This is a genomic window from Granulicella pectinivorans (genome assembly GCF_900114625.1).
Taxonomy (GTDB): domain Bacteria; phylum Acidobacteriota; class Terriglobia; order Terriglobales; family Acidobacteriaceae; genus Edaphobacter; species Edaphobacter pectinivorans.
In genome coordinates this window covers 3337101-3452443 of record NZ_FOZL01000001.1, presented here as the reverse complement: position 1 = coordinate 3452443, position 115343 = coordinate 3337101, and the positions used below count along the sequence as shown (strand labels likewise).

Here is a 115343-nt window from a genome sequence, read left to right as displayed (position 1 = left end):
AGTTGGTGATGCTTGAGAGCACAAGGTGGGGGAACGCGTAGGCGAGGATGGCGGCCCAGTATCCGGGAACGTTGGTGTGTCCGAGGACGAGGTAGATCAAAGGCGCGGTGAGAAAGATGAGGCGCGGCAGCGCGTAGAGGAAGTGGCTCATCGCGTTGAAGTAGCAGAGGCGCTGCGCGGGCTTGAGGCCCTTGGCAAAGAGCGGATTGTCGGTGCGCATGATCTGGATCATGCCGCGGGCCCAGCGGATGCGCTGCTTGACGTGACCGGAGAGGCGCTCGGTGGCGAGGCCGGCGGCCTGCGGAATATTGATGTAGGCAGTGTTCCAGCCGTTCATCTGCATGCGCAGCGAGGTGTGAGCGTCTTCGGTGACGGTCTCGACGGCGATACCGCCGATCTCGTCGAGCGCGGTCTTACGGAGCACGGCGCAGGAGCCACAGAAGAAGGTCGCGTTCCAGAAGTCATTGCCATCCTGCACGATGCCGTAGAAGAGCTCGCCCTCGTTGGGGATGGTGCGGAACTGGTTGAGATTGCGCTCGAAGGGATCGGGCGAATAAAAGTGGTGCGGGGTCTGGAGCATCGCGAGCTTGTGATCGCGGAGGAACCAGCCGAGCGTGACCTGCAGGAAGCTGCGGGTGGGCACATGGTCGCAATCGAAGATGGCGACGAAGGGCGCGTCGAGACGCTTGAGGGCACGGTTGATATTGCCAGCCTTGGCGTGCTTATTGTCGTCGCGCGTCATGTAGCCGATGCCGGCATCTTCCGCGAAGCGGCGGAACTCATCGCGTTTGCCGTCGTCGAGGATATAGACGTTGAGCTTGTCGGCGGGCCAGTCGATGTTCATCGCGGCGAGCGCGGTGAAGCGCACCACCGAGAGGGGCTCGTTGTAGGTCGGAATGAGCAGATCGACGGCTGGCCAGTCCTCGGGGTCGTCAGGTAGAGGCACGGGGGTGCGGCGCAGCGGCCAGAGAGTCTGGAGGTAGCCGAGGTACAAAATGATGAAGGCGTAGGTTTCGGCCAGGACGAGCAGCCAGATGAAGAAGGCGTCGAGGAAGGTCCAGGCGTGCTCGCCATAACGGTTGGCGGGGTCGAGGAAGTAGTGGACTGTATAGGAGATGCGCCACCACCCATAGCGGAAGGTGGAGTACATCGACACCAGCATAAGGGTGAGCGTGACCAAATAGGAGCTGGAGCTGCGATCCATCCAGATGGCCAGCAGAACGGTCAACAGGCCGAGTACAGCCTGCTGGGGCCAGGTCAGGTTGAGGATTCCGGTGAAGGCGAGAAAGAAGATGCCTCCGGCCAGGATGCAGAAGCGCAGAAAGCGCAACGGCAGGCTGTCGCCGGACTCGAACTCTCTCCACATGGGCGATCGTGTCATCGTTCACTCCAGCGTACGTTACGAAAGCCGGCGGAAGCAGGCGCTGAGACCTTGCGAACCCAGTTTGCTACGTTCAGATAATCTTCGGCGACCGGGGAATCCGGTGCGTAGTCGACGACGGTCATGCCTTCGGCGAGCGCCTCGGAGACGGCGGGCGAGCGGCGAATGACAAACGGCATGAGGCGTTCGCCAAGCTGACGGCGAAGCACCTCGCGCACATCGAGATGCAGAGGAAGCGTGGCGTCGAACTGGTTGAGCAGATAGTGAGGCTGCACGGGGCGGCCATCGGCGTCGAGGATGCCGGCGAAGAACTTCTCGACCGACTGGAGGCTGATAACGGAGTTCATGTCGGGCGCGACGGGGATGATGACCGTGGGGCTCATGCGGGAGAGACGGCGGAGTACCCAGCCGGAGCTTCCGGAGAGATCGAGCACGGTGCGGTTGGAGCCTCGGCTGTTGGTGACGAACTCTTCGACGAGGCGATCCTGCGTGGCCTGGTCAGGCGTGGCGAGATCGACATCGTAGCTGACGAGCGAGATGGGGGCATCCATGCTGCCCTGCGGCGGAGAAAAGGTACGGACGATCCCGGGACGGAGTTCGCTGGCGCCAAAGTAGAACGGAAGCAGGCCGTGCGATGTGGTGTCCGTGAGGACGACACGCTCGCCGAGCGAGGAAAGGGTACGGCCAAGGGTGGCAACGAGGCTGGTCTTGCCGACGCCTCCGGCGAGCGAGAAGATGGCCACGAGAGGAACGCGGGCCTCTTTCTGCTGACGGGCAGCCTGGAGCTCGGACTGCTCGGAACCGGGCTGGTCGAAGACGCCCTTGAGCGCAAACCAGCGGGCGGCGACGCGCTCGCGGGAGTGCTGGAGGGTATCGGCGGGCGGAGCGGAGACCGTGGCACGGGGTCTGGGCTGCGACGGCGTGCTGGGAGTCTGTGGCGCGTAGAGCCAGGCCGGGCCCACGGGGCTGTCGGTATAAGGACGAGCTGTGGGAGGCGGGACCTGACGCTGCTCGACGTAGTCCTGACGAGGCTGCTCGGCACGGTATTCGAGGCGGGCGGCGGGGCGAACCTCGGTGACGGGGTCGGGACGCAGGTCAGGACGGGGTTCGGGACGGGTCTCCGGGATATAGTGGCGCGGGGACTCGTGGCGCGGCTCGAGCTGCATCTCGGGATGCGCGTCACGCTCGGGAACACGGTACGAGGCCGGTTCGGGCGCAGGAACGGGGGCGGGACGATAGCTGGGGCGATACCCGGAGGACTCATCGGGCCGGAAGCCCTGGGGGCGCCGGCGAGTCTCTTCCGCAAGGGGGGCGATGGTTTCCGGAATGATGGAAAGGTCATGCCGCTCGCGGGAGGGGCGCTGGCGCATCGGCTCGGGATTGTTGAACTGCTGGTCGCTCGGCATGTACGGATCGGAGATCTGGCCGGGGACGACAGAGCTGGGCTGAGGTCCGGCAAGTTCGCGACGGCGAATCTCGGACTCGTTATAACGTTGCGCCTGACGGCGTGCAGAGGCGTTGGCCTGGGCCATCTCCTGCTCTTCGCGGCGGGCTGCGGCTTCGGCGGCCTGGGCGGCCTCGGCGCGGCGTCCGGCTTCGACGCGCTCGGCGGCGGCGAGACGGGCGGCCTCCTCGGCTTCGCGCAGCGCCTTCTCGCGGGCCATGGCGTCCTGCTCGGCAAAGTGCTTGTTGGCGGCTTCCTCGGCCTCGCGGGCTACGCGCTCGGCCTCGGAGGCGGCGGCTTCGGCCTCGGCCTGGGCCTTCAGCTCCAGTTCGCGTGCGTTCTCGGCGGCGCGATGACGAAGCTGGGCGCGGTACTCACGCCGGGAGGCAGAAAAATCACGATACTTGGCTCCGTGCAGATTCGCCCAAGAGTACAGAATCGCTACATCCTCCGGTGTCTCGGAGATGGGCTGGTCGTCGATTCTCTCGTTGGTCTTGGAATCCATGAGGTGGATGCTCCTGAGTTGCGCGGCATGGGCTGTGAATCAGCGATGTCGGTTAGGCATGATCCTGCACTCTTTTCCATGCAATATTCTGAGGCTACGTGGTGCTTGATAGTACGTCAATTGCTTCAAGTCACACTAAAGTGTCAGTCGAGATACGTCGTTTGTCTGCGGTTACCATGCTGGTGACCGCTTCTCCAGCGACTGCAAGAAACCGGTAACCACGCGGGGTTACGTTTGTGGGACAGGCCTCTTGCTGGCAGGCGCTGAGGTGCAACGCTCGTGTTTCCGATGCTTCTTACAGGATGGTATGTGTCGGGCTTCACACAGTAGGATGCAGACTACAGACGACGTGGATTGTGCTACTTTAATAGAGGTTCGAGAGCGTAGCTCAGTTGGTAGAGCATCGCCCTTTTAAGGCGTTGGTCCTGGGTTCGAGCCCCAGCGCTCTCACCACTTCCCGTTCTTTTCATTTCAACCTTCATCAAGCGGCCGGCCTCATGCGCTGGGCTTGTCCGGAACAGGCTGCACGGCCAGGAACTGGTCGACGAAGCGTGCCGTGTAGTCCTCGATGAGCGACTGGACGCGGCTGGCGGAGTTCGACTGGACGATGATGCCGGCGTGGTGATGTTTGTGGAGGCGAAGAACGATCTCGGGATCGTTGAAGCTGGAGGTATCGGGCTCCTGCTGGCGGGCGAGGCAGATGATGGAACCGGCGAAGTCGTCGCGGAGCGTGGGGAGGGTGTAGGCATGACCGAGCAGGGCGGCAGCCTCGATACGGGCCCACTCGACCCAGGGATTGACGTTGGTGGCGAAGTGAAGGACATCCGCGATGTAAGCTCCGCCGACGCGAGCGGCGGTTTCGAGAAAGTAGAAGCTGCCGTCGGCGTGAGATTTGATGAACTCGGTGTGGGTGACGCCGGAGACCATGCCAAGCGCTTCGATGACGGCGCGATGCGCTTCCAGCAGGAGACGTGCGTCTGAGGATTCGGGTTGGAGTCTGCGGGTACTGAAGACGCCGCCCTGGTGCATGGTCTGCATGGGAGGCGTACCGTACTGGAAGGGCGCGGCGAAGAGGATTTCACGGTTCCAGGTGATGCCTTCGCAGTGAAAGACCTCGCCGGGGACGAAGCGCTCGAGGACGTAGTGAGATTGCAGGTCGCCGAGCTGGTCGAGGGCAGCCCAGAGCTCGTCGGGATGATTGATGGGCTTGATGCCGATGGCGGAGGCGCTGGTGCGTGGCTTGAGCAGCCAGGGGCCGGGGACGTTGGCCATGAAGTCGACGAGATCCGGATGGTAGAAGACGCCGGTGAACTCAGGGACGGGGACGCCGGCTCGCTGAGCGCGGGTGCGCATGGCGAGCTTGTCGCGGAAGTAGCGGGTGGTGCTCTCGCCCATGCCGGGAAGACGCATGTGCTCGCGGATCAGGGCGGCTGCTTCGAGGTCGAACTCGTCGAGGGCGACGACCCGGTCGATGCGATGGTAGCGAGCGATGCCCATGACGGTCGCTAGGACCTCGATGGGGGTGCGGCCCTCGGGCATGGTGAAGAAGTGAGCGATGGAATCGCGGGGCCAGTCGGCGTTGGCCAGGGTGTCCACGGTGAGGAAGAGGATCTCCATGCCGAGAGCAGCGGCCTCGCGGAGGAAGGGTTGGCCTTTTTCGTAGGTGCTGATGCAGAGGATCGTGGGCTTCAGAGGAGACTCCTTGTGGGCTGGTTCCTGTTCCTGAGCTATCGTGCCATAAAAAGGCTCGAGAGAGCGTATTGGCGCTCCACCACTTGTTCCTCCCTGTTGCATCGACGACCGATGGATACCCACATCTCACAATCGAGATGTGGGTATCCAGTTTTAGGGCACTACTTGACCGGCTCTTCCGCGAAGGTCTGCTTGATTCCCTCTTCGAGCGACGTGAAGGGAGCGGTATAGCCGGCGGCGCGGAGGCCGGCAACATCGGCTTCGGTGAAGTGCTGGTAGCGGTTCTTGAGGTCACCGGGGAACGGGATGTACTCGATCTTTCCTTCTCCGTGAACGGCCATGAGAGCTTCAGCTACGGCCTTGAAGGTGCGGGCGTTGCCGGTGCCTGCGTTGACGATCGCCTGCACGGGCTCCTTGGGGCTGTCGGGCAGCAGACCGGCAAAGAACAGGTTGATGCGGCAAAGATCCTTGACGAAGACGAAGTCGCGGCGCTGCTCACCGTCGGCGTATCCGCCAGAGCCCTCGAACATGCGGATGGTGCCGGTGTCCTTGAGCTGCTTGGTGAAGTGGTGGATGACCGAAGCCATGCGGCCCTTGTGCTGTTCGCGGGGGCCGTAGACGTTGAAGTAGCGCAGGCCAACGACGGCGGAGTCGATGTTTTCAATGCGGCGGCGGAGGTAGTTGTCGAAGACGAGCTTGGAGAAGCCGTAGACGTTGAGAGGCTTTTCGTTGGCGGGGACTTCTTTGAACACCTCGGACAGACCGTACGTGGCGGCGGTCGAGGCGTAGATCAGCGGGATTTTGTTGTCGACGGCGTAGTGAAGGAGAACCTTCGAGTAGTCGTAGTTGTTGTGCATCATGTAGCGGCCATCGTCTTCGAGGGTGTTGGAGCATGCTCCCTGGTGGAAGATGGCTTCAATCTCGGTGTCGTCGAAGTCGCCTTCAAGGAGGGCTTCGAGAAAGTCGAGCTTGTCCATATAGTCGGCGTACTGGGCGGCCTGGAGGTTGAGAAACTTGGGCCCGGAGAGGTTCGGCGCGGGCGCGAGGTTATCGACGACCAGTATGTTGCGCTTGCCGAGGGCGTTGAGTTGATGGATGAGATTTGAGCCGATGAAACCTGCTCCGCCGGTAACGATGATCATTGGATAGCCTCTTGCGCGTGCGACGCGGTCAGTTTGCGGACGATGTTGGTGGTGGAGAAGCCTTCAACAGTAGGAACGATCTCGACGCGGCCTCCCTGCGCGAGGACGACCTCGTGGCCGACCACGGTGTCGATGGTGTAGTCGCCGCCCTTGACGAGGACGTCGGGCTGGAGAGCCTGGATGAGTTCGAGCGGCGTGTCCTCGGCGAAGAGAACGACAGCGTCGACCGAGGCGAGGGCGGCCATGACACGGGCACGTTCGCGTTCGCCGACGATGGGACGGGTGGGGCCCTTCAGACGGCAGACGGATGCATCCGCGTTGAGGCCGAGGACCAGCTTCGAGCCGAAGCGGCGGCAGTCTTCGAGCAGGGTGATGTGCCCCACGTGGAGGAGATCGAAGCAGCCGTTGGTGAAGACGATGGTCTCACCGCTGGCTCTCCACTCGGAGACCCGATGGATGAGGCGTTCGGTGTCGAGGATCTTGTCGGTGCTCATGACGCCCGTGCTGGGGGTCATGAGGGTGACGAGTTCATTGGCGGTGATGGGGATGGTGCCGACCTTGCCCACCACGATGCCTGCGGCGACGTTGGCTAGCTCAACGGCAGTGACAATCTTGAGGCCGCCTGCGAGGGATGCCGCAAGCGTGGCGATGACGGTGTCTCCGGCTCCGGAGACGTCATAGACCTCGCGGGCACGCGCCGGCGAGTGATAGCTGCCCTCGGGCTGCAGGACGGTGATTCCCTTCTCGCTCATGGTGACGGTGAGGAAGTCGAAGCCGTGTTCGAGCAGGAGGACGCGGGCGGCGGCAAGGAGCTCCGGTGTATGGTGCGCGGGAACGCCGGTGGCGACGGAGAGCTCGGAGAGGTTGGGACAGACGGTGGTGGCGCCGGAGTACTTGCTGAAATCGGGCGTCTTGGGGTCGGCGAGGATGGGAATGTTGAGGTCACGCGCGGCCCGGATGACGGCCTCGCAGAGAGGCTGGGTGAGGGCCCCCTTGGCGTAGTCGGACAGGATGACGGCATGCATCTTCGAGACGAGCGATACAGCACGCTCACGCAGATGATCGCACTCGATCTGTGGATAGGCGTCGCGGCTTTCGATATCGAGGCGCAGGAGCTGCTGCGTGCGGCCTACGATCCGAGTCTTGGAGATGGTGGGGAGGGTGCTGGTAACCATGCCCAGGGTGTCGATGTGATTGGTTTGCAGAATGGCGTCGAGTTCCTGCCGGTCGGGGTCGCTGCCCCAGAATCCGCAGAGGAATGCCTGGCAACCGAGGCCGGCGAGGTTCATGGCGACGTTGGCCGCACCGCCGGGCCGCGCATACCGCTGGGCATGGCGGAGCACGGGGACGGGGGCCTCGGGGGAGATGCGGTCGACCTCGCCGAAGATATAACGGTCGAGCATGACATCGCCCACGACGAGGACCTTGAGGCGGCCGAATCCATCTTCGAGAAGATCCATGACAGCGCGTTGTTCAGGCAGCATACTTCGGGAGGCTCCTATCTCTGGTACGGGCTTTTCCGTGGTAGATCCATCATCGCACTTCGATGGAGATGTTGGCAGGGTGAAGGATGGCGTTGACCTCGGAGAGAACCTCATCGACGGTGATGGAGGTGAGGCACTTTTTCTTCTCCACGATGCAGGTTTCGAGGCGGCAGCCGGCACAGTCGACCGTGTGGTAGACGACGCGGTTGCGCTCTCCGAAGGGGAACCAGACGCGTGGGATATTGCGGGCGGCAAAGACGGCGACACAGGGCGTCCCAACCGCAGCGGCAAGGTGCATAGGGCCTGAGTCGTGGCAGAGGAAGGCCACGGCGTGCGCGAAGACAGCTGCAGACTCGCGGGGAGTAAGGGCGCCGCAGAAGTTGAGGACAGGGCCTGGGTTGTACGCACGCCAGCCCCCGGCGGCGAACTCGCTGGCTTCCGACTCTTCGCCGGCTCCACAGAGGGCGAGGGCGTAGTCCGGGTAGAGCTGGGCGACGCGGGCGAGGAGGGCGCGCCAGTTTTCGCGGCCCCAGTCCTTCGACTGCATCTTGGTGCCCACACTGACAGCGAGGAGAGGACGTCCGGCGCATGGGGCGAGAACCTGCTCGGCCCTGGATTTCTCGGCGTCGGTGAGGTGAAGATCCCAGCTTGCGGGATCGTCGATGCGTCCGTCACCGAGTTCGCCGATGTTGCGGAGCAGCCGGGAGGCCTCGCGCTCCAGCAGACCGTCGGCGGCGACGCGGTGGGTCTGCATATCTACGGTGGAGGGGACGCCGATGAGGCGGGGATTGCCGCAGAGGCGGAAGAACATGGCGTCGCGTTTGGCGTTCTCGACGCCGCGCGTTGTGCCGAGATGCACGATGACCTGGGGACGCCAGCGAATGAGCGTCCACCAGAGTTGTAGGAGCTCCAACGGGTTGCGGGTACCGACCGTGTAGCGGAAGAAGCCATCGATGAGGCCGGTGTGCTCGAGGATAGCGGCGGCGAGGGGCGCCTTGGCGGTGACAGGAAAATTGGTGAGGAGACGACGCTCCGCGTTAGGGAAGGCGCGGGCCACAAGATGAAAGGCGGGCAGCGCGATCAGCGTGTCGCCCAGACTGCCGAGCCGGTAGATGAGCACGCGAGTGGGGTTCGCGGAGCTTCCCTGGGTGAGTTTGGGCATATCTCCTAGTCTGCTTGGTTCCGGACGGAAGAGCAACTCTCAGATTCAATCGCCAAGAATCGGGAGGATCGGAGGCAGTAATGAAGCCACTTCGGACAGCACCTCGTCGACGGTGATGGAGAGGATGCACTTCTTCCTTTGCACGGTGCAGACCTCGAGGCCACACTCGGCACAGTCGACGCGATGGTAGAGGACGCGGTTGCGGCGGCCGAAGGGATACCAGACGCCGGGAGGATTCATGGCGGAGAAGATGGCGACGCACGGCGTCTGAACGGAAGCTGCGAGGTGCATGGGGCCAGAGTCATGGCCAAGAAAGAGCTGGGCGTGCCCGAAGACAGCGGCCGTCTCGCGGGGTGTGAGTTGGCCACAGAGGTTGAGGATTGGGTTCGGAGAGGTGGAACGCCAGCCTACGGCGACCTGCTCGGTGGTGGCGAACTCCCCGGGAGTTCCGGTGAGGACGAGCGCGTGGTTTGGGTAGAGGGTGCCGAGGCGCGCGAGGAGTGCCGTCCAATGTTGGGGCTCCCAATTGTTGGGCTGGAATTTGGTGCCGATGCTGGCGGCGAGAAGAGGACGTCCGGCGATGGGGGCGAGCAGTTCAGCGGCACGGGCGTGTTCTGCAGGCGTGAGGTGAAGACTCCAGGTGGCAGGATCTTCGAGGTGGGGCTCACCCAACTCAGAGAGATTACGCGCTATGCGGGAGGCCTCCGACTCAAAGAAGCGTTCGCCGGAGGGGCCTGGGATGAGGCGCGGGGCCTGTCTGTCCTCCGTGAGGGGAGCACCGATGATACGGCGAATGCCGCAGAGGCGAAAGAAGGCCACATCACGCTTGGCGGAGGCGATGCCGCGGCGGGCACCCATGTAGATCAGCACCTGGGGACGCCACCGAATGAGCTGCCACCACAGGAAAAAGAGAGCGCGCGGGCTGCGCATCCCGACGACGTAACGGAAGTAGCCATGGACGAGCCCGGTGTGCTCGAGGATCGATGCGGCGGAGGCGGCCTTGGCGTTGATAGGTATATTCGTCAGCATGCGCCGATCGGCTTGGGGGAAGGTTCGCGCCACAAGATGAAACGCCGGAAGAGCGACCAGCGTATCCCCCAGACTGCCGAGGCGGTAGATCAGAACCCGTTCAGGCATATGGGTGCGGTTGGGCATGTGTGACCTCCAGTGTGCCCCGTTCCACGAAGGACGGCAACCTGTTCGAGCGCGGGCTCGTGTAAAGTTTGGGATGGTATGGGCGAGAGACAAATTCCCGTTGCGAAGAGCGTGGCGCGCCTGCACGACGATGCGACTGCGCGGTGGCACCTGCCGAATGGGGCGGAAATCGTCGCGGACGGCGGCTTCGAAGCGATGATCGTGGCGCAGCACCGCGAGAACTTCGACCTTTGGCACGAAGAAGACGAGGCACGCAATCCCGGGGCTTCGGATGCCCGCATTGCAGCCGTGAAACATGCCATCGATGGCCTGAACCAGCGCAGGAACGATCTGGTCGAGGAAATGGACGATGCGTTCTCGAGGGCTCTGACCATGCTCGACCAGGCTTCTTTGCACTCGGAGACTCCGGGCATGATGATTGATCGGATGTCGATTATGGCGCTGAAGATCTATCACACGCATGAGGAGACGATACGGGCCACGGCGAGTGAAGCTCACCGGCAGAAGAACCTTTTGCGGCTAGCCGTGTTGAGAGAACAGAGGGCCGATCTGGAACGTTGTTTCGACGAGTTGATGACTGATATACGAGCAGGACAGAAGCGGTTCAAGATCTACCGGCAGATGAAGATGTATAACGATCCAGAGTTGAATCCGGTGTTGTACGGGCAGGTCGCAAAGTAAGGCGAATGCATGGGGAGTTGACCTTCGGCTCTGTTCTGCGTATAAAACCGACACACGCAAAGCATTCAGAGCACAGATGTTGATGAGATGTAGGCGATGCTTCGCTTGGAAGATAGACAGGACCGAATTATGGCACAGACGAAGACCGTAACGACACCTACCGCAAAGCGTTCGCCGCGTACGCTTGCGGGCAGTCTCTCGCCCGTAGCGGACGAAGCGCGCGTGCAGGCGCTGAAGCTGTATGAGGCAGCCCTGAAGCTGATGCAGGATGGGAAGTATGAGCAGGCTCATACCGCCTTCAACAGCATGCTGGCGACGGCTCCTCCCGAGCTTGGCCACAGCATCCGCATGTATGTGAACGCGTGCGTGCAGCAGGTGGCGAAGGGCAAGACGACCTTCCAGAGCCATGAGGAGCGATACGACTATGCGATCTCGCTGCTGAACAACGGGCACTATGCCGACGCGCGCGAGGAGTTCAAGGCCATCCTCCATGAGAACGACTCGGCCGACTACGCGTTCTATGGTCTGGCGGTGCTCTCGAGCATGACGGGCGAGTCGCATAGCTGCCTGGAGCATCTGACGGAGGCGATCCGGCTGAATGCGAAGAACCGGATCCAGGCGCGGTCGGATTCGGACTTCCAGGACATGGCCGACGACCCGCGGTTTACGGAACTGCTTTATCCTGAGGCGTAGGTCCTTGCGTGTAACGGGGCCCTGGAGGCAGCAGGATTGACACGGGCTCTGACGGCGAACAAGGAGAGGCCGACGCTTCGGGTGGTGGCGATCGGTGGCGGCACGGGCCTATCCACGCTGTTGCGGGGTCTAAAGCGGTTTGTGGCGACCCCTGGGGGAACCACGCCGGTGAGCGAGGCCCATTGCCAGGATGCCATCTGCCTGATCCGCGATCTGGCGGCCGTGGTGACGGTGACCGATGACGGCGGGTCTTCCGGGCGTTTGCGGGAAGACCTGAAGATGCTGCCTCCGGGCGATGTGCGGAACTGCATGGTTGCGCTCAGCGAAGATGAGCATCTGTTGTCGAAGCTGTTTCGGCACCGGTTCGGGCAGGGCGATCTAGATGGGCACAGCTTTGGCAATCTTTTCCTGGCGGCACTGACGGAGATTACGGGCGACTTCGCGCAGGCGGTGCAGATGTCGTCGCAGATTCTGGCGACACGCGGGAAGATCTATCCGGCAACCAACCAGAATGTGACGCTGGCGGCTCGGATGGACGATGATTCGCTCGTACGAGGAGAGACGAACATCACGGCCAGCAAGCAGAGGATCTTGGAGCTGATGATCGATCCTGCCACCGCCGATCCCCTGCCGGAGACGCTGGAAGCGATTGCACAGGCGGATTTGATCTCGGTGGGACCGGGGTCGCTGTACACGTCACTGATCACGAACCTTCTGGTGCGGGGCATTCCGGAGGCGCTGGCGGGGTCACACGCGACGCGGGTGTATGTGTGCAACCTGATGACGCAGGCGAACGAATCGCTGGGCCTGACGGCGGCACAGCATATCGAGAAGATCCTGCAGCACTCGGGTACGACGAAGGCACCGATCTTCGACTATGCGCTGATCAACGGGGCACCCATCTCGCCGACGCTGCTGGAGCAGTACGCGCGCGAAGGTCAGATGCCGATCGAGGCCGATCTGGACAAGATTCGTGCGCTGGGCGTGGAGCCGATCGTAGGGAATTTTGTCCACGAAGGCGATGTGCTGCGGCACGACCATGACAGGGTGGCGGAAGCACTGCTGGAGCTGGCGCTACGCGGGCGTAATTGAGACGAGGGCCGGGGGAGGCGTCTCAATGGTGCGCTTGAGCTGGCCGCAGGCGGCGTAGATGTCGCGCCCGCGGGGGCGACGGATGTAGGCCGGGATGCCGTTGGCACGGAGGTGCTGCTGGAAGGCCTCGACGGCTTCGGGTGTGGGCTGCTGGTAGGGAATGTCCGGGCCGGGGTTCCAGACGATGAGGTTGACCTTGGCGTTGTGGTTCCAGAGCAGATGAACGAGCTCAGCGGCGTGGTGGGGCTGGTCGTTGACCTCGCCGAGCAGGACGTACTCGAAGGTGACGCGCTCGCGGGGGCGAAGAGGCACGCTGGCGACGGCCTTGAGCAGGGGCAGGATGCCCCACTTGCGCGTGATGGGCATGATGCGCTCGCGGACCTGGTCGTTGGAGGCGTTGAGCGAGACGGCCAGCTTGGGCCGGATGGGCTCCAGGGCGAAGAGCTCGATGGAGGGGATGATGCCGGAGGTCGAGACGGTCATGCGCGACTCGGGGATACGCATGCTTGTGACCATGAGGCGCACGGCGTCCATGAAGGCGGCGTAGTTGAGAAAGGGCTCGCCCATGCCCATGAAGACGAGGTTGATGCGATCGCGGCCTACTTCGACCTTGTGGCGATTGAGGACGGCGGCCACCTGTCCGGCGATCTCGCCGGCGGTGAGGTTGCGGCGGATGCCAAGCTTGGCGGTGAGGCAGAACTGGCAGTTGACGGCGCAGCCTACCTGGCTGGAGATGCAGATGGTGGCTCGTTTGTAGTCGTCCACCTGCAGGGTGTCTTCGTTTTCTTCCTCGTTGGCGGCGGGGGTGCCGTCTCCGCGCTCGCCACCGTCGCCACCGGGCATCCAGACGGTTTCGACCGTCTCTCCGTCGGCAAGGCGCATCAGATAGCGCTCGGTGCCATCGATGGAGCGAGCGGTCTGGGCGATCTCCGGCATACCGATGACATAGCCCTCGGCGGCCAGGGTCTGACGGATGGCGATGGGGAGGGTGGTGATCTGGTCGAGCGAGGTGATGCGCTGGCGGTGGAGGGCGTCGTGGAGTTGGGTGGCGCGATACATCGGCTGGCGGAGGCGCTCCATGAGGCGTGTGATGTCCTGGAGGCTTGCGCCGAAGAGTGGCTTGGGAGAGGCCGGATTGGGGAGAGTTGCGGGTGATTCGAGGTTCATGGTGGTTTCCGCCTCCCCCTGGATGAAGAGGTCTAAAGTCTTCGATTGAGATGGGTTAGCCGTGGACTTCGAGATTTCGAGAGTTCACATGCGAAGGGCCCGGCGCGTGGCCGGGCCCTTCCCTTTTCGCTGTCTCGATTCTATCAGGGGTGTCAACTCGCTCTTCAGTGGAGGTGCTCGGTGGGTGGCAGGCTCAGGATGAGGGTGACGAGATTGGTGAGGAGTTCGATATGCGGGGAGAGAGACTCGGCGAGGGACCTGGCGTTGGCGGTGGAGCTGCCCTCGGAGGCCATGTAGACGAGGTTGGTGATGGACTGGAGTGGATTGTTGATCTGATGGGCGAGGCTGTTGGCCATATCCGCGGCGGCAGCAGCGCCGGCGTGCTGCATCAGACGCAGTTGCTGGCGCTGCTGGCGGATCGCCATGGCGGCGAAGTCGGACAGGAGTTGCATCATGCCGACGTCCTGGGAGTCGAAGGCCTCTTGTCGCCCATGGGCGACGATCCAGACGGTGCCCCGGGTTTCATCCACCTCCCAGGGCAGGAGAAGTCCATCCGTGACAGATTCAGCCACGATGCCCATGATCTCGAAGTAGCGGGGCGTGACGCGAAAGAACTGAGGTCCCTGGCGCTCCAGGCAAATGCGACATGGATTGGGGTCGTGGGGGAGCGTGGCACTGGCGAAATGGCTATATTGACCGGCGGTTACGACCCACTGATAGAAGTTTGCTTCCGTGCGGTCCCGCTCATCGCGCTCGATGGTGATGCCTGCGGAGTCGGCGCCGCAGAGATCGACGGCGGCGTCCACAAGAACCTGGAGTACGTTGAAGGGGTCTCCGATGAAGGCCTGCGAGAGACGGCGGATTCCCTCCAACTGCGTCGCGGCATTCCGGACGTGAAGACTGCGGGACGCGAATTCGAGGTTCTCGCGGAGGTCGATGACTTCAATGCCTGTATCCGCGATGTTTTGTACGGGAGACGCCAGCATGCCGGGCTCACCTTTAGGGGGGAACTTTAATGAAGAATGAATGTGACTATATACGAACTAAAGTAACTTTCCCGAAAAATTTGCAGGAGAAATATCACACATCTTCATGATAAGGCGGGTTTAGTCCTCCTCTCTCGACCGGAACGGGGCGCGGGCGCGGTGGTGATGACCAGCACGCTGGCCAAAACACAGATGGTCCCGAGGATGGTGCGAGGGCCGAGGGCTTCGCCTCCAGCGAAATAGCCGAGAATCACCGCGACGACCGGATTGACGTAGGCGTAGGTGCCTACCTTCGTGGGGGAGAAGTGATGCAGGAGCCACACGTATGCCGTGAATCCGATGATGGAGCCGGGGACGATGAGGTAAAGCAGGGCGAGCCAGGCGTGGGTGGAGACGGCTGTGGGGTGGAAGCCGCGGAGTTCGCCGAGGAGGGCCGCGGTGATGGTGAGGAAGATGCCGCCGACGAGCATCTGGGCTCCGGAGTTCATGGGCTTGGAGGGCGGCAGGGGGAGCTTACGCGAGAGCGCCGAGGCAACGGACCAGCAGACGGCTCCGAAGAGGCAGGCGAGGGCTCCCGGGCGATCGATGGGGGCATCGCCGAGGTGGAGCGAGGGCAGCATGAGGACGGCCACGCCGGCGAGGCCGATGACGAGCGCGACGATAAGGCGGGCGGTGAGGCGCTGGGTGCGAAGGATCGCGATCTCGGAGAGCGACATGAAGGCGGGGATGGTGGCCATCATGACGGCGGCGATGCCTGAGGGGATGCGTCGTTCGGCCCAGAAGAGGAAGCCGTAGTCGCAGACGAAGATGAGGATCGCCATAAGGCAGACGGAGGCCCACTGACGCGGCGTGGGAATGGCTTCGCCTCGGGCGCGCATCCAGCCGAAGAGGACGGCTCCGGCCGCGAGGAAGCGGAGGGCGGCGAAGAGGAAGGGTGGGACCTCGTGGACGCCGACGCGGATAGCGAGGAAGGTCGAGCCCCAGACGAAGTAGATGATGCCAAAGGCAAGCAGAATCTGCCAGCGTGGAGTTTGGGATTTGGGGTCCATGCTTCGATGCTAGCAGCCTTGTTTCCGAGCAATCCGGTCGTCTGGATGGGGTCGATATCGCGTGCAGGTAACCAGTGACTATTTAGGTCTTCGACAGGACGCAAAATATCTTTGAGTGGGATCAAATCTATGGCATGATCGAGTTACTTCAGCTCGCCAGGAATACGCAATGGGTGCCGCATAACATGCGCCAATCCTGGGGTTTGTCGAAGGTGGGCCACTCGTTTCTTTCGTCTGAGCACCAAGTGCAACCTATGGTTTTGCGGGCGGTGGGCTAGTCCCCGCAGAACCATATCGATCGCGACCTGTCACTCGAACACTCCGTACGCCGCTGGATGGGGCGTGCTGTGTCACTCCCTCGTCCTGAGCAGGGGAAAACTGCAATTGCGCGTCGAACGACGTCCTCTGCGGATGGGCGGAGTTATGTCTCCAGAACAGCTATAAATCGATCTCCAAGATGCAAGAACCCGGGCTCTCTTGTTTCACGTTTGGGGCATTCATGCCCTCTCTCTCTTGTCTGGCGCATCTCAATCAAGGATCCCGTCTTGTTTACTTCCAATGTTTCTTCTTCCTGCGTCCGCGCGGAGACCCGGGACGCTCGATGCACAACCACTTCCCTTTCCTGGGTGCGACGTGTGACGGCCTGCGTGCTGCTTCTTGTTTCCGCAGCGGCCCAGGCCCAGCAGTCGTCCGACCCCAGCCGCTTCGACTTCTACTCGATTCGTCTTTACATGAAGGCCGATGAGGTGCTGTACCACATGGAACAGATGAAACAGAGTATGGGCGGGAGAATCTATACCGACGAACAGGCGTCCGTCTTCGTTCCGAAGAAGCACTATACCCGCAGTGTGGTGTGGGAGACGGACCGGTTTACGCTGATCGCAGACCTGCTGCAGCACCGCAAGAAGGGCAAGGTCAGCGCGTCCGTGGTGGGGATGAGCCTGCATCCGAAGTTCGCCACCAGGATGGAGGCGCAGGGCTGGTTTCAGGCCAACGCGCCGCGCTTTGGGCCGGCGACCTTCGCCTCCAAGGTGGGACCGGACGCGGAGAACAGTCTCTACTTCTGCCACACGGTGGATGGCCGGAGCTGCGAGGCGCAAGAACCCCTGCTGATTCTGGGGCACAACTACATGCTGATGTCGGATTGCGGGTACGTGGACCGCGTGGGAGAGCCGATGCCGGTGGAGATGGCTCGCAAGTAAGCGACCGACGCGTGTACCGGGTGGTTGTCCGGACCACGCGTCGGCAGCGAGAGATCTATTCGGCGCCCATGCCGGTTGCCCCTCCACCCTTGAGGATGGCGGAGACAGCCTTCAGGCGATTTGCGTCGGCGGGGGATGCGGGTGCGGTCTTGTCCAGTTCCGCGGCGAGCTTCGACATGTCCTTCTTCGACCTCTTGTCGATGGCCGCGTCGATGGCGGCAATCTTGTTCGCAGGCAGCGAGGTTCCGCGAGCGAGCTGGTCGAGATAGGCCTTGGCGACGATGTAGTTCGCGGGCCAGGTGATCTTTGGCTGGTTCTGGACGTTGAGCTCACCGTAGTGGACGAGGTTGGCGGCGTCAATCTCGTTCTGCGTGACGAACTTCGATGGAACGAGCTTGAGAACGTCGAGACCGCGCGCGATCTCCGAGCCGTAGATGTAGCCGTTGTACCAGTAGGTGGACCACTGTCCGCCCATGGCGTGGGCCTTGCCGTTGACAGGACCGCGGTCGAAGTAGCCGATCTCCATGGGGTGAGTGGCGTCGGTGAAGTCGACGATGGAGACGCCTCCCTGATACCAGCTCTGCACGAGGATGTCGCGACCTGGGATGGGGATGAGCGAGCCGTTGTGGGCGACGCAGTTCTCATTCTCGGTTTGGGGCGCGGGCATCTTGTAGTAGGACTGCAGGACAAGCTTCTTGTCGGCGGTGAGCTTGAAGATGGCGTCGGCACCCCAGTTCATGGGATCGCTGGCGCGGCAGCGCGGCTGGCCACCGCCGCCCCACTCGTCGGTGAAGAGAACCTTGGAGCCGTCGTTGGCGAAGTTTGCGGAGTGCCAAAAGGCGTAGTTGGGATCGGAGACGGCGTCGAGACGGACGGGGTGGACGGGGTCGTGGATATCGAGCAGGATGCCGTTGCCGGAGCAGGCGCCGGCGGCGAGTCCCATGGAGGCGAAGATGGTGATGTCGTGGCAGCCGCGCGTGCTGGAGGTGGTCTGCGTCCCTGCACCGTGGTCACCTCCCTTCCAGAGGGCGTTGAGCGTTCCGGTTGCGGGATCGGCGAAGATGTGCGGGCTGGCTACGACCTTGGCGAGTTCCGGATGGGCGAGCGGCACCTTGATGATGACGATGGTGTAGAGGGCAGTGTCCGGATCGTCTTCCTTGCCGGAGCAGCCGGCGAGTTCGGCGGTGGGACGAACGCCCGCGGAGCCGGAGATGTAGATGTAGACGTTCTCTTTGTCGTTGGGGTCGGTGACCAGGGTGTTGGTGTGGGAGCCGCGGCAGGTCTGAACGAGCGCGACCTGCTGGGGCTTCGTCACATCGGTGATGTCGAAGATACGGATTCCCTTGATGCGATCAGGGCTGGGCGGCGGCTCAGGTGGGCGGCGCATGCCGACCGGGGCTCCAGGCGGCGGAGGAGGAGGCGTGGGAGCGACGTATCCCTCGGGCAGAGGGATGCCCTGTGTGCCGCAATCCTGACGGCCATTGGCGGCTTCGACGGACATGAAGAGGAGATGGCCGTAGACGGTGACGTCACCCTGTCCGCCAGGGCAGATGAGCGACGACTCAAGCCTGACCTTGAGGGGGTCGGAGGCGTCGTAGAAGTTGACGCCGTAGTAGTTGCCCACGATGATGTGGTGGCCGACGAAGGCGAGATCGGAGTTGGTGGTGCCGTAGGGACTTCTGGCATTCGGGTTCGGGCGGGGACGCGGGGCGTTGGGGTCGGGCGGAGGCGCGGCGTCCATGGCGGCGATGAGGGCGAGATCGGGCGCGAAGCCGTTGGGCTTGGGGAGAGAGGTGATCTTCTGAACGCCCATCGCGGCTTCGCCGGCGTCGTAAAGACCGGCTTTGAGGCCAACGCGGGGATCGTCGTTGTCGGCGCGCGGGTTGACGTAGACCGTGGGGGCTACCTGGGCGGCGCAGAACGAAGCCGACAGGGCGAGGCCGAGGGTGAAGGCTAGTTTCCGGGTCATTTCTTCTCCTTGGAATTCTCGTGGGCAAGCATCTGTTTCATGAAGTCGATCTCGGCGAGTTGGGTGTTGTCGACGTCGGTGGCGAAGTCGAACAGGACGGGATCCTGGGCGGCTGCGGGCGTGGCGAAGAGGTCCTGCACCATGCTGAGGGCTCCGGTGTGGTGCTGGATCATGCCGGTAAGAAAGAGGTGGTCGAACGCGGGCCCGGAGGCCTTGCGGAGAGCCTCCATCTGCGGGCGGGTGAGCATGCCGGGCATCATGGCGGACATATCCATGTTCGGGTCCATATCCATATCCATGGGGAGTTCGAGGGGCTTGCCGCGGTCGGTGAGCCAGCGTTTCATGAAGGCCATCTCGTCGGTCTGGGAGATGGTGATGCGCTGACCGAGAGCCTGGACCTCGGGGTCTCGGGAACGCGTGACGAGGAGGTGGGTCATCTCGACGGCTTGTCCGTGATGCATGATCATGCCCTGCATGAATCTGACGTCGGCATCGGACGGGGGACGATCAGGCACGGCGGCTGCGGCGGGGGTGAGGGTCTTCGAGGGATGGCCGGGCGCACCGGGTTGCGTAATCGGCGGGCCTGCCTGTTGGGCGGCGAGGGAGAGCGCAAGCGAGAGGGCGAGGGTGAGGATAGGGTTCTGCAACCGGGTCTACTCCAGCTTCAAGGGCACGGATTCCGGACGGAGGACGGCCAGGAACCGGTACACGTTGGTTTGGCGGAACCTTGCGGCTTCGGGCACAGCGGGAGAACCGCTTGTTCAGATTGTCTGCAATGGATGTATGAAATCACGGAACGGGGTGGGGCGCAATCGTAATATGTCAGCGATTTTGTGCACCTGCGGGCATTCTGGCAGAAGCCCACTCTGTGAAACAATGGAGAGTCAAGGAGACGCATGTCCGCAACCCTGGTTGAACCGCTTTTGCCCGTTTCGAGTCCTGTTCGCAATCTTCGCCGTACCGTTCTTCCCAATGGCCTTCTCGTGTTGACTGAGCGGATGGAACATATGCGGAGCGTTTCGATGGGGGTGTGGATCGACTCGGGATCGCGGGATGAGGCTCCCGAGGTCAACGGCATCTCGCATTTTGTCGAACACATGGTCTTCAAAGGGACGACTTCACGGTCTGCCCAGCAGCTCGCCATGGAGGTCGACCAGATCGGCGGCAACCTCGACGCGTTCACGGGCAAGGAACAGATCTGCTTCAATATCAAGTGTTTGGACGACAATCTCACCCCGGCACTCGACCTGCTGAGCGACCTGGTGCTGCATCCTACGTTTACGCCTGACGATATTGCGCGGGAGCAGGGCGTAATTCTCGAAGAGATCAAGATGGACGAGGATAACCCCGACTATCTGGTTCACGAGATCTATACACAGAATTTCTGGAAGGGCGATGCGCTGGGGCGTCCCATTCTGGGAACGGTCAAGACGGTTTCGAGCTTCGACCAGGCGGTGGTTCGGGCGGAGTACGCCCGGCGGTTTACGCCGCGGAACATGGTGTTTTCGGCTGCCGGAAATATCGAGCACGATGCCTTTGTCGCGAGCGTCGAACAGCAGTTCGCGTCGCTCAAGCCGGGTGGCGAGAATGTGAAGCAGGTTACGGCTCCGGTGGCGAACCCGCACATTGCCTTGAAGCACAAGAAGTCGCTGGAGCAGGTTCAGGTCTGCCTCGGGGTGCCTGCGCCGTGCGTGACGGACGAGCGGCGGTACGCGATCTATCTGCTGAACTCGATTCTGGGCGGCGGCATGAGCTCGCGGCTGTTCCAGACGATCCGCGAGGACGAGGGGATGGCCTACTCGATCTACTCGGAGATGAGCCCGTTCCGCGATGTGGGTAGCCTGAGCGTCTATGCGGGCACGTCGGCGGACAAGGTGGAAAAGCTGCTGCGGCTTACGATGAAGGAGTTGCGGCGTCTGAAGGATGAGGCGGTTACACCCGCCGAGCTGAAACGAGCCAAAGACCAGATGAAGAGCAATATCGTTCTGGGTCTGGAGAGCAGTTCAAGCCGCATGTCGAATCTAGCGCGGCAGCAGATGTACTACGGACGGTTCTTTGGGGTGGATGAGATCACGAACGAGATTGAGGCGGTGACCCCGGAACAGATGCAGGCGATTGCGCGGGAGCTGTTCGATGCGGATAAGATGGCGCTGGCGATGCTCGGCAACCTGGGCGGGTTGAAGATCCAGCGAAGCGATCTGACGTGCTGATCTTCTTGCAAGCGGCGGCCTAGCTCACTGGGACGTCTACTGGTAAAGTTTTTTACGGAGCAGGATACGAGACATGATGACGACCATGAAGACCTTTGAAGTGGCACGCAGGCAGGACCGCAACGACGACGGCTTTACCCTGATCGAACTGCTGATCGTGATGTCGGTGATGCTGATCCTGATGACGCTGGGCATTCCGCAGCTCCTGAAGCTGAGGAAGACGGCGAACGAGACCTCAGCGGTGGCTTCGGTGAAGGCGATCGGCGCGGCGGAGCTGACGTACAGTTCGGCGTATCCGGCGAACGGCTTCGCGTGCACGCTGGCGGCCCTGGGAGGTGTGCAGGGATCGGGCGCTCCGACGCCGCAGTCGGCGCAGATTCTGCCGGCCGACCTAGCGGCGGGCCAGAAGGCGGGCTATACCTTTGCGATCACCTGCGGATCCAAGGTCACGGTGAACAACCAGGATATGTACAACTCGTTCGAGGTCACGGCGGTGCCGAACTCGATTGGCCGCAGCGGCGACAAGGGCTTCTGCCTCGATGAGAACAACATCATCAAGGTCGATCCGGCGGGTGGCACGAATTGCGTGCAGGCACAGTAGTTCTCGCGCTGGCGACATGCGTTGCCAGCGCCCAGGATCTCTCGCCCCAGAGTGCCGCGATCGTTCGGAAGGTCGACGATCACTATAACCATCTGAAGACGCTGCGCACACGCTATGTGGAGCACTATGCCGGCATGGGCATGGATCGCACGGAGCGGGGAACGCTGGAACTGGCCAAGCCGGGCAGGATGCGGTGGGCTTACGACGTTCCGGCGGGCAAGCTGTTTCTCCTGGATGGGAAGTACGGGTGGTCGTATACGCCGGGTGACCCGCAGGTGGAGCGAATTCCTGCGAAGCGTCTCGATGACCTGCGGTCGCCGCTGCGTTTTCTGCTTGGTCATACGGAGTTGCGGAAGGAACTGGATGGGTTGACCGTGGCCCAAGATGGCAGTGGGTACAGGATCTCCGGTGTTCCCAAAGGACTGTCCCAGCGGGTGAAGATGCTGACCCTGGGCGTGGATGCCGGTGGAGAGATCCAGACAATGCGGCTTGAAGAAATCGACGGGGCGGTCACGGAGTTTTCGTTCACGGAGATGAAGGAGAATGTGCCGCTGGGGTCGAAGGAGTTTGTGTTTGTTCCGCCGGCCGGGGTTGGAGTGGTGGATGGTTTGCCGCCGGTTTAGCAACGCATGAGGACAACCGTGGCACGAGCGGATGAAGACTGCTTATCCGCTCGTACCACTTATCCAGTGATCACGGGCCTGCCTATACGGTGACTTTGCCTGTTTCGCCAACATCCACCTTTCCTCCCGTGGCGGCTGCGGCCAGATACTTGATGCCACGCACCAAACGGCTCGACGAGGCTTCCCAGTACTCGGCTTCCGTGATCCGGACGGCCAGGACGGCGATGTTGGGATCACCTTCGCCATTGGGAAACCATGCCTTGTAGATCGGATTCCAAAGCTCGTGGATCCTAGCCTTGTCCTGCGAAACGCTGGCGAGACCCTTCACAGTGAGGTACTTCGAGTCGCCCTTGTCGGCATACAGGAGCGAGACGTGCTCATACTGCCGAATCTCCGCTACCTTACCGCTGGCGTTCGAGGTGAGGAACCAGAGGGTGCCGTCGAAGTCGTCCGGGACCTGCGTGGCCATGGGGCGGGCGTCGAAGCTGCCGTCGGGCGCTGCGGTCGTCATCATGCACATACGGATATCCTTGATCAGGTCGCCGATCTTCGCGAGACCTTCGCGCCCGGTCAGGTGTTTTGTGTCACTCATCGTTACTTCCTCCACGGCATGTAAGATGCCCATCACGGCATCCGGGTGGGTCGATTAGAATGATGATGTTCACAGGAGCGACGATGAGGCTGCGGGACCAACATGTCGGCAACTTCCTTGCGCTTGTGCTGAGCGTGATTGCAGCCACGCTGGCTCCTCTGCAAACTTTCATCTTCGTGTACGCCTTCGTGGGCCCATTCCACTACCTCACCGAGATTGCCTGGTTGCGGAAGAAGGAGTTTTACTTCGGCCAGGGGATCGTGTCGCCGCGCCTCTATGTCATCATCGCTTCCCTGCTTTGCCTGGCGGGTAGCGTCGATGTGCTGGTGCATCGCGGGATGACCGGGTACGCGGTGGGTCTGATTCTGGTTCTTTCGCTGAGCGCGCAGGTGAAGAACCCTTATGTGCTTCTGGCGGCTGCTGTGGCGGGGTATGCTGCGAAGTTCTTCGTGCATGGCTGGGTGATCTTCGTCGGTGCGATTCTGCCGACGATCGGCCATGTCTACGTATTCACGGTGCTATTCATCATCAGCGGCCTGGTTCGTTCGAAGGAGCGACCTGTGCTGTCGTGGGTGAATCCCGTGCTCCTGGTCGCCGCGCCGTTCTTTCTTATCCGGACGAGCTGGAGTTATGCGACGCCTGGCCAGTACTGGGTGACCGCGGAGCAGGGTTTCTCGACGCTGCATGGGTACCTGGCGGGGCTGCTGGGGGGCAACCTTCATCCGGACTCATCGATTCTGGCCGACCCTGCCTCGGCGGGCGTTCTGCGTTTTCTCGCTTTCATTTACATGTACCACTATCTGAACTGGTTCGCGAAGACGGAGCTGCTGCGTTGGCACCATGTCTCGCGCAAGACGTGGGCGCTGGTGCTGACGGTCTATGCGGGTTCGGTGGCGTGCTACCTGTACAGCTTTATCCTCGGGTTTTATATCGTCAACTTCCTTGGTCTGCTGCATGTTCTTCTGGAGCTTCCGCTGAACTGGCACACGGGACACTATCTCGCCACGGCGATCCCTCGCCTGTGGCGCAGGCCGCCGGAGCAGCAGGCGACGGCCTAACGGGAGCTTTGCCAGCATGCACGTTTTTGAGACGGAAGACTTTCACGCGGCAGTCCATGCCCTTGCGCCGCGTGTGGCTGTATTCGATTGCGATGGAACGCTGTGGTCGGGCGATGCGGGGTCGACGTTCATGCACTGGACGGTCAACTCCGGCCTGGTCTCGCCCGAAGCCGCGGCATGGCTCCGTGGCCGTTACGCCGGGTATAACGCGGGAACGGTCGATGAACTGGCCATCTGCGGAGAGATGGTGCAGGTGTTCGCCGGCATCCGCGATGGAGCGATGCGGCAGGCGGCGGAGGCCTTCTTCGCCGAGGTGATCGAAAGGAATATCTTTCCGGAGATGAAGCAGTTGGTAGACGAACTGCACGCGAAGGACGTCGAGATCTGGGCCGTGAGTTCGACGTGCGACTGGGTGATCGAAGAGGGTGTGCGGCGATTCGGGATTCCTCCGGAGCGGGTGCTGGCGGCCCGCGTGAAGGTCGTGGATGGGCTGGTGACAGACGAGCTCATCGACGTCCCCACGGATGAGGGCAAGGTCGCCTCGCTCAAGCGGATGGGGATTACGGCTCCGGATGCCGTGTTCGGCAACTCGGTGCATGATGCCGCGATGCTGGCGATTGCGCGCTGTGCTTTTCCGGTGAATCCCACGACGGCGCTGATGGAACGAAGCGAGCGGGAGGGCTGGAGTGTGTACTTCCCAGCCTCGGTCCGACCGTCGCTCTAATGTCGAGCTAGATGCCCCACGGCGTTCGAGGTGGATTCGCGTCTAAACTGTACGACAGTGAAGGAACCAATCCGCAAGCTCGATAACCGGAGCGACACAGGGGGGAACAGGCCCCTGCGCCTTGTCGTGGCTGCACTGATCCTGCGTGCAGGCGAGCCTGGGACCGAGGTGCTGGTGTGCCAGCGAAAGCCCGATCAGCCGATGAGCCTGAAGTGGGAGTTTCCCGGCGGCAAGATCGAGCCGGGCGAGACTGCGGAAGAGGCCCTGGCGCGCGAGCTGAACGAGGAGCTGGGGATCGAGGCCGTGATCGGCCGGCGCGTCTCGCGGGTGCGGCATAAGTATCGCAACGGTGGGGCGATCGACCTGCAGTTCTTCGTGGTCGAGGAGTTCGGCGGCGCGCTCGAGAACAGGATCTTCAACGATATGCGGTGGTCTCCGCTGGGAGAGTTGATGCAATACGATTTTCTGGCGGCGGACCTTGGGCTGATTCGCGATCTGGCTGAGGGACGTCTTCTCTAGGCCGGAACAATCTTCCGTGAAATGCTGTGTGACGTGAGTTTGGCTGGGGGTCACCGGCCGTATCGTTGGGCCATGGATACCCTCGACTTCGATCAACTTCTTGAAGACTACCGGCAGGCCGTCGACCGTTGGGTCGATGCGATTCGCCACGAAGAATCGCTTGCCACGAACGATCACTCGATGAAAGAGATGGAGCTCTGGGACACTGCGGGGCTGGAGCTGCACGATGCGGAGCTCCACGCGAAGAAGACCCGGGATGCGTATAAGAACGCGCTGCGGATGAAGAACTACGGCTTCTGACGGCCGTTGCGCCTCCAGGGCGTAAGGACATCGTAGACCGGCGTCGCCGTCACTGTGGCTTTGGTGGCGGCAAGCAGCCTGCGCTGGACGAGCCATGCCACGGACGACTGCGCGGAGCTCTTGCTAACGCCGATGGTCTCGGCCATCTCCTGATAGCTGATCTGTATGGGCGCGTCGCGCCGCTGCTGCTCGGCGGCAAGCCATACGTAGACGAGGAACGCGACGGGGCGCCGGTCGTGGCCGACCAGATCGCGCATCAGTACATCGGTGATGTAAGGGTCGAGGGTGGGCATCGCTATACCGATCAACAATATAGCATCGAGTAGGTCATTGTTTCCCTGACGCGGCCGGACTATGGTTTGCGCAGGAGGGTTCTGGAGATGATACGTGGGCTGAAGATCGTGAGTATCCCGGTGACGGACCAGGATGTCGCGCTGGCGTTTTACACGGAGAAGATGGGCTTCAAGGTGGGGACGGACCAGCCGATGTGGCCCGGGCAGAGATGGATCGAACTGATCATCCCCGGGGCGGATACGAGACTCGCTCTGTTTACTCCGCAGGGCCATGAAGACCGCGTGGGTGGGTTCCAGTCGATGACGTTCTGGTGCGACGATGTCTTTGCGACGGCGGAGGCTCTGAAGGCGCGCGGGGTGACGCTGGCGGAGGAGCCGACGAAACAGCCCTGGGGCACATACGCGAAGTTCCGCGATCCGGATGGCAACGAGTTTGTGTTTTCCAGCCGGTAAGGAGAGACAGCCCGGAGGCTTTACATGGGTGCGCCATGGAAGGTGTAGAAGAGCATCACGGCGGTGAGGGCGATGACGATGATGCTTGTGCTCCAGGCGACGACATTGAACCAGCGCGAGTTGGTGTATTGCCCCATGAGATCGTGCTTGTTGATGAGCTTCAGCATGAAGATCAGGACGACAGGAAGCAGGACGCCGTTGAGGACCTGCGAGAGGATCGTGATCTTGACCAGCGGGAAGTTCGGGATGAGCACGACCGCCGCGCCGAACGCGATGAGCAGCGAATAGAACCAGTAGAAGAAGGGCGCTTCGGAGAAGCTCTTGTCCACGCCCGATTCGAAGCCGAGGCCTTCGCAGACCGTGTAGGCCGTCGAAAGCGGCAGAATGGACGCGGCGAAGAGTGAGGCGTTGAAGAGGCCGAAGGCGAAGAGCATGAAGGCATAGTTGCCGGCTAGCGGGCGCATCGCATCGGCTGCATCCGACGGCACACCGATGTCCCGCATGCCGTGCGTGTAGAGCGTGGCCGCGCAGGCCACGACGATGAACCAGGCGACGATGTCCGTGAAGATGGATCCTACGATGACATCGAGGCGGGTGGCTTTATATTGACGGATGCCAACACCCTTATCGACGATGGAGGACTGCAAGTAGAACTGCATCCACGGTGTGATCGTGGTGCCGATCACTGCGACGGTCATGTACACATAGGTGTGATCGGACCAGACGCTGCGGGGCGGCATGGTGAAGGTCTGCCGCATGGCCTCGAACCAGCTTGGACGGCTAAGCACACCGGTGACGATGTAGGCGATGTAGAACACACTGGCAACGAGGAAGACTTTCTCGACCGACTTGTAGTTCCCTTTTACGACCAGCGCCCACACCAGAAACGCACACACCGGAACGCTGATGTATTTGCTGACATGAAAGAGCTGTCCGGCACCGGCGATGCCGGAGAACTCGGCGAGGACGTTGCCGAAGTTCACGATGACCAGAAGGATCATCATGATGAAGGTCATGCGGAGGCCGAACTCTTCCCGGATGAGGTCGGAGAGGCCTTTGCCCGTGACCACGCCCATACGCGCGCACATCTCCTGCACGACGATGAGGGCGAGGGTGATGGGGATCATCGTCCACAGCAGCGTGTAGCCGAAGTGAGCGCCGGCTTGCGAGTAGGTGAGGATGCCACCGGCGTCGTTGTCCACGTTCGCGGTGATGAAGCCCGGACCGAGAACGGCGAGGAACAGCATGATGCTCGTGCGGGAGCGGCGCCAGAGGCTCTGCTTCATGGTGTGTCCGCCAATCCTGCCGCTGCGCGTACGTGAGGAAGGATGGTCTCGGCGCGCTCGACAATGAGCGCCTCCTGGCGGTCGTTGTAGTAGCCATCGCGGACCCCGCGTGCGTGTCCGGCGGCAGCGATGCGGGTACGTGCTTCCTCGTCGGGAAGGTACTTGCGGATCTTCGCGACGCACTCGTCGATGCCGGTAAAGAACACCGCCTCGACATCTTCCTCGAAGCGCTGCATGTGGCCTTCGGAGCGCTCGGCGAGGAGGAAGCCCCCGCAGCCGGCGATTTCGAAGCTCTTGTGGACGAACTCGTCGAGATTGGAGTGCGTGATGAAGCTGAGGTTGATCTTCGATCGCCAGACGCCTTCGCGATACGCGTCCTGGTAGAGTTCCCCGGGGACGGGATAGATAGCTGCCGCAGCCTCTGGACCGAGCGCCGCGCTCCAGCGGGTCGTGCCTGAGACCGAGACGGGGAGGCCGAACTCCTTCCACAGACGCGTGAGGAACTGCGCGCGGTCGTCGTATGGGCTTCCGATAAAAGAGACACCGCGATCGCGATCGGCGTCTGACCAGCCGGCGGGCGGCGGATACTGAATCGTAGGCTCGTACGCTGTCTGGATTTTGATCACGTCGCGGGCGCCGTGGGATTTGTAATCGGCGATGTTACTTGTTCTCTGGACGACATGCAGATCGAAGAACGGGATGCACTGCATGTAGAGACGCCAACCGGGATCCTGCCGTGGACCGAAGGCGTTGTCGATCATGTAGCTGACCGTGACGATCCCCATGGCGCGCAGCTTGGCGAGCGTGGAAGGCCGCAGCCAGACGACTTTGTCGGCCCAGAAGATCGCGGGTTTCTCTTCGCGTGCGATGCGGAGAATCGTCTCGTTGAGGCGCGTGACATTGGGACCAACCGGAAAACGGTAGGTGACCTTCCACAGGAACGCGCTGGACGGCCGGAAGTCGATGGCGTTCAGCGGAATGACCGTGTGGCCCAGGCGCTCAAGAGCCCACAGGCGATGGAGAGCGGTGTCGTTCTTCGAGATGTTGCCGCAGTAAAGGATCTTCATCAGTGCTTGTGTCCGAGTCAGTGCTTATGGCGTAGATTGGCGATGACCTGTTCGGCGTGGATTACGCCGGCAAGGTGGTGTTCGTCGTCGATCACCGAGAGCGAGCGGAGATTGTATTTGTCGAACAGCTCGGCGACCTTCTTGCCGCTGGCATCGAGCCGGCAGGTGACGATGTGTCCCTGAGGCAGGCTGGAGAGAATTGCAGACGGTTTGGCGAGGACGAGGTGGACGATGGGGACCAGACCTTTGATCGCGCCAGCGTCGTCGATGAGGATGATGTCGGTGACGGCTTCGAGATCGCCTTCGAATTCGTGCAACGACTGAATGGCGAAGGAGACGGAAGCCTCGGGGGGCAACGCGATGTACTCGGTGGTCATGCGGCCCGCGGCGGAGTCTCCGGAGAACTCGAGCAGTTCCTCAACCTCCTGCCGCTCCTCCGGATCCATCTCCTCGAGAATGGCGTCGGAGCGCTCTTCGGGGAGTTCGGCCAGGAAGTCGGCGGCGGCCCCCGGATCCATCTCCTCGACGATGCCGGCGACGACCTCGGAGTCGAGATCCTGGATGAGCGCCTGCTGCATCTTCGGCCCAACCTCTTCAAGCGCCTCAGCGGCAACCTCTTCGTCGAGCGAGGTGAAGAGCGCCTGCCGTTCCGCCGGGGCGAGTTCTTCGAGGATGTCGGCGATGTCGGACGGGTGCATGTTGGCGAGGCGGTTCTGCTCGATCTTCAGCTTCACCCGCCGCGATGGATCGCGTTCGATCAGATCGACGAAGTCCCACGGAATTACGCTGGGCGGGAGGCGCGTAGCCAACGATTCCACGGATGCCTGCGGGAGCCCTTTGAGCAGACGGCGGACGGCACCACGCAGTCCGACCTCGACCTCCGCAATGCGAAGGGAGAGACGGTCGGTGCCGTCGAGGCAGGCCTCCCAGATGAGATCCACGTCGTTGACACGGACGACCTTGTGACCGTAGACGTCGATGATCTGCTGATCGAGGAGATCGCGTTCGAGCAGAAGATAGGCCTCGGCGTCGGGCATATCGAGAATCTCGGCTTTGCTCCTGAGGGTAAGGCCCTTTTGCTGGTTGACGAGGTCCATGATGCGGACCAGCGTAGGTGCTTCCTTCTTTGAAGTGCCCCCGCGCAGGACGAACCCAAAGACGTGGGAGGCGTCCTCGGAGGGAACAACCGCAAACTCGCGGATCTCGCCGAACGCAGAGCCGTCAGACGCAATCACGCGCGCTCCCAGAAGCGCGGAGACGCTGGTCCTCTCGTTGGCGTGTCGAGTCATTGGTGCCTTCCCTGCTGGTTGTGATGCGCATTTGGAACGTGGCGGCGGTAAACCACCTTCGCGACGAGACTTCGGTCGCAAAGGTGGAGCACTCTCTTGTTGTACAGCTTCTTCGTTACCAGACCTTGCAGACGTTGGCTTTGACCATGGGCTGGCCGACCTTGCATCCGAAGGCAGTGGCGAAGTCGGGCATGTTGGTGACGATGCCATTGATGCGGGCAAAGCCGGGCGAGTGTGGGTTCGTAATGGCCGAGACGCGGAGGTTGGCCTCGCGGTCATTTTCGCATGCCCACTGGGCAAAGCCGATGAAGAAGCGCTGATCGGGGGTAAAGCCGTCGAGAGGCTTCAGCCGCTGATTCTCGATCTGATGCTTCCACGCGATGTAGGCGATCAGCGTTCCGCCCAGGTCGGCGACGTCTTCACCGCTGGTCAGCTTCGAGTTGATGTGGATGTCGTCGACGATAGTATATGTCGCAAACTGGTCGCGCAGGCAGTTGATACGGTCTTCGAAGCCCTTCGCATCTTCCTTGGTCCACCAATCCTTGAGGTTGCCCTCGGCGTTGAACTGGCGGCCTTCATCGTCGAAGGCATGGGTGAGTTCGTGGCCGATGGTCGAGCCGGTGTTGCCGTAGTTCGGGGCGTCATCCGCCTTGGGATCATAGAGCGGCGGCTGCAGAACGCCGGACGGGAAGTTGATGTCGTTCATCTGCGGATTGAAGTAGGCGTTGACGGTCGGCGGCGTCATGCCCCACTCGTTACGGTCTACGGGCTTGCCGATCTTGGCCCAGTTGCGCCTGGATTCGAAGATCGTGGAACGAAGCGTGTTGCCGAAGAAATCTCCCGGCTGGATGGTAAGCGACGAATAGTCGCGCCAGGTGTCGGGATAGCCGATCTTGTTGCGGACGGCGTGCAGCTTGCGCAGAGCTTCTTTTTTGGTTTCGGGGCTCATCCAGTCCAGATGCTCGATCTCGTCGCCCATGACGGTTTCGATCTGCTGGGTCATGATGAGGGTCTTAGCCTTGGTCTCCGCGGCAAACGTTCGCGCCACAAACTCCTGGCCGAGCGCCTCGCCCAGCGTGCGGTCCACGGTTCGGACGCAGCGCTTCCAACGGGGAGGCGGCTGCTGCGTGCCGCGCAGATAGTGGCTGAAGAACTCGAAGCTGGCGGTCTCAAACGGGGCCGAGAGCGAGGGCGCGGCGGCGGTCAGGAGGTGGAAGCGCAGGTACGACTTCAGCGCCTCGAGCGGCTCGGTCTTGAGTTCGGTGTCGACAGCCTTCTGAAATACGGGCTGCTCCACGTTCACGGTCGCGAGGTTGGCGTGACCGCGTGCGACGAAGAACGCCTTCCAATCGATGGACGGGTTCAGCGCGGTGAGGTCGGCGACCGACATTTTGTGGAAGCTCTTGTAGGGGTCACGGCGTTCCACACGCGTCAGCGAGGCGTTGGCGAGGGCGGTCTCGATGCGCAGAACGTCGGCGGCGTCGGTTGCGGCCTGGGCGGCGGGCTCCCCGGCGAGGGTGAAGAGTTGGGAGATGTACTCGACGTACTTCGCACGGATCTCGACCGAGCGCTTGTCGGTCTTGGTGTAGTAGTCGCGGTCGGGCAGACCGAGTCCACCGGCACCGACCGTCGCGATGACCGAATTCGAATCGGACGGATCCTGGTCGCCCCCGGCGTTGCTGAAGAACGTCCCCTGCGCCTCGCGGTCGAGCCGGTCGATGGCCCGGTCAAGCGCCGCACGGTCCTTGATCGCCGCGATGGAGGCCAGCTCCGGGCGGAGCGGATCGATGCCGCGCTTGTTGATCCTCTCGGTGTCCATGCACGCGCCGAAGGCGTCGCCGACCTTCTGCTGGATGGCGTTGCGATTCTTCAGTTTGGAGTCGGTTTCGAGGATTCCCCAGAGAAACTGTTGGTTTTCGTCCGTCAGCTTGCCATAGACGCTCCAACTCGCCTGGTCTGCGGGGATGGGATTGTTTTTCTTCCAGCCGCCGCAGGAAAACGCGTAGAAGTCGTTGCAGGGGTCTACCGTGCGGTCAAGCGAGGTGAGGTCGAGCACAGGGGAAAACGGCATCTGCTGGATGGGAGCGGCGTGTTGCTGCGACGGAGACGCCACAGCGAGCGACAACAGAACAAGCGGAATCCCAAACGGCAAAAGCTTCATGCAAATTTCTCCTATAGTTCGCATCGTAAACCACTGGGCGGAAAGGCGTCTCGGATGAGGGTTTCGGTCGGTCCTCCTTGACATCCGCGCCCGCGCCAAGCAAACTGCCAACATCGGTGCATTGGCGGAATCTGGCCTTTGCGGCAAGTCTTGGAAGCGGCATGAAGTTGTTTGTCTATTGTTTCTCTACAAAGGACCGAGTTGGCCGAACCTACTACAAGCCGTGTGAGTTTTACATTGGATTCGTCGCTTGCCAGCGTCAACAAGGTGGAGCAGACGGCAGAGGACTATGCGGAACGGGCCGGGTTCGACGAGGACACCGTTCCGAATATCGCCATGGCCGTTCGCGAAGCTGCGGTAAACGCCGTCCTGCACGGAAATGCCTACGATCCTGAGAAGGTCATCACGGCATCGTTCGAGACGACGGCGGACGATCTGATTATTCGCATCGGCGACCAGGGAGCGGGACTCGATCCGGATACTGTTCCGGACCCGCTGGCACCTGAAAACATTCTCCGCGGCTCCGGCCGTGGGATCTTTCTCATTCGAGCTTTCATGGATGAGGTAAACTTTCGCCAGTTACACCCCGGAACCGAACTGACACTTATCAAGCATCGAACACCCGCGCAGCCGGGGACCTAAGGAGACCTACTCAATGAGCATGAAAGTCAAGACCCGTCAGGTAGACGGTGTCACCATCCTCGATCTCAGCGGCCGCATCACACTCGGCGAAGGCAGCGTTACCCTGCGGGATGCAGTACGCGATGTGCTTGCCAAGGGCTCGAACAAGATTCTGCTGAACCTGGGTGAGATTAGCTACATCGACAGCTCCGGCATCGGCGAGCTGGTCAGCGCCTTCACGACCGTGAAGAATGCAGGCGGCGAGCTCAAGCTGCTGAACCTGACCAAGAAGGTCCACGATCTGCTCCAGATCACCAAGCTGTACACCGTATTCGACGTCAAGGACGACGAAGCGACCGCAGTCAGCGCGTTCACCAAGTAAGGCTGTTCAGGAACGAAAAGGCCGTCGCTTTCGCGGCGGCCTTTTCTTGTTACGTGTGCCCTACGCGGGAGCGATCACTTCATGACTTGTGTACCAGTCTCGGTAGTCCGAAATCGTAAGGGCTCTCCCGTTGGTCGGCGATGAACTCTCTTTCCTGCCAACGGGAGAGCGACACGGGACTTTACTTACCGAAGTCGACCTTCGGTGCAACCGAGTTGGCGGCATCGCCCTTGAAGTACTCATCGCGGTACTGGAATCCAGCCATGCCGGCCCAGATGCTCGCCGGGAACTGGCGAACCGAGATGTTGTAGTCCTCGAGCGTCTTGTTATAGCGCTGGCGCTCGACGGCGATGCGGTTTTCGGTTCCGGCCAGCTCATCTTCCAGCCGGATGAACTGCTCATTGCCCTTCAGATTCGGATACGCCTCCTGGAGACGAAGCAGCGGGCTGATGGCTACGTCGAGCTGCTTGTTGGCCTGGATGCTCGATGCGCGATCCGTCGCGCCGATGACGGCTGCGCGGGCGTTGGCGATGTTCGTGAGGACGGTGGTCTCCTCATTCACGTAGCCCTTGACCGAGGCGACGAGGTTCGGGATCAGGTCCATGCGGCGCTGCTGCACGACGTTCACCTGCGAGTACGCCTGGGTGACAGCCTCGTTCTTGACTACGAGCGTGTTCTTGGTGCTGATGTAGCTTCCGCCGACGAAGAGCAGTACGACGATGATCAGGCCGACGACTCCGAGTGCGATCCAGAGAGATTTCATTTGGTTCCTCTTGTATTGCTGGTGATTCTACTGGTTGTATACGAATTTCTGGTGGATTTCGTTCCCGTCTCTGCCGGTTTACCAGTCGCCGCTGGCTCCGCCCCCTCCCGAGCTTCCTCCGCCAAAGCCGCCGAAGCCTCCTCCGCCACGGTCGTCGTCACGGCCTCGCCCGCCGCCTCCGCCGCTGCCCAAGATATTGCCGAGCAGGAAGAAGATGAGGCCGACGTTGCCCGTTTTGATGAGCAGAAACAGGATGAAGAGGACGATGCCGCCAACGATCAGCACCTGGAAGAGGCTCAGATGGATCGGCTGCTGGACGTTTTCGCGGTGATACGTATGGACGGGCTGGACGCCAGACAGTGTGACACCCGCGTCCGTCGCGATCACCTGTGCGATAGCATTGACGCCGATGGGAATGGCCGTGTTGTAGTCGTTCTGGCGGGCCGCCGGGGACATCTGCCGGCCGATATCACCGACCTTCGCGTCGTTCAGGATGCCCTCAAGCCCGTAGCCTACCTCGATGCGGCCGGCACGGGGACTCATGACAAAGAGCATCAGCAGTCCCTTGTCCGTTCCCTTCTGGCCGACCTTCCACTTCTCTTCAAGCTGGGTGGTGAACTCTTCGATCGAGGAGTCGCCGTCGATCGTCTTGATCGTCACCACCGCGATCTGTGCGTGCGCCTTCTGGTCGACCTGGGTGCATAGGTCTTCAAGCGTCTGTTTTGTGTCAGGGTTGAGAACCCCGGCAAAGTCGTTGACGTAGCCCTTGGGTGCGGGAAGATCGGAGACCTTCTCCGCCGGGGAGACGTTGAGCCCGAGGACGAACAGAGCAAGGGCGAGCGCAAGTCTTCTAGGCCAGATCATCGATACGATTCTACGCTTTGCCGGGTAGGAAAGTTCCGTTACGCCGTGGGAGTCGATCTCGCCGGGTTACTGCTGGACAGGAGCAGGAGGAGGCGTGGGACGCGGAGGCAGGATGTTGCGCTCCTTGGCCATCTTTACCACCATCCGCATATGATCTCGGATGACGAGTTCCCCCTTGTCCACCTCTGCCTTGAGGACGGGGTCGTTGGTCCCCATGGACTCCTCACGGAAGGCGCGCCAGCCTTTCCGGTGATCTTCGAGCATGGCGAGGATGAACGCCTTGTCGAACTCATCACCGGAAAGCGAGGCGAGCTTGTCATAGGAGGCCTTATCGTCCTTGTTCATCTCTTTAGGCAGGCGAATGCCCATCTGATCGGCGATGGGCTTCAGGTCGGACGAGAGCTGCGTGTGGTCGGTGACCATCTTGCTGCCGAACGCCTTCACGTCGTCGGACGAGCCTTTTTCTGCGCCAAGCTGGCCGAACTTCACGTCCGCAATGCTTCCCTCGGCGGTCCTGCGGAGGAACATCTTATCCTTCATCTCCTGCCCGGTAACGCCCGGAGTGGCGTTGGTATCGTGACCGGTGGCCAGCGGAGTGGCTCGGTTCGGGCTCTGTTGCTGCTGCATCGGCTGGGGCTGCTGGACGGGGCTCTGGGAGTCCGGATAAAGCTGGGCGAGGAGTGCCATGGGGCTCAGGACGATGGCGGTAGCGACGACGGCGGTGCGAATGCGCTTCAGTTCCATGAAAATCTCCTGACTTGGACCGGCTGCAGAATCGCGAACGACTGTGCAGGGATACTACACGACAGGGCGGCCCACCCTCTATAGGTTGTTTCGGGGAGGTGGTTGGTTGCCTCACGGGCGGGTATGCTGGGGATGGAGAGTGTAGGCACATGCAGAGCGATTTGAAGGCGCCGGTCGCGCGCCGCGATACGAAGTCCGTGGCAATCCACGGAACCGAACTGGTCGACGATTTTGGATGGATGCGCGAGAAGGCCTCGCCTGAGGTGATCGACTACCTAAATGCCGAGAACGCGTACACCGAAGCCGCCATGGCCGGCACGAAGGATTTGCAGGCAAAGCTCTACGCGGAGATGTTGTCGCACATCAAGGAGACGGACGAGTCGGTTCCCTATCGCAAGAACGGCTGGTGGTATTCGAGCCGCACCGTGGAGGGGCTGCAGTACCCCATCCACTGCCGCAGGACTGCGCCGGACGCCGAAGAGATCGTGATCCTCGACGTCAACACACTGGCCGAAGGGCAGGCGTTCATGGCTGTGGGAGACATGGCGATCAGCCCCGATGGCTGGCTGCTGGCCTACTCGACCGACAATACCGGGTTCCGCCAGTACACGCTGCATGTGCGGGACCTGCGGACGGGCGAAGACCTCCCCGACACCGCCGTCCGGGTGGGATCTGTGGCCTGGGCCGCCGATGGCAAAACGCTCTTCTACACCACCGAAGACGAGGGAACCAAGCGGCACGACCGACTGTTTCGCCATGTACTCGGCGGCGAGCCGGTGCAGATTCACCACGAGGAAGACGAGCGTTTCAACCTCGGCGTCGGCAAGACGCGCGACGCAAAGTACCTGCTGATGGAGGCCGGAAGCCACACGACGAGCGAGTGCCACTTCCTCGCCGCGGATACGCCCGAAGGAACCTTTACCTTGATCGCCCCACGCGTCGATGACCAGGAGTACTCCGTCGACCATCGAGACGGCCTGTTCTACATCCGCGTGAACGACACTGGCGAGAACTTCCGCATTGTGACCGCGGAGGTTACAAACCCCGGTCGGGACCATTGGACGGAGTTTCTTCCCGAAGACAAGACTGTTCCGCTGGAAGACTTCGACGTCTTCCAGACTTTTCTGGTGACCTCGACCCGGCGGGAAGGATTGCCTGTCCTCAAGGTCTACCCGCTCCTCAAGGGTCCGAAGCTCGGCGAAGCAAAGGCCATTGCGTTCCCCGAACCGACGTACACCGCAGGCGGCCACGCGAACCCGGAGATGGAGACGACGAAGTACCGCTACAGCTATCAGTCGCTGGTATCGCCCGCTTCGGTGTATGAGTACGACGTCGCTAGCGGCACCTCGACGCTGCTGAAACAGCAGGAGGTGCCGGGAGGATTCGACGCATCGCTGTATGCCTCGGAGCGCGTCTGGGTCACGGCTGAGGATGGAGTGCACGTGCCAGTCTCGGTGGTGTATCGCCGCGAGAGCTTCCGGCGCGATGGCACAAATCCCCTTTACGTGTACGGCTACGGATCGTACGGCTATGCGCTTCCAGTGGGCTTTGGGGCAACCCGGCTGTCGCTGCTCGATCGCGGTGTGGTCATTGCCTACGCTCACATCCGCGGCGGCGGCGAGATGGGCGATGCGTGGCACGATGCCGGCAAGATGATGGTCAAGCGCACCACCTTCACGGACTTCATCCGGGCCACCGAGCACCTCGTCGCAGAGGGCTACGGCGCGAAGGATCGCGTTGCCATCGAGGGTGGAAGCGCGGGTGGCCTACTGATGGGAGCCGTCGTGAATATGCGCCCCGACCTGTTCCGCGTCGTGTTGTCGCATGTACCGTTCGTGGACGTCATGAACACGATGCTCGATGCGTCGCTGCCGCTGACCGTCGCCGAGTATGAGGAGTGGGGCAACCCCAATGAGCCTGAGGCCTATGCTTACATGCGCTCCTACTCGCCCTACGACAACCTCGCCGCTGGCCCCTATCCATCGATGCTCGTCAAGACCAGCCTGAACGACTCCCAGGTCATGTACTGGGAGCCCGCGAAGTATGTGGCCAGACTGCGCGGGCTCAAGACGAACGACACGCCCCTGCTGCTGCACATCAACATGGACGCCGGTCACGGCGGAGCATCGGGCCGGTACGACTACCTGAAGGAGATTGCGTTCGATTATGCCTTTCTCCTCATCCAGTTGGGAGTGGAAGGCGCGGAAACAAAGTTCTAGACAGATTCCGTGGGACGCGGTCCAATGTCTCGCATGCAGACATTAGGTTTATCCTCGACACCTCAGCCCACGGACAATTTGTTTAAGCGCCTGTTCTGGCCATCCATCGAGACACAGTACGACGTCGATCTTCTGGGCCAGCAGGGCTTTTACGTGTGCACAGCGGTCGGCGGCGTTTCGTTCCTTCTGCTACTTTTCCTCGGGATGCCGTTCGTTGGCATGTTGACCGCCGCCGTCTATTTCCTGGCGGCATGCGGTGTCAGAGAAAGAAGCATCGCCGCATCGGCGCTGGCCTTTGCACTCTACCTGACGGGTTTCGCCGGAGGCATGGTGCATGGCGGCGGGGGAAATCCGTTCGTCGGCCTCGTCATCACCATGCTCTTATTCTCGAACCTTCGTGCGACAGTGCTCGCACGAAGGTGGTCGAAGCAACCCGACGATGAGACAGAGTTCCATCCCTCCGACCGCAGTTCTACAAGCGTGCTGGACCGCTTGTCCAACCAGCTTCCACCGAAGATATGGCCCAGGGGGAAATTTGCTTTCTTCCCACTCGTTGGCCTGTATCTTTTACTCGCTGTCGTTGGACTGATGATGACGAAGCGCATCCCGCAACCTCCGCAGCAGCCGGTGATGATCGAACGTCTCGACACCCGCCCTTAGGCCTTCGTCGCCGTCTCCAAGACACTATCTCCCTCGCCTGGAGCCAGGAAGAGGTTCGCCTCCAGCCCATGCTGACGCGTGTACAGGTCGTAGTACCGCCCCTTCGCGGCGTACAGCTCGTCATGCGTCCCGCGCTCGACGATCAGGCCACCCTCGACCACCAGGATCTGGTCCGCACGGCGAATCGTCGACAAGCGGTGCGCGATGACGAACGTCGTACGGCCCTGCATGAGGTGCTGCAGGCCCGCCTGGATCATCGCCTCCGACTCTGAATCCAGCGAACTCGTCGCCTCGTCGAGAATCAGAATGCGCGGGTCGGCTAGGATCGCGCGCGCGATCGAAAGCCGCTGGCGTTGGCCGCCCGAAAGCTTCACGCCGCGCTCGCCCACGATGGTCTCGTAGCCCTCTGGAAACTTCTCCGCGAACTCGTCGACGCGCGCGATCCTGCAGGCCGCCATCAACTGTTCTTCGGTAGCCAGCGGACGGCTGAAGAGGACATTCTCGCGGATCGTTCCGTCGAAGAGGAAGGTCTCCTGCAACACCACGCCCAGTTGTTCGCGGAAGCTCGACAGACGGACATGCGAGAGGTCATGTCCATCGACGAACACCTTGCCGCTTGTCGCCGTGTGGAAGCCGCACACCAGTGAGATGATTGTCGATTTGCCCGACCCCGACGAGCCCACCAGGGCCGTCACCGTGCCCGGCCTCGACTCGAACGAGACGCCGTGCAGCACCTCCTTGGCCTCTTCGTACGAGAACCTGACGTCTTCAAACCGAATGTCGCCATCGATCGTCGAGAGCACCTCGGTTCGTGTCGGTTCGGAGTCTTCCATCTGCTCGTTCAGAATCTCGGTCGTGCGATCCAGCCCGGCGAGCGCCTCGGTCAACTGCGTTCCGATGTTCACCAGCCCCGCGATCGGCGCGATCATAAACGCCAGGAACATCACATAGGTCACATAGCCGCCGGTCGTCAGGCGTCCAGCCACCACCTGGTGCGCTCCAAGCCACATGATCAGAGCGCCCACGAATCCGAGCACCCCGGTCGACGCCAGGGACATGAACGACTGCGCCGTGATCGATGAGATCACGTTCGCCAGCAGGCGGTTGACGCCCGCGGCGAAGACGTTCGCTTCCGAGGCCTCGGCATGATATCCCTTCACTACGCGGACACCGCCGAGCGACTCCGTCAGGCGTCCCGTGACCTCCGCATTGATCACCGCGCGCTCGCGGAAGATGGGCCGGATGGTGCTGAAGGCCTTCTGCAGGATGACCCCGAAGATGACCAGGATGACGAAGGTCAGCAGCGTCATCCGCACGCTGAGGTGGATGAGGTACGCGAATGCGAAGATGGCGGTCAACACGCCACCGCAGAAGTCAATGACGCCCGTGCCCATCAGGTTCCGCACGCCTTCGACATCGGTCATGATGCGCGCGACCAGGGTCCCTGTGCGATTCTTATCGTAAAAGTCCACGGGCAACCGACCGATGTGAGCCTGGACCTTGGTCCGCAACTCGGCGATCAGGCGCTGTCCGGCCTTTGAGAGAAGCTGCGTAAGAATGAAGCTGGTCGCGCCCTGCACGATGGTCGCCGTCACCACCGCGCCGACGATCCAGGGCAGCACGCCGATGTCGTGCTGGCCCATCACGCGGTCGATCAGGTATTTCGTCGACGCCGGCAGGATCAGCCCGCTGGCGCGGTTGACGATCATGATCAGGAAGCTGCCGGCAAGCAACATCCGGTAAGGTTTGATCAGCTTCCAGACCTCGGGAAGCATCTTCTTCAGGCTCGGTTTGGGACGCGAGGCGGTAAGCTTGGCGGCGGTGGCACGGCCTGTGCCGCGAGAAGGGCCGTCAGCAGCGCGCATTCCCGTGCCGAAGTTGGTGGATCCCATGGAAGCGGACATATCTCCAAAGTGTACGCCTTGCCCGCGCACACGGTCGTTTTTACGCCAGACGAGCCTTACGGGCCGCAATGAAGGACCGCACGCAAAGGACTGTGAAGATCAGGCACAGTACCGACATCGCGCACTTTTCCTGTACTGCGAGCGGAAGTTTGAAATACGCGCCCTGCAGCAGTTTGATCTCGTCATAGATGGACTTCGCAGTTCCGAGGAAACCCAGCAATCCGACGGTGACGGCGATATGCATCCAGAGCATGCGCTTCTTCGTGTTCTCGGTGTTGGCAAGGAAGCCGGAGACCGCGAGCACCAAACCGAAGTAGGCGGGGATGAGCGACGTAGGGTACTGTTGTCCGGTTCCAAGATAGGTTCCGAGACCAAGAGCGAGGAGCAGAACGCCAAAGACGATAGTCAGCTTGTACATGGAGATCAGGATACTTGATTGTCCCTCGGAACGTATGCCCTGCGTGGCCTCGCAAGCATAGGACCGGTCCAGCGGGAGCAGGCTTCTAAAGCTTTGCTGCGGCTTTGATATCGTTCAGCAGATCCGCCGGTTTCCAGTCGTTCGTGGGATACCAGGCCGCGACCTTGCCGTCCTTGCCGATCAGAATCGTCGACAACGAGTGCTGCAAACTGGTCGGATTGTCCCCGGGCGTGATGCCGACGTTGAAAAACTGCGTGATGGCGGGAAGCTCCTTGACCGGGGGGGCCGCAAAATCCCAGTGCTGGAACTGCTCCTTCGTGTACTTGCCCGTATAGGCGCCGCCATAGCTGCGCAGCACGGCGGGCGTGTCGTAGGTCGGGTCGAAGCTGATGCTGATCAGGTGCGTATCGCCATATAACGCCGGATCCGCAGCGAGTGACTGGTCGAGATCGGCGAAGTTCCGCGACATGCGCGGACAATAGTCGGCCAGCGGGCAGCGTGTGTAAATGAATGTAATCGCAACCACTTTGCCCTTGAACTGCGCAAGATGGATGGTCTTACCGGACTGGTTCAGCAGCGCGAAATCGGGGATCGTATCGCCCGCCGCCGGAACGTGATATTGCACCGCAGGCTTATAGTCGGGCCGTGCCTGCGCCGTCACGACGACCTGGTCGAGGCGGGGATGCCGGTAGCCGGAAGGATCGTCACCCCGTGTCGCATCCAGAACGAGGTGCGCGGCAATGCGGTCGCCCGGGTGGAACTCGCTGATCGTGTCGGGCTGCGCGAGCTTGTACGGCATGATCATCGCCTCCATGTAGCCGGGAATGGCCTCATGGTCGAGCGTTACCTCACCGGTCGCGGGGTCGGTCGCAACAATGCGTCCCTTCAGCGGGAAGGACTTCTGCGTAGCGGGCGCGGCGGGGCCGGACTTCCGGCATCCGGCGGCAAAGAGCGAAAGACTGAGCAAAACGACTGAGAGTAGACGGCGGTGCGAGGTCACGGTCGGATGAATCTCCTGGTACCTCTATGATAGTCGCGTCCGGCAGACTCGCGGCCGGGCGAGTTGGGCGGAGCGTGTTAGGCTGATTCCGAATGTGTCGTATGCGGGACACGCTGGCCTGGAGTTGACCGTGGTGCGGCAGCTACCAAGGACGATCTCGCAGTTCATCCCCTTGCCTGCCGTTCCGTTCCGTGCCACAGAATTGACGCATCACCCGATGACGCGCGGGACCACAGTCCGAACGACGAGCCTTCCGCTGATGCACGCCGCGCTTGCGCTGGCCGGTCTGGGCACTGCTCTGCTTGGGCCGATTCTGCCTCTTCTGGCCTCCCAATGGCACATGCTCGACTCCGATAGCGGTTTGCTCATGGCGGCCAAGTTCTGCGGAGCGTTCCTCGGTGGAGTCACCGTCTCGAAAAAACTGGAGCAGACGCTTCTGGTCGGGTTTCTCGCAGCGGCCCTGGGCTTCGGCGGATTCGCCGTTGCCCCCGGCTGGCACGCCGGTGCCCTGGGCCTGGCCTTCGGCGGGTTCGGCATCGGCCGCATCATCACCGCGACCAACATCCTGGCCGGAAGGCGCTTCACCGAGCATCGCGGTTCCGCACTCGCCGGACTCAACCTCTCCTTCACCATTGGGGCGATGCTCTCCGGTCTGGGCGCTGCATGGCTCTTGCCGCACTTCGCCCTGCGCGGCGTCCTACTCTGCTTCGCCGGAGCATTTGCGCTTGTGGGACTCTGGCTGCGGACCGAGACACGTGGTGAGAGCGAGGTCGTCGCGACCAACGGCTTCGAAGTGACGCCAGCCTTTAACGGACGCATCTTCGCCTACTTTGCCGCACTGCTGTTTCTCTACGGCGGCCTGGAGACCTGCCTCGCCGGTTGGATCACCACCTTCGCCCAGCGCTACGGTGACAAAACCGCCGGATCGTTTGCCTGGAGTGAGTACACCACGGCGCTTCTTTGGGTTTCGCTGTCGGTGGGCCGCGCCATCGCCTCACGCCTGATGCTGCGAGTGGGCGAGAAGACCGTGCAGCGCGCCGGTCTGGCGGCGACCACGGTCTGTGTCGCCGCGCTGACAGCCGCGCACGGCGGTATCAGCATCGCCGTCGTGGTGCTCCTTCTAGGCATGAGCCTGTCGCCTTTCTTCCCCGCAACCTTCGCCCTCCTGATGGCTGAAGGGCCCACAGCAGGCATGGCCGGAATGGTCATCGCCGCGTCCGGCCTGGGGGCGGCCAGCCTGCCCTGGCTCATGGGCGTCACCTCCACCCGGACCGGCTCGCTTGTCACCGCCCTGGGCATCCCCCTGGGGGCGGCAGCACTGATGTTGGCCTTGAGCTTCATCAGAGGCTCCCGAGCCCGCACTGCGGTCGCCTTGAAGGCGTAGAAACGGCGTATAAACGAAGTATGGTGGATGGATTGACCGGAGAGATTGCGGCGGCGCTGGAGCGTGGAACAACCGTCCTGACAGGCAACCAGCGAGCCGCACGCGAACTCCGCAGAGCCTGGGACACACGCAACCGCGACGCCGGTCTCACCCAGTGGTCCCCCGCACATGTGCTGGCCTGGACTTCCTGGACCGCAGGCCTCTGGCACGGGCTGATCCTCGAAGGCACCGCGCAGGCGATGCTCCTCAACCGCGCCCAGGAAGCCTCCCTATGGCGCAGCGTCATCGCCGGTGACGAGTCGCTCGCCACGCTCCGCAGCACCGAAGCCCTGGCAGGCATGGCGGCGAACGCATGGGCGGCACTTGCAAGGTTTCGCGGCCTTGGCAGACTGAAGGGCTCCGCCACGAACCGCGACACAGAGGCTTTTGCCGCATGGGCAGCGGCCTTTGACGAGCGCTGCCACACGGGACGGCTCCTTCCCGAAGCAGGACTTGAAGCATCCCTACGGAAAGCTCTGAAAGAAGGAACTTTACGCATCGCGAACGAGATCCTGCTGGTTGGCTTCGACCGCCTGGTTCCGGCCCAGGAGGCTCTGCTCGAGGCCATCGCCGACATCGGCGTCCGCATCGAGACCGCGGAGCAGCCGGACCTGCCGCAGGAGCGTTTTCTCTCCATCGCCGAAGACGAAGCCCAGGAGTTGAGACTCGCCGCACACTGGATCCGGCGCTACCTCGACGACCGCCCCGAAGCCCGCGTGGCCGTCGTCGTCCCCGGGCTGGCCGACGAACGAGCACGCATCGGACGCGTCTTCCGCGAGATCCTCGCGCCCGGATCCCAGGCCATCGGATTCGCCGTGGCCGGCCCCTTCGAGTTCTCGGCGGGCGAAGCACTCGTCGAGAGACCGATGATTGCAGCGGCGCTCGATCTGCTGGCGTGGGCGGAGGAAGCCCTCGACCTTGAGCGGGTAAGCCAGCTCCTTCTCTCGCCCTATGTGGCCACCGGTGCCGAGCAGCCTGCGCGTGCGGAGTTCGACGCCTTCGAGCTGCGCCGGGCGGCTGCGCTCCGTCCGGAGATCCGGCTGGACGGGCTGATCGCAAAGCTGGAAGCCTCCAAACGCCGTGAACGCCTCTCCCGAACACTGGCCGCGCTGCGTGGCTTGCGCTCCGTCGCCGAGCGCCGCCTCCCGGCAAACGCCCGCCGCCCCTATGGCGACTGGGCCGAGGCCATCCGCGAGATGCTGCAAGCCAGTGGATGGGGTCGTCGCGGCAGCGAGGATTCCGTTGAATTTCAGACTCGTGAGCGCTGGGAGAGCACCCTCGACGAGCTTGCCACCCTCGACTTCGAAGGTGGTCGCGTGCCCTACCGCGCAGCTCTCGATGCCTTGCGCAGCATCGTTACCAGCACCGTCTTTGCGCCCGAGGCTCAGGATGCCCCTGTCCAGGTCCTGGCCCCGGAAGAATCCGCTGGACAACGGTGCGACGCCATCTGGTTTCTCCGTGCCGGCGAGTTCACCTGGCCCACACCGGTCTCCGGCAGCCCATTCCTGAGCTGGCCTCTGCGCCGCGAGCTCAGCATGCCGGGTTCCCTGCCCGCAGACGATGCCGCCTTCGCCCGTTGGGTCACCGACCGCGTGGCTCGGTGCGCGGCAGAGACGGTCATCTTCAGCTACGCGCGCGAGCTTCCCGAGGAGAAACAGAAGGCGTCGGCAACGCTCACCGGCCTGCATCTGGAACCGCTCGAAGGCACAGGGGATGAGCCGGTCGAGGCCATCGTCGCGGTCGAGGAGATCGCAGACGACCTCCCCATCGCCACCCTGCCGGATCGCCCCGTTGCGGGCGGGGCGAGAGTCCTTCAATCGCAAGCCGCCTGCGGCTTCCGCGCCTTTGCGGAGCACCGCCTCTTCGCCTCGGGCATCGACACGCGGGCGCTCGGCATGGACGCACGCGAGCGCGGCATCGCGGTTCACCTCGTTCTGGAGCGTTTCTGGGAGCTCGTTCGCACCCAGGCCGCCCTGCGCGCCATGACTACCGAAGCCCGCCGCGCCACGCTGTCCCAGGCCATCGATGAGGCGCTCGACAGCCCTTCGGCACGTGTCGAGTCCGCGTGGGATGAGGCCTATCTCGAAACCCAGCGCCAACGCCTCATGAGCATCGGCATGGAGTGGCTCGCCATGGAGGCCAAGCGCACAGTTCCCTTCACCGTTGCGGAGCGCGAGCTGGCGAAAGAGGTGACGGTCGGCCCCCTGCGCCTCTCCCTGCGGGTCGACCGCGTCGACGAGATTGAGGGCGGCGCCGTCCTCATCGATTACAAAACCGGCGACGCCAAGCCCTCCGCATGGCTCTCCGACCGCCCCGACGAGCCGCAGCTCCCACTCTACGCGGTGCTTTCCGAGTCCGATGCTCTGCAAGCGGTCGCGTTCGGCCTCGTCCGTCCCGGCAAGGAGATGGCGCTCACCGGCTTCGAGTCGTCACCCGGCACCCTCACCAAACCCGCACGCGACTTCCTCGGCATGCCCGACCAGATCGCGCAGTGGCGACAAACCCTCACCACGCTTGCCGAAGAATTTGCAAGCGGCTCGGCACGCATCTCCCCCAAGATCTACCCCGTGACCTGCGCCTATTGCGAGCAACGGCTCATCTGCCGCGTCGACGGTGCCGCCCTCCTGGCCGTGGACGAAGAAGGCGAGGACGACCGTGGCTGACCTCCTTCTCTTCCCCGCCGGCCCACCCGATGCAGCGGCCCGCGATCAAGCCCTCGACACCCGCTCCTCCTTCGTCGTCGAGGCCCCTGCCGGCTCCGGTAAGACCGGCCTCCTCATCCAGCGCTACCTCAAGCTGCTCGGCGACGAGGGCGTCGACGCCCCCGAGCAGGTCCTCGCCATCACCTTCACCCGCAAGGCTACCGGAGAGCTTCGCGAGCGCGTCCTGGAACAGCTTGAAAAAGCGAGCCTCGATGCACCGCTCAAGGGCGAATTCGAGCGCCTCACCCGCCACCTCGCCCAGCGCGTGGTCGCCCGCGGCTGGTCCCTCAACGAGCATCCCCGGCGTCTCAAGATCCAGACCATCGACGCCGTCTGCGCCGAGATCGCCCGCGCCCTGCCCTTGCTCTCCGGTAGCGGTGGCCAGCTCTCCCCCGCCAACGACGCCACCACGATGTACCGCGATGCCGCACGCCGCACGCTGCTGCAACTGGGCGGCGAAGACATCGCCCTCGACGAAGCTCTCCGCACGATCCTGCTCCACCGCGATGGCAACCTCGCTGAATGCGAACGCCTCATCGCCGGCATGCTCGGAACCCGCGACCAGTGGGGCGAACTCGTCCCGCTCTCCGGCGAGCATCTCGAGGACGAATACCTCGAAGGAACCGTGCTGCCACGGCTCGAGCGGACACTCGACCTTGCCATCTGCCGCGCCCTCACCCAACTCGCCCGTACCCTTCCGGCCGGGGTATTGCGTGAACTCACCTCCGCCGCCGCCGAGCTCGGCTTCCTGGAGGGCTACAACGGAGGCGTCTCTCCCATCGCCCTTTGTGCCGGACGCCACGAGCCGCCCGGTGCGATGGCCGGGGACCTCGCCCACTGGCGAGCCCTCGCGCACCTCGTCGTCACGCCCTCCACCGGCACCTGGCGCAAGAGCTTTACCAAAAATATCGTCAAGTTCGAGACCGACAAGAAGCACCGAGAGCGCCTCGGCGAGCTCGTGGGTCTTCTCCACGACAACGACACCGCCCTCGCCGCCATGTGCCAGCTCGATAAGCTTCCCCCTGCGAAGTATCCGGAGGAGCAATGGGTCGTTGCGAAGGCCCTCTTCCGCGTACTCAGCCGCGCCCTCGTCGAGCTGCAACTCGTCTTCGCCGATGCCGGCGAGTGCGACTTCGCCGAGATTGCCCTCTCCGCCCGCACGGCCCTCGGACGCGACGGTGCCGCCGATGAGCTGACCGCGGCTCTCGGCATGGAGACACGACACCTCCTTGTTGATGAGATGCAGGACACCTCCACCAGCCAGTACGATCTGCTCGAGCGCCTGACCCAGGGCTGGGATGGACGCAGCCAGACCGTCTTTCTCGTCGGCGACCCCAAGCAGTCGATCTACCGCTTCCGCCAGGCCCGGGTCGAGCGCTTTATCCGCACCATGCACGAGGAGCGCCTCGGCGAATTGCCCCTCACCTGCCTGCGCCTCACTGCCAACTTCCGCTCGCAGGCCATCCTCGTCGAACAGTTCAACCGCGACTTTTCCCGACTTTTCCCACCAGCGTCCAACCCCGCGCATCCCGAGGAGGTTCCCTATGTCGAGGCCTCGGCGATCCGCGATGCAAGCCCCGGCCGCACTGTCCAGTGGCATACCGCGCTCATCGAAGGAGGCGACGAAGCCCCGCGAACAGCCCGTCTGCTGGAACGCGAGAACGCGCAGGATATCCGGCGGATCGCCATCGAGTGGATGGGGCGGGAACTCCCACCCGGACGCACGGAGCCCTGGAAGATCGCGGTTCTGGTGCGGTCGCGTCCGGCTCTGGTGGAGATCGTCGCGGCCTTCCGGAAGGATGATGGCGAAGGCGCTGTGCCCTTCCGCGCTGTCGAGATTGAGGAGCTCGGCGAGCGGCAGGAGGTCCTCGACCTGCTTGCGCTCACCCGAGCCCTGCTGCATCCAGCGGACCGCATCGCCTGGTTCGCGGTGCTGCACGCTCCGTGGTGCGGGCTGGGCCTTGCGGACCTTCACGCCATCGCAGGACACGACAATCCGACGCTGCGCGAGCGATGCGTCCTCGACCTCGTGCAGGAACAGGAAGAAGACCTCCCGATCAGTGAAGACGGCGAAGCTTGCCTGGCCCGCGTCTGGCCAATTCTCACGGCCGCGATGGCGCAACGCGGTCGCATGCCTCTCGCCGAGTGGGTGGAACGCACTTGGCGCACGCTCGGTGGCGACGCGTCGCTACAAGGCGAGACCCTCGCCAATGCCCTGCGCTATCTCAGCCTTCTCGACGAGTTGGAGGCGGGCGGCAGGCCGGTCGATCTGGCAACCATCGATCAGGCTATGACCAAGCTCTACGCCGAGCCCGCGGTCCACGCCGGAGCGGTCGATCTGATGACTATCCACAAGGCCAAGGGCCTCGAGTGGGATGCGGTTTTTGTACCAGCCCTCGAAAGACGCGGCAAGGTGGATGGCGGACGTCTGCTCGACTGGATGGAGGTCGACTCCGGCGACGCCGACGCGGCCCACTTCGTCCTCGCGCCTATCGCGGGACGGGGCGAAGATGCGAAGGAACTGAACCAGTGGATCCGGGGCGTTCACGCCACTCGCGAGGCAGCAGAGCGCAAGCGCCTGATGTATGTCGCCTGCACCCGCGCGCGGGAGGAGCTTCATCTCTTCGCCACGGCGGAGAGGACCGCAAAGGGCGAGCTTCGCCAGCCATCCGGATCACTCCTCAAGGCCGCATGGCCCATGGCCGAGGAACACTTCGCCGATATCGAGACCACGGCATTTGAGCTGCCGGAAGGGCTCGCACTGGCAGCCGGCGAGGAGATCGACAAACCACGGATGCTCTATCGCCTCCCCCTCAGCTTCAACCCGGCGGAGCGCTTTCAGGCTGCGCAACGGTTGCACGATGAGGCGTCTGTCCCTGCTGGAAGGACATCGTTCGAACGACCGGAAGGCTCGTTCGCTGCCCGCTCCTTCGGCAACGCAGTCCACGCGTTCCTGGAGTTGGCGGCAGCATGCGTTGCGAACGGCGCCTCCGCCGGAGAACTCCGCGCCGAACTGCCCGTCTGGCTCCCCCGTGCCACCGCCCTGCTGCGTGCCGATGGGCTCGCTCCTGCGGTGGTGGAGAGGCTTGCCCAAAGAGTCATCGACGCGCTTGCCACCACCCTCGCGGATGCCGATGGCCGCTGGCTTCTCGGCGCCGATGCTCCCCTCACGGAAGCCCAGACCGAGGTCGCGCTGACCGGATGGCAAGAGAAGTGGAGCAGCATCCGTATCGACCGGATGTTCCGCGCCGGAGCCACTCCCCACGAAGAAGGAGCAGATTGCCTCTGGATCGTCGACTACAAAACGACGACGCATGGATCAGACGGAATTGATGCCTTTCTCGCTGAAGAACGCCAGAAGTACAAGCCCCAGCTCGAGGCGTACGGGAGGATCCTTGGAAGATCCGTAGGAGCGATTCGGCTTGGGCTGTACTATCCCGCGCTCGGCAGGCTGGACTGGTGGACGCCGGAGCAGGAGCCGACAAACGGATGAAGCGGATAAGCTAGGCTTTTGCCTGTCGTTATCCGCCTTTCATCCTCTCAATCGAAGTTTCACCTTGCTTCAGGTCGCGCTACCCGCGTGCCGGACATCCGCTCCGCGCACCCAGAAGATGACATCTTCCGCGATGTTCGTCGCGTGATCCCCAACCCGCTCCAGGTTCCGCGCGATAATCAGCGCGTTCAGCGACTGTGGTGTCAGGTCGGGACGGTCGCGGATCAGGCCGCTCAGTTCCACGAAGGCGGCATCATTCATGGCGTCCACCTGATCGTCGAGCTGTAGAACGGTCTCGGCCAGATCGGCATCGGCCTCGATGAATGCCTGCAAGGCCTTGCGCACCATAGCCGATGCCAGCGAGGCCAGCCTCGGGATATCGACAGGAAGATCGATGTTGGCGAACGCTCCCATCTCGCGCACGCGTACCGCGATATTCACGGCCTGATCGCCCACCCGCTCGAGGTCCGCGTTGATACGGATCACCGAAAGAATGAAGCGCAGATCGACGGCCATCGGCTGCTCCATCGCCAGAAGATCGAGCGCAAGCTGATCGATCTCACGTTCCAGGCGGTTGATCGCGGGCTCGGAGCGGAAGACGAGCTCGCAGATGCTGAGATCGCGCGTGCGGTAAGCCTCGATGGAGCGCTGAATGGCCTGCTCGGCCATGCCGGCCATGACGAGCAGCTTCTCCCTGAGGTCGCCGAGGCTCTGGTGGAATTTAATGCGCATCAGCCAAACCTCCCTGTGATGTAGTCCTCCGTGCGCTTGTCGCTCGGATTGGTAAAGATCTTGTGGGTCGGGCTGAACTCGACCAATTTGCCACTCAGAAAAAACCCTGTGTTTTCAGCGACTCGCGCGGCTTGCTGCATGTTGTGGGTGACGATCACAATGGTGTATTGGGTCTTCAGTTCGAAGATGAGATCTTCGATCTTCGAGGTCGAAATCGGGTCGAGCGCCGAGGTCGGCTCATCCATCACCAGCACTTCGGGGTCGATGGCTAACGCACGCGCCATACAAAGGCGCTGCTGCTGACCGCCCGAAAGTGACGCTCCGGACTTCTTCTTCAAATCGTCCTTGACCTCGTCCCAAAGGGCCGACTGGCGCAGCGAACGCTCGACGACCTCGTCCAGCGCCTTGCGCCCGGGGCTGCCGCCCAGCTTCACGCCCGCCACGATGTTCTCGTAGATCGACATCGTCGGAAACGGGTTGGGCCGCTGGAAGACCATGCCGATGCGCCGGCGGATCGCCACGGGCGAAGCGTCTTTATACACGTCCATGTCCCCAATGCGGACGACGCCTTCAGCGCGCGCCCCAGCGACCGTCTCATGCATGCGGTTCAGGCAGCGTACAAACGTGGATTTGCCACATCCGGAGGGGCCGATCAGCGCCGTCGCATGATTCGCCGGGATGGGAAGATTGATGTCCTGCAGGGTATGGGTCTTGCCGTACCATGCGTTGAGATGTTCGACCTGAATGCCTACGCCCAAAACGTGTCTCCCGTAAATTGCGCGGTCTTTGAGCGATGAAACTCGATGTGGCCCCGCATGGCCACATGCTCGATGATACCAATCGCTGCGCCACCGGCGCGGTGCTGAGATTGGTTCATAGCTCCTCGTCCTCCACCGCCGGAAAGAGGGCGATGGGAAGCGTGAAGAGAAAAGTGCTTCCCTCGTTGAGGTTGCTCTCTGCCCAGATCGTGCCGCCTTGCGTCTGGATCATGTGGCGGGCGATGGCGAGCCCCAGGCCCGTGCCGCCGGACTCGCGCGAGCGAGCCTTATCCACCCGGTAAAAGCGTTCGAAGATACGCGTCAGATGCTCCGAGGCGATCCCCTGCCCAAAGTCGCGCACGCTGAACTCAACCGCGGCGACGGGCTCCTGCACCGTCCGTGCGCTGACGATGACGTGGGAACGGCCTCCGGACCGGGGCTGCCCGTACTTGATAGCATTTTCGATCAGGTTCGAGAGGACCTGGAGAACGGCATCATGGTCGGCGAAGACGTCGTCCTCGGTGAGCGAACCAATCTCGAGGGTGGCCTCATTCTCCTGCACCAGGCCGCTGACGCCTTGCACGGCATCGCGGACGAGCATGTCCGACCGCAGCGGCTGCGGGGTCAGGGGCGCCTCGGAGGATTCAACCCGTGCGAGCGCGAGTAAATCCTCGGTGAGGCGGTGCATGCGGTTCGCGTTCTTCAGGATCGTCGTGAGGAACGATCGCGCCGTCGTGCTCAGATTTTGTTCGTGATCGAGAAGCGTTTCGACATAGCCGCTGATGGAGGTGAGCGGTGTGCGAAGCTCGTGCGAGACGTTGGCGACGAAGTCCTGCTGGGTGCGCTCAACCTGCTCGATACGGGTGATATCGTGCAGCACCGCGACTGCGCCGCCGTTGGGCATCGGCGAGGTATTGACCTCGAAGATGCTTCCCGGCAACACGCTGGTGGCTCGCCGCTGTGAGATCGCCCTCTGTTCCAGCGCAATCTCGACCGTCTGCAGCACATCGGGATCGCGAATACTCTGCACCAGCGCATGACCGATCCTCAGCGGACTCGAGGGGCTGGCCGTGGCGTTCGACATCAAACGCTGCATCTTTTGATTCGACCAGAGAATGCGGCCTCCGGCATCGACAGCCACGACTGCGTCCTGCATGGAGTCGAGAAGAGCTTCGAGGTTGTGGCGACTCTCGGCCGAGGCCTCCAGCGCCTCCCGCACCTGCCCGGAGGCCAGGGCAAGCGACTGTGCGAGGAGGTCGAAGTCGGTAAAGGCGGGCGGCGGAAGGATCTTCGTACCATCGGCCTTAAGGATGCTCATCGCGGAGCGGCCGAGGGGCAGGATTGCGTCGCGCAGTGAGACGGATGTCCACCAGGCAAGCACTGCGGCGATGATGACTGCCAACACGTAGCTCGGCACCCCGCGCAAGCCCGGCGCATAGGTCTCCACGGCGGCAAACAAGGCCACCCCGAGCGTGATACGGATGAAGAGCGTGAGAAAGAGGCTGCGCATGGTTCCTGTTCTTTACCGATCTCTTAGACGGCTTCGGCCTGGAACTGCGGCGTCTTTGGGATCTCGAAACGGTAACCGGCGCCACGCATCGTCTTCAGGTAGCGCGGGGTCTCGGCGTCCTCCTCGATCTTCTCGCGGATGCGGCGCACGTACACGTCGACCGAGCGGGGCGTGACAAACCGGGCATCGCCCCAGACGGCATCGAGCAGATGATCACGGCTGAACACCCGTCCAGGGTGGCGCGCCAGGTAGTCCAGCAGACGAAACTCGGTCGCGGTGGTGGTAACGAGCTCGCCCTTCACGCGAAGCTGCATGGCGCTGGCATCGATCTCGATGGTCTCGAACTTGAGCAGCGACGGCGTGGTGGGACGCTCGAAACGGCGCAGGACAGCCTTCACGCGGGCGACTAACTCACGCGTAGCAAAGGGCTTGGTGATGTAGTCGTCGGCACCGAGCTCGAGACCCTGGACGCGATCGTTCTCGGCGGCGCGGGCCGTCAGGAAGATGATGGGAATGCTCGAAAGCGTCGGGTTCTGGCGTAGCCGACGGCAGAGATCGAGGCCGTCGCCTCCGGGAACCATGATGTCGAGCAGGAAAAGTGCCGGGGGATGGCGCTCGGCGTCCGAGAGAACCTGGCCGATGGCGAGGTAGGGGCGCACGGTGAACCCTGCGCCTTCAAGGTGGTACTGGACGAGGCGGGAGATATCGGCATCGTCTTCCAACACGACAACGGTCTGGTTTGGCTGGCTGGTCTGGTTCAAAACGTGTCCTCTGAGTCCTCTGGTGGGTAGCTTTTAGGCCTCCCGTCGCTAGGTTAGCTCAGAGGCCCGAATGTTAATGAGAACATCCGATGAATCATTTTTCACGGAGACGGGCAACCCGCCGGGATAGACTGAAAGCAAGCTAGTTACCCCTGTAGTTGGGAGTTCCTCCATGCCTCGCTTGATTCTCTGCGTCGATGACGAAGTGGTCGGACTACAGGTGAGAAAGATTATGCTTGAGCGCGCCGGTTACAAGGTATTAACAGCCCCGGATGGCCGAACGGGGCTTGAAGTCTTCAAAGCGGAGCCTGTGCAGGCCGTCATTCTGGACTACACGATGCCGGGCATGAACGGCGGCGAGGTCGCGAATCGCATGCGGCAGGCAAAACCGGAGGTTCCGATCCTGATGCTCTCGGCCAATATTGCGCTACCGCAGGATATTTCCGCGCTCGTGGACAGCTATGTGACGAAGGGTGAGTCGGCTCCGGTTCTGCTGGAGCGGCTGGGGACGATGCTGAGCGCGGGGTAATGCCCACGCTCCGACAGAGATGCGTGGGTTTCGGGTTCTTAGGATAATTCAGCTTTGACAATAGCCGCAGCGCGCGCGCACTCCGCGCGGGACACGTCGTAGTGGGTGACAAAACGGACCGTCTGCGGATTGATGGCGCTGACGAGGATTCCCTGTTCCTTCAACCTTGCTACGAAGGCTGGCGCGGCGTTCTCGGCTTTCAGGGCGAAGATGACGATGTTGGTCTGGACGGATGCGAGGTCGATCTGCGCTGCGGATGAAGTGGCCACGGCCTCCGCGAGCAGCCGGGCGTTGGCGTGATCGTTGGGCAGCAGAGCCGGGCCTTCCTGAAGCGCGAGAAGACCGGCAGCGGCGAGGATGCCGGCCTGACGCATGCCTCCGCCGAGTGCCTTGCGGACGGAGCGGGCGCGGGTGATGTCAGCGCGGGTACCGACGAGGAGCGAGCCGACCGGGGCACCGAGCCCCTTGGAGAGGCAGAAGTTGACCGTATCGAAGCCCTTGGTGAGCTCGGCGACCGTGGTATTGAGCGCCGCGGCGGCGTTGAAGACGCGGGCTCCATCGAGATGCGTCTTCAGGCCGATCGCCTTGGCTTCGGCGCAGATCTCGGCGAGGATGCCCGCCGGAGTGACGGTTCCGCCCGCCATGTTGTGACTATTCTCGATGCAGATGAGCGAGGTCTGGGCGCGGTAGTAGATCTTCGGCGCAATCGACGGCCTGATAGCGCTCCAGGTGAGGATGCCGCGATCTCCAGCTACCGTGCGCGCCTGGACGCCGGAGAAGGCGGCGGCCATGGCCATCTCCCAGTCGAGGATGTGGGAGCGAGACTCGCAGATGAGTTCGTCGCCATGCTGGGTGTGGAGACGGATGGCAATCTGGTTGCCCATGGTGCCGGTGGGGACGAAGATGCTGGCTTCGCGTCCGAAGATCTCTGCGGCAAGGGCTTCGAGGCGATTGACGGTGGGGTCTTCGCTGTAGACATCGTCACCGACCTCGGCTTTGGCCATGGCTTCGCGCATCGTGTGGGTCGGCTTGGTGACGGTATCGCTGCGGAGGTCAATAAGCATTTGGGAGTCCTTCGTTCTTAGGTTAGGCCACGAGCAGGCGGCTGAAGACTTCATTGGAGGCAAGGCGTCCGGATGGTGTGAGGCTCAGGCGGCTTCCTGAGCGGGCGATGAGACCGGCGAAGGCGATGTCTTCGACTGCGGAGAGGGCCTGGTTGAGGCGCGCTTCGCCGAATTGCGTGCTGAGATGGTTGAGGTCGACCCCTTCATTCAGGCGCAGGCCGAGGAAGAGGGACTCCTCGAAGGCCTGGTCCTGGGCGATGCGGTCTATCTTGAGGGCGGTCGGCAGGATCGGGAGATCGCCGGTGGGCAGGTAGGCGCTCATCGCGTCCGGGTTGGCCCAGCGGATGGCGGTGCCGTCATGGCAGTGCAGCATGGAGTGGGCGTCGAGGCCTACCCCGAGGTACGGGTCGCGCTGCCAATACTTGCGATTGTGACGAGACTGGCGGCCGGGCCGGGCGAAGTTGGAGATCTCGTACTGGTGGATTCCGACGTCGGCGAGCTGGGTGCAGGCGGCCTGGTACCAGTCTGCGGTATCGTCTTCGGGCGGTAGGGCGGGGGCGTGGTAGCGGGGGCCTCCGGCGAGGGACTCGCGGCCGAGACGGGAGTCTTCGTCAACCTCGAGGAGGTAGATGCTGATGTGATCGGTCGCAGTGGCGATTGCCTGGTCGAGCGATGCGGCCCAGGACTGCTGGGTCTGGTAAGGAAGCCCGGCAATAAGGTCGAGCGAGATGTTCTCGATCCCGGAGGCACGCAGACGGACGATCTCAGCGTGGCAGGAGGCGGCGGTGTGGGTGCGGCCTACGGCGGCGGATTCGCGATCGATGAAGGACTGGACGCCGAAGCTGATGCGGTTGACGCCTTCGCGCTGGGCGACTTCCAGGGTCTCGGGCAAGAGCTGGTCCGGCGCGGCTTCGAGGGTGATTTCAGCGGCTGGGTTGAGTTCGAACCCATCGCGGATGGTGGCGAAGATGCGGTTCAGATGCGCGGGAGCGAGGAGGCTTGGGGTTCCCCCACCAAAGTAGATGGTGTCGAGGTGATTGGGAAGGATGGCACCGCGGGAGTGAGCCTTGGCACGGGCGTCGCGGATCTCGATGCAAAGACGGTCGATATAGCGGTCGAGGAGCGCGTTCGAGAAGACGTCCGAGGCGAAGTTGCAGAAGCTGCACTTGTGTTTGCAGAACGGGATGGAGAGGTAGAGGCCTGCGGGTTTTGCTTCGAACGGCACCCGGTTATTGTTTCATGGCCCCTCAATGCGAATCGATGTTTCGGTGGGAGCATCTAGAATCTAGACACGCATGGAAACCGAGAAGACGAACGACGCCCCGAAGAGTGATGCTGCCGCGCAGGTTGCTGCCGATACCGTTGAGGCGGGCGCAGCCGGCGTTTCCAGTGCCAAAACGGTCGAGGTGAAGGCCGAGGAGAGGAAGAAGCCAGCTGGCGACGACGAGGTGATGGGCAAAGCCTACGACGGGCGGCTGATGAAGCGTCTTCTGACGTATTTGACACCGTACAAGCTCCAGGTGGGGCTGTCTGCGGTGTTCATTCTGATTAAAGCCGCGTCCGACGTGATGGGACCGTACTTTGTGGAGACGGCCGTCGATACGTACATGACGGGCAAGTCCGCGGAGAAGCTCTCGTGGCTGGCTCGTCATCTGAGCAGGACTCCGATGACCGGCATCACGCAACTTGGAGTGCTGTACCTGGGCACGCTTTTGCTGACCTATGGGCTCGAGTTTGCGCAGACGTATCTGATGCAGTGGACCGGGCAGAAGATCATGTTCGACCTGCGCAGCCAGATCTTCCGGCACCTGCAGCGGATGTCGCCTGCATTCTTCGACCACAATCCGGTCGGCAAGCTGGTGACGCGTGTTACCTCCGACGTCGATGCGCTGAACGAGATGTTTACCTCGGGCGTGCTGGCGATCTTCGAGGACATCTTTATTCTTGTGTTCATCGTCGCGATCATGCTGAAGATGAGCTGGCCCCTGGCGTTGTTTACGCTCTCGGTGATTCCGGCGATTCTCTACGCGACGAGTATCTTCCGCAAGTATGTGCGCGATAGCTATAGGCGGCAGCGCGCGGCCACGGCGAAGATCAACACGTTCACCCAGGAGTACGTGTCGGGCATGGCCGTGGTGCAGATGTTCAACCGCGAAAAGAGGGCCTACAAAGACTTCTCCGAGGTGAACTACGAGAACAAAAGGGCGTGGTCGGATGCGATCTTTGCCTATGCGCTCTACTACCCGGTGGTCGAGTTTCTCAGCTCGGTCGCGATTGCGCTGGTGATCTGGCAGGGCGGAGCGGCTGTGCTGCGGAACCTGCCGTTTGTGTCCGCTGGTTTGACGCGGGCTCCCGGATTCTTTGGAACCGTGACTCTCGGCGTGCTGATCGCGTTTATTCAGTATGCGCAACGCTTCTTCCGCCCGATTCAGGATCTGAGCGACAAGTACAACATCCTGCAGGCGGCGATGGCCGCGAGCGAGCGCGTCTTCAAGCTGCTCGACACGGTGCCTGGAATTGCCTCGCCGGCAAAGCCGATTGCAGCGGCGAAGAGCGGTCGCGACTTTGGGCGGATTGAGTTCCGCGACGTCTGGTTTACGTATCAGACACTCGACGCGAGGCAACAGGCGCGTGTCGCAACCGCGAGCGACGCGGAACTGCGTAGTTTCGCCGATATCGAGTGGATTCTATGCGGGGTCAGTTTTGTGATTGCCCCGGACGAGACAGCCGCGATAGTGGGCCACACGGGCGCGGGCAAGACGACCATCACGGCATTGATGATGCGCTTCTACGATATCCAGCGTGGGTCGATTCTCGTGGACGGCGTGGATGTGCGGGAGCAGGACCTGAAGGCTCTGCGGCAGCGATTTGGCGTGGTTTTGCAGGACCCGTTCCTGTTCACAGGGACCATCGCGGAGAACATCCGGCTGGGATCTTCTTGGATTACCGAGGAGAGGTTGGAACGCGCCGCCGACGAGGTGAACGTCGGCGACTTTATCCGGTCACTACCGCTCGGGTTCCAGGAGCCGGTGATCGAGCGCGGGGCCACGCTTTCCACCGGGCAGAAGCAGTTGATCAGTTTCGCAAGGGCGCTGGCGCACGATCCTGGGATTCTGATTCTCGATGAGGCCACAAGCTCGGTGGATACGGAGACAGAGCAGCGGGTGCGGCTTGCGCTTTCGCGCATGATCGCTGGGCGGACTTCGGTGCTGATTGCGCACCGTCTGTCGACGATTCAAAAGGCGGACTCGATTCTCGTGATGCACAAGGGAACGCTGCGCGAACGCGGAACTCATCAGGAGCTGCTGGCGCATCGCGGGCTGTACTACAAGCTGTATGAGTTGCAGTATCGCGATCAGGAGATTGGCGCCCCGATCGCTGAAACGGCTTCGGCGTAACTTGCCTCAGGTAGCCTTCTTTTCGGCTTCGTCGCAGAGCTTGGCCAGGCGCTTCTGCCGAGCCTCAGGTGTCTGGCAATAAAAGACTGCCATGAGGCCGTTTCTGCGTTGTGCCTCTGTCATTTTGAGCCAGCCTTTCTGAGCCTTGGGTCGTGCCCGAAAGGCCTGCTGGATCAGCGGCGGAAGCTCGATCTCGGCTTCCATGGTGGCGAGCAGCCGCTCGGCCATCTGCTCAGCGCGGCGGATGCGTGCCGCATCGGACTTCACGGCGTCGATCCATTTGCCGATCTCGCGGCGGGTGTATTCGGTGAGAGATTCGTACCACTTCATTAAGCCTGGCTCGTCGTCGAGCAGCACAGCCAACTCATCGGGGAGCGAGGCCTCGCGGGGTGCGAGATCGGGGGCTAGAGTGAAAGCGGCGGTACTGCCTGCGTGGCAGCCGGTCGCGGTCTGCGCGGTTTTGTTGACGAGGATGTAGAAGCCTCCGCGCTGGTCGGGGAAGAGCGATGTGCGGAAGGCATGATCTTCGAGGGTGCCCTGCACACGGAGACGAATCATCTGCTTCCACACACTGGCGGGGTCGAAGGGGATTCGAACGATGGTCCAACCGAGAGCTCGGTCGCCCTTTTCGAGGGTGGCGCGGAAGTGTTGGGGTTTATCGTCAGGCACGACTCTTCTCCCTCGATCTAAACTAGGGTATCGCTATGACGTCCAATGCGCGGGTGTTTTTGTCGGCCGGTGAGGCCTCGGGGGATCACTACGGGGCGGAGCTCATCTCGGAGTTGAAGCGGAGGCTGGCGGGGGCTACGTTCTTCGGGCTTGGTGGAACGGAGATGGAGGCGGCTGGACTTCATCGGGTGATTAAGGCTGAAGATGTGGCCGTCATGGGGATCACCGAGATTCTGCGGCATATTCCCCGAATCTACATGAGCTACCGGAAGCTGGTGGACTCGATCAAGCGTGAGCGACCGGATGTGGCGGTGCTGATCGATTTTCCGGATGTGAACTTTCGCCTAGCCAAGCACTGCAAGCGGATGGGGATTCCGGTGGTGTGGTTCGTCAGCCCGCAGCTTTGGGCGTGGAAGCGGCAACGACTGCGGTGGGTGCAGCAACGCGTCGCGCGGATGATGGTGATCTTTCCGTTCGAGGCCCCGTTTTATGAGGCGCGTGGGGTGAATGCGGAGTTTGTGGGGCATCCGCTGGCCGCGCTTCCCTTGCCTGTTAGCTCGCGCGAGGAGTTCGCAGAGAAGTATGGGTTGGACGTGGGGAAAACCTGGATCGCTTTGCTGCCGGGGAGTCGAGAGAAAGAGGTCGTTGCCAATCTTTCTGAGATGCTGGAAGCGGCCGATCAGTTGAGTCTCTTCATGGACTGCGAGTTTCTGATCCCAGCAGCTACGACCATATCCGTTGATTGGCTCAAGAACCAGATGAAGTCTTGGATTGAGCCGATCGACCGCAACAGCGAACCCCGAAGGCTAAACCTGCACGTGGTCTTCGATGCGCGCGAGGCTATGTCGCATGCGCGGGCTTCGGTGGTGGCCAGCGGGACGGCTACGGTGCAGGCTTTGTTGATTGGGAATCCGTTTGTGGTGGTTTACCGGGTTTCGAAGACGACCTTTGCGCTCGCGAAGAGGCTGGTGAAGTATCCGGTGGAGATTCCGGCTCCGGTAGATGAGGTTGGAAATCTGCCGATCGCAATGGTGAATTTGATTGCGGGAAAGAGGATCGTGCCGGAGCTGATCAATGAGCAATTTACGGCGGCTTCGGTGGCTTCGGCTCTGAAACCACTGATTGAGAATGGGGTGGAGCGGGAGCGGATGGTGCGGGATCTCACGGAGGCTAAGGGGCGGCTGGTTGTGAGTGGGGATGAGAGTCCGGTGGAGCGGGTTGCTGGGGCGGTGCTTGGGGTTTTGGGATTGGCCTGAAACCCATGTCTCAGGATGCGCCCACCCGCATTTGGGCCTGCCGAAGAGCGAAAGCGGTCTCGGTTTGCGAGATGAGCGCTCCTTCGGATCTTTGGCAAATACGGGGGTTCTTCGCTTCGCTCAGAATGACAAACGTTCTTTCGTTTGAGGGGATTGTAAGGCGTTTGTCATGCCGTTTCCGATTTCGCCTTTCGTGCGTCTAACATCTCGATAAGCAGTTTGCGGCTAAGCACGTCCCTCGAACAGGTTACGGTTGGACCCGTGAGTCCAAGAAGGCCTGTTCTACGTTCTTCCGATAAGGACTTTGTCTCCATGCGCGTTTGTTTGCTTCGTAAGACTATTGCCGGGATCGCCCTCTCGTTCGTCGCAGTGGCTGCGCTGGCCGCGCCGGTGAGGCAGCAGGTCAATGTGACCGCGTACAACATCTCGGCGGACCTGATGCCGAAGACCAGCGAATTGACGGCGATTGCGATCGTCACGTTCACAGCCTTGGACGATCTGTCGCAGGTTTCGTTTGAACTGAACAACGGACTCACCCTGACCAGGGTGACCGATGCGAAGAACGTCGTTCTGCCCTCCGAAAGGCTCGCGGCGAACTCGTCCGTCCGCTTCAACCTGGCCACGCCGCTGGCGAAGAGCAGCCAGAATACGTGGACGTTCGAGTACACGGGTAAGCTGGTGGGCGCCGATACGAGCCCCGTGGAAGGCATCAAGACAGCGGCGGTAGCCGAACCCATCTCGGTCCTGCTCTATCCCGGGCGGTGGTTCCCGATGGTGGGGCTTTACACCGATCGCTTTACCGCGGAGATGCATATCCGCGTGCCCGCGGATGAGACCGTCATCGGCTCGGGCAGCGGGTTTGCGGCGAAGAAGACGCTGCCGGCCAATCGGGCGGAGTACGCCTTCAACTGGGGCAAGCCGGGATTTCCAGGAACGATCATCGCCGGCAAGTTCCTCGAACCCATCACCGCGCCCGGTGTCAGCAACATCAAGGTCTACGTGACCGAGAAGCACAAGGCTGGTGCCGTCGACTTTGCGCAGCAGGCGGACAAAGAGTTCGACTTCATGAGCAGCCTGTTTGGGCCGCCAGAGTCGGGACGGATCAACGTAGTCGAGATGCCGGAGGACCTGGGGCTTTCGGCCTCGTGGGCGCCGGAGATGGTTTGCATCGCCGGGCAGAGGATGGATCGCAACAGCGCCCGGCTCCTGTCGAACACCATTGCGCACCAGTGGTGGGGCTCGCAGGTCTCGCCCGCGACGCTGAATGACGCGTGGATCACGAACGGGATGAGCCGCTATGCAGAGTTGATGTTCCTCGAAGACTCGGCAGGCAAGAATGCGTTTCAGTCAGCGATTGGGGATGTGTCGGCGGGTGCGCTGGCCTACGACACCGAGCCTCTCACGACGCTCGGCAGGGTAGATCCCTATTCTCCGCAGTTTCAGTCGATGACGCTCGAGAAGGGCGCGATGGTCTTCCACATGTTGCGGTGGGAGATGGGCGACGACAACTTCAACAAGTTTCTGAAGACCCTGCTAACTCAATATGCGGATAAGGGGATTCGCAGTTCCAATGTGCAGACCGTCGCCATCGCCACGGCGGGGGACGAGTCGCGCGACAACCTGGCGCCGTTCTTTGCGCAATGGCTGGATGGGACGGGCGCGCCGGCGTTCGGCAACAAGTTCACGGTGTTTCGTTTGGGCAACAACAAGGGCTTCAGGACGATCGGCGCGATCACGCAAGACCTCGATCTGTTCCGGATGCCGGTGGAGTTGAGGATCGAGACGGACGGCAAGACGGAGATCAAGAAGATCGATGTCAGCGGGACGGACTCGCAGTACTCGATCGAGACCTTCGGACGGCCGCGGCGGATTACGATCGATCCTTCGAACTGGCTGCTGAAGAGCACACCCGACCTCGCGGTGCGCGTGGCTGTACTGCGTGGGCAGCAGCTTGTGGCGCAGGGCGATAACACGGCTGCCCTGGTGGAGTACCAGAAGGCGCTGGACGCGAACAAGAGCAGTTCGCTCGCCAGCTACCGGATTGGTGAGATTTTCTTCAATCAGAGAAACTACCAGTCGGCTGCGAACAGCTTCCGCGATTCGCTGCGCGGCGATGGCGATCCGAAGTGGACCGAAGTCTGGTCGCATGTGCAGTTGGGTCGCATCTTCGATGTGACGGGGCAGAGAGATCGTGCGGTGAACGAGTATCGCTTGGCCGTGCAGACCAATGACAACACGCAAGGGGCGGTGAATGAGGCGCGCGCAAGCATGCAGAAGCCTTATAAACGCGAGGCGGACAACTAGCCCACACCGCCGCCTCGAGGCTTTATTCGTATCGAAGTGCTTCGATCGGATCGAGCTTCGAGGCTTGAATCGCGGGCACCATGCCGCTGATCGTACCCACGACAATCAGCGTAATCGACGCGACCAACACGATGTGCGGCGAGATCAGAAGCTGAATATCCGCAGCTTCCCCACCCGTAGCGAGGGCGCTGTAAAACGTGATGCGGCCCACCGAGAAGCTGACGATGTACGCCAGCAGAATGCCACCGAAGCCGCCCACGCCGCTGATGACGAGCGCTTCCGACAGGAATTGCAGCAGGATGTGACGGCGGCGCGCGCCGAGTGCCTTCTCCACGCCGATCTCGCGGGTGCGCTGCTGCACGCTGACCAGCATGATGTTCATCAGGCCAATACCAGCGATGCCCAGCGTCAGGGCTCCGATGAAGAGTAGAAGAACCTGCAGGCCCAGCGACACGATACGGAACTGTGCGAGCTGTTCCATGATGTTAGCGACGTAGATGGCGTTACGGTCCGACGGGCGGAAGCCGTGGGACTCGCCAAGCATCTTTCGGATGGCGTTTTCGACGGTCTTATGATCGCCGTTGTAGCTCATCCAGATACCGTCGAGATAGTGCGTGTCCTTTATGTCCGTCATGGTGCTGAAGGGGATGAACAGGCCACGGTTGATGTCGTCGTCGCCCTCCTGCATCTTGGCGGCAAGGACACCGACGACCTCAAACGAGATTCCGTTCAGTCGAACGGGCTGACCGATGGCGTTCATCCCCGAGAAGAGCATGGTTTTGGCCTGGGAGCCGATCACAACGACGTGCGCACGCTGATCGACGTCGGCCTGCGTGAGGAGGCGTCCGGTCGAAACCTCTTTCTTGAGGATGGACTGAAGCTCGGGGGTGATGCCATCCACGTTCCAGTTCTCGCTGCGGCGATCACTCTCGACGGTCACGGTTTTGCCGACATCGGGCGCGGTGTGGATGATGCCGGGGATGGTCTCCTGGATGCGTTCCATATCTTCCAGGGTGAGTCGCACCTGGACACCCGCCTTGGAGCCTCCGGCCTGCTCGGAGGTACGTCCCGGGAATACGCCGATCATGTTCGTGCCGAATTGCATGAAGATCGTCTCAATGGCGCGACCGAAGCCTGCGCCGTACGCGAGCAGCAGAACCACGGTGGCAATGCCCCAGGCCATGCCGACGATGGTGATGACCGTGCGCCGGCCGTTGTGGCGCATCGCCTCCATCGCTTGTCCGAATACATCCTTGAGCATTACCTAGTCCTTCCTGAGAGCTTCCACGGGTTCGAGCAGAGCTGCCTTGCGAGCGGGGTACAGGCCCGCAATCACGCCTGCGATAGAGAGCGCGCCAACGGCCATCGCGGCCGACCATGGCACAAGCCGGGGAGGATCGAAGCCCTGCACGCCTGGACCGGCGATCGCGGTCAGCCCCATCATCAGCGCGGCGGCGGCCACAATGCCGATCGCCCCGCTGGTGCCGGTGAGTACCATTCCTTCGAGAAAAAACTGGGTCATGATGCTACGGTTCGTTGCGCCGAGCGCCTTGCGGAGACCGATCTCCTTGGTGCGCTCACTGACCGTGACAAGCATGATGTTGATGATGCCGACCGCGCCGAGCGCCAGCGTGACGATGCCCACGCCGCCCAGGAATACGTCCATCGCAGTAAAGATCATGCCGATCGAGCGGGAGCTCTTGATGGTGTCCCACTCCTCGATGGCCTCGGGGTCCAACGGGTTGAATCCGTGCCGGTGACCGATGATGCGATGCACCTCAATCTTGGCAAGCTCATTCTGGTCGGCGGTGCTGGGCTGGTACTGGATGGACGAAATGGCGTCTTTCGGGATGTTGTCGCCCTTGATGGGAAAGAGCTCCATCATGGTGGTCAACGGGATGTAGACCTTCTGGTTGTCGTTGTTGTTGTTCCCGCGCCCTATCTTGTCGGCGACGCCTATGACTTCAAGTCGGTAGCCGTTGAGCGTGATGAAATTTCCAATGGACGGGCGACCCGGAAAGAGAAGCTGGTTGCTCTTCTGGCCAAGAATGACGACGAGACGATGCTGTGCGATATCTTCCTGTCGAAGGCCGCGTCCCTGCACGATCGGGAGCTTGCGAATGTCCGCGAAGTTCGGCAGGATGCCCATGACCGGACCGCCCGCGCTCGAATACTCACTCACCTGCTTGAGGTCTCCCCGGTTGATGATGGCCGTGGCGTTCCGGACGTGCGGGGCCTGTGTCCGGACGGCGTCGAGGTCGCCCAGGGTGAGCTTGTAGGGGTGAAGACCAGAGTGCTGGCCAGGCAGCGATGGGATGTTGCCGCCAAAGATCATGATGACGTCGGTGCCAAACTCAGCCAGGCCGCGCTGGTTGCCGGAGCGAAAGCCCTCTCCGAGCCCCACGAGCAGCAGCAGCGATGCAACTCCCCAGGCGATGCCGAACATTGTGAGGAAGGAGCGGAGCTTGTTGGCCCAGATAGCCTCGAAGACCTGTTGGACGATGTCGAGAAAACGGCGCATGTGCGGGTACCTGACGTGGGTACGTTCCGCAAGCGGAGTTGGTTCCGTGAACTAGGGGCGAGCGACGAGGTTCTTCATCAACATCGGCACGTCCGGATCGGGTTCAGTCTTAGGCGTGCGGCCAAGCGCTGCAAAGACTGAGGTGACCGCGGAGAGAGCCTCCGCGCTGTGCTTCTCGGGATACAGGATACGGACGGAGCCTTCACCGGCAAGATCTCCCCGCAGCGCAAAGCACAGGTCAGGACGGTAGACACAGGAGGCGAGGTCTGTGATGCTGAGGGCTTCGGATGGTGTGCAGAAGATGGTGCGAGGGGGAGCCATGCGGTCCATCAGCGAGAAGATCTCAAGCTTAGACTCCAGCTCATCGGGAACGAAGTCGATCGCGATGTCGGCACGGCGAACCGCTTCTTCCACGGTAAGGGCAACGGTCAATTTGCCACGGGATTGGAGCGACTGGTACTCATCCTGAGCACGCCGCAGATTGGCGGGCATGACGTCTTCAAGGATGACATCGAAGCCTGCCGCCGCGCATGCGAGTGCAAAGCGGCGGCCCGCCGTTCCGGCGCCGATGATGGCGAGGACGTGGGCCGCCTCCTGCACTACTCCTTGCCTTCCAGTGCAGTCACCACCGACTCGTAGCTGGGATCGGCGGCGCGAATGTGGGTGGCGACGCGCTGACGCTCCTCTTCAGTCAGGGACGGCAGAACCGAGAGGATGCGGCGGAGTGTGACCGAGATATCGTCGACGTAGTTCATGGTGCGGATGGCTTCACCGGAAAGAGGCATGCTTACTCCTGATCTGTTTTATTGCTGCTATGAGTCTAAACGTTTTGCGGTCTGCGTGATTCTCTAGACCGTCGTTCCCGCCTCGACGCGCAGATGAGCTTCCTCGGTAGGCTTTCCGGAATCGGCCGGGTTCTCCCTCGGCATCACGTAATCGTCTCGGTCGGTCATCTCCATCAATGCTGCGAGTTGAATGGCAAAGTCGGGATGAAGCGCATTGGGAGCGTAACGCCATGCCCAGTTCCCTATCGGAGCGGCGGGCGTGTTCATACGGGCTTCGCTGCCGAGATGCAGGATATCCTGCAGCGGAAAGATGCAGAGGTTCGCAACCGAGCGAGCCGCAGCGCGGATGGCAGCCCACACGATCTCAGCCGGATGGTTGATGTGCTGAAGATATGCCTGCGCATTATTTCGCTCAGTCTCGGACGCATCATCGAGCCACCAGCCAAGCGTCGTGTTGTTGTCGTGCGTGCCGGTGTAGGCTACCGTGTTGGGGACATAACGGTGAGGCAGGTACATGTGCCCACCACGCTCCGCGAAGCCGAACTGCAGAATGCGCATGCCGGGCATGCCGAAGCGCTCGCGAAGCTCGTCCACCTCGGGCGTGATGACGCCGAGATCTTCCGCAATGAAGGGGAGGTCGCCGAAGACTTCCTTCAGCCGCATGAAAAGCTCCTGCCCTGGCGCCTTGATCCAGACGCCGTTCATGGCCGTCTCCTCCTTCGCGTCGATGGACCAGAACGCCTCGAAGCCGCGGAAGTGATCGAGGCGAATGATGTCGTAGAGGGTCAGTGATCGACGGATACGAGCTACCCACCAATCGAATCCACGCTCACGCAAGGTGCCCCATTTGTAGAGCGGATTGCCCCACCGTTGACCGGTCGCTGAAAAATAGTCCGGGGGCACCCCCGACACGCGGATAGGGTTGCGCTGCTCATCGAGTTCGAAGATATCCGGGTTGGTCCAGACGTCTGCCGAGTCGTAGTTCACAAAGATAGCGACGTCGCCCATGATCTGGATCTTGCGCTCCGCACAGTAGGCACGCAGCGCGCACCACTGCTCGGAGAAGAAGAACTGAATCACCTGTTCGATGGCGAGTTCGTGACTGCGGTCGGTGAGGAGTTTGGTCAGAGCGTCCTGTTTACGCTGCACATATTCAAGCGGCCACTCATTCCAACTGGCGTAGTTGTACTCGCGGCGCAGCACGTTGAACATCGCGTAATCGGGTAGCCAGGAAACATTGTCCTGGCAGAACTTGTGGAAACGAGCGCGTGCATCGTCGGAGGCTCCATCGAGGAAGCGGCCTGCGGCCTCCTCGATGAGCGGGAGTTTCTTTTCGAAGGCGCCGGCGTAGTCACAGTGGCCTTCGGCTCCGGGTAGGTCGTTGAGTTTCTCCCACGCCACCCATCCGTCCTGCGCGAGGCGCTCAAGCGAGATGAGAATGGGATTCCCAGCAAAGGCTGACAAAGCCGAATAGGGCGAAGAGCCGTAGCCAGTGGGGCTCAGTGGAAGCACCTGCCAGGTACGCTGTTTGGCGGCTGCGAGAAAGTCGACAAAGGCGTACGCTGCAGGTCCGAAGTCGCCTACTCCGCCGTGTGAGGGAAGCGACGTAACGTGTAACAAAACACCCGATTGACGCTCCATGCTAGCCATTGGCATACGCTGTCTCTCCCTTTGGTCTCTGATGCGAGTTTATGCTTTGACGGTTCCGACGAGGTTAACGAGAAAGGCCCGTTGCCGCCTCGGGGCGACTACGGGCCTTTGTCTGTTGTGTGTCTTTCCGGTTAGCTACCGAACGGACTCGCACCGGGCGCAGGCTGCTTCTTCGTGTATTTGACCGCACCCTTCTTCTCGTAGGTATCGGTCAGGTTGCCGAGGTAAACCTTGAAGATCTCCTCGTGCTGATCGTTGAGAAGCTGGTCCTTGGTAGCGGCGAAGTTCTTGGCGATGTCGTCGGTAGAGGGTTCCTGCTTATCCGTAACCGTGAGCACGATACCGACGCGGCCCTCATTGATGGGTGCCGAGATTGCCCCCTTATCGAGCGAGAACGCAACCGACCCCTGACCGGCCATGGAGCCAACATCCGGCACCTGACCATCGCGGCCAACCAGATCCGAGCTCTTGACCGGGATATTCATTTCGGCAGCGGCCTTGCGCAAGTCGTTGAGAACCTTCGCACGGTCATCGAGCTTGGCAAGCTGCTGGTTGAGGAGCTGCGGAGCCTGCTGCTCCTTGAAGTCTGCCACCAACTTGTCGTGGTAGGCGGCAAACTCAGGCGCGTGTGCCGGCTTGACGTCGGTGACCTGGAAGATCGCAAAGCCGTCGCCGGTAGCGGTCGACTGGGGTGCTGCTCCCTTGGGGGCGGTGAAGGCTGCGGTGAGGAGCGCGCTCGAATCAGCAAGCGCCGGAATCACGCCGTCCTTCGCAACGAAGTCGGTCGTACCGGCGTGCAGGTTGTGCGCGGCAGCGGTCTTGTCGAGGCCGTTCTTGGCGGCTTCGTCGGAGAGCTGTTTCGCAAAGGCCTGCTCGGCTGCGCCGAACTTCGTCTGCTCGACGATCGGAGTGATCTCTGCCTTGACTTCGTCCAGCGTGCGGAGGTGCGCGGTCTTCTTCTCTTCGGTCTGGATGATGTGGTAGCCAAACTGCGTTTTGACCAGGTCCGAAGTCTGTCCCGGCTGGAGATCGAAGGCAGTCTTATCGAATTCGGGAACAGTCTTGCCGCGATCGAGCCAGCCAAGTTCCCCGCCCTGTGCCTTCGATCCCGGGTCATCCGAGTTCTTGGCCGCGAGCTCAGCGAAGTTGCCGCCGGCCTTGATCTGCTTCAAGATGTCGGCTGCCTTGGCCTTGGCCGCAGCGTCCTTGGCAGCGTCGCCCGCAGGTGCGGCGATGAGGATGTGGCGAACCTTGACCTGCTCCTTGACCTGAAACTGGTCCTTGTGGGCGTTGTAGTAGGTCTGCAGGTCGGCATCGGTCACCTGAGGCTTGCCGCCCGGGAGGTTCGAGGCATCAAAGGTAAAGTAGGCGATCTTGCGGGTCTCAGGAACTGCGGTCGCGTAACGGGCGGCGTTCTTCTTGAAGAAGTCCTGCAGGTCGGACTCGGACGGGTTGATCCCCTTGGCGAGGTCTTCCGCCGAGATGACAGCGTAGTCGAACTTCACCTTGGTACCCTGCTGCTTGTAAGCCTCACGGACAGCGTTATCGGAGACGGTGACGCCACCGGTGATGAGCGCCTGAAGACGCGTCAGCTCCATGTCGTCTTTCACCTTGGACTCAAAATCCGAACGAGTCGTGCCGAACGCGGTCTGGACGAAGGACATGTACTTGTCGTCGCCGATGTACTCGCCGTTCGGGAAGATGTACTGGGCGAAGGGCCCGGTCTTCAGTTCGCGGGCGAGGTCGGCGTCCGACACCTGGAGGTTGAGGCGGTCGGCCTCGCGCTTCAGGATGGCGCGCTGCACGAGGATCTGGCCGGCGCGCTGCTCCATGTACGGCAGGAGGAACGGCGGAAGGCGCTGCTGCGTGAGCTGGCGCTGGGCGAGCGCGGTGACTTCAGACTGTTTGACGGGGACGGACTCGGAGGTGATACGGCCAAGCGGATTCGGATCGTGAACCGTCGCGTAGACATCGCTGCCGGCACCAGAGCCGACGTTATCGAAGATGCCTGGAACGAGGGTGATCACCATGGTGACCACAGCAAAGCCAATGATGACGGCGAAGACGATCTTGGTGTAACGGTTGTCCTGCTGCAGAATGCGTATCATGCTGGGGCTTTAGACCTTCACTTCGAGCGGCCACGGAGGCCGCATGCCCGGGATTTTGCTGGACATGGAGCGGTCTTCAAAAGCTTCGAAAAGACGCGCGCCACGCCGATTGCAGGGCAAGGCATAAGTATAAATCAGTTATAGAGACGGTCTCCCGCCAAGTTTGCAGGGGTGCTCGGAAATGTAAAGGCCCTACGCGGTCGCAGGGCCTTTACATTTTCCCGTTTCAGGGGCCTAGTACGGGTAATACGGACGATAGTAGCCGCGGGGATAGTAGTACACCGGAGCAGGATAGTAATAGCCAGGAGGAGGGTAGCGACGCACCATCAGCGGGCCACCTGCTGGAACGCCATATCCAAGACGCTGCAGCTCGGCTTGCGAGACCGTGACGACCGAGGCAGGCTGCACAATGCGGAAGTTCAGCACGGCTTCAGAGGGAATAAAGACGTCGCCCCGGCCCGAGGCAGCTGAAGCGCCCAAACCAACCGCACCGCCAACACCGGCACCGATGGCAGCACCCGCTCCCCCTCCGGCAACTGCCCCGAAGATGGCTCCAAGTGCGCCAAGACCCACCGTCGAATTGACTGTCTGGAGGGTTTTGTCGCCGCCGTGGGCGGTGAAGATGTCGGAGGTGATGGGAAAGGTCTGACCACCCAGGCTAATCTGGTTGAGTTGAAGGCCAAGTTCGCCACGTCCCTTGAGCGTTCCGGAGCTGGTCGCGTCAACGACTACGCCCTGCACGCTGGCTCCGCGGGGGATCGCGATCTGGCCACCGGCGACGATGTCGTGGACAATGATGGCCTGGAATGGCGTTCCGGCCTTGATGTCACGCGAGCTGAGGTGCTGGTTCACACGAACCTGCAGCACCGTACCGCTCGGTATTGTGACTGTCTGGCCGCCGACCTGTCCGTAGCCCGGCGCCTGCTGGTTGTAGCCGTTCTGCTGCGGCGGAGGAGCACCGTAGGGGCCGTTATAAGGAGCCCGGGCCGGTGGCGGATACTGTCCGGCCGCCTGCGTCTGAGGCGGGTACTGCGGTTGGCCGTTCGGGTAGCCGTACCCGGGCTGCGGGGTCGTGTTGGGCGGCTCTTGCGCGGTATTCTGCTGGCCGTTCGCCTGTTGACCATTTCCCTGCTGGTTCAAGGGACGGCCATAGGGATCGGTATCGGGGCCGTTCGGCGGTGGGACGTTGTCGTCACCGGGCTGACCGGGAGTTGCCTGCCCCATCTGCGGATTCTGTTGGGCGTTCGGCTGCTGACTGTTGTCTGCGGGGGCGTAAGTGCCGTCCGAGAGAAGAACGCGACCATCACCCGGATCCTGCTGATTCTGCGCGGTCGAGACCGGCGTTGTGCTGCCACCGAGGGTCAGTTCATCGACCACTTTCTTTACGTTTGGGGCGTTAGCAGCAAGTTGCTCGGCCTTCTGGCGCTGGGCTTCGGTCTGGACGGAACCGCTCAGCGTAACGGTACCGTAAACCGTCGTTGTGTTGATTCCTTGTGTGGCGAGTTCTGGTGCCGAAGCGAGGGCTTTGAGTACGCCTGCCTCAATCTGCGCGTCTGGAACCGCCTTCTGCGCGGAGCCGGCAGCGCTGAACGAAAGGACTCCGGCAAGAACCATGGGAGAAACAAACCGGGAAAAACAACTTTCGAGCTTCATGCAAAACCTCCGAAACCTGTACCTTGGACGCCGCCTGGTGCGTGTGCGTTTGTCCTGCTAGTGAAGACGCGAATTTTATAGAAAAGTTACGGTGGTCTTCCCATTGTCTTCGCTGTCGCGAGTTCGGGGGCCGCGTTGACTTCCATCTGCAGAAGCGCTATATTGTGAATGCGGGGTGGAGCAGCCCGGTAGCTCGTTGGGCTCATAACCCAAAGGTCGTAGGTTCAAATCCTACCCCCGCAACCAATCAAATCAATAAGTTACGAAAGTCTGGAAATGCTGACAGACTCCCATAAACTCCCAATAGCAAAAAGTGGAGTTTAGGCGCTCGCTTTCAACGGCTTGAGCACCATCTCTACCACCTTCCCATTCGCTTCCCGCTTCGATGACGACATTGCCTGTCCATAGACGTTCATCGTCGTCTGGATGGAAGCGTGTCGCATCAGCTCCTGCTGCACCTTCATCGGAGCTCCGGTCTCGTCCAGCCACGAACGATACGTGTGGCGGAACGTGTGCCAGCCGATGCCCCCGTACTTGCCGGAGTTCTTCACGCGCGTTTCGTGCAAAAGCATACGAACGCCGTTTCCGGTTTTCTGATCCTGGTTACACCAGACACCAGGTGCTGCCCCGCAGGTCGGACATGCCACCACACAGCAACCCGAGGGGCGAAGATGCCGCTTCTGGATCTCGGTGGGATAGTAGGGCCGGTTCGTTCTCGGGTTAGCAAAGACCCAGCCTTCTTCCGTGGCCACAGCTTGCGTGCTCCACTTGAGAACGATCTCGGTCAAGGACGGATGCAGAGGAACGTAGTCCTGGGAGTATTCGGTCTTGACGTCATCCACCCTGCCGTTCACAAAGCTACGCTGAACGAGAAGCTGGTTTTTGTCGAAATCGAAGTCGTCCCATTGAAGCGCCGCGATCTCGCTTACGCGAAGACCGAGACATTGGGCTATCTGTACCATCGTGCGCCACGGCTCTTGCAGTGTCGCAACGATGAGTTCGAACTCCTCCACAGTAAGCGAAGTCGGACGTTGCCGGCGCTTGCTGCCACCTTTCACGCGAACCAACGCAATCGGGTTTCGGCGCTCGTTGAAGAGTTCCCACCGCGTGGCGCACTCGAACATCAGGTGCATCACGCTACGGATGTGGGCCTTCGACTTCGGAGCCATAGAAAGGTTCTTCAACCAATCCTCGACCGCCATTGGCCGGATCTTTTCGAGCAGATAATCGCCCCATCTAGGCCTGAGGTAGTTCTTGATATTCGAGCGGTAAGACTTCGCCGTCGAATACCGTTCTGGCAGTTCTTCCTCAAGGTAGCGGTCGCATATCGCGCCGAACGTCACCACGGCCATGGACTGCTGTGGAGTTTCAGAGTTGAGTTTTAGGAGAAGAGCTTCAACCGCCCTTTGTGCGAGAGCTTTGGTACCGTACTTCTCGACCGAGCCCACGGTAGCAGTCCTCCGCTGCCGTGTGCCGTTCTCGATCGTTTCGTAGTACCGAAACTCCCAGGCGTCTGATCCCTTCGCCCGCTTCTTGCGTGTAAGACTTCCGAACTGGTAACGCGCTCGTGATATCAAGATTCCTCCTCGACTCACGGCACGAATGGCTGTTCTAAGGGTAGCCGAGAGCGGGCCGCTTTATCTGCGGAAAACATGGTTTTTCGGGAGGTTAGCCAGCTTGCTTCTGGTCGATCCAATGGTCGATTGCGGAGGCCCGGAAGCGCCAAAGCTTGCCCACCTGGACGCCTGTGATTTGGCCCCGAAGCACCATGCGCTGAAGGGTGCGGGGATGAACTCCGAGCAGGGCTGCTGCGGCATGACTATCCAGTAGGGCTTCCACGCCGGCCCGGCCAACGATGGGGAGCAGACGCTCAGATGTGGGTGGTTTTTTCTCGTCGAACATCCAGACCTCCTAGTACGTGAGTTGAAGGTGAAGGTTTTCGAGATCGAAGTCCAATGAGTTTCAAGACCTCGCTTATGCACCGGACGCATAAGTGCAGACTTTGACAGGCAGAAAGTTAAGGTCGGGCAGCGTCCGCAATGTCAATGGCGCGGGGGAATCAAAGTTGACAACAGCCTCACCGCCTGTGGAAAATGGTATTCCGGCGGTGGAAAACGTCGCCATTACTGCTGCTGGAATGTTGATCCCTATTTCAAAGAGATTGGGGACGGGCCATGCAGCAAAGGTTCAAAACAAGGCATTTGGAAGCGGTTATCACTTTGGCCGAGGAGATGCACTTCGGCCGCGCGGCTGAGCGAGTCGGCTTGTCTCAATCGGGCCTCTCCCGGTGCATTCAGAGCGCAGAACGCGAGGCGAACGCCAAGCTATTCGCGCGTGATCGACGTTCAATCGAAATCACAGACGCCGGCCGATCCTACGTGGAACACGCACGTATCTCTCTCGCGCATGGGGAAAGGGCAATTCGGTCGGCTAGAGAGACGAAGGACAGGGCCGGGCATTTTCTGGAGATCGGAAAGTCACCGGACGTGGACCCCGTCCTTGTAGAAGTTCTCTACTCCATCAGATTGCCCCTGTACTCTGACCTCGAAATCAGCATCCACAGTGAGCCGTCGTCCGATCTGGCACACGGGCTGATGAGCGCTGACCTTGATGTAGCGCTCATCACGCAGCCTGAGCGAAACGCAAAACTGACGATGACCAAGCTGGCGGAAACGCCGCTTCACGTAGTTCTGCCAAGAGAACACAGCCTCGCATCAAAGAGCGCAATCAAGCTGGCAGACCTTCGTGACGAGCGCTGGATCATCTACCAGCAGCGGACACATCCGTTGCTTTACGAGAGGATTATGAAACTGATGCGGGATGAGCATATCCATCCGAAGCATATTGACCGGATACTCTACCCGGACGAGGCGGAGCACTTGCTGATGGCTAGCCGTGGAGTTGCGCTACTGACCAAGGCGGGTGCCCTAAAACTCGATGGAAAGCGGCTTGTCGCCAAACCTCTGGAGGAGGAGGCGCTGTGCCTGGACGAGTGGATCGCTGCGCGCGGGGACGATAATTCAAGACTTGTTAGCGAGTTTGTTCGCGCATCTGTCACCCGTTCGACAATCGTCCTGCAACCATCGCAAATGATCCTGCCGATCGAGAAGAACGGCTCGCCGTCCGCAACGTGCTCATCGTCGTAGCTTGTTCAAAGCTCGTCGGGTGCGAAGAAGCTCATTGGCTTCTTATAGATTTTGCAGATAGCCCAGAGTTCTGCCACATCGATTGCTCGCTCCCCGGATTCGCACTTGTTCAGGTAGGAATGTGCCATACCTAACTTGAGGGAAACTTCCCGCTGTGTCAGGCCGGCCTCTTGCCGCGCAGAAATTAGTTTAGACAAGACTCCGGCATAGTAATCTCTCATCGCGGGACTGCGCCCCTTCCGAGATTTCCGAGCCTCCGGTTTCGCTTTTCCTGCCACATCTGAAGTGTGGTGAACGGTTGACCCGATCCCCTAATAAGGGACATGATGGATCGACCAAAGCGAGGCGAGAGCATGTCAGAGTCGAAGATGTTATTCCCGGAAGGTGTCGGCAAGTCGGTTGCCGAGGTGTCGGTTCTGGATGACCCTGAGTTTGGGAAAGAGGTCCTGCTGCGGTTCTCCGACGGGACGCAACTTTCAATTGCAGTAGGCGTCCGCCAGACCATCGACGCTCGGTATTGCCAGGAAGAACTGCCTGACACTCCTATTTCGCATAAACAAGCGAATTGAGCTGTTGAGTTTGGCCCTGCAGCGGGGTCAACTTGATGCGGAGGACGCCTGCTCCCACGCGAGGCGCAAAGCTGCGGCATCTAGTTCCTTGCGCGAATCGCTGAAATTGAAATCTCCGTAAGGGTGCGTCGTGCAGTGCAGGAGCGTTTCATGAGAACCAATTTTTGCCCGCGAGGTGCTGTCGCCGGAGACAGCCACTCCGAACGCCTTCAGGGAGACAAGAGCATTTGGGCCAAGTACCACGATTAGACGAGGCAACAAGGCTTCAACTTGGAATCGGAGAAATTCTTGGCAGAACGCGGCGAACTGCGGCGAGTTCTGCCAATCTCGCTTATCAAGCGCCTTCGTTCCGCTACCTAATCGAAGTCCAAGCACTGAGTTGGTAAAGAATGCACGGTCAGTGGGAAGATTCGCTCGTCGCACTCTGCTCTTGAGATTTTTCCAGGTGATTGGGTTTTCAAAGCTCTTCAAACGTAGGGACTCGTAGCTCCGCAAAGTTCCGAAGTCGTTTCCAAGGAACATCATCCCTTCTCGCCTGATCTTTTTGGAAGACTCGACCGAGAGTTCGCTATCTTCCCTCCACAGACCATCTCCACCCGGGAAAAAACCTTGCCCGGCAAGTCTGAATGGAAATGGACCTTGCCCCCCCGGATAGGCATGACCATCGAAGCGGCGTTGCGACTCCATTAGTTCAATCTGAGCCCAGAGCTCTCCAACCTCGATTGTGTTCGAATCAATTCCCATGTTTTTCAAAACCCGTCCACTTCACAATCTTCTCAGAGCTCTTGTGGATTGTTTTCGCCTATTATTCGCCTATAGTGGATTGCATGGGCGGCGAGCGGGGATCAACTTCAACGATGCGTATGGCAGGAAAAATCTGCTGTTTCTGCCGCTCCATCCTTGCCCCTCCTTATCCCGGAGAGGAGCGTGCATGTTCCCGATGTGAAGATCTCAAGACTGCCCGTCCGCTTTATATGCGCTTCGAGCGATGCTTGGGGTGGAGGGTGACATTCCGAGATTTGGGAGATCCCTCGCGGGAATTCCGGCAAATTACGTTCGCCGATTCAGACAAGATCGAGGCGCTGATCGCTCGCACTCCCACCCAAATGATCCTTGAGGTGCGCCAAGCCCTGGAACATGGCATCCGAGCCGGCGTGGGGGCGGTGAATCTGACCGTCACGCAAGATCAATACCGCAAGTTGCTTCAAATAAGAGTTCGGTAATCCCTACAACCACCGGTGTATCTGGTCACGTCCGTCATTTGACGCTCATGGCCTACTCACAATCTAAACGATTCGCCGGCAAACTTGCCGGCACTTTTCAATGGTTCTGTTGACAGTTCCAGAGATAGCTCTATAGTTGAAATTGCAAGCCATCAAGCGCAACAGCGGTGCTGACATGATCCGGTTCCAAACCAACGATTTCGACCAGACACTCGGCTTTCGGGCTGGTGACAAAGGTACGCATTCCAGCCGAACAATGATGTTCACAGAACTCGATGCGTTGATAAGAGTGGTTCCCGAGGGGGCCGCCAAGCAGGATTACGCGGACGCGGTCGTCTCACACAACTGCCTGCGAAAAGCGACTACCGCAACTCGGCGGTTAACACTCCAAAGGCTCACTGAGCTATATGGACTAGATCCAAAGTTGCCGATATTTCGCGTCCTCAGGCGTCTGTGGGACGCCGAGCCATCATCGGGACCGCTGCTCTCCCTCTTGACGGCTCTTGCAAGAGATCCATTGCTTCTGGCCACGGCGCAAGTTATCTTGCCGCTCAATGAAGGCGTTGAAATGCCTCGGAAGCTAATGACAGAGAGCTTGCGGTCGGCAGTCGGAACTCGCTTGAGTGACGCAACCTTGGACAAAGTAGTTCGGAATGCAGCCAGTTCGTGGAGTCAGGCCGGACATCTACGAGGGAGGACCTTTAAGGTCAGGGAAAAAGTCACGCCGACACCAAGACTCGTTGCTTTTGCCCTTTACCTCGGCACAGGCGCCGGACTCAGAGGCGACGATCTTTTGACATCTGGTTGGATCAAGACATTGGACTGTCCCCCGTCGCAAGCGCTTGACCTCGCGATCGAGGCGAAGAAGTTAGGTCTTCTTGATCTTCGAGTTGCGGGTGATGTCTTCGACCTTTCACTTAGTCGTCTTGATCCCCAGATTCCTGGAGGTAGAGCATGAGCCGCATTCAGAAGCTTGCAAAGATATATGGTCAGCATATTGCGACAAGCTGGCAAAGAACCATTGCTGACTCACAACGTGTCGTCATCATTGTGTACGACAAGGAACTTGAGCGTGACATTCTCGCTCACAAGGACGAATTTGAAATTGCGACTAGGCAGGCCAACCACAATTGGATCGAAGTCAACATCGCGCCAGCGTTTGCTGAATGGCTGTCCACCACCGAGTATCGAGATGCATACTTCGAATCTCCTGACGATTTGCAATTGAAGCTGGAATCGGAGTTCACAACATTTGTCGCAGCCAAAATCTGTGCTGCTCTGAACTCTCACGAAGCTGACGAAAACTCTGTGATTTCTGTCTATGGCGTCGGTGCTCTCTTCGCCTTCACTCGAATATCGCAGGTCTTAAAACTGGTTGAATCATCTATCCTCGGTCGCCTTGTCATCTTCTTTCCAGGGCAATACGAGCAAAACAATTATCGGCTGCTAGATGCGCGTGATGGATGGAACTACCTCGCTGTGCCAATCACCCTTGAAAGTGTAGGGCTCGCCTAATGCTACTTAAAGAAGTCTTGCTTCGCGATCCGTCTCGCAATCCACTAGCCAACAATGGTCAAGCTCGTATCCAGAATGAGGCTGCGGACGAAAAGATGATTGCACAGCTTCGTGGAGAGTTATCGTCTTTCGTCTGCAAAGGCCAATACGGCGATGGCATGTTGCGGATCTTAGAGTCATTTCTAAGAAGTCAATCACAGGCAAGCGTCAAAGCAGCTTGGGTCAGTGGCTTCTACGGCAGCGGCAAGTCCCACCTGCTCAAAATGCTATGCCACCTCTGGCAGAATACCGTATTCCCAGACGGTGCTACGGCACGAAGCCTTGTACCGGATCTCCCGGAAGAGATTCGGAACGCGCTACTTGAACTAGACATAGCTGGGCGCAAATCCGGTGGTCTATTAGCAGCAGCAGGAACCCTACCATCAGGGACTTCAGACCTTGTACGACAGTCAGTGCTTGCGATCCTATTCCGAGCCGTCGGATTGCCAGACCAGTATCAGCTAGCTCATTTTCAACTTTGGCTTGAGGAACAGGGATTCCTCGATCAAGTGAAAGGGGACGTTGAGGCTGCCGGCAAACAATGGCAGAAGGAGCTCGGCGATCTGTACGTCAGTCCGATCATTCGTGAGGCGCTGCTGAAGTGCGATCCAGATTTCGCCTCCAGCAAAGCTCAGGTTGGGGAAGCTCTCCGTAAGCAGTTTCCGCTTCGCAGCACCGACCTCACTTCGGCAGAATTTCTGGCTACATTTCAGCAAGTGCTGAGGCGCGCAGGTAAAGGCGGCAAGATTCCTTGCACGATCTTCATTCTTGATGAAGTTCAGCAGTATATCGGAACATCCGTGGATCGGTCCGTAACGATAACGGAAATCGCAGAGGTGTTGTCGAAGCAACTTGATAGTCAAGTCATGTTGGTTGCTGCTGGGCAGTCCGCACTAAGCGGTCAGGAACTTCTCGCTAAGATGCTGGATCGATTCCTAATCCTCGTGCAGCTTTCTGATACGGATGTCGAGGTTGTCACACGTGAAGTGCTGCTCCAGAAGCGTCCCGCCGCAAGAGCGGACGTAGAGAAGCTCTTAAGCCGTCACGCTGGTGAGGTCTCACGACAACTGCAAGGAACAAAGATTGGTGAACGAGCTACCGACCAAAAAACAATTGTCGACGACTATCCACTGCTGCCGGCGAGGCGCCGGTTTTGGGAAGAGTGTTTCCGCCAGGTCGACGCCGCCGGTACGCAAAGCCAGCTCCGCTCGCAATTGGGAATCATTCACGAATCTCTAGAAAAGCTTGCCGACAGATCCCTTGGCGCTGTGATTCCAGCGGATCAACTGTATTCGATCTTGGCATCGAAGCTCATCGGCACAGGTGTGCTGCCGAGAGGAATTTACGACCGCATCTCAGCACTATCGGATCGATTGGCGCAGAGAATCTGCGGCTTGATCTTTCTGATCGGCCAACTGAAGACTGAATCTAGCGCCGATATCGGAGTTCGTGCGACCGCAGAGCACATCGCTGATCTCCTCGTCGAAGACCTCACAGTCGATAACGGCAAGCTGCGCACAGATGTTGTAGCACAGCTCAAACAGCTAACTGACGATGGAATACTGATGCGTGTCGGAAGCGAATACCGTATCCAGACAGAGGAGGGGCGCGCCTGGGACGATGAGTTTCGCAAACGCGAGGCAAAGTTCAAGAACAACGCCGCCGACTTCGACGAGCAGCGAGACCAACTCCTTGCTGCCGAAGTGGATCAAGCCCTCAAAGGAATCAAGCTCATCCAGGGACAAGCAAAGGTCAGCCGGTCTCTGGTAACGTATCGCGGCCAAGACCACCCTCAGGTCAGCGGAGAAACGATTCCTGTTTGGATTCGCGACGGATTCTCTTCCACTGAAAAAGCGATGACGGATGCAGCTATCGCGGCTGGGATTGAGTCGCCAACCTTATACGTCTTCATTCCAAAGAAGTCGCGGGAAGAGTTGCTTGCTGCTATCGCGACGTATGAAGCTGCTCACCAGACGATTCAAGCCAAGGGCGCCCCTGCAACTCAAGAAGGCGAGTTGGCAAAGAGCGCGATGGAAAGTCGAAGGAAGTTGGCGGAAGGCGAGCGCAGTCGCCTCGTCGTCGAGATTGTCGGTGCAGCGAAGGTCTTCCAGGGCGGCGGGAATGAGGTCTTCGGGCTTGCTCTCGATGCAAAGCTGAAGTCTGCTGCTGAAGACTCACTGATTCGGCTATTCCCGCAGTTCGGCAAAGCGGATGCGCCATCCGCCGCCTGGGAAAATTGCATCAAGCGGGCGCGAGCCTCACACGAACAGCCCTTCCAGACCTTGAAGTACGAAGGGCCTATCGAGCAACATCCCGTCTGTCAGCAAGTACGTCAGACGATCGGCTCCGGGAAGACAGGTACTCAAGTTCGTAAGGAGCTTGAGTCCACACCGTTTGGATGGCCGCGCGATGCGGTCGATGCCGCCCTGATTGCTCTTCACAGCAGTCAGCAACTCATCGCAACTCTGAATGGGACGGCAGTTGAACGGGGACAACTCGATCAAAACCGAATCCCAAAGGCAGAGTTCCGTATCGAAAAAACCAGCATTTCGCTTGATGATCGACTGAAGCTCCGCAAGCTCTTCCAGTCTCTGGATGTTAAGTGCAGCTCGGGAGAAGAGAGCGAGAAAGCCTCCGAGTTCCTTCGTGCTGCGATTTCGTTAGCGGCTGAGGCTGGAGGCGATGCTCCGCTGCCGGCTAAGCCGTCGGTCAGCGATCTGCACGATATTCAAATTTTGGCTGGTAATGATCGGCTAGCGGCACTCCGTGATGTCACAGATACGTTGCCCTCCAAGATTGCCGATTGGAAAAAGGCAAAAAGCCTCATTGCTCAAAGAGAGCCCGCCTGGAACAGTGTGGGCCGTCTCGCCTCTCACGTCTCCAGTCTTCAGGCCGCAGATGGAGCGCTGAAACATATCGAAGCGATTCGAGTAGGTCGGCTGTTGCTAGATCCCACAGACCCCATTCCTCCGATCCGTTCCGAACTCACTGGCATCGCCCGGCAAGCACTTAACGACGCTTTCCAACTCCACGAAGCCGCATACGAGCACGGTATCGATCTATTGAATAGCAGTCCAGTTTGGGCGAAGCTCAGTGAACAGCAACGAGCACAGCTTCTTACGAGTCATGGCGTGACTTCTCCCACAAAGCCCGATACATCCAGCGACTCATCCATTCTTGGAGCTCTCGATGCACGGAATCTGACGGCACGGAGGGCAGAGGCCGATGCAGTTTCTGGGCGGGTTTCCAACGCGCTGAACGCTGCTGCGATTCTGATCGAACCGAAGGTTAAAGCCATCAGTGTCGAAAAAGCGATCCTGAAATCTGCGGACGAGGTAAAGCAATGGTCAGAGCGGCAACAAAAGGCGCTGCTCGAAGCAGTTGAGAAAGGTCCCGTTCAGGTCCAATAACCATGCCGAGTCTTTCCAAAGAACTGCGTCGCCTCTTAGAGAAGACCATCGCGGGTGAAAACGGGGCGCGTCACATTGCTGAATTGGGGGCCGAGCAGTCGCTACGGCGACTTGCGGTAGACCGTCACGAACCGCACACCTCACTGATCCCTGAAGAACGCACCCTCCGAACGCAACTTCGTGCTCATGGCCGCCAGCTCGGCGACAAACGAGACCTGCAGCGTGGATCCCAATCGATCAATCACCTGACACAGGCGGTCGCATACGAACATTGGCACCGATTGCTGTTTGCCCGTTACCTGGCAGAGAATGACCTGCTCATGCATCCGGAACACGGAGTGGCCCTTTCACTTAACGAAGTCAAGGAAGTAGCGCTGGGGCTGGGGCGCGATTGGATTGACCTGGCTTCTGAATATGCTCAACGAATGCTGCTGCGTGAAGTCTTTCGTTCCGATGATCCGGCCCTCAAGGTCCCACTATCACCCGAGCGGCGGTCGGAATTGGAAAAGAAGCTCAACTCCCTACCGAGGGAAATCTTCCTTGCAGACGACAGCTTGGGTTGGGTTTATCAATTCTGGCAGAAAGATGCAAAGGATCAGGTGAACAAGGCGGAGGTTAAGATCGGCGCAGATGAACTGTCACCGGTCACTCAACTTTTCACTGAGGACTATATGGTCCTCTTCCTCTTAGAGAACTCACTTGGCGCGTGGTGGACCGCGCGCCGCGGCAAGCCGGATTTAGCTGGACATCAATGGAAATATCTCCGCCTCAACGAAGACGGGTCTCCTGCAGCAGGGAATTTTAATGCTTGGCCGAAGACCGCAAGAGAACTAAGGCTTCTAGATCCGTGCATGGGTAGTGGACACTTTCTTACGTTTGCTCTGCCAATGTTGGCGCGTATGCGCGCCGAAGAAGAGTCTTTGTCCCTCCCGGAATCCATCTTTGCCGTATTGCGTGACAACATCTTTGGGCTGGAACTCGATCCTCGGTGCAGCCAAATCGCAGCCTTCAACCTTGCTTTGACCGCTTGGAAGCTCAATCGTACTCACTTCGAATTGCCGCCCCTAAATGTCGCGTGTTCAGGACTCGGAGTCAACGCCAAGGAGGAGGATTGGATAACACTCGCCGGCGATGATGGGTCTGCGGGGGAGGCCATGCGTAGGCTCTATTCACTTTTTAAAGATGCTCCCACGCTAGGGAGTTTGATTGATCCACTCCGCCTTAAGGCGAATGTCTTTTCTGCGGGTGCAGATAGGGTCCTGTCACTGCTGGAAAAGGCATTAACGAGCGAGAGTGCCACAGAGGACGCGCGAGAACTAGCGATCGCAGCACAGGGTGTCCTCGCCGCATTCCGCATTCTCTCCAGCGAATTCTCACTCGTCGCCACTAACGTTCCTTATCTCGGGCGTGGCAGACAATCGTCGCTGCTCGCGCAATACTGCGCGGAGTTTCATTCAGATGCAAAACCCGACCTTGCAACATGTTTTGTAGACCGGTGCGTCAGGTTTTGCAGTGAAGGAGGATCGGTGGCACTCGTTACACCCCAAAACTGGCTCTCCTTGACAAGCTATACCAAGCTACGTGAACGGCTGCTAACGAACACAGAATGGAATGTAATAGCACGACAAGGAGCTCGCGCATTTGAAACGATCACGGGTGAAATTGTCAGTGTGTCTCTTATAGGCCTCACGCGGACCCGACCCACACCCTCACACACCATTGCTGTGTGGGATGCTTCGGACGAAATGACGCCTTCGGACAAGGCTATGAGACTTACTTCGTCCGGTGCGGCTTTCCTCTTACAGGGAGACCAGCTAAGAAACCCTGACCACAGACTCATGTTGAACGAGGAACCTTCTCTCAACGGCACGTTCCATCTCTATGTGGACAGCTATCAAGGTGCAGTGACCGGAGATTTGGAACGTTTCACCGTTTTTCACTGGGAAGTCACAGACCTAATGAGGACTTGGGAGCCCTTTAGGACCGCAGTAAGTAGCTCGGGCGCTGACGATGGACTGATATGTGCTATTCGCTGGGAGGACGGCAGCGGAGACTTGTCTGTATACGCACGCGAAACAAGAGATCAGCTTCATGACATGCACGAAAGCGGACAGAGAGCATGGAGGCATGCAGGAATAGCGGTCAATAGGGTGAAAGGGCTCTACGCCAGCGCATATGAAGGATTCAAATTCGACAATAACGTCGCGGTACTCATCCCCAAGGATCCCTCTCTGCTCCTGCCCATCATGTGCTTCTGTCAATCCGAAGAGTTTGTTCGTTCAGTAAGAAGCCTTGATCAGACACTAAAAGTCACGAATCAGACTCTGCGAAAGGTCTCATTCGATCCAATCTACTGGAGGAACGTCGCCTCCGAGAAGTATCCTGACGGCTCCCCGTTCCGTCAGAGCGAAGATCCCACTCACTGGCTCTTTCGGGGCCATCCCGAAGGTTCTCGAGATCCGTTGCAAGTTGCCGTTGCGCGGCTTGTAGGCTATCGCTGGCCGAGACAGAGAGGTTTCAACTTTCCGGCGTACCCAAGTGTCGATTCAGATGGTCTGGAAGATTATGCCTCAAAGGACGGGATCGTTTGTCTAGCTTCTGTCGCCGGCGAAGAAGGTGCTGCGTTGCGACTTCGCTCGCTTCTCCAGGCTGCTCTGGGTGAGAGCTACAGCCTGGCCGCTTTACTCAAGAACAGCAAGGCAAAGACTCTTGAAGGATGGTTGCGTGATGAGTTTTTTGATGAGCATTGCAAAACCTTCTACCAGGTCCCATTCATATGGCACATATGGGACGGAATAAAGGACGGCTTCCACGCTTTGGTCAACTACCACATGCTCGACCGCAAGGGTCTTGAGAAATTGATCTACTCCTACCTAGGTGATTGGATATCTCGTCAGAAGCAAGACGTCCACAACGGTGTTGAGGGTGGCGATACTCGCCTTGCGGCCGCAGACCACCTCCAAAGTGAACTTAAGAAGATTCTCCAAGGAGAGAGTCCATATGACATCTTCGTTCGCTGGAAGCCCTTGGATAAGCAGGCGATTGGATGGGTGCCGGACCTGAATGATGGTGTACGGATGAACATTCGGCCTTGGATCACTCAAGCGACGTTATACAAGTCTCTCAAACCCGGAATTCTCCGCGTGACGCCAAAGATCAAGTACACAAAGGATCGCGGCAGAGAACCGAAAAGGAGTCTTCAGAGCTTCCCGTGGTTCCAAGATTCGACAGAAAGAATAAACGATTATCACCTCTCGCTTGCCGACAAGCAGCAGGCCTTGGAGCAGAAATGAACCTTCTTGAGAAACTTAGGGAATCACTCAAAAAGTGTCTTAGGGTGCCGGAAGGTCAAGTTGCTCCTGTTGCGATTATCTGGACCGACGCAACCGGGGAGTGGCTCGCGTTGGCCCCCCGCCTGCTTGCGGAGATTCCAGAATTCTTCGTCTACGGGGACTATCAGCCAGAGACAAGAACCGGTCCGGCCATCTGGTTGAAGTGCATCGTTGATCGGATGCTGCCAGAGGCACCACCGAATGGCACAACCCCCATTCTGTATCTTCCAAATGTGAGTCGTCAGACCTTGCGTGCGGCAGTCGATTGCCCTCCGCAACTCGCACCCTTGATCGAGCTTCAATACCGGGGGCGTGTTTGGCACCAATCGAATGGACGGGACTGGACCGTCCCGGCGTTCCTGACATCAGCAGAAGGTATGAGTCTCGACGTTGCACAAGACAAGCGCACGGAGGAGGCTCTCGGGCGTGCGCTTACGCTTCTCGCCGATGCCGACCTGAAGGGTTTCGCCGGGCGGCGACTCGATGCTGACGACTTCGACCGGCTCTCCGTCGCCGATCCGATCCGCGACTTGCTCCAATGGCTCAATTCACCGGAATTATTTGAACAAAGCCAGGCCGCACGGTGGGAGGCTTTTCGAAACCGCTGCCGCGCTGAGTTCCACATTGACCCCAATGACGGGCCTGAACCGGCAGTCAGAGGGATAGCCGAAGCTCGCCACGAGTTTGACTCCGTTTGGCATAGGTTTTGCGATACGCCTTCCGCATATCCTGGTGTGACCAAATTGCTCCGTTCGCCGGCAAGTCTGGCGATTGATGCCTCTCGAAACCCAGCAATCAATGCCTCCTACGAGGCGGAATTGAAGAAGGCCATTCAGGCCCTGGGCTCCTTGGAGCACAAGGCGGCGTCTCAAAAAGTTTTTGCTCTCGAAGAAGAGCATAAGGATCGGCGACAGTGGGTTTGGGCGCGCACCGAACAAAGCCCTTGGGCGATGTCGCTGGAGCCGCTTGTGACGCTTTCGAAGCTGAGCCAGCTTCCAATCGGCGGGGCGTCGGTAGATGCCGCCGCCACCGCTTATGCGTCTGGAGGATACCGCTGCGATGAGGCAGCGTTAGACGCGCTGTCGAGATTCCGCGAGACCACACCAGAGTCCGTAATCATGAAGAAAGCGGTACGGGCGCTTTACGAGCCTTGGCTCGACTCTTCAGCTCGGCATTTTCAAGGTTTGGTACAGAAGGCCGGCAAGATAACCTCGGCACCAATTGTTGGAGACCGCGACGTATGCGTTCTGTTCGTAGACGGACTACGTTTTGATGTCGGAGCGGGCTTGGCAGCCGAACTAGAGCAGCGCGGCTACATCATTAAGCAGGGCTTTCGTCTATCCACGCTCCCAACGGTCACCGCGACCGCGAAGCCCGCAATTATGAAAGTCGCAGGTGAGTTTCTCGGAGAATCTAGTGAAGACTTCGCTCCGACGCTCGGTGTAAAAACGGCTTCGGCTCCGGTCCTACGCGCAGCAATGGCACAAACAGGTGTCGAGATCCTCGCTGGATCAGAGAAGCTCTTTCCGAGCGGGACGGAACGCGGGGGATGGGCGGAGTTTGGTCAAATCGACCATTACGGACACGAACATCCCGATGATCTTGCGAGACGCGTCAAGACGGAGATATTCAACGTCGCGGACCGGGTTGTGCAATTACTGGATGCCGGCTGGAAGCAAGTCCGCATCGTGACAGACCATGGCTGGCTTCTCATGCCCGACGCACTACCTAAGGTAGACCTGCCTGCTTTCTTGGCCGAAACAAAGTGGTCCCGTTGTGCTGTTGTGAAGGGCGAGGCTGCGGTTCCATCCTACCCGTGGCAATGGAATTCCGAAGTGCGAATTGCATCTCCTCCAGGCGTGGCGTGCTTTCGATCCGGAGAGAAATATACACATGGCGGAGTCAGTCTTCAGGAATGCGTTGTGCCCGATATTCTCGTGACTGCAGGCGGTAAGGTAACCTCGGCGTCCATCGTCTCAATCGACTGGCGCGGAATGCGCTGCAAGATCAAGGTGGAATCGAATGATTCGTCCGTCGTTGTGGACCTGAGAACAAATTGGAAGCAGCCGGCTTCCAGCATTGTGGCGACCACTAAAAAGATTGGCGGTAGCGGCGAAGTCAATTTGGTTGTAGTTGACGATCAGCACGAAGGCGCGGCAGCTATGGTCGTTTTGCTCGATACGTCCGGGTCGATCCTCGATCAGAAGACAACGTCAGTAGGAGAAAAAGCATGAGCTTAGAAATGGATGCGCTCGACCGACTTGCTGCGTCTGCGTATGACGGCTTCCTCGTTCGGAAAGACCTAGTGAGGAAGTATTCTCGCCAATACCCCGTCCCGACCTACGTCGTAGAGTTCTTGCTCGGGCGCTATTGTGCCAGTACAGATGAACAGGAAATCAAAGAGGGCTTGGCAATCGTTGAGAAGCAACTCCAGGATCGGACTGTTCGCACAGGCGAAGAGGAACTCTTCAAGGCGCGCGCAAAGGAGCAAGGGTCGATCAAGCTGATCGATATCGTTAAGGCCAAGCTGGATACAAAAAACGATTGCTATATCGCGGAGCTTCCAAGTCTCGCTCTTCGAGACGTTCGTATTGGTGACGAGCTCGTGCGCGACAACGAACGGATGCTGACTGACGGATTCTATGCGGAAGTGAGCCTTTCGTATGATGGAATCGTCGCGCAAGAAAATGCCGGCAGACCGTTTCGGATCGACAGTCTACGGCCGATTCAGATGTCAAAGTCTGACGTGCTTGACGTCCTTGGAGGAGGACGTGAGAAGTTTACGACGGAAGAATGGAAAGACTTGCTGATTCGTTCCATCGGGATTGAACCAGCCTCCCTCTCAGAGCGCGCTCGCCGGCTAGCTATTTTGCGGATGGTGCCATTCGTCGAGCGGAATTACAACTTCGTTGAACTTGGTCCTCGTGGAACCGGAAAGAGTCACCTCTTCCAGCAAATATCGCCTTATGCCCATTTGATCTCCGGCGGCAAGGCTACCGTGGCAAAAATGTTTGTGAACAACGCAAGCGGTCAGCGCGGTCTTGTTTGCCAATACGATGTGGTTTGCTTCGATGAAGTCTCCGGTATCTCCTTCGATCAGAAAGATGGCGTGAACATCATGAAGGGGTACATGGCCTCAAGCCAATTCAGTAGGGGGAAAGAAAACATCCGTGCCGAAGGTGGCATTGTGATGGTCGGCAATTTTGATGTTGATGTCGAACAACAACAGAGAGTTGGTCATCTGCTGAGCCCCCTCCCTCCAGAGATGCGAAACGACACCGCTTTTATGGACAGGCTTCATGCTTATGGTGCAGGCTGGGACTTCCCAAAAGTTAGCCCCGCTGAGCACCTCACCGATCACTTCGGAATGGTCAGCGACTTCTTGAGTGAATGTTGGTCGAGACTGCGGTCTCAGAACAGGTCCAGCGTTTTACAGGGGCGAGTGTTTTTGGGCGGGGCGCTAAGCGGACGTGATATAGAAGCTGTGTCGAAAACGACTAGCGGCTTGGTCAAGCTACTCTTTCCGCAGCCAGACATGCCGGTACCGGATGTTGACCTGGAATGGATTATCAGGTTGGCACTCGAGTCTCGGCGGCGCGTCAAGGAACAGCAAAAGCGATGCTTTAAGAGTGAATTCCGTAACACGCACTTTAGCTACACCATGGGCCTAGAAGGTTTGGAGCAGTTTGTCGCGACACCCGAACTCCATAGTGACGAAGCAATCGAAAGTGACCCGCTTCCACCCGGGCAGGTATGGGCGTCAAGCATCGGTACTCCAGAATCTGGCCCAGGCCTTTACAGGATTGAGGTCACCTCTGGGAATGGGAGCGGAGTGAAGATTCTGAATCAGGCATCTTCCCCCTTATTCAAAGAGAGTGTACGGGTCGGTGAGCAGAACCTATATCAACGCGCGAAGGAATTGGTCGGAGATCGAGATCCGCGACAACACGAGTTCTCCATCCAATCTCGGGCTATGGACGCGGACAAGTCGGGCGGAGGGTTGGGCCTCCCAGTCTTAGTAGCATTGTGCGGTTCGCTACTGGGGAAAAACACGCGGGGAGGAACAATCATCGTCGGAGGATTGAGCTTGGGCGGTTCTGTGGACATGATTCCGAACGCGACCCGTATCGCAGAACTTGCGGTTGACAAGCAAGCGCAGACTCTACTGATGCCTGTTTCAGCTCGCCGACAATTGAATGATCTTCCCGATGATATTTGGACCCGCATAAGCATCGAGTTCTATAAGGATGCTTCCGACGCAGTCTTCAAGGCACTCGTTGAGTGAAACATCGTTGCCTTCAAATTAGTCCTGCACCTTCTATTCGAGATAAGGAACGACGGACCAGAACTGCTATGGAAACCGGTATCTGCGGCCGAAGGAGTTTCACTGCCCCGCAGACAAAGGAGCGAGATGCAAGATGTGGAAGTACAGCGCTGGGCTGGTGAAGGAAGTACACGCGCATTTGGATGGGTATTAGTGGGGATCGCCGAGGCATTGCGCCTCGACGGACCATTCCGGTGTCCCGAGTGTCAGAAGCGAGTACGAATACACCGCTCATCTGAAGACGGCTCCAACCCTGCCCATGCTGAACATCAAGTCGGCAGTAAGACCTGTTCCCGATCTTCCTATTACCAGTAGATCGTAGGCGCGCTAAAAGTCGCCCCAAGTGACGAATCAGTCGTCGGACGCGCCGGACAAAGTATGATGTTGCTCCGGACACTCTAGGATGAAGACCACGACTCTCCCGCAAGAACTTGAACCGGGGCGAAGACATACTTGAAGCATTCGATGCTATCGCATCTGCGGCTATGAAGGAACGATCTCAAGCTTGCGTCTCAAGCCTTATGACAATCGTGAAGTGGCGCACTCTTGATTACATGGAAAGGAGAGACGTTGTTTTCTGCGAATCCAGATGATGACCTCGGGCCTCTACCCCAGTCGGACGACAATGCTCGCCTTCAAAGAGAGAGCTTCAAGTCTCTAGCGAAAGTGCTGGCTGGGCAGGATCTCTTTGTTTTCCGTGACGAGCGGATTGAGGATTTCGGAGCCGATGGCTCGTTTGAATTGAACATTGCCGGGAGGATGACCAACTTCCGATCGCATATTCAGGTGAAAGCAAAAGGAAACGTCGAAGCGACAAAGAAAGGCTACGTTTCCTTTTCAATCGAATCATCAAATCTCAACTATCTGCTTAACGGCACGTGTCCCATGTATCTGCTATGGGACGAAGCGCGGGATGAGTTCTGGCAGGTCTGGGCTCAGGATGAAAATCAACGTCTAATGTCCGAGAATCCACACTGGCGTCAGCAGCGGTCGGTCACGTTACAGTTTGCCGACAAATTTGAGCCATCTACCTTTCCTGTCATCCAAGATCGCATCCTCAAGACGGGACGTATGTTCCGAAAGATTCAGGATTCTCTCGCAAGAGCTACCGAGGACGAGCAGGTCGTTTTTAGGATCAATGCCGACTCGCTCGACGTGACTGAAAGGGGAACAGCAACAAGTCTTTTACTGACTAGCGGCTCCGCGATTGTGGCTGCTGGTTATCCCAAACGGGTTATCGAGCTTATGAAGCTCGCGGACCCCGCGATCAAAGCATTACCGAGAATGCAACTTATTCGCGGCTATGCCGAATACATGATCGGGAGCCATTGGGAAGCGATCAGCCACCTTCGCCGAGCAATGACGAAGAGCAGCGAACTATCCTCTCAGGACAACCAGTTCCTCGATAATCTCAAGGACGCGAGTGAGTTCCATGTGGGCATTATCGACAGCATTACCTATGAGAACCGGATTAGTGAGAGAGCCAAAAGCCTCAGCGGCCTTGAGGCACTGCAGTCTGAGCAGGAGGCCATCTACTATCGGTGTGTTCGCACGACTGACCCAAATGAACGGACCGAACTCGCTCGACAGCTTCGATCTGTCACAGAAAGAATTCTGAACGATTCAGGTGCGATCTCCCAATCGAAGCTCAATGCGAAGTTGCTGCTACTTTTCGTAGAAGGCGTGGAAGCAAATCTGCAGGCATCGAAGAAGCAATTTGCTGCTGAGATTCGCAACAGCCTCTTCCCAGATGATCTTTCCGGCATAGTTGAAAATTTGGACGCGAGACGCAAACTTCATTCCCAGTGGGAGGGGCGAGCCTCGGACGCCCTTCGAGAAGCCTACATGCTTAATCACCCCTTATTGATCTTCCAAGCTCTGCATGTGTCGTTGCGCATTCAGATGGGCCGTATCTACGAAGATCGCTTCGAATCGATACACAAAAACCAGGCATTCGTTCTTGAGCCGAGGCGGAAAGCCGCTATCGAACGTATGCTCGACGAGGCATCGGCGATTGTGCGTGCGAGTGGATCGGATGAAAGTAAGCTCCGCCTCGATCAGTCTCGGCTCGACTTCCTTGAAGTACAAGGAGAATATGAAACGGCGCGTGGCCTTGCCGAAGAAGTCTTCACTCTGGCCTCGGCGATGGGATTCGACCCAATTGCGCGTCAAGCCCAAGAGATATTGGATGGCAGTACTCTGTTGACCCGCTTCGAAGAACAAGCGCGTAGGGAGGATGAGGTCGACACGGACGTCAGCCGCGCGGAAGATACCGACGAAGAGCTGGCGAGATACGCTGGGCATTTGTATGAAACGCTGCCGTCGCCTCCTGCCAGATATGACATCGTTTTGGAGCATGTGCGCGTGCTTCGCCAGATGTCCCGCGAACGCGTGCACTGGTGTCGGTATCTCGTGATGATCGAGGACTTGTCGAAGTCTAAGGATCGCAGGATTGCCTTTAGCGAACTGCCGTCGCGCCGTTGTCGGTGTGAAAAGTTCAAATGGGAGTCAACGAGCGAATCCGTTGCTTCAGACCGCGTTATTCGCGATTTCAAGACTGAGTATTGCGAGAGTTGCAAGGCCAGGGAGCCGAAGAACCGTAGCGGATCAAAATAAGCCAGCAGAACTCGACAGTGCTGGCTCAGCAATACAAGCCCTAGCTCCATGAGAGATTTGATCATGAGTGATTTCGACATTCAGTTGAAGCTAGGGCGAGCGCAAACTCACATAGACGAGTTTCGGACGAAGGCGGCTATCATCCGCAATGGCTACTGCGTCATCAAGCCTGAAGAAGATCAGGAACGGCAGATGACTGTTATGCGCATAAACATTACTCCCAAAGCTTCTGATGAACTTCGTCTGATCGCAGGTGACGCGTTATTCAACATGCGAGCGGCGCTCGACTACATCGTGACTCGTGCCGTTCTTTCGAATCCACCTAATACCCCCAGCCGTACAAACCAATTCCCCATCGCCCAGGATGCCAAGTCATTTCGCAATATCGAAGCAAGACAGCTTGCTGGCGTACCCGACAGAATGCGTGCCATCCTTGAGAAATTTCAGCCCTATCACCCCGGCAACGAGCCCCTCACCATTCTGAGCAAGCTCCACAATCCTGACAAGCATCGAAGCCTCAACCTGACGGCAGTGGTTGCGGACTCCAGTCACCTTGTGGCCAGAGGAGGAGCCAATCCATTCGCATTGGTCTCCGATATACCGCTATGCGACGGTGGAATATTTGGGAACATTGGCATCCCTTGGGATCTCCCGGAAGAATTCGCTTCTGTTCGAACCCGCACGAAGAACACAAGCATCGAAGGTAAATGCACACAGTTCGTGGGGTTCTCTGATCTCTTCGATCCCGAAGAGGAGGAAGAAGGTTATGAGGGCGCCGACACCACCTTGGAGCGCATACTGAACTACATAGAGCGGAAGGTGTTGCCTGGTGTTCAGCCGTATTTGAACTCGCAGTGATTCGAGTCGGCACTGACGCAAAAGACGAGCCTCTTTGCAGGCGACGGCTCGCCTTCGGTTCTACTGCCTAGCGCTCACCGAAAATTCGCCTGCCGACTCCGTTATGTCTAGTACTACCGGTTGCAGCAAAGGCCTGTGATTGGAATCCATCAGCGTGATCTCGGCCTTGCTGGGATAGCCATCGTTCAGCTCCAGATCCCGGTCGCGCAACCTTCCGGCAGCGTCTTGTGCCTTCCACATTACGAGAGGCTTCGTTGTCTTGCCTCCCCGACACACAATTACCGACCCACCGCGGCCGTTCGGGATGAGATCGAACGTGTCGTCTGGATGACCAAGCCACTGGGCACCAGAAAAGCCGGTGCCAATCTCTTTGCCCTTGCGGTCGAAGAGCTTTAGATGGGCTCGCACGCCATGTACAGACGCTACATCCCCACCGTAGACGGCTTCATTCCTGAAGCGAGCGATCAGACCAACAATGTCACCCGTACTCACGCCTTCCACCTCACTGAAGGAGTGCTTCCCGTCCGTCCGGTCACTGTATCCGGGGCCGGAATACCTGAGCTTTACGACCTCCGCATTCAAGAAGACGATGTTGTGATTCGCTTTCTTCTGCGGAGTCAAATTGTTCGACGGCGCGGTCGTCATCCTGCGCCGGTTGTTATTCCAGGTGATCAGGAAGTGTTCCTCTTCCGTCTTCGCTCCCCATTGGAAGCGGACCGCAACCGGGTAGGAGACCTCCGGCTTGTTCAGGTGTTGCGCGTCTTTCACAAACGACATCATCACGAATGAAGGTTTGTTGACGTGCCTCGGTACCCCGTCGTCGTTCGTCACAACGTGAAAGTGAACCTTTGCGTCCGGTTTCGTTGGCCCGATGAATGGAACGGCCTCGAAATGCAAAGATACCTGGTTGAATCCTTCGAAGCGGATCGGGGCGATTTGTAGTTTTAGGGCGGCATCACCGCCCAGATGGTGCAACGTAAAGACATCTCCGCTCCATTGGTTGGAGTGGCCCTCGATTGCCGACAGCATGATCTGAGGCCGGGCTCCACTGGTCTGCGTTGGCGGCTGCTCCGTCAGGAGCTTGGCTTCGGTGGCCGCAAGAGATGCGGGCTTCGCGCTGTCGGATGGCGGAACTTGGCGAATGCTGAAAGGGCCATTGGAACTTAGGATGGCGTACGGCCTCTGCGCCGCTTGAATCTTCGTGTTCTCACGGATATAAGCAGGAACTGCGAGCGCAAGATAATTCTTCAACGAATCACCCGTGATCCACCTGTCTCGATCCAAGGCGCCTTCAGCATCTCCCTGAAGCGCCTGCATCAGGTGGTACGTCCAGATACCGTGCATGAGGGCATCGCTGGGATAGGCCTTCTCATTGGGAGAGCAGGCGAAGAACGCGGCAGCATGGTCGGTGGATTGCACCAGAGCTTCGAACTCCATGGGCGTAAGATCGCTGACCATGTCTCTCGCCTGTTCAACACTGGTTTTGAGATCGGCTGCGCACGCGTCGATGAAAACGAGGCTTTTGATGCCTTGCTGCTCCTTGAGTGGCTTCAGGAGGACTTCTTCCAGAGAGACAGTCGTTCCAGCCAAATTGCTGGGGTGGGTGTCCCAGGTGGTCAGACGATTGCTTCCGTTCGCGTAGAAGCCGTGACCGGCGTAGAAGAAAATGAATCGATCGCCGGGAGACAGTTGGTGGCGGATCGTGTAGGTAAGATCATTTTCAAACGAAGACCTCGTAGCGTCGGAATCGAGCCAAAGGGAGATGTTCTCGGCGGGCACTCCAAAGTGTTGAACGAGAACATCCTTCATCGCAGCCGCATCCGCTTGGGCAAACTGGACCGAGCTGATGCCTTGCTTCTGATAAGTTTCGATTCCGATCAAGACGGCGTATGTCGTGCCCACTGAAGTAGATCCTCTCTAAGCTCTGCATTTCTCCATCTCTCTATTTTAGAGTGCCGACACGAAGCATTCCGAGGCGCAGAGAGTCTGGCAGGTTTCAGACCAAATGATGAGGATTTTTGCCTCGCAGAGCCCAAGCAGCACAGGCGAAACTTGCAGGAGGGGGGACGATCCTGCATGGCTGGATGGCTGAAGAGGATACCGACTCCTCGGCAGTTATCGTGTCTCACGGGTCGTGAGGCATTTCGATCATCGGACGCGAAGGTAAATCAGGAAAGGCTGAAGGCCCTGTCGCCCACGAAGTGACCCCTTCGGCTGTAGCCCTTCAGTTGCATATCCTTATCGGCGATCACAAACTTCAGCGCAACCTCTTCTCGGGTTCCACGAAACGTCGCGCTCAGTTCCAACGGTGTCCCTACCCAAGTTTCGAGCCCATAATCGCCACTGCCGTCAATGATCGTTCGAACAATGAACTTCACCAGAGGTTCTGCTTTACCAACCATCTCGTAGTGTGCATCCGCAGCCGCCGGCCCAATATGCTCGCGCTTCGGGTATTGCGTTGTTGCCGATGGTGCCTCAGCGCCTTCGGTTGAAGTTTTGTTGAGGAGCTGTTTCAAGCTTTCGACGATTCCCTGATAGCTGTCTCGCGTTGTTCCTTTCGCCAATCGTAGCGAGAAGCCCGGGCTGTACTCCCGCATTTCGGCTTCGGTAATGCCGTGCCAGATCGGCAGGATGCGCGTGCGCCCGGGCTCTTCGAGAGCAAAGAGGCTGCTGAGTTCGTATTCCGTCCACTTCTTCTTCGCAAGGAAGGCTTTGGAGAAGACGACGATGCCGTAGATGCAGTTTTTGAGTCCGTGGTCGATAGTAGTGCGAAGATCATTACCCCAGTCGATAGCTGTTCGATCAAGCCACACCCGAATTCCCGCTTCTGTGAGTTTTTGGAAAAGAGTCTCGACGTAAGGTTTGTCTTCTGAGGCATGGCAGATGAAAACGTCCCAGTGCTCCTCGGAGCGAGATGGTTTGGGGAGCACCGTTTGCTGTTGTTCGAGCAAATGAATCGTAATGCTGCTTTCGATCCGGGCTTTCATCAAAGCGGCCTCGCCGCTAGCGGCATCAAGGTACTTGGAATGTTGCTGTGCAGAGCTCCCGACGAAGCTGGAGCATAGGTTTTCGACCATGCCTTGCACTCGCTTTAGTTGCTCATCTACGACAGATGCGCCCTGTTCGCGTAACCATGCGTAGTCCCTGTCGGACATAAATTGCGGCTGGAAAACGGACAGATACGTCGCTTCGAAGAGTTCCTCAATCGTTTGAAACCTAGCGATCAGAGCATCAGCAGTCTTGCGCGCATAGGATGCGGCGCTATGAATGCCTTCGTTCTTCTGCTTTTCGCTTGCGTCGTGAGTCGCTCGAATCAAATCCTCATACAGTTTCGCAGTCGCCTTCTGGAACTTCAGGGTGGCGAGTTGTCGCTTGGGATCAGCTTCGGCGGCTGAGGTCGATGACTCCTGCATTGCTCGGGTTCCTCTTCCTACACAACAATCGTAATTCTAGAGCGCCGCAGGCAGTAAGGGGGAAGGTGCAGGAGTAGGAACTTGACTCCTGCCGCGCAGCCGGCGAGCGGGGGCCGGTAGCAAAGCGGGATGAGGGCTCCGGGAGAAACCGGAGGGGTGTCTCCCGGCTCTTTCGCAGCGTGTCAGAACACAAAGCGGCCCCGGACGAATCCGGGGCCAGAATGAATGGGTTTAGGCTGCTTTCTTTCTTGTCGCCTCTTTCCTTGCCGTAGCTTTCGGAGCTGTCGCCTTCGGCTTGTTCGAACCCTCAGCCTTGGTTTTGACGACCTTGGGCTTTTTCGGCGCGAAAACCTGCTCGGCGTCAGCAAGCACGTCCGGCTGGCTCTCGTGAGTGATGGCGACGTGGTCAGAGAGGACGAGGCGCAAGGCGAGGCCGGTTAGCTTCTCGTCTGCGGTGCCGTCCAATGCAGCCAGCACAATCTCATCGTCCGACTGTTGCGCGTTCTCATCGCCATTTGCGAAGTGAGACGCCACCTCCTCAAGGAAGCTGTAGTCCAGGTGGATGAGCAAACGAAGGAAGACGCGCATCTGTGCTGGGTTGAAAGATGCGGGAGCCTGTTCGATGATGCGCTCAAACGTGGCGACTCTCGCCTTGCGCTGTTTGTCGCGACGGGCTTGCTCGACCTCGTACTCCTTCTGCTGTCGGTCGAATTCGGCCTTCCGCTCCTCGTCCTTGCGCTCCTGCTCGGCCTTGTACTCCGTCATGCGCTGTTCGTGCTCGGCTTCGCGTTCTGCTGCCTCCTCTTCCGTCTCGATCTCCGGCGCGGGTGCCATGGTCGGGACGGGATGGGCGGCGGCTTCGGCGGCTGCCTGTGGGTCATGCACGGGGCAATGTTTGTCCGTGCAAACAGTCAATTTGCGGCCAAGCTGCTTGCCGTAAACGACGATGGCAGGTTTGGCGGCTTCGCACGGCATCACTGGTTCCGCGTCCGGGTTGTCGATCACGGTTTCAAGCTCCCGAACGTGGCCGCGCTGGATGGCTCCGGGTCGCTGTTCCTTGGGATTGCGCCAGCCGTTCTCGATCTGAACGAGTCCGGGATGTGCGGCAATCTCCCGGTCAAGGAATACCTCAACCTTGCCGTGGTAGCAAGCGGAGTCGAGGCACTGGTCACCCTGTACGTCGCAGAAGAGAGACGTGTTGTATCCGCTGCGGCGGGGGCAAGTGACGCAAGCTCCGGCGGCGGGGTTCAGGTTGGGGTCTTCCCGGTCGAATGGCGCATCCGCGAGAGACAGGTAGAGGTTGGCCTGTATCCACCCCGCAACGTGCTTGGCGGGTAGCAGGTGCGGTTCCTTGTCCTGCCAGTCCTTGCGCCAGCACTGCTCGAAGGCTTCCGCCTGGCTCTCCTGCGGGAGACGGGCGATAAGGTTGGCGTGGCTGGCGCTGATGCGCTCTTGAGTGAACGCCTCGGCCACAGTTGGGATGAGTTGGAGAAGAGACAGACGGGCGTAGACGTGGCTTGCGCTCTTGCCTGACTTCTCGACCAAAGCGGCAACGTCGTAGCCGGGGATGTCGAGCAGTCGTTGGAAGCCTTGAGCCTCTTCATAGGGATGCACGTCCACGCGCTGGCTGTTCTCGACTAGCTGCCATTCGAGCGCCTTGGTGTCGTCGATCTCGACGATACGGGCGGGAACGGAAAACAACTCGGCAATCTGGGCGGCGCGGTAGCGTCTGGCTCCCGCGACAATCTCGAAGCCTTGGTTATTCGGCCTTACCGTGATGGGCTGAATCAAGCCATTGTGCTTGATGGAGTCGGCAAGCTCGTACAGCTTGGCTTCATCGAAGGTGCGGCGGGGGTTGGTGGTGGACTCGTGAATGGTATCAACGGCGAGAAATTGGAAGGCTGAAGAATCCTGCATGGCTGCTCTCCTTGAGCGGTTGCACTGCACTAAAGTTGTGGAGCGGACGCGCTTTCCCATCCGCTCCGGGGCGGGAAAGGGTCTAGGCGCGTGGGGTCTGCTGTTGTTGCTCGAAGGCTTCGGCGAAGCCCTGCAATCGCAGGTTGTTGTCCCACACCTTGGCGAATCGCTCGTGCTGCTGGTGCAAGCTGACGAAGTAAATGTAGTTGCCGCTGTGAATGGTGCGGCTCCACTGCTCTACGCCTACATAGTCATTTCGGTAATAGAAGGCATTCAGGTGTGGTCCGTCCGCCATGCCAAGCTCGAAACACATCTCCGGGTCGCGCATCAGGTCGCCGTTCTGTTCGCCGTAGTGCGCGACAGAGATAGAGGGCAAACCGCACGGGCCTGATTCGTCGGTCGCCTCAATGACCAAAGCCATATAAGGCAGGTTCTCGATCTTGAGGTACAGGCCGTGGTGCCACCCTCCGGCCTGTTTGAGAATGCGAAGGATGGTCTGCATTAGGCCACCTTCGCCAGTTCTGCATCGGGCATCTCTGCCTCTGCTGCGGTGGGCGGCTGCAACGCGGCAAGGATGACACCGGAGGTCTGCTGGATGACTTCCAAGCTCTCGATCAAGAGTGAGGCGTTGCCATGATAGAGGTTGATGTAGTCCGCGCTTGCCGTTCCGGTTTCGAGTCCGACGGCCTTACCGATCACAAACGCGATGGCCTCGGCCTCCGTCTCCCGCACAACCTTCGTGGTGGTCGTCCTGCGCTCTGCTTTGTGCAACATCTCGTGCGCGAGTTCATGGACAAGCGTTGAAAACTCCTCGGCCTCGGACTGGCCGGGAAGAATGGCAATCTTCCCGCCGTAGCTCATGCCAAGAGCGGGGGCGATCTTCTCGGTAAAAGCAAGCTCGATGCCCTGGGCTTCAATGAAGGAAACAAGACGGTCGCGGTTGTCGCCGACACTACCGCTCATCTCTCGCATGGTCGGAAGCTCTGCGCCTTCGGTCTGCTCCACGTCGAAAACGTAGGCATTACGAAAGCCAACCAAGACGCGGGTATTCTGCTTGGTGATGTCCTTGTTGGCTTCCTCGTCTTTCTTACGCTTGATGCCGACGATTGGCGCGAGTATCCGAATCCCTTTCTCGCCTTTCTTCACCTTGCGTCCAAGCTGGTTCCATGCGTACAGCCCTGCGACGCGGGTCGCATTCGGGCGCTGCCGCGCAATCTCCAGAATGTTTCCGAAGCTGTAGTTATGGAATCGGCTCATCGCGTCGATGTAGGCGGTGAGCGCGTCGGAGTGTCCAGCCTCAAGCTGCTCGATAAGGCTCTTGACGTTGGCGGCGATGATGTCTTTGGCGGTCTGCCGTTGCTGCGGCTGTTTGGGGGTTTCCTTGATGGGGGTAACGCTGCTGGTGGTGTTCATGGGTGCTTCCTCCTTGGGTGTTGGCCTTTGCACGTCCGCGTTGAAACGCGGCATGTACATGCCGAACGCCACCTGGCGAAGGCGGGGGTAGCAAGGCGCAAGGGGAGGGGTCTCCCCACCGGAGCGAAGCGGAGGCGGCCAAAGGCCGGTCTGCACAAGCGAAGCGCGGAAGATTGGGGAAGCCCCTTGTCGCCGCGCGATCGGGGCAGAGCCCCTTAGCGCACGGTCTTTTCAGCGTTTTTATTCGCGAAGCGGACGGGTACAACGGTGGGCGTTGCGGGCGGGAAAGGCCCGCATGGATGGGAAGCGGAAAACGCCCGGTTGCTGGGCGGTTGCAGCGAGGGAAGGGAGTAGCATCCTTCCCTGCAAAGTCGGCTCGGAGTACATCCTGGTACGCTGAAGGAAGGAGAGAAGCTATGCCTTTATCCGTAACAGACGTGGAGATTTTGAAGGATTATATCGACGGAGTGATGCGACGGGCCGATCATCACGCGAATGAGGTCGAAGAGATAGCCCTAGCCCTCACTGGAGCCATTCTCTGGAAGAAAGATGACGGGAAAGACATACGGGTGATGGAGAAATCGGGCGACACCAAGAACGTGCTTTGGGTCACAATCCGCGGCCAGCAATATGCATTCGCCTACAATCACGCGGCGAAGACCATCGAGATGAGGCAAGGCAACATGCGAGGAGTGGTACTACATTCTTTTTCCAACGCTATGCCGCTCGCGACGCTTTACCAGATCTTTGCACAGTTATAAGGTCGCTCATATTTCGGGCACAGTCCACGAAGTGCGCCAACTTGACGCGCGTTTTTCTTCGGCTCCAACCTCGGTTGCTGAGATTAGGCGGGCACACGTACTTGGATTCGCTGACGGATTCGCTCATATAGTTGAACATCGACCTGATGGCTAAGTTCGACGACCACGGCGAACCGTTGCTGGAGGAAGTCGTCGGCGATCCACTTTCGTTCGCAACGGACAACGAGGTAGTAGGTCTCTCCATACTCGGCGGCTGGGTTCTGCCGCATGGTGAAGATTGCACTCTGTAGCGTTCCGCATTCGCGGAGACGCGACTTCGGGTCGAAGGAACAATCATAACGGCCCTCCAGTTCCGGCAGCTCTCCATCCACCTCTTTATCGCGTTTCTTGTAAAAGTCGATTACCTCTTCAAGACTCTTGCCGCGAACCAGCCGGAAGGACATCTGAACTCCAAGGTAGTCGGCGCGAGTGTGGCGGGTGGGTGGATCGAATGCCAGAGTTACGTGGATCGAACGCGATCCCTTGGTCTCGGAGAATTCGCGCGGAATCGGAACTTCGTAGACGTAAAACCGATCCAGAGCGATAGAGTCGTCAGCGTAGAGCACCGCTCGATTTGTGTCCGACGTAGAAGCGACCGTGGCGTTTGCGATGCCATAGCCGCAGAGGTTCCGAACCGAAGCGCCGCCGAGTCGTTGGAGTCGATCAACCGCAGGTTCGGGCGGTCGAGCAGAGTTAGCCAACAGGGCGCGAAGTAGGTTTGCACTCGCCCCTGGGAAGACCTGTAAGACGATGGCTGCCTTATGCGCGACAAGCGGCGCGGCATACGAGGTGCCTTTGGCGGTAGTGAAGAGCCTCTCCAGGTAACGTGGATGGGTCGTAAAGACTTCGCTCTCGGAGTAGCGGCTTAGACCTTGCACAACCCCGTCGAAAAGGACATTGCCGCCGTCGTCGCATAATTCGGGTTTGATGGCGTCGTGGATGCCCGGCCCGGAACGAGTGAACGGGGCGGGTTCTCCGACCTGGGCAATAGGCCGGACGCTCACCATGCCCGGGCCGTGGTTCGGAACGACGGCAGCATGGGCAATGGCGCCCACGGTGAGTACATTGGCTCCGACTGCTGGTTCCAGCAACCGGCTTTGCGGCTCAAGCAGGTAGCCGGGATAAGCATTCAGATGCTCTTCGGCCTGACCAGGAGGCGGTACATGGCGGTAATTCCCTGTCGCTACAACGATCAAGATGTCGAGTTCCCGCGCCAGCTCATCTAGAACGCTTGTCCACAAGCCGACCTTGCCGCCCGCATAGATGGCGTTGCGGTCGCCCAGCGAGAGATTGAAGATTCGGCATCCGCGCGAGTGGAAGTATCGGATCGCAGCGTCCATCTGAGAGGGCACGAGCTTCTCGTCGTCGAAGTTGCCCTGGTCGTTGACCACCTTGCCGCTAAAGAGATGGATACGGGGAGAGAAGGCTTTGCGCTCAATGCAATCTCGCAGATCCCCGTAGGCCGCAACGCCGCTTACCTTGGTGCCATGCCCGCGTTGATCGTTGTTCCCCAACGTCGCAGGGAAACTCATCTTTTCGACGACGAGCGCCGCGAGGATAGGATGAGCTTCGTTGATGCCTGAATCGAGAATGGCGATTCCCGGTGCATCGGCGGCGGGAGTAGCAATGGCCCCGAGTTCAAATACGGTCGTATTTAGTAGCTGTTCCACATCCTCGTCGATCTCAGGAGGAGTGTCGATCATGCGTACGGTAGGCAGGGTAAGCAGCCAACGGAACGTCGCGCCTGTGCCGGAGACGCGAAGCGCGGTAAAGGAGAGGCCGATATAGCGATCCGTAACATCCCCGCCGTGTTGTCGAATTTCCGTTAGAAGTTGCTCTACCTGAGCCGCGCGTTCGAGCTGCGTCCCCGTTTCCCAGAGTTCGACATCGAGGCGGAAGAACGTATCGAGCGCGAACGAATCCGGGGTTGCAAATCCGTCGGCCTTCATCGCGCTCCCGATTCGGTCCTCCGGGGTCAGAGGACCGAAGTCCTCGATGGCGGCCATAAGGGAGGCATACTGCGGGTTCTTTTTCCCTACGGGTGTGCCCTGTTCATAGGCGGCAAGCCTTGCCCGAAACTCTGTCAACTCGGCGTCGCTGGAGAAGAGCACGACGGAATCGTTGTCATCATGGCCCAGCACGACCAATCCCGCACGTTCCCACTCTTCTTCCGGCAGGACGGTTGCAGTGCGGACGCGCACAATCAGTGCGGGGTCTACAATCGTCGAACGCAACGCCGCATGAGAGACGAGGGCCTCATCGACAGCCTTCGATATCTTCTTGGCTTGTTCCTGATGGTCGCGGTCGGGCCGTGAACCGAATCCGGGGCGCTTACGGCGATCCAGGTCCACTTGCGCTCGCGGCAGTATGAGATGAGGCAGCTCTGGCATTGCTCAACGCCGCTATTGGGGGAGACGTCCGGCGATATCCCTTCTGCGCTTTTCCAGCGCAACACTTTCAAGAAAACGGCGCTTGCTTACGATGTTGCGCTGATTGAGTACCGCCTGGCGGATTGCATTGAGACAGACGCGCTCAATCTCGGCATGGGAGAAGCCGGCAAGAAAATCGGCCACCGAAGCAGGCTCGAAATCGGTCTTGAAGTTGCGGAACTTCAGACTCACCAAGCGAAGAATCTCCGCCTTTGCGGGCTTCTCGAAGAACACGACTTCATCGAACCTGCGCCAGATGGCAGGGTCCAACTGGCGTTCGTGGTTGGTGGCGGCAATGACAAAGCCTTGTCCCCGGAACTGTTCGATCAGCATGAGCAGGCTATTGACGACGCGACGCAGCTCTCCATTCAGGGTCTCATCGTCTCGCAATCGAGCGATCGCATCGAACTCATCGAGAAGCAGCACCACGGGCTGTGCGGCTGCGAAGTCGAAGATCTTCCGTAGATTCGAGGCGGTCTCCCCGAGAAGCGAGGAGACCAGAGTGTCCATGCTTGCGACTAATAGCGGCAACTTGACTTCGTGGGCGAAGACCTCGGCGCAGAGGGTCTTGCCGCATCCTGGAGGTCCACAGAAGAGCAAACGGGACCGTCCGCGCAGGCCATGCGCGCCAAGAACGTCCCTTTGCCGGAACTCGGCCAACAGCGACAGCAAGAGTCGTTGATTATTTCGGTTCAGAATGAGATCGGAGGCACGGCGTTCGGGCTGGATCGTGTCTACGAGCGGCAACTGCTTGTCGCGCTCGATGGGAACGACGGCCAGCTTGCGGGACGTGAAATTGTTCTTGTCGGGTAGCGCGAGCGGTCGTTGCCCACTGCCTAGATTTCTACGCAAGGCATTGGCGAGTACGCGGTTATTTTTGGATTCCTCATCGCGGATGATCTCCCCCGCAACTTCATGGAATGACTGCGAGTCGCCTTGCGAGTAGCTATGAAACAACTTTTTTAACAACTCGCCACGCGGCATGATGGAACCCTCGATAACAGCTCATCCCGGTAGAGGAAGCGCCTCTCTAGTGTACCGGGCTGGTTCGCCTCTCAGTATGCACCGAGAATGGTGCCTTTGTGTATAAGAGGGTACCGAAAAGCTAAGGCGAATACAAGGCGAACAAGAGGCGGGGGCAGCTTGTCGCGATATGAAAAGGCGGGCGTTGGTGAAGAATCGCTCGTCTTGGGTGGCACGCGATACCGAAACGTGTCCCGCCAACAATCGGCAATGACCCTGTAGCGCGTCTGCGAGTACGAAATCAGCGGAGCACAGTTCAGCACGGCGATGATCTCTTCGATGGAATGCACTCGCTACTCATTAGACCGGCTGCCGCGTGCTCATGGCTTCGACGAAAAGCTCCAGTGGGGCAAGGTCACCATTCTCGATGAACTCGATGGGTGCATGGTTCTCAAGGCTCCGATTGGGGGCGTTGAGAAAGATACGGGCGTTGGTTTTGTCGCCGGCATAGAGGTCAACGAGCGCAACCCAGATTCGATATAGACGGCGGAGTTCCCCCTGCAAGCTGCTGGCGTCGGGAGACTTGCGGACGCCAGGCGCCTTCCGGCCAATGGCCTCTGCAATGATCGCAACCGGAACATTGAATTCACGCGCGATCCGGGCCGCGTCCAAGCGACCCGTTTGGGGGTTGAACAGAGCTGGTTCCATAGCCGGTACTGTATGGGCAGCAGACATGAGACACCTCTACCACGTAGGTTATAGGCTCCCATCGGTTGCGTCAAGGTTACTTTATTGTATCGTTTATGTTCCCTTGAAAGCGGCCTGAGTCGGTGCCTCATCAGGCTAAGCAGTTTGCCTAAAGGCCAATGCCCATTCCCTCCAGTTCAATCTCCGGCAGGGCTGGGACAGAGATCGGCTCGATGTTGGCCGATGACGCGATTTGTTGGACGGCCAGACCGGAATCGTCGGAGGTGTAGATGGCGAGATCGCGAAGGTGCGGAGAGAGCCGCGTCAGCGCCTCTTGCTGGGCGGCAATTTGATTGGAACTTCCGGTGACGAGAATGCGGTCAGCGGAGACTTGCCGCGCGTTTTCGACGACATAGCCATAGTCGATGTAGCGAGAATGTTCGGCGTCCAATGCAACAGCCTTTCCGTTGTCCAGTCGCACAGTGATGGCGTTGTCTTCGCCGATCCTCTCCACAGTGGCGAGACTGCCCGCACGGATACGCAGCTCTGGGTTCGCGGCGGTGAACTGGATACGTTCGCCCTGCGCCAGTTCGCGCGACTCTTCGCGGTAGACAGTGCTCCGATCCGACTGTTGCTTGAGCAGCGCCGGATTGTAAGAGACGCGGTCACCCTCGCGGGTTCCGACCGTAAGGAGATTGGAGCGAGCATCGACCGAAATCACGGTGGCGCTGCTGTTGTCGGCGATCCCGTGCTCTTCAGGGCTTCCCTTGCGGTAGTTGATCCGGTCTTCGGGAGCGTAGTTCGCGGCCAGGCGCGGATTGCCGAGGTCCCGCTCGACCAGCACCGGAACGGAACGGCTCTCGGCGGAGAGCCTGCCCTGTGATTGGAGTTCTGAACGGATAAGTTGCGTCAGCTCCCGGCGCTCCGAGGCGCTAGAGGCGACGATAACGGCACGGTCGATCTGGGAAGCATAGTCGAGCGCAATCGCAGCCTGCCGATGCTCCGAGCTTGCGTACTCGTGAACGCGGCCCTGCTGCTTGAGAGATTCCGTAGCGGTGGCGGGGTCGTTGCTCCGAAACGCGCCGACGGCCTGCCGAACCTCCTCACTCGAACTCTTTTGCCTGAAATCCACGGCGGCGCTCTTCGTGATGTCCGACGCCAACCGCTCACCCAGCGTCTCCGCATTGTTCGTGTAAACGCGGGCGTCGTCCGACGCTCGGGAGATAGCGACGTAGGCGAGCCTGGAGTTGATGAGGTTGCGAGAGGAATCGGTGTCGATGTTCGCCAACACCCGGCCAGCGGTGAGGCCCTGGGAACTATGCGAAGTAACGGCGTAGCCGTGGTCGAACTGCCGGAACTCCTCTGGATCGAAGGTCACAATGCGCTGGGTTTTGCTGTCTAACCGAACTGCCATCTTCCCGTCTTCAATGGCGGTGACCGTTCCAAGGTCTCGGTTCGCAACCCCAAGTTCTTGGTTGGACACTGTGAACTGGAGACGGTCGCCTGTGGCGAACTCCCGCTCCATCTCACGGAAGACGTTGACACCCGTCAAGCGTCGCGGGTCGTAGGTCACGCTCGACCCATTCTGCAATTCGACCGTGAGAGTGTTGGCGCGGCCATCGACAGAGCGGACGGTAGCGAAGCTGTTCCGCTCGATGCCTTCAGCCTTGCTCCCGGTGGTGTACTGCAACACGTCGCCGTCGCTGTATCGCGCCGCCCATTTACGATCCGCTCCGGTCATATCAGAACGATGCGACAGCGTCCGGAACATCTCGCCTTTCTCGGCAAGAGTCCCGTTTCGCCGTAACTCAACCCTGACGGCTTCATTGATCTGCTGGCGGCTCCGATTGTCCGGCGAGACGATGATGGTGTTCTCGGGCTGCGCGGCATAGTCTCTGGCGATGGCGGCGATGCGGTCGCGTCCGTCTGGAATCTCCGTGATGCGGCCCTGCTCCGCCAACATCGCAATACCCTTGACCGTCTCGTTGTTCGCAAGATGCTGGACTGCCTTGAGCAGTTCGGGGTCTTTCTGGCGCATGATCCGGTCAAGTTGCGAGGTCTGCATCCCGGCCTCCTGCATCTGTTGGAACGGTCGTCCGGCGTCCACGCCCTGATGCTGACGGGTGTCTCCGATGACGAGTACACGGTCCTCTGGATTGAGCTTGCCGAGGAACGACCTCATCTGCTTTGTGCTGGCGAGACTCGATTCGTCCAGCATGTAGAGATGCCGATTGGCGGTGTCGGCGCTCGGGTGATTGTGCCCACGGGCAAGGAAGCTTTGGAGGGTCGTGGCGTCAATTCCTGCCTCGCGAAGCTGGCCTGCCGCCTTGGAAGTTGGGGCGAATCCTTCGACGATGTAGCCGCTGGCTTCCGCCCCTTCGCGGATGGTCTGGAGGGTCGTGGTCTTGCCGGTGCCGGCCAATCCCTGCAAGCCGTGAATTCGGTCGGAAGAGTTGAGGACTTCCTCAATGACCCGACGCTGCGAGTCGTTCATAAAGGATCGTGTGTTGGCCTGGTCTCGCGCCCGCTCCGCAGTCATCATCGGCTCAACGGCGTTCCGCCCCTCCAGGACATAGCGGATGTTGACCCGCTCGGCTGCAATGGTTTCGGGGGTGGTGAAGCTGCGAGCTGAGTCGTACTTCATGCCCTGCACACTGCGGAACTCTCCCGACTTGCGACGGCTATCGAACTCTGCTCGGATGTCCCGGTAGGATGCCTCTCCCATCCCGCGACGGAGGGCGTCGCGGAGAATCGCTCGCTCGTCCGCCACAGCCTCGCGCTCGAAGATGCTGTCGCGGGCGAACGTCACGGCTTCTTTGGCGAGGGTCTTCTGCTCTGGGTCCTTGGCCTGCTGTTCGGCGCGTTGGCGGGCGGCGGCGATCACCCGCTGAGGCTGATTTCCGAAGGCGGCGGCCATATCTTTGTGTGCCGCTAGAACCTCTTCAGCGGAGAGCGTCTGCTTGCGGTCGCGGGTGGAGTGCGCCGCGATCTGAGCAGCCTCCGGGCCGCTGTAGCCGCTTTTTTCGAGTTGCTCTTTAATCTGTCTGGATCGGGGGCTGGAGGCGTCAAGATATTCCTGCGAGTAGCCTTTGATCTCCGGCGCGCCGCTCCTGCCGGACTCGATTTCATAGCCGAGACTGCGGAGTTGGTAGGTGAGGGCGGACTGGTAGACCGCCGTCGCATACTGTTGGCTCTCGAAGAAAGCGCGTTCCTGCAAGGCTCGGGTCGAACCATCCGCCCGCTCGGTGACGTTGAAGATGACGGCGTGGGTGTGGAGCTGCGGGGCGGCGTAGCCGTCCACCGGACGGGCGGTGTCGTGCTCGAACTTCGCGGCGATGAACTTGGCCGTAGTCTCGGCGGGATTGTTGCCGCCGATCCGCGCCTGGGTATACCGCTCCAACTCCTCCAGCGCGATCGTGACGGCGGCGCGATGCGCCTCCCGGACCCGATCATCGCCACCGACCAGGGCGGTGAGCGAGACAGACTTGGGGGCGGAGAACGTCGCATCCCAACCCGCCCGGTGCTCAACCGCCTTGGTCGTCGTGCCGTCCGCATTCTTGTATTCCTGAGCCACGCGGTGCCTCACCATCGGCTCCTCGGTCTGCGGATGAACGCCCTCCGCGAGACGCGAGAACTCCAAGGGAGCGACCTGTCCCTTGAGTCCAAGCGAGGCCGCAAGTTTGCCCTGCCACTCGCCTTTCACCTCATCGCCCTGCCCGTAATAGCTCTGGGACTTCGAGGTGAATTCCAGCTTGTGGTACTTCTGGGCCTGACCGGAACTGAGGGCCTTCGAGACGGTCAGCATGGCTAGAAGATTCCATGATGCACGGCGTGGTCGTGCTCTTCAGAGTGAGTCGGCAACGCTAACTCATACTGCTGCCGTACTACGATCTCAGGCTCAGTCGTGGCATCGACAACCTGATCCTCGGCAACAGTTTGAGGCCGTTCATGCTCGTTCTGCTGAGACGACGGAACTGGCTGCGGTGTCCTCTTGTGAGCGAGTGGTGCGCCCTGTCCAGCCTGCGTCTCTGACGTCGGAGCGGATTCCGATTCTTCCATTACCGGAGTGTGTGGACGGCGCGGCTGCAACGTATCGGGATCGAAGCTCATCTCCCCATCCGCCGACTTCCGGGGTACGAACCCAGCCGTTGGCGTGGGCAGGTCGAGATAGTCGAAGTCGAATCGCGCAACACTGTTTCCGAGCTTAAGATAAGCGTGGTGGTCGTCCAATCCGCTGATCTCCGATCCCATGACCAGCGGCTCAATCTGCCGGTCTACCGTGAAGTTCTTGCCTGAACGTGAGCCGTCAAACTTTGTCTCCTTGAGCCGTTCGATCTCGACTTTGCCGATGGCCTCAGAGATCCATTCCGCCGCCTTTGGCTCCGCCGTCTTCATGAAGATCTTCGTAGCGGGCTGCGACAGCATGACCTCTGCCAGATGGCCGTATGTCACCTCAAGCTGAGCTTTCCCTTGGAAGCCGAGCACGAGCGGATTCTTGCTCTTCCGGTTCTCGGTGATAGCGGTATGGAGCTGCGGAAGCTTCTGCAAGCTCGCCAACTCGTCGATCACGAACCATACCGGCTTCTGGCCTGGTTGGGGCGCACTGAGTAGCCGCATGACCAGAAGGTCAATCCACAGCGAGTGCAGAGGACGAAGTGTTTCACGTTCTGGCGGACGGGACGTGATGAAGATCCAACCCTTGCGATCCTTCGCCCATGTCCGGGCATTCCAGGTTCGGGCTGTCTGATCCTTCTCTGGCAGAAGACGGAAGCACTTCGCGACCAAACCGAGCGAAGCAAGGACGCCCGCCCGCTGGGGACCGGCCTTCCGGTCGATGTAGAAAGACATCTCCGTGCCAGCCACCAATTTCTCCAGCGTATCGCTGCTTGCCATCCACTCTGCGAGTTGATGGGGCGTCGGCCCTTTCTTCAAGAGATGGGCGAAAATCTGTGCCGGCGTCTGATGGAAGAACTCATCCTTGGCGTCTGTCGTGGGCTGATAGAGCGAAGCTGCGATAGCATCGGCCTCGGCGTTGGAGGCCATTTCGTGAGCCGGACCCCAGTAAGGGCATCGCTCGTCAAGCGGGTTCAGAACGATGTCGCCGCGTCCCTCATCGTAGAACCGCTGGAGGTACTCGCAGGCTGGATCGTAGACGATGGCGGAGTCGTCGCGTTCCCGAATCTGGCGCAGGATTTGCATGATGAGCTGGGTCTTCCCGACGCCCGTGTCGCCCATGATTTGGAAGTGCTGCGCTTCTTTTCGTGCTGGAATCCGCATCATCTTCCCCAGCTCGGTCGTCTTGAAGCCGATGCCATCGCCCTTCTGCTGGCGGTTGAATTCCTCGGGCGAAAGCAACTGCGGGCCTCGCAAGATGCGCCCATACTTCATCTGTTTGAACCGCTTGATGTCGCGGGGTACGGCGAACCAGAGCATCGCAGTAAGGCACACGGCACCTTCGATCAGTGCCACTGAAAACAGTCCGAATAGACCCCTATCTTCATAGACCGCTTGGCGAAGCCACCGGTGGAGCGACACGTCGGCGAGCTTTTGCTCCGGCCCGCGATAGAACCAGCGGTAGCCCTGGAGAGTGGCAATTTCTGAAAGGGCTACGGGCACTGTCTTGCCGTTCGGAAGCGTCGTTTCGCCGGGAACGAAGTCCACCGGAAATGCCAGACGGGGCTTGCCTTTGCCGCCACCCAGATAGAGCAGGCGATAGCCTTCATGGGCATTGAATGTGCCGCCTATCTGGGAGCGAACGTACTCCGTCATGTAGCTCCTCTGGAGTGGCGTCATGGAAAACGTGAACCGCTGCCAGATGAAGAGGCAAGTGCATAGCAGGGCCGTCGCAACGGCGGTGTAGCTCAGCATCGGAACATGCGGAGGCCAGATGATCGTCTCTTTTCTTCCCCATTGGGTCGCCATGATTACAACTCCTTCGGTGTTGCTTTGGTGTACTGCTGCTGGATTTCTTGGGCGACCTTGCGCTTGTCGGAGCGCACGGTCGCGCTGATACGAGTGAAGTCCTCGGGCGTCACGACCTGTCCCATAGCAAGTGGCTTGAGCAGGTTGAGCAGGATCATCCGCGTGGCGATGAGTTCGGTGAATAGCGCGTCGTCCGCAGAGCGGCGGGCCTCGCGCAGAAGAATCTCCCGCGCCCACTCGCCGAGCGCCCTGCCATCCGAACGGGCGGCTCTAAGCAGGTCACGGTGTTCCTCTTCCGTGACCCTTGCTTGCGCCACGCACGAACGCGCCGACCTGCTTTGAGAACGGGAGAGACGGCCTTCTAGATGCAAGTTTGGCGCTCTCTTCGATGTGTTCATAGCTGTCCTCCAAGGCCGTATGCAACTGCATACGGCGGGGTATTCAGTTGCATACGGGGTGCGGGTAAGTGGCTCATTCGGGGCGTGTATACATCTGCATACGCTTGTCGCCTCAAACGCCACCCTACGAGGGATGGAGTGTCAACATTCTTCCGGTGCGCAGCACCGTAGTGCTTTTGCCCCGGAATGAAATGGAGGATCAGGCGCCTTTCGCCTGCGATGACGGAGCGGCAACGGATGCTGGGAGAGGCTTCTGAGCCACTGGCTCAGAAGCCTCAGCAGCCGGAACCTTCCGAATGCGAAGAGTCGAGACGACCTTCCGGGCTTCCGGTGTCTTGAGGAAGTCCTGGAAGTCGCGGTCTTTGCTGAAGACATAGGCGAGGGCTTGCTCGACTACATCGTCGGCGCAAGCGCGAATGAAGGCGGCGTATTGATCGACCTGGGTGGCGGTTGTGTCAGTGAGCCGGATGGACGCGCTGATCTGACGGGTTTGGACGACTTCAAGCAGTGGCATGGTGGTTCTCCTTTGGGTTGTGAAGTGAAATAAACTTTGCGCGCGCAATCATCCGTTGCGCTGTGCTCGCAATCTCTCGCGCTCTCGAAGAACAAAGGACCGCTGAAACCTCGCCGGAACGACGGTCTTCTAGCATGGCGATTACGTCCTCGATCGCCGCGCCTTCCGTCAACGAGAGCCGCGCTGAGGCGATGTCGATAGTGCGTTGCGCATAATACAGAGGATTGGGCTTATCGGAACGCCGCGACGCCAGCATTGCCGTCAACTCCCCGGCATCGACTCCGAGCGAGAGATGATGAACAGCCCATGCCCAATCCTGCTCGGAGAGTGTGTTCTTGCTCGTGGGGTATGTACGGGCAATTCCGCGAACAACTTGCCCAGAGCCAAGCAGTGAGTCATCCAGCCTGAAATCGTCGGGACTGTAAGTGCAATCGTTGGGGTATTCGACCGTGACTGGGTGAGCGGGATCGTACTTGCAGTTGCGGAATCCTGGCACGCGGAGAACACGGTTGCGGTCGGTGCAGGCGGAATCTCCACCGAAGGTCATTGCCAGCAACTTAAGCGTGTTCTCCTGCTGCTCGAAGCCAAAACCTTCGACCCGCCAAAGAACTTGGTACTTGTCCGGCGATGTCGAGAGGATCGCGGTCGGAACCGGCACGGCCTCCGACTCCATCAGCGTAAGGATTCTGTTCTCACCGTCCACGTCTATGTCGAGGTAGAGATGACGAATCTCCGCGATGCAATCCTTCGTCCGCTTGCGACTGCCCGCACGGAGCGGATTGGCGGCGACATAGACGTTCGCGCCCTTGTGGTTTTCATAACGCAGCCACGCAAGATAGCGCGGTGCGATGGCCTGCTCCAGCCGCACGATGCGCTGCGTCGTCGATGCTGGATTCTCCCTGCGGAGCAGGAAGGCAATCGTCTCTTCGGGAAGGAAGCATCGGTTTAGGAATTCATGCGCGGACTTCGTGTTCATTGCGGGCGTCTCACAGGGTTGGAAGCCCGGCGTCTACCGGGCTCCCGAGTTGATGGAAGGAAAGCGGCTTATGCGGCCGCTTCCTCCGGGGTCTGGTCTACCGCTTCCTGCTCGTCGGAGCCGGCCTTCTCGGCCCTGTCCAGCTTGAGAATCGACTTCACCCGGATCTCCCAGATAGTCTTCTTCTGGGCGGCCTTCTTGCCGACCTTCTTGGTCTCGTACTCCCGGCTGCGCAGCTCGCCCTCCACCTGCAAATGAGCGCCCTTCTTCAGCGTCCCGGCGAACTCCGAGAGCTTGCCGAAGACAACGCAACGGTGCCATTCGGTGTGCGAGATGTACTGGCCGTCCTTCTTGTAGGAACTCTTGGTCGCCAGCGAGAGAGTGGTGAAGCTGCGGTTGTCATTGGTGCGAACCTCTGCGTCGCTGCCGAGGAAGCCGATGAGGGTGACTTTGTTCTGGTACATGGTGGTGATCTCCGTTTCGTTTATTTCCCGTATCCTGCTCGGGTCACACATGGCAAAGCCAGCGAGTGGCCCCGGCTCCCAAGGCCGAAGCTCTGCATTTGCGGAGGGTCCGGCGAAGCTGGAAACCGTAACCCGAAGGGCGACGAAGTCGAAGCAGAAGAGCGAGCCTGCCGCAGGGCGCCGGATAGGCCCGAAGCGTGATCCCGAGCAGAGGACGGGATACGAGGCGGATGAATCCCTCTGGACCGAAGTCATCCTCTCGCTTCTCGGCGGCGGATGTTCGCCCAAACCGCTGCTCATAACTGCTGGCTAGAGTTCCGCAGAAGGACGGCCTTTCGCCACCTCCGTTGCGCTCTTCGCTGCTCAGTGACGGTGCGCTGAAGGCTTTTAGAGACAGGTGGGGCTGTGCCGCCGGATTGGGAGCATGAAGGTGCATCGGTAAGACCTCGAATACGGGTTGGGTTTTCTAGCGTCTGGACTGGACGTTAGGCCGGGGAAGCGCGGTAGACCTCCTCGGTCCGGAAGCTCTGGTCCGCATAACTATAGCCGCCGACTGTAATCAACTCGCGGACTCGACGCCGGCCTGTATGGTCGCGCTCGCAATAGAGCACGAAGTCGATGGCTTCCGCCGTCTCAGACCGCATGAAGGCGTGGTTGAGATTGGGCCGCGCACTCAGGGCAAGATTGGAGAGACGGTTCAACGCATCCCACGCCGATTTCGCGTGGATCGTAGACAGCGTTCCGCCGTGTCCCGTGTTCATGGCCTGGAGCAAGTCATAACCGCATTCGTTCCGAATCTCGCCCATGATGATGCGGTCTGGACGATGGCGAAGTGCTGCCGCCAGCAACTCGCTCGGCGTGATGGCAACCTGCCCTGGAATCTCCTCCACGGCCTCCCAGCGAACGGCGTTCGGATGAGCGACCTTCAGCTCCGCCGGTTGCTCGATGATGAGCAGCCGCTCGTTCTCTGGAATATGGTCAAGGAAGGCCTTCATCAGGGTCGTCTTACCCGAGCCCGTTCCGCCGCTGATGATGCCGTTCTTCTTCTTGCCAATCAGCTCCACCACAGTGTCCCGCACATCGGCAGGCATACTGCCGGAGTCGATCAGCTCATCGGACGTGTACCAGCGGTTGAACTTCCGAATTGTCAGCGTTGGCCCGTTGATGGACGATGGCGCTCCGACAACGGCCACGCGGGAGCCGTCCGGCAGGCGGGTATTGAGGATCGGGTTCTGGGTCGTAAGGTCCTGGCCTAGAATCCGCGCTACGCGCTCGATCGCCGCCTGCAGCCGTTCGTTCGTGTACGGCTGAGAGAGAGGAATGTGCTGCACGACCCCGGCCCGATCCGCGTAGACCCCGGTCGTACCGTTAATCATCAAGTCGGAGATGGACGGGTCAAGCAATAGCTCGCGAAGTTCCTCGGGAAAGAACGGGAGAATGAGTTGATAGCTCATCGCGCCCCTCTCGTCGCCGACTGCGGCGTCAGCGAAGCGACCGGCGCGCTCGAACCGGGCGCAATCGGATCGACGGAGATCCGGTTCTCGTGAAACTCCGTGATGGTCAATCCGAGCGGATTGATCGTCTCGAACTGGGGGAAGATGCGAGCCTGGTCGCTCACCTGCTTGGGATTCAAGTAGTAGGTCACACTCAGGAGCCAATGCTCAGTTCGCGGCTCGTGCGAGTTGCGGGGCGAGTAGAGTTTGTCGATGGTGACAAGCGCTGTTCCGCGGGCGATGGTCGCTCCCTGTACTGTCTCCTCGGACATGGAGGTAATCGTGACGTTCTTGACCTCCACGTCACTCTGCTCGATCTGACCGCCAACCACCTGCGAGACGAGGTGATTCTGGTTGTCCTGGCCCATCAACTGCGACGCCAAGTTCTGCGACAAGAAGTAGTAGTTGAGCGGGTACTTCTTGGCGATAGTGTCCCGGCTGACCGTGTAGCGATAGTTCGCCCAATCCGTCAGATACGTCCGCACCTCGCCCTCACGGGGGCTGTAGTTGAGGTCGGTGTAAGCAATCGCTTGGGCGCGTCCCATCTCGTCGATGCGGATGTACCGATTCGCAATCGGACGGTGGGCGAGAGAGAAGATCAGGCCGAAGGCTCCGAGCAGCAAAAGCGATTCGGTTCCGATGACGAACCGGCTGAGCTTCCGCTCGGCGTAGTGAGACGCATAGACCTCGTTGCCGATCTCGTCTGTAAGCAGTGATTGTTGGGGTGTGAGGCGAGCTTCAACGGGTAGAGTGGTGCTGGACATGGGGAGCCTGATTCCTTTCGGTGAGAGCGTGGAAGACAATCGACGCATAGATCAAACCCGCTATCAGAGCACCGGCAAATACCAGAAACAGGGTGAACCGAATGAAGCGGAACTGTAGAATGCGGCGGATGAAGGCGACCTGCAATACAAAGCGGAACATCCTCTTATGCACCACCTGCTGCCGCCCCAATTGATGAGGCGGTTCCAATTACCTTTGTGATGCTTTCGGCCATGCCAGCAGCTCCTCCAAAGATTGCCTGGGTCATGCTTGGAATAAAGAGCATGTTGATGATGAAGGCGATGAAAACCATCGTGCAGGGAATGAGATTCGCCAGCCACATCTCCATCGAATAGTTCCCGTTGAAGGTCTGCTGGATGAACGCATTCATGAACCCCGACCAGACGAAGATGAATGCGGCGGCAACGGCACGAATCATGGCAAAGCTGATGAGCACATCAAGGAAGTGAAAGAACTTCCCCCGAAATGTCTTCGTCATGAGCAGAGGGACAAAGATAGGTCCGAACAACGCCGTCACTCCGTAGAGGATGAACGCGCTGCAATTGATGAGGAAAAGGATGGCGGACGCCAGCCCAAGAAGGACCTGCACAAGGAAGTAGCAGAGAATCTGAACCGGCGCAGTAAATGAAGGCATGGCGGTCTGGTCGCCGGCAGTTTTGAGCAACTGAAGAAGCGAGTCGAGAGAACTCTGATCGAAGGCCGCGACCATAGCCTGGGCGATGTAGGAAAAGAAATGATTGATGCCGAAGCTCGCGCCGGGGAACGGGTTCACCCAATAGCTCTCCAAGAGACAACAGATGATGAGTTGCAGCAGGAACTTGGTCAGATCACCCGCCTGCACAGGATGATGGTGGAGCCGGAACGTCATGGTTGAAGTCTGCCAATTGATGACCATGCTTATGAGCATGAAGAGCGCGATGCAGCTCAATTCGGTCATTCCGAGCTGAGTGAGCGCCCCGCCATTCTGCGTCGTCAGGTTGGTCAGATTGTTGGTGAACTGGTACAGCCAATCGACGCCGGAACTCGCGCTTGGAAGGGCTTGGGCTAAAACGACAATCGAAGACATGGCGGGTGCTCTCTTTGGGTTATCGGACTGGGTTTCAGTCTGGGGTTAAGGGATGTAATTCTTCCAGGTCTTGCCTTCATGGGCCGCCGCGGAACTGTGAAGCTTTTTGTCCGCCTCGACCTGCTTGCGAAGAGCCTCGTTTTGCTGTTTGAGGTAGTCGTTGTCGTCCTTCTGCATCTGAAGGATTTCGGCTGCTTTGTAG

Annotated in this window: 97 protein-coding genes and 2 tRNA genes (2 of these 99 cut by a window edge); 38 read left to right on the top strand and 61 right to left on the bottom strand. The window is 59.9% G+C overall.

Annotated elements, in window-relative coordinates:
* Positions 1–1381: the start of a UDP-forming cellulose synthase catalytic subunit gene (bcsA, locus tag BM400_RS13720; protein WP_089839692.1), read on the bottom strand. The gene continues 3161 nt to the left of window position 1, outside the view; only the first 1381 of its 4542 coding nucleotides appear in the window; it begins with the start codon at positions 1379–1381; its stop codon lies beyond the left edge, outside the window.
* Complete coding sequence (locus tag BM400_RS13715; protein WP_089839691.1) at positions 1378–3330, bottom strand: cellulose synthase operon protein YhjQ/BcsQ; 1953 nt, start codon at positions 3328–3330, stop codon at positions 1378–1380. Before BM400_RS13715 ends, bcsA begins: the two co-directional genes overlap by 4 nt.
* 377 nt (positions 3331–3707) lie before the next feature.
* Here BM400_RS13715 and BM400_RS13710 point away from each other — a divergent pair.
* Positions 3708–3783 (top strand) — tRNA-Lys (locus tag BM400_RS13710).
* A gap of 42 nt (positions 3784–3825) precedes the next feature.
* Here BM400_RS13710 and BM400_RS13705 read toward each other — a convergent pair.
* From BM400_RS13705 to BM400_RS13685, 5 genes are read right to left on the bottom strand one after another with little or no spacing between them, the layout of a single operon-like run.
* Positions 3826–5124, bottom strand: coding sequence for an ATP-grasp domain-containing protein (locus BM400_RS13705; RefSeq protein WP_245781871.1), 1299 nt, complete (start codon positions 5122–5124; stop codon positions 3826–3828).
* 59 nt (positions 5125–5183) lie between these two features.
* Positions 5184–6164, bottom strand: coding sequence for an ADP-glyceromanno-heptose 6-epimerase (gene rfaD, locus BM400_RS13700; protein WP_089839688.1), 981 nt, complete (start codon positions 6162–6164; stop codon positions 5184–5186).
* Positions 6161–7648, bottom strand: coding sequence for a bifunctional D-glycero-beta-D-manno-heptose-7-phosphate kinase/D-glycero-beta-D-manno-heptose 1-phosphate adenylyltransferase HldE (gene hldE / locus BM400_RS13695; RefSeq protein ID WP_089839686.1), 1488 nt, complete (start codon positions 7646–7648; stop codon positions 6161–6163). Before hldE ends, rfaD begins: the two co-directional genes overlap by 4 nt.
* Before the next feature lie 49 nt (positions 7649–7697).
* Positions 7698–8810 carry a glycosyltransferase family 9 protein gene (locus BM400_RS13690; RefSeq protein WP_089839684.1) on the bottom strand — a complete coding sequence of 371 codons (1113 nt, stop codon included), beginning with the start codon at positions 8808–8810 and terminating at the stop codon, positions 7698–7700.
* Between the two features lie 45 nt (positions 8811–8855).
* A complete protein-coding gene (locus BM400_RS13685) occupies positions 8856–9965 on the bottom strand; it encodes a glycosyltransferase family 9 protein (RefSeq protein WP_245781870.1) in 1110 nt (369 codons plus the stop codon).
* 78 nt (positions 9966–10043) lie between these two features.
* On the opposite strand from BM400_RS13685, the gene BM400_RS13680 reads away from it, so the two are divergent.
* The 3 genes from BM400_RS13680 to BM400_RS13670 all read left to right on the top strand — a co-directional run bounded on the left by BM400_RS13680 (position 10044) and on the right by BM400_RS13670 (position 12431).
* Complete coding sequence (locus BM400_RS13680) at positions 10044–10646, top strand: DUF4254 domain-containing protein (protein WP_089839681.1); 603 nt, start codon at positions 10044–10046, stop codon at positions 10644–10646.
* A gap of 129 nt (positions 10647–10775) precedes the next feature.
* On the top strand, positions 10776–11339 hold the full coding sequence (locus BM400_RS13675) for a tetratricopeptide repeat protein (RefSeq protein ID WP_089839680.1): 564 nt from the start codon (positions 10776–10778) through the stop codon (positions 11337–11339).
* A 36-nt stretch (positions 11340–11375) separates the two neighbouring features.
* Complete coding sequence (locus BM400_RS13670; protein ID WP_245781869.1) at positions 11376–12431, top strand: gluconeogenesis factor YvcK family protein; 1056 nt, start codon at positions 11376–11378, stop codon at positions 12429–12431.
* On the opposite strand, the gene rlmN is transcribed toward BM400_RS13670, so the two are convergent.
* From rlmN to BM400_RS13655, 3 genes are all read right to left on the bottom strand, one after another.
* Positions 12414–13598, bottom strand: a complete 1185-nt coding sequence (gene rlmN / locus BM400_RS13665) for a dual-specificity RNA methyltransferase RlmN (RefSeq protein ID WP_089839679.1) — start codon at positions 13596–13598, stop codon at positions 12414–12416. The genes BM400_RS13670 and rlmN overlap by 18 nt on opposite strands.
* 164 nt (positions 13599–13762) lie before the next feature.
* A complete protein-coding gene (locus BM400_RS13660) occupies positions 13763–14584 on the bottom strand; it encodes a GAF domain-containing protein (protein WP_089839678.1) in 822 nt (273 codons plus the stop codon).
* Between the two features lie 104 nt (positions 14585–14688).
* Positions 14689–15633: an EamA family transporter gene (locus tag BM400_RS13655; protein ID WP_089839677.1), complete on the bottom strand. Its 945-nt coding sequence runs from the start codon at positions 15631–15633 to the stop codon at positions 14689–14691.
* Between the two features lie 626 nt (positions 15634–16259).
* Between BM400_RS13655 and BM400_RS13650 the strand changes: the two genes are divergently transcribed.
* Positions 16260–16835, top strand: coding sequence for a hypothetical protein (locus BM400_RS13650; protein WP_175529028.1), 576 nt, complete (start codon positions 16260–16262; stop codon positions 16833–16835).
* Between the two features lie 55 nt (positions 16836–16890).
* Here BM400_RS13650 and BM400_RS13645 read toward each other — a convergent pair whose 3' ends face one another.
* A complete protein-coding gene (locus BM400_RS13645) occupies positions 16891–18804 on the bottom strand; it encodes an LVIVD repeat-containing protein (protein ID WP_089839675.1) in 1914 nt (637 codons plus the stop codon).
* On the bottom strand, positions 18801–19451 hold the full coding sequence (locus BM400_RS13640; RefSeq protein WP_089839674.1) for a DUF305 domain-containing protein: 651 nt from the start codon (positions 19449–19451) through the stop codon (positions 18801–18803). Before BM400_RS13640 ends, BM400_RS13645 begins: the two co-directional genes overlap by 4 nt.
* 249 nt (positions 19452–19700) lie before the next feature.
* On the opposite strand from BM400_RS13640, the gene BM400_RS13635 reads away from it, so the two are divergent.
* From BM400_RS13635 to BM400_RS13625, 3 genes are all read left to right on the top strand, one after another.
* Positions 19701–21014: a M16 family metallopeptidase gene (locus BM400_RS13635; protein WP_089839673.1), complete on the top strand. Its 1314-nt coding sequence runs from the start codon at positions 19701–19703 to the stop codon at positions 21012–21014.
* Between the two features lie 73 nt (positions 21015–21087).
* Positions 21088–21615: a type IV pilin protein gene (locus BM400_RS13630; RefSeq protein ID WP_245781867.1), complete on the top strand. Its 528-nt coding sequence runs from the start codon at positions 21088–21090 to the stop codon at positions 21613–21615.
* A complete protein-coding gene (locus tag BM400_RS13625; protein ID WP_089839672.1) occupies positions 21597–22238 on the top strand; it encodes a LolA family protein in 642 nt (213 codons plus the stop codon). Before BM400_RS13630 ends, BM400_RS13625 begins: the two co-directional genes overlap by 19 nt.
* Before the next feature lie 82 nt (positions 22239–22320).
* On the opposite strand, the gene BM400_RS13620 is transcribed toward BM400_RS13625, so the two are convergent.
* Positions 22321–22830 (bottom strand): pyridoxamine 5'-phosphate oxidase family protein, encoded by a 510-nt coding sequence (locus BM400_RS13620; RefSeq protein ID WP_089841912.1) that lies wholly within the window; start codon positions 22828–22830, stop codon positions 22321–22323.
* Positions 22831–22889: 59 nt separating this feature from the next.
* Here BM400_RS13620 and BM400_RS13615 point away from each other — a divergent pair, with 59 nt between their 5' ends.
* From BM400_RS13615 to BM400_RS13600, 4 genes are all read left to right on the top strand, one after another.
* The gene (locus tag BM400_RS13615) at positions 22890–23888 is read left to right on the top strand and encodes a hypothetical protein (RefSeq protein ID WP_089839671.1); all 999 of its coding nucleotides are present in this window, start codon (positions 22890–22892) and stop codon (positions 23886–23888) included.
* 16 nt (positions 23889–23904) lie between these two features.
* Positions 23905–24612 (top strand): HAD family hydrolase, encoded by a 708-nt coding sequence (locus BM400_RS13610; RefSeq protein WP_089839670.1) that lies wholly within the window; start codon positions 23905–23907, stop codon positions 24610–24612.
* A 57-nt stretch (positions 24613–24669) separates the two neighbouring features.
* On the top strand, positions 24670–25131 hold the full coding sequence (locus tag BM400_RS13605; protein WP_089839669.1) for a (deoxy)nucleoside triphosphate pyrophosphohydrolase: 462 nt from the start codon (positions 24670–24672) through the stop codon (positions 25129–25131).
* 72 nt (positions 25132–25203) lie between these two features.
* Positions 25204–25431: a hypothetical protein gene (locus BM400_RS13600; protein WP_089839668.1), complete on the top strand. Its 228-nt coding sequence runs from the start codon at positions 25204–25206 to the stop codon at positions 25429–25431.
* Here the strand turns inward: BM400_RS13600 and BM400_RS13595 are convergent.
* On the bottom strand, positions 25419–25724 hold the full coding sequence (locus BM400_RS13595) for a helix-turn-helix domain-containing protein (protein WP_089839667.1): 306 nt from the start codon (positions 25722–25724) through the stop codon (positions 25419–25421). The two genes, BM400_RS13600 and BM400_RS13595, sit on opposite strands and share 13 nt — an antisense overlap.
* A gap of 87 nt (positions 25725–25811) precedes the next feature.
* Here BM400_RS13595 and BM400_RS13590 point away from each other — a divergent pair, with 87 nt between their 5' ends.
* A complete protein-coding gene (locus BM400_RS13590) occupies positions 25812–26177 on the top strand; it encodes a VOC family protein (protein WP_089839666.1) in 366 nt (121 codons plus the stop codon).
* Between the two features lie 20 nt (positions 26178–26197).
* Here BM400_RS13590 and BM400_RS13585 read toward each other — a convergent pair whose 3' ends face one another.
* The 4 genes from BM400_RS13585 to BM400_RS13570 all read right to left on the bottom strand — a co-directional run bounded on the left by BM400_RS13585 (position 26198) and on the right by BM400_RS13570 (position 31980).
* Positions 26198–27463, bottom strand: coding sequence for an Nramp family divalent metal transporter (locus BM400_RS13585; protein ID WP_089839665.1), 1266 nt, complete (start codon positions 27461–27463; stop codon positions 26198–26200).
* Positions 27460–28530: a CgeB family protein gene (locus BM400_RS13580; protein ID WP_089839664.1), complete on the bottom strand. Its 1071-nt coding sequence runs from the start codon at positions 28528–28530 to the stop codon at positions 27460–27462. The genes BM400_RS13585 and BM400_RS13580 overlap by 4 nt, the downstream gene beginning before the upstream one ends.
* Positions 28531–28547: 17 nt before the next feature.
* Positions 28548–29819, bottom strand: coding sequence for a magnesium transporter MgtE N-terminal domain-containing protein (locus tag BM400_RS13575; protein ID WP_089839663.1), 1272 nt, complete (start codon positions 29817–29819; stop codon positions 28548–28550).
* 115 nt (positions 29820–29934) lie between these two features.
* Positions 29935–31980, bottom strand: coding sequence for a M13 family metallopeptidase (locus BM400_RS13570; protein ID WP_089839662.1), 2046 nt, complete (start codon positions 31978–31980; stop codon positions 29935–29937).
* 225 nt (positions 31981–32205) lie between these two features.
* Here BM400_RS13570 and BM400_RS13565 point away from each other — a divergent pair, with 225 nt between their 5' ends.
* Complete coding sequence (locus tag BM400_RS13565) at positions 32206–32622, top strand: ATP-binding protein (RefSeq protein WP_245781866.1); 417 nt, start codon at positions 32206–32208, stop codon at positions 32620–32622.
* 13 nt (positions 32623–32635) lie between these two features.
* Positions 32636–32983, top strand: a complete 348-nt coding sequence (locus BM400_RS13560) for an STAS domain-containing protein (RefSeq protein ID WP_089839660.1) — start codon at positions 32636–32638, stop codon at positions 32981–32983.
* 181 nt (positions 32984–33164) lie between these two features.
* Here BM400_RS13560 and BM400_RS13555 read toward each other — a convergent pair whose 3' ends face one another.
* From BM400_RS13555 to BM400_RS13545, 3 genes are all read right to left on the bottom strand, one after another.
* Positions 33165–33746: a LemA family protein gene (locus tag BM400_RS13555; protein WP_089839659.1), complete on the bottom strand. Its 582-nt coding sequence runs from the start codon at positions 33744–33746 to the stop codon at positions 33165–33167.
* A 78-nt stretch (positions 33747–33824) separates the two neighbouring features.
* Positions 33825–34610, bottom strand: coding sequence for a TPM domain-containing protein (locus tag BM400_RS13550; RefSeq protein ID WP_089839658.1), 786 nt, complete (start codon positions 34608–34610; stop codon positions 33825–33827).
* A 66-nt stretch (positions 34611–34676) separates the two neighbouring features.
* A complete protein-coding gene (locus tag BM400_RS13545; RefSeq protein ID WP_089839657.1) occupies positions 34677–35354 on the bottom strand; it encodes a DUF4142 domain-containing protein in 678 nt (225 codons plus the stop codon).
* Positions 35355–35503: 149 nt separating this feature from the next.
* Here BM400_RS13545 and BM400_RS13540 point away from each other — a divergent pair, with 149 nt between their 5' ends.
* Both BM400_RS13540 and BM400_RS13535 read left to right on the top strand, forming a co-directional pair.
* Entirely contained in the window at positions 35504–37573 is a 2070-nt protein-coding gene (locus BM400_RS13540) for a S9 family peptidase (RefSeq protein WP_089839656.1), read from the top strand.
* Between the two features lie 33 nt (positions 37574–37606).
* Entirely contained in the window at positions 37607–38233 is a 627-nt protein-coding gene (locus BM400_RS13535; RefSeq protein WP_175529027.1) for a hypothetical protein, read from the top strand.
* Here BM400_RS13535 and BM400_RS13530 read toward each other — a convergent pair.
* The 3 genes from BM400_RS13530 to BM400_RS13520 all read right to left on the bottom strand — a co-directional run bounded on the left by BM400_RS13530 (position 38230) and on the right by BM400_RS13520 (position 41522).
* Positions 38230–40137: an ABC transporter ATP-binding protein gene (locus tag BM400_RS13530; protein ID WP_089839654.1), complete on the bottom strand. Its 1908-nt coding sequence runs from the start codon at positions 40135–40137 to the stop codon at positions 38230–38232. The genes BM400_RS13535 and BM400_RS13530 overlap by 4 nt on opposite strands.
* 40 nt (positions 40138–40177) lie before the next feature.
* Positions 40178–40555, bottom strand: coding sequence for a hypothetical protein (locus BM400_RS13525; RefSeq protein WP_089839653.1), 378 nt, complete (start codon positions 40553–40555; stop codon positions 40178–40180).
* An 85-nt stretch (positions 40556–40640) separates the two neighbouring features.
* A complete protein-coding gene (locus BM400_RS13520; protein WP_245781865.1) occupies positions 40641–41522 on the bottom strand; it encodes an SCO family protein in 882 nt (293 codons plus the stop codon).
* 127 nt (positions 41523–41649) lie between these two features.
* Here BM400_RS13520 and BM400_RS13515 point away from each other — a divergent pair, with 127 nt between their 5' ends.
* From BM400_RS13515 to BM400_RS13505, 3 genes are read left to right on the top strand one after another with little or no spacing between them, the layout of a single operon-like run.
* Entirely contained in the window at positions 41650–42939 is a 1290-nt protein-coding gene (locus BM400_RS13515) for an MFS transporter (RefSeq protein WP_245781864.1), read from the top strand.
* Between the two features lie 20 nt (positions 42940–42959).
* Positions 42960–45641 (top strand): PD-(D/E)XK nuclease family protein, encoded by a 2682-nt coding sequence (locus tag BM400_RS13510; protein ID WP_089839651.1) that lies wholly within the window; start codon positions 42960–42962, stop codon positions 45639–45641.
* Positions 45634–49173 (top strand): UvrD-helicase domain-containing protein, encoded by a 3540-nt coding sequence (locus BM400_RS13505; protein WP_141223926.1) that lies wholly within the window; start codon positions 45634–45636, stop codon positions 49171–49173. Before BM400_RS13510 ends, BM400_RS13505 begins: the two co-directional genes overlap by 8 nt.
* Before the next feature lie 69 nt (positions 49174–49242).
* Here BM400_RS13505 and phoU read toward each other — a convergent pair whose 3' ends face one another.
* The 5 genes from phoU to BM400_RS13485 are packed head-to-tail and all read right to left on the bottom strand — an operon-like array spanning position 49243 to position 52934.
* Positions 49243–49905, bottom strand: coding sequence for a phosphate signaling complex protein PhoU (gene phoU, locus BM400_RS13500; RefSeq protein ID WP_089839649.1), 663 nt, complete (start codon positions 49903–49905; stop codon positions 49243–49245).
* On the bottom strand, positions 49905–50663 hold the full coding sequence (gene pstB / locus BM400_RS13495; protein WP_089839648.1) for a phosphate ABC transporter ATP-binding protein PstB: 759 nt from the start codon (positions 50661–50663) through the stop codon (positions 49905–49907). The genes phoU and pstB overlap by 1 nt, the downstream gene beginning before the upstream one ends.
* The gene (locus tag BM400_RS22815) at positions 50654–50782 is read right to left on the bottom strand and encodes a hypothetical protein (RefSeq protein ID WP_281245502.1); all 129 of its coding nucleotides are present in this window, start codon (positions 50780–50782) and stop codon (positions 50654–50656) included. The genes pstB and BM400_RS22815 overlap by 10 nt, the downstream gene beginning before the upstream one ends.
* Positions 50779–52173 carry a sensor histidine kinase gene (locus BM400_RS13490; protein WP_089839647.1) on the bottom strand — a complete coding sequence of 465 codons (1395 nt, stop codon included), beginning with the start codon at positions 52171–52173 and terminating at the stop codon, positions 50779–50781. The genes BM400_RS22815 and BM400_RS13490 overlap by 4 nt, the downstream gene beginning before the upstream one ends.
* A gap of 23 nt (positions 52174–52196) precedes the next feature.
* Positions 52197–52934: a winged helix-turn-helix domain-containing protein gene (locus tag BM400_RS13485; RefSeq protein WP_089839646.1), complete on the bottom strand. Its 738-nt coding sequence runs from the start codon at positions 52932–52934 to the stop codon at positions 52197–52199.
* A gap of 172 nt (positions 52935–53106) precedes the next feature.
* Here BM400_RS13485 and BM400_RS13480 point away from each other — a divergent pair, with 172 nt between their 5' ends.
* Complete coding sequence (locus BM400_RS13480) at positions 53107–53463, top strand: response regulator transcription factor (RefSeq protein WP_089839645.1); 357 nt, start codon at positions 53107–53109, stop codon at positions 53461–53463.
* A 38-nt stretch (positions 53464–53501) separates the two neighbouring features.
* On the opposite strand, the gene BM400_RS13475 is transcribed toward BM400_RS13480, so the two are convergent.
* Both BM400_RS13475 and hemW read right to left on the bottom strand, forming a co-directional pair.
* On the bottom strand, positions 53502–54527 hold the full coding sequence (locus BM400_RS13475; RefSeq protein ID WP_089839644.1) for a threonine aldolase family protein: 1026 nt from the start codon (positions 54525–54527) through the stop codon (positions 53502–53504).
* Between the two features lie 22 nt (positions 54528–54549).
* Complete coding sequence (hemW, locus tag BM400_RS13470) at positions 54550–55752, bottom strand: radical SAM family heme chaperone HemW (RefSeq protein WP_089839643.1); 1203 nt, start codon at positions 55750–55752, stop codon at positions 54550–54552.
* A gap of 226 nt (positions 55753–55978) precedes the next feature.
* Here hemW and BM400_RS13465 point away from each other — a divergent pair, with 226 nt between their 5' ends.
* The gene (locus BM400_RS13465) at positions 55979–57925 is read left to right on the top strand and encodes an ABC transporter ATP-binding protein (RefSeq protein WP_245781993.1); all 1947 of its coding nucleotides are present in this window, start codon (positions 55979–55981) and stop codon (positions 57923–57925) included.
* Between the two features lie 6 nt (positions 57926–57931).
* Here the strand turns inward: BM400_RS13465 and BM400_RS13460 are convergent, their stop codons facing one another.
* Positions 57932–58594, bottom strand: a complete 663-nt coding sequence (locus BM400_RS13460; protein ID WP_089839641.1) for a YdeI/OmpD-associated family protein — start codon at positions 58592–58594, stop codon at positions 57932–57934.
* 35 nt (positions 58595–58629) lie between these two features.
* On the opposite strand from BM400_RS13460, the gene lpxB reads away from it, so the two are divergent.
* Together lpxB and BM400_RS13450 are read left to right on the top strand one after the other, a co-directional pair.
* Complete coding sequence (gene lpxB / locus BM400_RS13455; RefSeq protein WP_089839640.1) at positions 58630–59850, top strand: lipid-A-disaccharide synthase; 1221 nt, start codon at positions 58630–58632, stop codon at positions 59848–59850.
* Between the two features lie 324 nt (positions 59851–60174).
* Positions 60175–62154, top strand: coding sequence for a M1 family aminopeptidase (locus tag BM400_RS13450; protein WP_342714588.1), 1980 nt, complete (start codon positions 60175–60177; stop codon positions 62152–62154).
* A 22-nt stretch (positions 62155–62176) separates the two neighbouring features.
* Here the strand turns inward: BM400_RS13450 and BM400_RS13445 are convergent, their stop codons facing one another.
* From BM400_RS13445 to BM400_RS13415, 7 genes are all read right to left on the bottom strand, one after another.
* Complete coding sequence (locus BM400_RS13445) at positions 62177–63415, bottom strand: ABC transporter permease (RefSeq protein WP_089839638.1); 1239 nt, start codon at positions 63413–63415, stop codon at positions 62177–62179.
* Positions 63416–63418: 3 nt separating this feature from the next.
* On the bottom strand, positions 63419–64675 hold the full coding sequence (locus BM400_RS13440) for an ABC transporter permease (RefSeq protein WP_089839637.1): 1257 nt from the start codon (positions 64673–64675) through the stop codon (positions 63419–63421).
* 51 nt (positions 64676–64726) lie between these two features.
* Positions 64727–65275, bottom strand: coding sequence for a 3-hydroxyacyl-CoA dehydrogenase NAD-binding domain-containing protein (locus tag BM400_RS13435; RefSeq protein WP_089839636.1), 549 nt, complete (start codon positions 65273–65275; stop codon positions 64727–64729).
* Complete coding sequence (locus BM400_RS13430; protein ID WP_089839635.1) at positions 65275–65460, bottom strand: hypothetical protein; 186 nt, start codon at positions 65458–65460, stop codon at positions 65275–65277. The genes BM400_RS13435 and BM400_RS13430 overlap by 1 nt, the downstream gene beginning before the upstream one ends.
* Before the next feature lie 63 nt (positions 65461–65523).
* Positions 65524–67116 carry a 4-alpha-glucanotransferase gene (gene malQ, locus BM400_RS13425; protein ID WP_425432392.1) on the bottom strand — a complete coding sequence of 531 codons (1593 nt, stop codon included), beginning with the start codon at positions 67114–67116 and terminating at the stop codon, positions 65524–65526.
* Positions 67117–67241: 125 nt separating this feature from the next.
* Entirely contained in the window at positions 67242–69218 is a 1977-nt protein-coding gene (locus tag BM400_RS13420) for a peptidylprolyl isomerase (protein ID WP_089839633.1), read from the bottom strand.
* Positions 69219–69452: 234 nt separating this feature from the next.
* On the bottom strand, positions 69453–70871 hold the full coding sequence (locus BM400_RS13415) for a BON domain-containing protein (RefSeq protein ID WP_089839632.1): 1419 nt from the start codon (positions 70869–70871) through the stop codon (positions 69453–69455).
* A gap of 169 nt (positions 70872–71040) precedes the next feature.
* On the opposite strand from BM400_RS13415, the gene BM400_RS13410 reads away from it, so the two are divergent.
* Positions 71041–71117 (top strand) — tRNA-Met (locus tag BM400_RS13410).
* Between the two features lie 74 nt (positions 71118–71191).
* Here the strand turns inward: BM400_RS13410 and BM400_RS13405 are convergent.
* A complete protein-coding gene (locus BM400_RS13405) occupies positions 71192–72319 on the bottom strand; it encodes a tyrosine-type recombinase/integrase (protein WP_089839631.1) in 1128 nt (375 codons plus the stop codon).
* 220 nt (positions 72320–72539) lie between these two features.
* Positions 72540–72773 carry a helix-turn-helix domain-containing protein gene (locus BM400_RS13400; protein ID WP_089839630.1) on the bottom strand — a complete coding sequence of 78 codons (234 nt, stop codon included), beginning with the start codon at positions 72771–72773 and terminating at the stop codon, positions 72540–72542.
* A gap of 272 nt (positions 72774–73045) precedes the next feature.
* On the opposite strand from BM400_RS13400, the gene BM400_RS13395 reads away from it, so the two are divergent.
* A complete protein-coding gene (locus tag BM400_RS13395) occupies positions 73046–74017 on the top strand; it encodes a LysR family transcriptional regulator (RefSeq protein ID WP_089839629.1) in 972 nt (323 codons plus the stop codon).
* A gap of 5 nt (positions 74018–74022) precedes the next feature.
* On the opposite strand, the gene BM400_RS22990 is transcribed toward BM400_RS13395, so the two are convergent.
* Positions 74023–74238 (bottom strand): helix-turn-helix domain-containing protein, encoded by a 216-nt coding sequence (locus BM400_RS22990; RefSeq protein WP_217644113.1) that lies wholly within the window; start codon positions 74236–74238, stop codon positions 74023–74025.
* 132 nt (positions 74239–74370) lie between these two features.
* Between BM400_RS22990 and BM400_RS13385 the strand changes: the two genes are divergently transcribed.
* The gene (locus tag BM400_RS13385; RefSeq protein WP_089839628.1) at positions 74371–74586 is read left to right on the top strand and encodes a hypothetical protein; all 216 of its coding nucleotides are present in this window, start codon (positions 74371–74373) and stop codon (positions 74584–74586) included.
* A 27-nt stretch (positions 74587–74613) separates the two neighbouring features.
* Here BM400_RS13385 and BM400_RS13380 read toward each other — a convergent pair whose 3' ends face one another.
* Positions 74614–75330, bottom strand: coding sequence for a hypothetical protein (locus BM400_RS13380; RefSeq protein ID WP_089839627.1), 717 nt, complete (start codon positions 75328–75330; stop codon positions 74614–74616).
* 83 nt (positions 75331–75413) lie between these two features.
* Here BM400_RS13380 and BM400_RS13375 point away from each other — a divergent pair, with 83 nt between their 5' ends.
* The 9 genes from BM400_RS13375 to BM400_RS13335 all read left to right on the top strand — a co-directional run bounded on the left by BM400_RS13375 (position 75414) and on the right by BM400_RS13335 (position 91903).
* Positions 75414–75809: a hypothetical protein gene (locus BM400_RS13375; RefSeq protein WP_175529026.1), complete on the top strand. Its 396-nt coding sequence runs from the start codon at positions 75414–75416 to the stop codon at positions 75807–75809.
* A gap of 136 nt (positions 75810–75945) precedes the next feature.
* Entirely contained in the window at positions 75946–76767 is an 822-nt protein-coding gene (locus tag BM400_RS13370; RefSeq protein WP_141223924.1) for a hypothetical protein, read from the top strand.
* Entirely contained in the window at positions 76764–77324 is a 561-nt protein-coding gene (locus BM400_RS13365; RefSeq protein WP_089839624.1) for a BREX protein BrxB domain-containing protein, read from the top strand. The genes BM400_RS13370 and BM400_RS13365 overlap by 4 nt, the downstream gene beginning before the upstream one ends.
* The gene (gene brxC / locus BM400_RS13360) at positions 77324–80773 is read left to right on the top strand and encodes a BREX system P-loop protein BrxC (RefSeq protein ID WP_089839623.1); all 3450 of its coding nucleotides are present in this window, start codon (positions 77324–77326) and stop codon (positions 80771–80773) included. The genes BM400_RS13365 and brxC overlap by 1 nt, the downstream gene beginning before the upstream one ends.
* Before the next feature lie 2 nt (positions 80774–80775).
* The gene (locus tag BM400_RS13355) at positions 80776–84066 is read left to right on the top strand and encodes an Eco57I restriction-modification methylase domain-containing protein (protein WP_089839622.1); all 3291 of its coding nucleotides are present in this window, start codon (positions 80776–80778) and stop codon (positions 84064–84066) included.
* On the top strand, positions 84063–86339 hold the full coding sequence (gene pglZ, locus BM400_RS13350; protein WP_089839621.1) for a BREX-1 system phosphatase PglZ type B: 2277 nt from the start codon (positions 84063–84065) through the stop codon (positions 86337–86339). Before BM400_RS13355 ends, pglZ begins: the two co-directional genes overlap by 4 nt.
* Positions 86336–88390, top strand: a complete 2055-nt coding sequence (brxL, locus tag BM400_RS13345; protein WP_089839620.1) for a BREX system Lon protease-like protein BrxL — start codon at positions 86336–86338, stop codon at positions 88388–88390. The genes pglZ and brxL overlap by 4 nt, the downstream gene beginning before the upstream one ends.
* Before the next feature lie 609 nt (positions 88391–88999).
* Entirely contained in the window at positions 89000–91045 is a 2046-nt protein-coding gene (locus tag BM400_RS13340; RefSeq protein WP_175529025.1) for a DUF4365 domain-containing protein, read from the top strand.
* Positions 91046–91108: 63 nt separating this feature from the next.
* Positions 91109–91903 (top strand): hypothetical protein, encoded by a 795-nt coding sequence (locus BM400_RS13335; protein ID WP_141223923.1) that lies wholly within the window; start codon positions 91109–91111, stop codon positions 91901–91903.
* A 60-nt stretch (positions 91904–91963) separates the two neighbouring features.
* Here BM400_RS13335 and BM400_RS13330 read toward each other — a convergent pair whose 3' ends face one another.
* The 5 genes from BM400_RS13330 to BM400_RS13310 all read right to left on the bottom strand — a co-directional run bounded on the left by BM400_RS13330 (position 91964) and on the right by BM400_RS13310 (position 98646).
* Positions 91964–93805 (bottom strand): caspase family protein, encoded by a 1842-nt coding sequence (locus BM400_RS13330; protein ID WP_089839617.1) that lies wholly within the window; start codon positions 93803–93805, stop codon positions 91964–91966.
* Positions 93806–94071: 266 nt separating this feature from the next.
* Positions 94072–95316 (bottom strand): toll/interleukin-1 receptor domain-containing protein, encoded by a 1245-nt coding sequence (locus BM400_RS13325; protein ID WP_089839616.1) that lies wholly within the window; start codon positions 95314–95316, stop codon positions 94072–94074.
* A gap of 231 nt (positions 95317–95547) precedes the next feature.
* Positions 95548–97233, bottom strand: coding sequence for a ParB/RepB/Spo0J family partition protein (locus BM400_RS13320; protein WP_089839615.1), 1686 nt, complete (start codon positions 97231–97233; stop codon positions 95548–95550).
* Between the two features lie 82 nt (positions 97234–97315).
* Positions 97316–97735, bottom strand: a complete 420-nt coding sequence (locus tag BM400_RS13315; protein ID WP_089839614.1) for a DUF6908 domain-containing protein — start codon at positions 97733–97735, stop codon at positions 97316–97318.
* The gene (locus BM400_RS13310; protein ID WP_089839613.1) at positions 97735–98646 is read right to left on the bottom strand and encodes an ArdC family protein; all 912 of its coding nucleotides are present in this window, start codon (positions 98644–98646) and stop codon (positions 97735–97737) included. Before BM400_RS13310 ends, BM400_RS13315 begins: the two co-directional genes overlap by 1 nt.
* A gap of 416 nt (positions 98647–99062) precedes the next feature.
* Between BM400_RS13310 and BM400_RS13305 the strand changes: the two genes are divergently transcribed.
* Positions 99063–99407, top strand: a complete 345-nt coding sequence (locus BM400_RS13305; protein WP_089839612.1) for a hypothetical protein — start codon at positions 99063–99065, stop codon at positions 99405–99407.
* An 83-nt stretch (positions 99408–99490) separates the two neighbouring features.
* On the opposite strand, the gene BM400_RS13300 is transcribed toward BM400_RS13305, so the two are convergent.
* From BM400_RS13300 to BM400_RS13260, 9 genes are all read right to left on the bottom strand, one after another.
* Positions 99491–101797 (bottom strand): S8 family peptidase, encoded by a 2307-nt coding sequence (locus BM400_RS13300; RefSeq protein WP_175529024.1) that lies wholly within the window; start codon positions 101795–101797, stop codon positions 99491–99493.
* Positions 101798–101848: 51 nt separating this feature from the next.
* Positions 101849–102859: an AAA family ATPase gene (locus tag BM400_RS13295; protein ID WP_089839610.1), complete on the bottom strand. Its 1011-nt coding sequence runs from the start codon at positions 102857–102859 to the stop codon at positions 101849–101851.
* Between the two features lie 339 nt (positions 102860–103198).
* Entirely contained in the window at positions 103199–103546 is a 348-nt protein-coding gene (locus BM400_RS13290) for an antitoxin Xre/MbcA/ParS toxin-binding domain-containing protein (RefSeq protein WP_175529023.1), read from the bottom strand.
* Positions 103547–103694: 148 nt separating this feature from the next.
* Positions 103695–107330 carry a MobF family relaxase gene (gene mobF / locus BM400_RS13285; RefSeq protein WP_089839608.1) on the bottom strand — a complete coding sequence of 1212 codons (3636 nt, stop codon included), beginning with the start codon at positions 107328–107330 and terminating at the stop codon, positions 103695–103697.
* Positions 107331–107332: 2 nt separating this feature from the next.
* Complete coding sequence (locus BM400_RS13280; protein WP_089839607.1) at positions 107333–109447, bottom strand: type IV secretion system DNA-binding domain-containing protein; 2115 nt, start codon at positions 109445–109447, stop codon at positions 107333–107335.
* A 2-nt stretch (positions 109448–109449) separates the two neighbouring features.
* The gene (locus tag BM400_RS13275) at positions 109450–109764 is read right to left on the bottom strand and encodes a hypothetical protein (protein ID WP_141223921.1); all 315 of its coding nucleotides are present in this window, start codon (positions 109762–109764) and stop codon (positions 109450–109452) included.
* Between the two features lie 280 nt (positions 109765–110044).
* Positions 110045–110359 carry a hypothetical protein gene (locus BM400_RS13270; protein ID WP_089839605.1) on the bottom strand — a complete coding sequence of 105 codons (315 nt, stop codon included), beginning with the start codon at positions 110357–110359 and terminating at the stop codon, positions 110045–110047.
* Complete coding sequence (locus tag BM400_RS13265; RefSeq protein ID WP_089839604.1) at positions 110346–111335, bottom strand: DNA-primase RepB domain-containing protein; 990 nt, start codon at positions 111333–111335, stop codon at positions 110346–110348. Before BM400_RS13265 ends, BM400_RS13270 begins: the two co-directional genes overlap by 14 nt.
* Positions 111336–111403: 68 nt before the next feature.
* A complete protein-coding gene (locus tag BM400_RS13260; protein ID WP_089839603.1) occupies positions 111404–111799 on the bottom strand; it encodes a single-stranded DNA-binding protein in 396 nt (131 codons plus the stop codon).
* A 49-nt stretch (positions 111800–111848) separates the two neighbouring features.
* Here BM400_RS13260 and BM400_RS22085 point away from each other — a divergent pair, with 49 nt between their 5' ends.
* Positions 111849–112112 (top strand): hypothetical protein, encoded by a 264-nt coding sequence (locus tag BM400_RS22085; RefSeq protein WP_175529022.1) that lies wholly within the window; start codon positions 111849–111851, stop codon positions 112110–112112.
* Between the two features lie 172 nt (positions 112113–112284).
* Here the strand turns inward: BM400_RS22085 and BM400_RS13250 are convergent, their stop codons facing one another.
* The 4 genes from BM400_RS13250 to BM400_RS13230 all read right to left on the bottom strand — a co-directional run.
* The gene (locus tag BM400_RS13250; protein ID WP_089839601.1) at positions 112285–113253 is read right to left on the bottom strand and encodes a TadA family conjugal transfer-associated ATPase; all 969 of its coding nucleotides are present in this window, start codon (positions 113251–113253) and stop codon (positions 112285–112287) included.
* Positions 113250–114056: a VirB8 family type IV secretion system protein gene (locus BM400_RS13245; protein WP_089839600.1), complete on the bottom strand. Its 807-nt coding sequence runs from the start codon at positions 114054–114056 to the stop codon at positions 113250–113252. Before BM400_RS13245 ends, BM400_RS13250 begins: the two co-directional genes overlap by 4 nt.
* Before the next feature lie 164 nt (positions 114057–114220).
* Positions 114221–115141 carry a type IV secretion system protein gene (locus tag BM400_RS13235; protein ID WP_089839598.1) on the bottom strand — a complete coding sequence of 307 codons (921 nt, stop codon included), beginning with the start codon at positions 115139–115141 and terminating at the stop codon, positions 114221–114223.
* A 45-nt stretch (positions 115142–115186) separates the two neighbouring features.
* Positions 115187–115343, bottom strand: partial view of a hypothetical protein gene (locus tag BM400_RS13230; protein ID WP_089839597.1) — the 3' portion only. It continues 113 nt past the right edge of the window; the window shows 157 of its 270 coding nt (coding positions 114–270); the start codon falls outside the window, past its right edge; it ends in the stop codon at positions 115187–115189.

What these genes read in the sequence shown, in the direction of transcription:
- BM400_RS13715 (WP_089839691.1), bottom strand. Translation starts at nt 3,330, where the DNA reads ATGGATTCCAAGACCAACGAGAGAATCGACGACCAGCCCATCTCCGAG.
- BM400_RS13705 (WP_245781871.1), bottom strand. Translation starts at nt 5,124, where the DNA reads ATGCAACAGGGAGGAACAAGTGGTGGAGCGCCAATACGCTCTCTCGAG.
- rfaD (WP_089839688.1), bottom strand. Translation starts at nt 6,164, where the DNA reads ATGATCATCGTTACCGGCGGAGCAGGTTTCATCGGCTCAAATCTCATC.
- hldE (WP_089839686.1), bottom strand. Translation starts at nt 7,648, where the DNA reads ATGCTGCCTGAACAACGCGCTGTCATGGATCTTCTCGAAGATGGATTC.
- BM400_RS13690 (WP_089839684.1), bottom strand. Translation starts at nt 8,810, where the DNA reads ATGCCCAAACTCACCCAGGGAAGCTCCGCGAACCCCACTCGCGTGCTC.
- BM400_RS13685 (WP_245781870.1), bottom strand. Translation starts at nt 9,965, where the DNA reads ATGCCCAACCGCACCCATATGCCTGAACGGGTTCTGATCTACCGCCTC.
- BM400_RS13680 (WP_089839681.1), top strand. Translation starts at nt 10,044, where the DNA reads ATGGGCGAGAGACAAATTCCCGTTGCGAAGAGCGTGGCGCGCCTGCAC.
- BM400_RS13675 (WP_089839680.1), top strand. Translation starts at nt 10,776, where the DNA reads ATGGCACAGACGAAGACCGTAACGACACCTACCGCAAAGCGTTCGCCG.
- rlmN (WP_089839679.1), bottom strand. Translation starts at nt 13,598, where the DNA reads ATGAACCTCGAATCACCCGCAACTCTCCCCAATCCGGCCTCTCCCAAG.
- BM400_RS13660 (WP_089839678.1), bottom strand. Translation starts at nt 14,584, where the DNA reads ATGCTGGCGTCTCCCGTACAAAACATCGCGGATACAGGCATTGAAGTC.
- BM400_RS13655 (WP_089839677.1), bottom strand. Translation starts at nt 15,633, where the DNA reads ATGGACCCCAAATCCCAAACTCCACGCTGGCAGATTCTGCTTGCCTTT.
- BM400_RS13645 (WP_089839675.1), bottom strand. Translation starts at nt 18,804, where the DNA reads ATGACCCGGAAACTAGCCTTCACCCTCGGCCTCGCCCTGTCGGCTTCG.
- BM400_RS13635 (WP_089839673.1), top strand. Translation starts at nt 19,701, where the DNA reads ATGTCCGCAACCCTGGTTGAACCGCTTTTGCCCGTTTCGAGTCCTGTT.
- BM400_RS13630 (WP_245781867.1), top strand. Translation starts at nt 21,088, where the DNA reads ATGATGACGACCATGAAGACCTTTGAAGTGGCACGCAGGCAGGACCGC.
- BM400_RS13620 (WP_089841912.1), bottom strand. Translation starts at nt 22,830, where the DNA reads ATGAGTGACACAAAACACCTGACCGGGCGCGAAGGTCTCGCGAAGATC.
- BM400_RS13615 (WP_089839671.1), top strand. Translation starts at nt 22,890, where the DNA reads ATGATGATGTTCACAGGAGCGACGATGAGGCTGCGGGACCAACATGTC.
- BM400_RS13610 (WP_089839670.1), top strand. Translation starts at nt 23,905, where the DNA reads ATGCACGTTTTTGAGACGGAAGACTTTCACGCGGCAGTCCATGCCCTT.
- BM400_RS13600 (WP_089839668.1), top strand. Translation starts at nt 25,204, where the DNA reads ATGGATACCCTCGACTTCGATCAACTTCTTGAAGACTACCGGCAGGCC.
- BM400_RS13595 (WP_089839667.1), bottom strand. Translation starts at nt 25,724, where the DNA reads ATGCCCACCCTCGACCCTTACATCACCGATGTACTGATGCGCGATCTG.
- BM400_RS13590 (WP_089839666.1), top strand. Translation starts at nt 25,812, where the DNA reads ATGATACGTGGGCTGAAGATCGTGAGTATCCCGGTGACGGACCAGGAT.
- BM400_RS13585 (WP_089839665.1), bottom strand. Translation starts at nt 27,463, where the DNA reads ATGAAGCAGAGCCTCTGGCGCCGCTCCCGCACGAGCATCATGCTGTTC.
- BM400_RS13580 (WP_089839664.1), bottom strand. Translation starts at nt 28,530, where the DNA reads ATGAAGATCCTTTACTGCGGCAACATCTCGAAGAACGACACCGCTCTC.
- BM400_RS13575 (WP_089839663.1), bottom strand. Translation starts at nt 29,819, where the DNA reads ATGACTCGACACGCCAACGAGAGGACCAGCGTCTCCGCGCTTCTGGGA.
- BM400_RS13570 (WP_089839662.1), bottom strand. Translation starts at nt 31,980, where the DNA reads ATGAAGCTTTTGCCGTTTGGGATTCCGCTTGTTCTGTTGTCGCTCGCT.
- BM400_RS13560 (WP_089839660.1), top strand. Translation starts at nt 32,636, where the DNA reads ATGAGCATGAAAGTCAAGACCCGTCAGGTAGACGGTGTCACCATCCTC.
- BM400_RS13555 (WP_089839659.1), bottom strand. Translation starts at nt 33,746, where the DNA reads ATGAAATCTCTCTGGATCGCACTCGGAGTCGTCGGCCTGATCATCGTC.
- BM400_RS13550 (WP_089839658.1), bottom strand. Translation starts at nt 34,610, where the DNA reads ATGATCTGGCCTAGAAGACTTGCGCTCGCCCTTGCTCTGTTCGTCCTC.
- BM400_RS13545 (WP_089839657.1), bottom strand. Translation starts at nt 35,354, where the DNA reads ATGGAACTGAAGCGCATTCGCACCGCCGTCGTCGCTACCGCCATCGTC.
- BM400_RS13540 (WP_089839656.1), top strand. Translation starts at nt 35,504, where the DNA reads ATGCAGAGCGATTTGAAGGCGCCGGTCGCGCGCCGCGATACGAAGTCC.
- BM400_RS13535 (WP_175529027.1), top strand. Translation starts at nt 37,607, where the DNA reads ATGCAGACATTAGGTTTATCCTCGACACCTCAGCCCACGGACAATTTG.
- BM400_RS13530 (WP_089839654.1), bottom strand. Translation starts at nt 40,137, where the DNA reads ATGTCCGCTTCCATGGGATCCACCAACTTCGGCACGGGAATGCGCGCT.
- BM400_RS13525 (WP_089839653.1), bottom strand. Translation starts at nt 40,555, where the DNA reads ATGTACAAGCTGACTATCGTCTTTGGCGTTCTGCTCCTCGCTCTTGGT.
- BM400_RS13510 (WP_089839651.1), top strand. Translation starts at nt 42,960, where the DNA reads ATGGTGGATGGATTGACCGGAGAGATTGCGGCGGCGCTGGAGCGTGGA.
- phoU (WP_089839649.1), bottom strand. Translation starts at nt 49,905, where the DNA reads ATGCGCATTAAATTCCACCAGAGCCTCGGCGACCTCAGGGAGAAGCTG.
- BM400_RS22815 (WP_281245502.1), bottom strand. Translation starts at nt 50,782, where the DNA reads ATGAACCAATCTCAGCACCGCGCCGGTGGCGCAGCGATTGGTATCATC.
- BM400_RS13490 (WP_089839647.1), bottom strand. Translation starts at nt 52,173, where the DNA reads ATGCGCAGCCTCTTTCTCACGCTCTTCATCCGTATCACGCTCGGGGTG.
- BM400_RS13480 (WP_089839645.1), top strand. Translation starts at nt 53,107, where the DNA reads ATGCCTCGCTTGATTCTCTGCGTCGATGACGAAGTGGTCGGACTACAG.
- BM400_RS13475 (WP_089839644.1), bottom strand. Translation starts at nt 54,527, where the DNA reads ATGCTTATTGACCTCCGCAGCGATACCGTCACCAAGCCGACCCACACG.
- BM400_RS13465 (WP_245781993.1), top strand. Translation starts at nt 55,979, where the DNA reads ATGGGCAAAGCCTACGACGGGCGGCTGATGAAGCGTCTTCTGACGTAT.
- lpxB (WP_089839640.1), top strand. Translation starts at nt 58,630, where the DNA reads ATGACGTCCAATGCGCGGGTGTTTTTGTCGGCCGGTGAGGCCTCGGGG.
- BM400_RS13445 (WP_089839638.1), bottom strand. Translation starts at nt 63,415, where the DNA reads ATGCTCAAGGATGTATTCGGACAAGCGATGGAGGCGATGCGCCACAAC.
- BM400_RS13440 (WP_089839637.1), bottom strand. Translation starts at nt 64,675, where the DNA reads ATGCGCCGTTTTCTCGACATCGTCCAACAGGTCTTCGAGGCTATCTGG.
- BM400_RS13430 (WP_089839635.1), bottom strand. Translation starts at nt 65,460, where the DNA reads ATGCCTCTTTCCGGTGAAGCCATCCGCACCATGAACTACGTCGACGAT.
- malQ (WP_425432392.1), bottom strand. Translation starts at nt 67,116, where the DNA reads ATGCCAATGGCTAGCATGGAGCGTCAATCGGGTGTTTTGTTACACGTT.
- BM400_RS13420 (WP_089839633.1), bottom strand. Translation starts at nt 69,218, where the DNA reads ATGATACGCATTCTGCAGCAGGACAACCGTTACACCAAGATCGTCTTC.
- BM400_RS13415 (WP_089839632.1), bottom strand. Translation starts at nt 70,871, where the DNA reads ATGAAGCTCGAAAGTTGTTTTTCCCGGTTTGTTTCTCCCATGGTTCTT.
- BM400_RS13400 (WP_089839630.1), bottom strand. Translation starts at nt 72,773, where the DNA reads ATGTTCGACGAGAAAAAACCACCCACATCTGAGCGTCTGCTCCCCATC.
- BM400_RS13395 (WP_089839629.1), top strand. Translation starts at nt 73,046, where the DNA reads ATGCAGCAAAGGTTCAAAACAAGGCATTTGGAAGCGGTTATCACTTTG.
- BM400_RS22990 (WP_217644113.1), bottom strand. Translation starts at nt 74,238, where the DNA reads ATGAGAGATTACTATGCCGGAGTCTTGTCTAAACTAATTTCTGCGCGG.
- BM400_RS13385 (WP_089839628.1), top strand. Translation starts at nt 74,371, where the DNA reads ATGTCAGAGTCGAAGATGTTATTCCCGGAAGGTGTCGGCAAGTCGGTT.
- BM400_RS13380 (WP_089839627.1), bottom strand. Translation starts at nt 75,330, where the DNA reads ATGGGAATTGATTCGAACACAATCGAGGTTGGAGAGCTCTGGGCTCAG.
- BM400_RS13375 (WP_175529026.1), top strand. Translation starts at nt 75,414, where the DNA reads ATGGGCGGCGAGCGGGGATCAACTTCAACGATGCGTATGGCAGGAAAA.
- BM400_RS13365 (WP_089839624.1), top strand. Translation starts at nt 76,764, where the DNA reads ATGAGCCGCATTCAGAAGCTTGCAAAGATATATGGTCAGCATATTGCG.
- brxC (WP_089839623.1), top strand. Translation starts at nt 77,324, where the DNA reads ATGCTACTTAAAGAAGTCTTGCTTCGCGATCCGTCTCGCAATCCACTA.
- BM400_RS13355 (WP_089839622.1), top strand. Translation starts at nt 80,776, where the DNA reads ATGCCGAGTCTTTCCAAAGAACTGCGTCGCCTCTTAGAGAAGACCATC.
- pglZ (WP_089839621.1), top strand. Translation starts at nt 84,063, where the DNA reads ATGAACCTTCTTGAGAAACTTAGGGAATCACTCAAAAAGTGTCTTAGG.
- brxL (WP_089839620.1), top strand. Translation starts at nt 86,336, where the DNA reads ATGAGCTTAGAAATGGATGCGCTCGACCGACTTGCTGCGTCTGCGTAT.
- BM400_RS13335 (WP_141223923.1), top strand. Translation starts at nt 91,109, where the DNA reads ATGAGTGATTTCGACATTCAGTTGAAGCTAGGGCGAGCGCAAACTCAC.
- BM400_RS13325 (WP_089839616.1), bottom strand. Translation starts at nt 95,316, where the DNA reads ATGCAGGAGTCATCGACCTCAGCCGCCGAAGCTGATCCCAAGCGACAA.
- BM400_RS13320 (WP_089839615.1), bottom strand. Translation starts at nt 97,233, where the DNA reads ATGCAGGATTCTTCAGCCTTCCAATTTCTCGCCGTTGATACCATTCAC.
- BM400_RS13315 (WP_089839614.1), bottom strand. Translation starts at nt 97,735, where the DNA reads ATGCAGACCATCCTTCGCATTCTCAAACAGGCCGGAGGGTGGCACCAC.
- BM400_RS13310 (WP_089839613.1), bottom strand. Translation starts at nt 98,646, where the DNA reads ATGAACACCACCAGCAGCGTTACCCCCATCAAGGAAACCCCCAAACAG.
- BM400_RS13305 (WP_089839612.1), top strand. Translation starts at nt 99,063, where the DNA reads ATGCCTTTATCCGTAACAGACGTGGAGATTTTGAAGGATTATATCGAC.
- BM400_RS13295 (WP_089839610.1), bottom strand. Translation starts at nt 102,859, where the DNA reads ATGCCGCGTGGCGAGTTGTTAAAAAAGTTGTTTCATAGCTACTCGCAA.
- BM400_RS13290 (WP_175529023.1), bottom strand. Translation starts at nt 103,546, where the DNA reads ATGGAACCAGCTCTGTTCAACCCCCAAACGGGTCGCTTGGACGCGGCC.
- mobF (WP_089839608.1), bottom strand. Translation starts at nt 107,330, where the DNA reads ATGCTGACCGTCTCGAAGGCCCTCAGTTCCGGTCAGGCCCAGAAGTAC.
- BM400_RS13280 (WP_089839607.1), bottom strand. Translation starts at nt 109,447, where the DNA reads ATGGCGACCCAATGGGGAAGAAAAGAGACGATCATCTGGCCTCCGCAT.
- BM400_RS13270 (WP_089839605.1), bottom strand. Translation starts at nt 110,359, where the DNA reads ATGCCACTGCTTGAAGTCGTCCAAACCCGTCAGATCAGCGCGTCCATC.
- BM400_RS13265 (WP_089839604.1), bottom strand. Translation starts at nt 111,335, where the DNA reads ATGAACACGAAGTCCGCGCATGAATTCCTAAACCGATGCTTCCTTCCC.
- BM400_RS13260 (WP_089839603.1), bottom strand. Translation starts at nt 111,799, where the DNA reads ATGTACCAGAACAAAGTCACCCTCATCGGCTTCCTCGGCAGCGACGCA.
- BM400_RS22085 (WP_175529022.1), top strand. Translation starts at nt 111,849, where the DNA reads ATGGCAAAGCCAGCGAGTGGCCCCGGCTCCCAAGGCCGAAGCTCTGCA.
- BM400_RS13250 (WP_089839601.1), bottom strand. Translation starts at nt 113,253, where the DNA reads ATGAGCTATCAACTCATTCTCCCGTTCTTTCCCGAGGAACTTCGCGAG.
- BM400_RS13245 (WP_089839600.1), bottom strand. Translation starts at nt 114,056, where the DNA reads ATGTCCAGCACCACTCTACCCGTTGAAGCTCGCCTCACACCCCAACAA.
- BM400_RS13235 (WP_089839598.1), bottom strand. Translation starts at nt 115,141, where the DNA reads ATGTCTTCGATTGTCGTTTTAGCCCAAGCCCTTCCAAGCGCGAGTTCC.